The sequence below is a fragment of the Haloterrigena turkmenica DSM 5511 genome, from assembly GCF_000025325.1.
Classification (GTDB): Archaea; Halobacteriota; Halobacteria; order Halobacteriales; family Natrialbaceae; genus Haloterrigena; species Haloterrigena turkmenica.
The window spans coordinates 287,537-402,879 of record NC_013745.1 but is presented as its reverse complement, the minus strand read 5'-3'; the positions used below and the strand labels follow the sequence as shown (position 1 = coordinate 402,879).

Sequence of the window (115,343 nt, the reverse complement as noted above, 5' to 3'; positions counted from 1 at the left end):
AAGCCGGACATCACGTTCAGCAACAACCTCATCGCGGAGTGTCTGAACGACTCGATCCACCCGAAGGGCGCCCACTCCTACGGGACGCTGGTGATGGATCGCAGCAAGCGGGTGACCATCGCGGGGAACCTCTGGGCAAACACGGTCGCTCGCCACCCCCGGCTCAAGGGCGGCACGAGTTCGGTCGTCGCGAACAACGTGGGGTACAACTTCGAGCGGGCGCTCAACCTCGGCGGCGGCGTCGACGACGAGACGACCGCGAGCATCGTCGGCAACTACTACCGCGCGGGGCCGCGGACGCCGACGGACGACGCCGTCGTCGGGACGACCTACACCGACGCGAAGGGGCCGATAACCGCCTACATCGCGTACAACGAGACCGATCCGTCGTCGATGCCCGTGACCGGAAATGAGGGCGGCATCACGATGGCCTCCCAGCGCCCCCTCTGGCCCGACGACCTGAAAACGGTCCGCGGAGGGCAGGCCTACGACACCGTGCTTTCGGGCGTCGGCGCCCGCCCCGCCGATCGCACCGCACACGACGAACGGATCCTCGAGCACGTCCGCGAGGGCATGGGCGCCATCATCGACAGTCAAGAAGACGTCGGCGGCTACCCCGACCTCGAGGAGACGACGCACGCGCTCGACGTTCCCGACGAGGGAGTCGGCGAGTGGCTTGCACAGTGGGCACGGGCCGTCGAGGATCCCGCCGCGAGTCCTCTCTGATGCCGCAGGGGTCGGCCGTTTCGTTCTCGCGGTCAGTGGACTCGAGATACCGAACGAAAACCGACGAGCCGTCATTTTCGCTTTCTGGCGCCACACACCAGCGTTCCGCGATCCGAGACCGACCGATAGCCGCGTGACTGCAGCCGCGACGCTGCACGGCGAGCGCGCTCGAGTCAGCCTCGCGAACGCGTTCGAAAGATCCGTTCAGTGATTACGCTGACCGACACAACCGCCGTCAACCTGCATTTGACCGGTCACTGGTTCCCCCTCGCCGAACTTTACAAAAGTACCTGTGTAATACCAGGGGCACCTCTTCTGACATCCATACGTATGTAAACCGAAGGCAGTCGCGATCGAGTGTCGTGACGTCGGGATTTCTATACCGAGATTATAGGCCGATGTGAGGCCGTATTCGGACTGTTAGGAGTGTTCGCGTGTGGGAAATGCTGATCGAGAGTTCGTCGCGAGTAGTGACACCGTCCGAACGAGCACTCGACCGAGATCGGCGGTCGAACACCGACTGATAGTGAGTGACACGGCCACACGACACTCGGTATGCCGGCGACCGACGGTGGCGGACGAACGGTTTTCCTCACGCGATTGTCAGTAGATTCAACGGGAAACAGTTCCCCAGAGGGGAACAAACTTATGTGGGAGAAACCCGCTATGTCTCGGTATGGCAAACGCCCCCAACGAACGCACCGGACGCCGGATCCAATCAGTCGAAATCGCCTTTACCGTTCTCGATGCCGTCCGGAAGAACGACCGGCCCAGCGTGACCGAACTCGCCGACGAACTCGGCCACTCGAAGAGCACGATCCACAGCCACCTCCAGACCCTCGAGAGCGAGGAGATCATCGTCCGCGAGGACGACGGCTACCGGCTGAGTCTCCAGGTGCTGGACATGGCAAACGACGTCCGCACTCAGGTCGCCAACTACGACGTGATCGTCGACGCGGTCGACGAACTGGCGAACGAAACGGGAGAGATCGCGCAGTTCGGGATCGAAGAACACGGGCACGTGTCGTATCTCTACAAGGCGATGGGGAATCAGGCCGTCGAGACGGCCTCGCGCGCCGGCGGGAAACAGCCGATGTACTCGACCTCGCTCGGCAAGGCCATCCTCGCGTTTCTCCCCTCCGACAGACAGGAGGAACTCGTCAGCGAGGCGGCGTTCGAACGGAGAGGGCCGAAAACGATCACGGATCGGGCCGGCCTCTACGAGGAACTCGAGGCGACCGCGAAACGGGGGTACGCGATCGACGACGAGGAGAACATCGAGGGACTCCGGTGTGTCGCCGCGCCCATTCGGAACGGGACGTCGGTCGTCGGCGCCGTCAGCGTCACCGGACCGGCCAGTCGGTTCACGGACGACTACCTCCACGGCGAACTCGCCGAGAGCGTCCAGCGGGCGGCGAACGTCATCGAACTCAATACCAAGTTCTCGTAGGACCGACGGGGGCGGGAGACTCGCGTTTCGTCGCGTTCGCGCGACGAACCGTCGCTTTCGAACACGCAGTGAGCGAGGACGGATTTGTCACGCGGAATAACTCATCCGTCAGAGGCGGTAACGATTACCTGTACGTTCGGAAAAATGTACCTTCTGCGAAAAAAGATATATCACTGACGGTATTGTCGGGGGTGGTGGTGTAATACCATGGCACACAAACGACGATCCTTCCTGCGAGCGATCGGTGCGGGGAGCCTCGGACTGACGGCAGCAGCGGTTACCAGTGGCACGGCCGCGGCGGCGACCATCATCACGATTCGCGGCGGTGGTGCGGACATCTGGAGTACGGCGGACGCGTTCCACTACTACTACGACAACGTCAGCGGAGACTTCGACGTACAAGTGCGAAACACCGCGCTCGAGAACACTGACCCCAACGCGAAGACCGGCATCATGATCCGGGAGTCACTGGATCCCACGGTGAAGAACGTGATGCTCCGGCGGACGCCCAGCGGCGAGGCGTCGCTCCAGTGGCGGCCGGAAGCCGGCGTCGATACGGTCAGCACGACGTCGGGCGGCGAAGACGAGAGCGAAGTCGACGGTGGGAGCCTCGAGGCCGAGTGGCTGCGCCTGAAGCGGAGCGGCGACGTCTTCGAGGCGTACGGCTCGAATGACGGGGAGAGCTGGACGCTGATCGCCGATATCGACGCGGAACACGTCGAATTGAGCGACGACGCGTACGTCGGCCTCCCCGTGACGAGCCACAACGTCGGCACGCTCTGTACGGCCGAACTACGCGATCTGACGGGACTCGAACCGACCGCCAACCGCGATATCGGCGACGTCGACGTCGCCGGAAGCGTCGACGTTGAAGAGGGCGTCCCGTTCGTCTCGACCGGCGATGCGACCGACGTGACGGCCACGGGGGCGACGGTACGCGGCGAACTGACCGATCTGGGCGGCGCCGAGTCGGCCGACTGCTACGTCGAGTATCGGGAGGTTCCGACCGAGTCCTGGGCGACGACCGCCGCGGGAACGCTCGAGGAGACGGGGGCGTTCGGCGTCCGCCTCGACGGCCTCACGAGCAGGCGGTACTACGAGTACCGCGCGGTCATCGAGACGAGCGACGGGGATTGGGCGACCGGGTCGACCAGAACGGTCGGGACGCCCGGTCGGTCGAACGGCCGGACGGTTCGAAACGGGCCACGAAGCGCATCATACGTCGACCTCGCCGACGGGTTCGCGGATCCGGCGCCGTGGCTGGACGACGACACGCCCGTCATCAAGATCACCGAGCCGACGCGACGCCAGCTGTCGGCCGCGGTCGGGGTCGACGGGCCGCGTCTGGTCGTCTTCGAGACCAGCGGTGTGATCGATCTCGAGGAGCAGCGCCTGACGGTGGTCAACGATGAACTCTACCTCGCGGGACAGACGGCCCCGTCGCCGGGGATCACGCTCACGCGCGGCGATCTCTGGATCGACGCGGACGATTGCGTCGTCCAGCACCTGCGGGTCCGGCCCGGCGACGCCAACCTGACCGAGGAGAGCGACTGGGAACCCGACGGGATCAGAACGGGAGACGGGACCGAGAACAACGTCATCGACCACTGCACGGCGACGTGGGGGGTCGACGAGAACCTCTCGGTCGGCTACGACACCGAAAACACGACGGTCTCGAACTGCCTGATCGCCGAGCCGCTGCAGGACGCGACCCATCACAAGGGCGATCACGGCTACGGTTCGCTGATCGGTAACAACGCGGAAAACGTCGCGCTCGCGGGCAACGTCTGGGCGCACAACTACGATCGGAACCCGCGCCTCAAGGAGGGGACCAGAACCGTCGTTTCGAACAACGTTATGTATCACTACAGGGACGGGGCCTGGATGGATCCCGACACGGAGGCGAGCATCGAAGGCAACGTCTTCCGGCGACCGGTCAGCGACCAGCCCAACGTCTTCGGCGACGGCGACGCGTACGTCGCCGACAACGTCCTCGAGGGCGGCGACAATCCGATGGTCGGCGACGGAATCACGCGACTCGACTCGCGGCCGCTCTGGCCCGAGGACCTCGAGGTCTTCGACTCGGAGGACGTCGTCGAACACAACCTCGAGAACGTCGGCGCGCGGCCGGCCGACCGAACCGCTCACGACGAGCGCGTCCTCGAGCAGCTCCGTACCGGTGACGGCACGTACATCGACAGCCAGGAAGAGGTCGGCGGTTACCCCGACCTCGAGGTCAACCGGCGGCGGCTGGACGTCCCCCAGAACGGAACGCACGCCTGGCTTCGCGCGAAAGCTCGCAGCGTCGAATAGTCGGTTCCCACTTACACGGACGAAAAGTCGAGACACGACTGGAGTCGGGAGCGGACCGAGCGACCCATCCGCGGGCGAACGACTCGCCCGCGGACGATCGGTCTTTTTTCGATGATTCGGGGTTGTGGGTAGCGCTGGCCGAGACGGGAACCGGAAAAGAACACATCATTTATCCCTCCGTGACCTATGACTTCAGTTACCACACAATGACGGATCAGCCCCGATACGAACCACGGATCGCCGACGGGACGCTCTACCTGGAGCGCGACGACCACAGCCTCGAGATCGGCTCCATGGACCACATCGTCGAGTTGGCCGGCGGGGAGACGTACACCATCGAGTACACCGACGAACAGAGCGCGGCCGCGTGGCTCGATACGGACGACGACAACGCGATCACGTTCGAGGTCCGCGAGGTCGTCGGGAGACTTCCCCACACCCCGGATCTGGTGACGAACCTCGAGAACGCGCCGCTCGAGGAGACGACCGACGACGGCTATCCGAAGCGGACGTCGCTGTTCGTCGACCTCTTCACCGAGATTCTGGACTCGAAGGGGAACCTCGAGGCGTAGCCGGCGCCGGTGGGCGCCACCGACACCCAAATATTAATCCGTCCGAGAGACACTCCACCGAGTATGTACGAGATTCGGGCGAGCGACACCTTCAGACGACCGCCGGAATGGGCCACGTTACAGCGCGACCTGTTCGAGACGATGGCCGACGCCGTCGACGGGTTCGTCGACGAGTACCTCGCCGAGAACGGCGAGCCCTACTGGCCGCCCGACGACCACGTCGGCGTCGATGGCTTCGACGACGTGATCGAGGGCTTTTACAACTGGCCGCTGGTGTACGCGATGGGCGGCGACGAGCGCTTCCTCGAGCGCTCGCAGGAGGCCTACGAAGGCGCGCTGAAACGGGGCAGCGAGACCGAGACGCCGTTCGGCCACCCGATGGTCGTCGACGAGTTCGAGCAGTGTCGCGACTGGTTCCACCTAGGCGAGGGCAATCTCTTCACCTACAACATGGGGCTGGCGGCGCCGGACGACGAGACCGTCGTCGACCGGGCCGAGCGGTTTGCGGGCCTCTACTTCGACGACGCGGACGTGAACAACTACGACGGCGAGAAGCGCCTCGTTCGCGCACCCCAGAACGGGAGCATGGGGCCCGAGTACAGCGATCTGTCGGCGTTCGGGGACCAGTCGACATTCGGCGGCTACGGCTCCGACTACCGCTGGGCGACCCACGGACTCCCGTGGCGGGACACGGAGTTCGACGAAGCGGCCGAGCTGCTCGATCCGGACAACGAGGACCGACTCTACGAGATCTACGGCGAACGCTGTTCTCGAGGCGACATCCCGCTCAATCTCGGGATCACGAGCCTGATGACCAACGCCTACCTCCACACCGGCGACGACCGGTACCGGGAGTGGGTGACGGACTACCTTCAAGCGTGGCGCGAGCGCACCGCCGAAAACGGCGGGATCATCCCAGACAACGTCGGACTCTCGGGCGAGATCGGGGAGTACACCAACGGGAAGTGGTACGGCGGCTTCTACGGCTGGTCGTGGGGCGGCTGGCACTACGTCGGCATCGGGCCGACGGTCGCAGCGGAGAACGCCGTTCTGCTCGAGGGCGATCGGGAGTACCTCGAGTTCCCGCGCTCGCAACTCGACGTCCTCATCGAGAACGGGATCGAAGTGAGCGAGGACCCGATCCACGACACGCTGTACGTCCCACACAAGTACGGTGATCCGGGCGACTACCACTACAATGCCTCGGGCGTGCTCACGGAGAACGACGGCGAGGTGCTCTGGCGCGACGGCTGGTACGAGTTCAAGCCCCACCGGGACGACCCCTACGTCTTCCACCTCTGGTATATGTCCCTCGCCGAGGAGGATCGCGAGCGCGTCGATCGACTGCGCGACTGGGGCAGCCGGGACTGGAAACAGGTCGACTTCCGGGCGTCGAACAAACACGGCGCCGGCGAGGAGTACGCCTGGCTGTCGTACCTCGACGGCGACTTCCCCGCCTATCCCGAGCGGATCATGGAGGCCAATCACGCCCACGTGCGTGACCACCTCACGCTCATGCGCGAGGAGGGCGGCGTCCCCGAGAGCGAGGACTTAGACGAGGACTACCTCCGAGACCGGAACCCGGTCTTCCACCGCGGACTCCTCCAGCTCACGATGGGGGCGCCCCAGCCCGTCTACTACGGCGGGCTCGTGATGGCGCAGGTCCGCCACTTCGACCCCGAGCACGAGCGCCCGGGGCTCCCGCCGGGCGTCTCGGCGCTGGTCGAAGACGTCTCGAGCGAGGGCGTCGACCTCACGCTGGTCAACGGCGGCGGCGCGGACCGCAAGGTCGTCGTGCAGGCCGGCGCCTACGGCGAACACGAGTTCACGGCCGTAGAGTACGACGGCGAGCGCGGGCAACCCGAGTCGAACGCGATCCGAGTGTCGCTCCCGAGCGGCTCGCGACTGTCGCTGTCGGCGGACCTCGATCGGTTCGCGAACGATCCGAGCTACGCGTTCCCGTGGAACGAGTCGCACACGCCGGCGAGTGAGTGAGCCGAAATGTCCCAACTACTACCAGTCTCCAGTCCCAAACATTCACCAGTGTCCATGCACCGGCGTCCACCCGAACGCAGCGCCGCAGGCGACCGCGAGTACGTCGTCCCGAGAGCCGATCGCGGCGGTTCCCGGCAGCCGCCAACCCCCGCTCCCGGTGGTGACGCGTCGTGACGGGACTCGAGGCGATGCTCGTCGGCGCAGTCGCCGGCGGCCTGCTCCCATCGGATCTCGTGGCTCCCGCCGGCGTCGCGGCGCTGCTGGTGTTGCTGGTCCTGTCAGGGTTCTTCTCCTCGGCGGAGATCGCGATGTTCTCGCTGGCCCAGCACCGCATCGAGGCGCTCGTCGAGGACGGCACTCCCGGCGCCGAGACCGTCCAGGCGCTCAAGGACGATCCCCATCGGCTGCTGGTGACGATCCTCGTCGGGAACAACCTCGTCAACATCGCGATGTCGTCGATCGCGACCGGACTGTTCGCGATGTACATGAGCCAGGGCCGAGCGGTGCTGGCGGCGACGTTCGGCGTGACGGCCGTCGTCCTGCTGTTCGGCGAGAGTGCTCCCAAGTCCTACGCCATCGAGAACACCGAATCGTGGGCGCTGTCGGTCGCTCGTCCCCTCAAAATCTCGGAGTACGCGCTGTTTCCGCTCGTGATCACGTTCGACTGGCTGACCCGCGTAATCAATCGGCTGACCGGCGGCGGTACGGCCGTCGAAGAGTCGTACGTGACCCGCGAGGAACTCCGGAACCTGATCCGGACCGGCGAGAGCGAGGGGATCATCGAGACCGACGAGCGCGAGATGCTCCAGCGCGTGTTCCGGTTCACCGACACCATCGCCAAAGAGGTGATGACGCCGCGACTCGACGTCACCGCGGTCGCTCGAGAGGCCAGCGTCGACGAGGCCGTCGCGAAATGCGTCGAGAGCGGCCACACCCGCCTGCCGGTCTACGACGGCGACCTCGACACCGTCGTCGGCGTCGTCGAACTCGGCGACCTCGTCCGCGACCGTCAGTACGGCGAGACCGAAGACGAAACCCTCGAACTGTACCTCGAGGAGACGCTGCACGTACCGGAGAGCAAGCAGGTCGACGAACTGTTCCGCGAGATGCGCCAGCAGCGCGTCGAGCAGGTCGTCGTCATCGACGAGTTCGGAACGACGGAAGGGATCGTCACGACCGAGGACATCGTCGAGGCGATCGTCGGCGAGATCCTGGAGACGCAGGAGGACGAACCAATCGAGGTCGTCGACGACCGAACCGTTCGCGTCAACGGCGAGGTCAACATCGAGGACGTCAACGACGCCCTCGAGATCGACCTGCCGGAGGGCGAGGAGTTCGAGACGATCGCCGGCTTCGTCTTCAATCTCGCCGGCCGACTGGTCGAACCCGGCGAGACGTTCACGTACGACGGTGTCGATCTCACGGTCGAAACCGTCGATACGACGCGCATCAAACGCGTTCGGATCGTCGAACCGGAACCGTCGGCGACTGATGACTCCGGTATCTCCGCGACGAGTTGAACGAGCGTGTTGATTTCGCATCGGTCGAACTCGAGAGTAATTGACCGGACCGTCGTTCGAGTAGTATAGTCAAATATTCGATAGAAAGTGTGATAACTAACACCAAAGAATGGGTACGTGACGAACGATGACGGGAGTATTCAGACCAGGAAGAGTCGATCGTATGCGGACCGTCGAGCAAACTATTCGAGGCGTCGTCGCGCTCGGGGTTCTCGCAGTGGCGGTTCTCGTAGTGACGAGCAGCGGGCCGGCTTTCGGGCGACCGACCGGAGGCGGTCACGGAACGGCGCTAGTTGCCAGTTCGCTTGCGATCGGCGGCTATTTTCCCGCGGCGACCAGGGCCGTCGAGCGGGAACGCGAGCAACTGCAACGGGAGTGCGAGGCGTTCGACCGGTTCGCGTCGACGGTGAAATCGATCACCGTACAGACCGATAGCAGGGACGGCGTCTCCACGGTTCTCGTCGGAAACACCACTGCGACCGGGAGCAACGTCAGCGACGTCCGAGACGCCTACCGGGCCACCGTCATGGACGTCGATCACTACGAGAGCGAGTACGGAGAGGAACTCTACGAGAACATGACGCTGGAACTGTCCGAAAACGTCGCGTCGGCCGTCGCGAACGGCTACCAGTTCTCGCAACCGCTCAAACAGGCGGTGATACAGCAGTCGCGACTGGCCACGTCCCGCCGCGAATCGCTGCTTGACGCGGTCGACGCCGAACGCGACGCGCTCGAACGGAGTCGGAATCGACTTCGCGAGATCGACGAAACCGTCGCGGAGGATTCGACCGGTACGGAGGACGACTCGACCGACGCGGTCGATCGGGAGAGCGACTCGCCGCTCTCGACGTACACCCTCACGGAACTCTTCGAGTACGAACGGCGACTGCAGCGTTGTCTCAGCCGATACGAGCAACTACATCGGGACCGACAGCACGAGATTCACTCGAACGATGCCTCCCGGTCGAAGACCGGTTACCCGTTCTTGCAGCTCTACCTCTACGAGTCTCTCGAGGCCGACTTTCCGGTATTGGCGGCCGTTACGGAACGGTGTGAACGACTCCGAGCGCGGCGGGACGCGGTCCGTCGAGCGATTACGTACCGATGATTCCGGCGGCGGCAGTCGAGGACGCCCGTCCGCGGTTGTAGCCGCCAACCGCGATCTCGCACGACCCGACCGAATTATGACCTCGCCGTCCGTCGAACCGATATGGACGCTCCTGAGAGAGACGACACTCGAGACGCGATCCTCGATTGCCTCGGTTCGTTCCCCGACCGACCCGATCCGGCCGTCGAAACCATCTCGGTCATGACCGCCGACGGCTTCGAGCGCCGACTCCTCGAGTACGCCGTCGAACCGGACGAACGGAGTCGAGCGTATCTACTCGTCCCCGACGATATCGACGGGCAGCGGCCCGGAATTCTCGCCGTGCACCCGCACGCGGGCGAGTTCGACGTCGGGAAATCGGATCCCGCCGGGCTGAGCGAGACGGAGCCGTACCACTACGGCGCCGAACTCTGCCGGCGCGGGTACGTCGTCTGCTGTCCGGACCTGCTCGCCTTCGAGGACCGACGGCCGTCCGAGCGCGAACGAGCGGCCGGGACGGCGCCCACGGGTGCCGACTACGAGAAGTTCGTCGCGATGGATCGCCTGCTACGCGGCTCTTCGCTCCAGACGAAGTACCTCTCGGATCTCGTCGCCACGCTCGACGTCCTCACGGCCCACGACCAGGTCACCTCCGAGGCGTTGGGCGTGATCGGCCACTCGCTGGGCGGTCAGGAAGCCGCCTGGCTCTCGTGGTTCGATGATCGCATCGACGCCGCGGTCGTCTCGAGCGGTGTGGCCAAACTCGCCGCCGTCCAGCGCGAGCAAATCACCCACAACTTCGCGCTCTACGTGCCCGACCTCCTGACGGTTGGTGACATGAAAGACGTCTTAGCGGACATCGCGCCGCGCTCACTGCTGGTTACCCACGGCACCGACGATCACATCTTCCCGCCCGAATCGGTCCGCGACCTCGCCGACGTCGTCTCCGAGGCCTACGCCGATGCTGATGCCCTGGAGCGATTCGAGACGCTGTTTTTCGACGGCGGTCACGAGTTCTCCACGGAAGTCCGCTCGAGTTCCTACGACTGGTTGGATCAGCAACTCGGTCGGTAGCACTGGGGATATCTCGGTGAGAACTCTGTTTTTATCGGTGTCGGTCGGTTGACTCGAGTGGGAGTGGCTCGAGAACGAGCACTGCGCCGATTTCAGATCTCGAAATGTAACGTTCCACAGTCATATCGGAATAAGCAGTAAGTAATAAATTTGGTACTCAAGAGAGTATGAGATATAGCGAGTCGAAACAGAGATACGAGAGCCCGAAATTTGCTCACCCCCAGAACCCGAGTCAAAGCGCTTCTTAGTCCAATAACACGGCGGTCGCATTCCGATCACCAGATTCAAGAGATATTGCGCCATATGATTACCCAACTGTCGAATTCCTAGCCAAATAAGACGAAATAGATTGTGCACAGCGCCTTTTGGCGTCCATGAAGTCACTAGTTCGAGAAATATCCGTACATATACAATTTCTCATGCTGGAGAGACCACTACATATAAGATAATAGGTTATTAGAAGAAATAATCAAAAGTACATAATGAGTAGTGGCATCACGAAAAGAAAGGCGTCGTTGTACTCTCGCTTTCCGACAAGTACGTGATAGCGATATGAAAGACACTACTCGTCTCGTTCTCAGTTAAAAGTTGACGTTCGGCAGCAGTCGATACAACGCCGCTACACTGCGGTTACTCGTCGTCGGTCTCGAGTTCGAACTGTTCGTTCTCCGAGACGGCATTGAGAACGATACTCGTGTTCGACTGATTGATGTCGGGATCGGTGATCAGTTGCTTGATCTGGTCGTTCATGTCGTCAGTGTCTTTGAACTTGCCGATCGCGATGATGTCGTAGTCACCGGTGACCTCGTAGACCGAGATCATCTGATCGTGGTCCTTCAGCGTCTCGGTGATTTTCGGTAGCGCGTTCCCCTCGCCTTTGAGCTGCATGACCGCGGTGACGTCGTAGCCGAGCGCGTCGTAGTCGATGATGGGCGTGTACCCCTGAATGACCCCCTCGTCCTCGAGGGCGGAGAGGTGGTTCGAGATGGTCGTGACGGAGACGTCGAGCTCTTCGGCGAGGCTCCGAAGGCTTGCACGTCCATCGTTCAATAGTTCGTTCACTAAGTCTTCATCCAAGTTTTCGTAGGCCATTGTAGGGTATGAACTACTCCTTATACTAGGAGTTTTCGAATATCCAGTTTCGATCCCAGCGGTGGAACGGTTTTCACCCAATCGGGCGCAATACGGTATTTCAGAGTCAATAGGCGGGCGCTGGAACCCGGCAAGCCCCTGATATCACGCTGTTTTGAGGTAGTACTGGTTCCTTCAGAGACACGATACCGTGGACCTAGGCCCTCGAATTACCCGTTACAGAACATAGATGGGATTTTATATAACAGGGGCGAGACTAGAGAAGTATGTACGATCTCACGGGATTCCAGCGTGACCTGTTGTACGTGATCGCCGGTCAGGAGGAACCGCACGGACTCGCTATCAAGGAGGAACTCGAGAACTACTACGAGAAGGAAATCCACCACGGCCGTCTCTATCCGAACCTGGATACGCTCGTCGACAAGGGACTGGTCGAGAAGGGGACCAAGGACCGACGGACCAACGTCTACTCGGTCACGCGACGCGGCACGCGAGAACTCGAGGCGCGACGAGACTGGGAGAATCAGTACGTCGATCTCGACTGAGCCGTTCGAATCGACCGCCGACAACCGCAAAGACCGCCAGCTCCGTCAGTAGCTGAGGGTAACCGAACGATCCTACTGTTCGCCGGACCGGCGTCGCTCCTCGAGGACGAGTTCGGCGACCCGCTCTGGCTGCTCGCTCGCCAGGCGGAGCACCGCATCGTGAATTTCGCGGGTTTCCTCGTCGAGCACCTCCGCTTGGGCGAGCGTCGGGAGGATCGTCGTCCGAATCGCGTTCTCGAATGCGGCGACCGTCTCGGTGCGAGCGTAGAACGGCTTCTGTTTGACCGCGCTGTATTCGAACGCCGGCCCCGTCTCCGCGGGCGAGACCGCATCGGCGGTCTCCGATTCGGACTCGGGGTCTGCGGATTCGCTGCGGTCAACGGGCGAGTCCGCGGCCGACTCATCGCTCGTACTCGAGTCGGGAGTCGCTACCGCCGACGATTCGTCGGGCGTCTCCGCCGAGTTAGCGGTCGGCGTATCCGCGGAATCGGTCGTCGACTGGTCGTCGCTTGTGGATTCAGTATCGGACGTCTCAGGGCCGTTTTCGGTCGTTTTCGGGTCGTCCTCAAACGACGTCGGATCGTCCGATTCGGTCGACTCCGTCTCGGTTTCTTTCAGATCGTCGAACGGATTGCTCATCGATCGATCCCTCCGGCGGCGACGATTTCGGCGAGCTGTTCGTAGCAGGGAATCTGGTCGTTCTCCGGGTCGTAATCCTGGAGCGGTTGATTGTGCTGTAAGGATCGCGACAGCGCCGACCGGTGACGGATGCCCGGCTTCGGCGCGCTCATCTCGCCGGCGTCGATCGCATCGAACTCCTCGGCCGTGATCCGGGCGAACTCCGGTACCGCCTCCTGGAGGGGCTGTCCGGGATTGACCTCGTAGGTCGCCGTGTTCAGGTTCTCGATGAGTTCCCGATCCTCGGTCTGTTGGTCGATCCGATCGGAGAGCTTGTTCGGGACGACGGCGAGGACGTCGACGTCGATATACTCTCGAGCCGGCTCGATCAGCCGCTCCATCGTTCGCTTGTAGCCGCCGATCGCGCTCGAACCCGGTTCGATCGGGATCACGACGTTCCCGGTGGCGACGAGGGCGTTGTTGTTGAGCATCCCCGGATACGCCGGGCAGTCGAAGACCACGTACTCGTACTCGTCGCCCAGCAGCGGATCGACGATCTTCGACTTGATCCGCGCCGATCCCTGCATCGCGCCCGCGAGGTCTTTCTCGACATCCTCGAGGGTATCCGACGACGGGAGGAGATCGAACCCGTGGTCGGTCGGTCGGATCAGGTCGTGGGGGGTCGCCGTCCCCTCGAGGATGACGTCCCCGAGATTGATCTCTCCCTGGTATGCATCCTCGAAGCCGAGCCCGTTCGTCGCGTGACCGTTCGGGTCGAGGTCAGCGTAGAGGGTCGGTCCGCGCTCGGCGAGCTGGCGCGCGAGATTCATCGAGGTCGTTGATTTGCCGACGCCGCCTTTTAGGATGACCACGCTTACAGCGCGTGGCTCGGACGTTGTATCGTTCATTGTCACGTTCACCCGCTGAGAGAATCTGAATAGGGACCTATTGTTCCGAATTGTCCTATTTCAGCTGGTGAAAGTTAGATTCTACTACAGAACCTTAACTCTACCTACTGGAGATAAGGTAAGTGCAATAGGCACAATAGCTTGGGCAGGTACAGTAGTCCAAACATCTGCAGCAGTTACAACAGCTACAATAGGTAAAATAGGAACAGAGCCGATTGTAGTCGAGGTAGCTATTGTCGGAAGAGTCCGTTCAAGATGGCAGTAATGAACCGCCTCGAGGCTTGGTCGCGAGGCTACCTCCCGTGGTTTGGTCTGACACACTCATTAGACCATCGACAAGGTGGTCTCGAACGATCGGTTGGGTCGCAGCCGAGCTGTCTACAAGCCCCGATGCCTGCCGTCGTCGTCCGAAAATTGGAGATGTTCGTGACCAGTAAACTCGGAAGGGAAGATAATCGGAAGAAGACGGAGAGGTAGACGGACGGAAATGGTGGAACGCCCTCCCCCCCACAATTTCCAGTAAAGTGCACGAGAGAACCACGTAGCGAGAAAACTCTAAATAAGAATACATACCGATTACGTTTGAGCTGGTCCGTAGTAGGGTTATTCTCAGAAATCATCACCCCGTCTTCCGTGAATTAAAGTGGTGCTATGACTTGAAAGACCTGCACCGGTCGTTTTACTGCAAATTGTGGGGGAAGAGCGAGAGCTACGATCCCTAAAACAGGCGGTCTCGAGTCATACAAACGGAGCAACGAATATTGCAAAGAGAGGGTTGGGTAAGGATATCATGGACTCACCATACATTGACGACGACCCATTCCCGTATCGTTTCAACGGTGAGTTTTTCGAGCTCGTGCGTGAACGGGCCATTTCGAACTAGTCGATCCTCTCGAGCGAACTGGAACTCTCGGAGAGAAGGAGTCGCTGGAGAAGGGTGGGTAATGAAGGAGACACCCCCACCCCGTGTGCGAGATGAAATCGGTGAGAAGGAGGGAAGGCCATCGGTTGAAGTTGGAACAGGTGAAACCAGCAAGAGCGGCTGAGTGACGTCCATAGCGGCTATAAACTGGCGGGAACTCTCTAGATTAAGAACTCGTCTGGGAAATAGCTACTAATGTCCTTACGTATTATTAACTAATGGTATGTGATTAATAACCAGTCCTAGTTGCAGTGCGGTTACTGTTTCTAGACTATGCTAATAAATCTTCCCTAGTATATAGAGATATTCTCATATCTGGTGTAGAGTCCTTTTTACCCTGGTATTCCCGGATATCCGCCGTTTCCAGCGCTGACACCCCATCCCCCCTCCCCCCACCCTCAAGCCGATTTCATTTCGCACACGGGGGGAGGGGGTTCACTCCCCTTCCCCATAACTGTGTTTTCCCCTCTCGTCTGTTGTTCTCCCCGTGTGATCAACTCTCGAATTCAGTCCGATCAGTTGCGACCGATTTCATTTCGCACACGGGGTGTCTCGATCCACACTTAGCCCCGGTTTGATTTCGCCCACGGTTCTCGATACTATCTAACTCTCCACGGAGAGAACCCCTTTACCGCGGGATTCCTCTATATTTGACATCGCACACGGTATCCCACATTTATTTATGGGCTGGGCGTCACTCCGATACTATGGCTGATGGCAACGACCAACAGTCTCTCTCGCAGTCTATCAAAGGTCGTCTTCAGGAGGGGGTACAAAACTCCGTCTTTCGAGAGAAGGCGTTGCTCGATCCCGACACCGTTATCGATGAGGATCGAATCGTCGGTCGTGATCAACAACTGGACGATATCATTACGTATCTCCGGCCGATCCTCCAGAGCAATCGCCCGCCGAACATGCTTCTCTACGGTCCGTCAGGAACCGGAAAGTCGCTGATCATCAACGCCGTCTGCGAACAGGTTTCCGATCTCGCGACGGCCCAGGATATCCAGTTCGGCGTCGTCCAGATCAACTGTCAGACGATCAAATCCCACGACCGTGCTGTTTACCGACTCGTCGAAAACGCAGCGGCCGAAGCCGGCGTCGCAGCCGAGATTCCCGAGAGCGGCATCTCCACCGATCAGAAACTCCGTCGGTTCTACGAACTGCTGAGCGAGTACTTCGATTCAGTGATCATCATCCTCGACGAGGTCGATCTCCTCGTCGGCCGACAGCGGGATCCGAACGACGAACCCGCCTACTCGAAACTCCTCTATCAACTCTCTCGAGCCTCGCAACTCGGTCGAATCGAGGGCGATATCTCCGTCGCCGCGCTGACGAACGATCCGCGATTCATGGAGAATCTCGACGGCCGAGCGGAGAGTTCGTTCAATCCGCAGGACGTGGTCTTTCCGGACTACGACGCGAACCAGCTGCAGGCGATCCTGGACCGACGCCGCGACGCGTATCGCGACGACGTCCTCGAGGACGGGATCATCCCGCTCAGCTCCGCGTTTGCGGCCCAGGATCACGGGGACGCCCGGAAAGCGATCGATCTCTTCCGAAAAGCGGGCGAACTGGCGGATCGGCAGGGCGAGGAGACGGTTCGCGAGGAGCACGTTCGCGACGCACAGAAGGAAGCCGAGCGCGATCGAACGCTCACGCAGATGCAGGGACTTTCGACCCAAAAGAAACTCTCCCTCTATGCGACGGCGATCGTTCCGGTCTATTCGAACCGGAATCTCAACGCTGTCCCCAGCACCGTGGCGTTCCGCCTCTATCAGTATATCGCGGAGCTCCTGGATGCAGACCAGAAATCACGCGACTCGTATCTCCGGTATATGACCGAAGCAGAGACGTACAACTTCGTCACGTCGGAGAAGCGCGGCCGCGGCTACGGAAGTGGCGTCCACAAGGAGTACACCTTCGTGGACGACCCGTCGGTGGTCGCGGAAACGCTGCAGGAGGATATTCGCCTCGAGGAGATCGAGAACAACGAGGAACTGATCGAGTCCGTCGTCAATGCGCAGATCAACGACTTCTTCGAAGGGAACTGACTGCTGTCGGCTGTCGGCTGACCAGCGGTCTTTCTATTCTCACAGCGGTCCCAGCTCTCTTCCAGTAGCCAGCGATGATGGATAATCTGATTCATATCGCACACGGGGCCTCACTTAAGCGAGTTCCAGAATTCATATCGCACACGGGGTCTCACCCGTTCGACCGCAGCTAATTCATATCGCACACGGAGTCTCATCCCTACTCCCACAGCTAACCTACAACCACAGCTAATTCATATCGCACACGGGGTCTCACCCGTTCGACCGCAGCTACTCATCCGGTTGACCGCAGCTAATTCATATCGCACATGGGGTGAGGGTGGGAAACGAGTTCACTCTGTCTACGTATGCACTAATCGCTCGGCAAGCGCGTTGGAAGCGGTGCCGAGAAAACGTTAAATTCCAGCGGAGAAACGCACAACTCGAGTGGTACTGTACGTCGAATCTGGCTGATCTGCGGCTCACTGCGATCCATACCGCCGGAATCGTTGGAATGCTTACCGAGGATCGATAGACGGATTCCGATCTATCGAACTTAGTCCACCCTTTTCTCCCTTCACTTTGTTTTGCCGGTAGGGTAACACTATCTTGTTGACATCACTATCTTCAGTAGGAACCTATTGTACCTATTCTATATGCCCTTCCTATTGCCACTCCTGGAGCTATTCTGGCTGACCTACCTATTCTTCTTATTTCTTTTTCGAGAGTGCCTTCTTAACCTGGCGGTGGGGGACTCGAACGCGGCAGTTTTAGCTAAACGTCCAGAAGAGCCCATCGCCGAGCACTCGAGTTCGTGGCGATGGTGGAAGACGTTGGGAGTACGACTGAACGTCCCCGTACGGATTCGCTGCAGCCTGGACAGAGCGCGTCAGGAACGCGGCTGGACGGTCGCACAACAGGAACTCGCCGAGGTATCCAACACGTCGTCGAATACGATTCGATCATACAGGGGCATACTTGTCAAACTCCTCAAAGAGCAGCTGGTTGTGACGCCAGAAGAGTGGCCCGAACACGCGTTACTGCATCGCTGTAAACTGTAATCGAGAAGCGCTACGTCACGCACTTCAAACCGCACCAACGGTGATATCATCGGATGCTGTCTCAGTACGTTTGTGGTGGCTGCTCGAGTATCTCGAAGATCTCTTTCGCACGGTATTCCTTGTTGCGCGCTTTGCCCGTAACTTCCTCGAGGACACCCTCGTCTTCTAGGGTGTCGATCGCACGGTACGCGGTTGATCGCTCAATATTGAGCCTATCCGCGGCTGTTTTGGTCGTTACGTACGGCTGTTCAAAGAGACTGCACGCTAAGCGATTCTTCGCGTACTGGACGCCCCGTACTCTTCCTCGTAGCTGCGACGCAGTTCGTCTAGTGCCAGCGTTCGAGTAACAGACCCTTCCGCTTGCTGGGCAACTCCTTTCACGAAAAACGAGATCCATTCTTCCTAGTCGCCGCGAGATCGGACAGCGCCCATGCGGTCGACGTACGCGGCCTTGTTCCGATTGAAGTATTCGCTGAGATAGAGATTCGGACGCTCGAGGAGACCACTATCGTACAGTTGAAGTGTGATGAGAAGGCGGCCGAGTCGCCCATTCCCGTCACCGTACGGGTGGATCGTTTTAAACTGGTAGTGGAAGAGCGCGATGTCTACGAGTGTACCGCCGGTCGGTAGTATGTTATGAGATAAACAGGCGCAAAACCTCGCCGTTTACGGCGGAGATACGCGCTGACACTGGATGACATAAACTGCCAACAGTAGCATTGATGGATATTCTATGTCGGTCGGAACTATTAAAATACCAACTTTCGTAATCAGTTATAAAGATAGAAAAATGAGCCGAACTGTCCGAACATTCGAGGCCACTATCACGAACCAGCGACAGGTTCGTGACGACCTCGACCAACTCGGATGGGCCGCCTCAAAACTCTGGAATGTCGGTCGCTACTACACACAAGAACAGTGGGACGAAACAGGCGAGATTCCCGATGACGGGGAACTCAAATCCGAACTCAAAAGCCACGAACGCTACACGGACTTACATTCTCAATCCAGTCAGCGCGTTCTCGAAGAACTCGCTGAAGCGTTCAACGGCTGGTTCGGTAAGCGTCGGAACGGCGACGAGCGTGCCCGACCGCCCGGCTACCGCAAAAACGGAAACTCCCACCCACGTTCGACCGTGACGTTCAAAACGGCTGGTTTCAAGCACGACGCACAGTTTACCCGTATCCGTCTCTCGAAAGGTCGCAATCTCAAAGAACACCGTTCGGACTTCATCCTATGCGAGTACCAGACTCGCCCCGATATTGACCTGACCGAGTGGGACATTCAACAAGTTCGCGCCGTCTATAAACGCGACGAGTGGCGACTTCAATTCGTCTGTCGCACTACCATCGACCCGGACCCACCGGGCGACAAGGTAGCTGGTGTTGACCTCGGGATTTGCAACTTCGCCGCCGTCTCGTTCGGCGGTGAATCCCTGTTGTACCCCGGTGGAGCACTCAAAGAGGACGAATACTACTTTGCGAAGAAGAAAGCCAAGTGCGACGATTCCTCGTCCCGAGAGGCAACTCGTCTCGACCGGAAGCGAACGGGTCGTCGAGCACACTTCTTGCACGCCCTTTCGAAATCAATCGTGGAGGAGTGTGTCGAACGTGGTGTCGGGACGCTTGTCGTTGGAGACCTTAGTGGCATCCGAGAAGATGACGAGAACGGCGAATCTCGGAATTGGGGCGACCACGGTAACTTGGATTTGCATGGGTGGGCGTTCGACCGTTTCACGACGCTTCTCGACTACAAGGCGGAATCCGAAGGTATCGACGTGGTGTTGGTGTCGGAACGCGATACGTCCAAGTCGTGTTCGTCGTGCGGTCACACAGACGACAATCAGCGCGTGGAACGTGGACTATATGTCTGCGAGGAATGTGACACGGTTTCAAACGCGGACGTGAATGGCGCTGAAAACATTCGACAAAAGGTACTCCCGAATCTCGCCACGGATGGCGGCGATAGGGATAACGGCTGGTTGGCACAGCCAACGGTTCACCTGTTCGACCGTAGTGGAGGACGTTTCGCCCCACGAGAACAGGCCGTGAACCGCGAACCGTAATATCCCAACGGCGGTCGGGAATCCTCGCCCTTTAGGGCGGGGAGGATGTCAACAAAGCGTCCATCAACCCGTCAACTTCGCCCGGAACTGGTGGTAGAAAATTTCCGAGGTGGTTTGGAACCGCTTTGTAGGCACCGATCGTATCAGTATCGACACGGTCGTCCGGAACGTCCGTGAGTAGCGTCTCGTGGAGTTCGTGAAGGAGCGAAATGGAAATCTCTCCGCCACTGTCGAGCATCTCAATACCGTCTTCGACGGCCTGTTCGTAGTTGAGGACTTCCTGTGTGTCTTTCGTATCTGCTTCACTCGACCGTTCGATAGAATATCTGTCCTCGCCTTCGTCGAGACTGCGGGTTTCGAGGCTGTAGAGCGCGTTGTAGTCGACATCAGCGCCCTCGATCTCGGTCGATTCCATCGCTTCTTTCCGTAGCAGCGAAGTGTAGAGGACCGACGGAACATTGAGTTCGAGACTGACACCGCTGAGTTTGCCGAGCCAAAACGTAGCGTCGGCGAGCAGGTCGTAGAAGTCCGAATCTAACGCGAGGTCACCTGAGGGTGGGAGTGGATCTGGCCTGTAGTACGACTCTCTCCCGTAGGAAATGCGTTTCCCAGGTGCCGTCTCTTGAATCTCGGATCTCTCCATGCACGTAATTCCTCTATTCTACTCACGTAGTTGAATCTAGTTGTCCCAAATGCAAACAGCGATCTTAGAAGAGGGCTTCGTTGTGTATCAGTAGACTGTGTGCAATCACAGTTAGTGTCGAGTTGTAGCCCTTGCAGGATGCCGTGTCTGCGAACGGTGCTGTTTCGTTACACGTGAAATGTGAGGCAGTACGATTTCGTGCTGGCCGATGGCAAAAACTGACCGCTTCAACGGAGTAGCGACTGGATTGATTTGAGTTTTGTGGAGTTCTTAACATCCGGTATCGTCCGGATCACGGCACTGTCTAGTTTAGCACCTCCGCTGGCGGTTGCTTATTGAGTGACTGGTGTGATCGCTGTGTGTTATAGTAATGGACAAACTGTTCAAGCCATTCTCTGGCGCTCGCTCGACTACTGACCCACGAGTTATGGAAGGGTTCAACTCGCATTTTGAGGGTCTGAAACCACTTCTCGATGTGGTTTCGATTGACAGAGTTGAGGTGATCGCTCAATCCCAATCGAGGGAGGGCAGTCAGATATCCAGCACCGTCAACGAGAAACTCAGCCCGGAGAGATCGTGTTTCCCGGTGAGTCCATACAGAAATGCAGCAGCTGGATCAGTGTCACGTCGTTCAAAGAGTGAGACGCCGAGGACGAGTTTCGTGTCGAGGTCTATTGCAGCACACATCCAAGATTAGTCGCCGTTGATCTTGACAGCGGGTTCATCTATCGCGACCTGCGACAGCGAAGCCATCGGTGGGTCTGGCACGCCGTCAGCAAGCCGATGTACCCAGTGCTAGACCGCTTGATGAGAGCGTTCAACGCCGAGTGAATTACGAATCGCTTCTGTCTCTCGAAGCGAACAATCAGTCGCGTGGAGCCGGACGGCGAACGCCCTGACGCAATCGCCGTCCGCTCATGCTCCCCATATTCATTCCGCCGCGTAGCTCTCGCTGAGCAGGTCTGCGAGCATTGGCTCAAACAAACTCTACGAGCTGCTCACTTCTCAAACTGGTCTAACTAGACGGTACCCAGTTAGTTCTCCTATTCGACGTAGTGAACCTAGGACAGGGAGCAGCCACTATCAGGTCCTCCTCGAGACCAGCGAGGCACAGGACGAAGTTTCGGAGGTCGCTGGTACCGGTTTCAGATACCGCCAGTGGCGTGAACGCCGAGATCCTAGTCCGCGTCGCGGAGTTCACCGAGCGAGTCGAACTGCAGAGCGATGTGCCGATCCCGGAAGAGGCGTTCACAGCGCTAAGCCAGCGCGTGTTGGAAGAGTCGGTCGAGGACTTCGACCGGGCGATCTTCCTCGCTGGTGCGCCGGCACAGTCAGAGGAGCAACAGGGAGATGTTATCGGCGTTGCTACCACCGAAGAGCAGAAGACGGAACTCGAGGAGGCTGACGTTGATCTGATGAAGGAGTCCGGGGCCGTCGGCGGGATGACAGGTTCGCTTGTGAACGCGTGCCACCAGGCGGATGTACCGGCCGTGTTGTTGCTTGTCCAGGCGGATCCACGGCTTCCGGATCCCGCTGCGGCACGGTCCGTGATCGAGACAGCGCTCGAACCGCTAGTCGAGTTCGATATCGATGAGTTACAGGAGCAGGCGGAGGAGATCCAGCGGCAGAAACAGCAGGTCGCACAGCAGTTGCAGCAAGTCCAAGAGCAGGAGGAGGAACCGATGCAGGCGCGGAGCATGTTCCGGTAGCCCATCACGCCATCGGGGTAGCCATCAGTAGCGTGGCATGTGTGTTGCTCAGACCTTCCGGAAATCGGTCGTTCCGCATTGTCTGACCGGTTGAGCCTACTTTTCGGATGGTATGGTCACCCGGAGTTCGTCGTCCACCGCGTAGAAGTAGCCGCGATTGAGGAGCCGTGTCAGCGCATATTCGGCATCGTCGGGTTCGAGCGCTAGGTCTTCGTCCGCACAGAGTACGTCGACGGCCTGGCCGCGGCTGATCGCTGGCATCCCGCTTTGGCTGCTATCGGCCGCGTTCTCCGTGATATCGGTCTCGAGCGCGGTGTAGGCGTCCGTCACCCAGTCGGGAAGCGGGGGACGTGGATCGTCGACCATGGCCATCTATCAGATTACCTCTATGTGGCAGTTCAACTCTGTCCGTTTTAACTCTATTCCCGTCTCGAAAACGAGAACATTCGCTGCCACTGTCCACTAATATCTTCTCTTGTCCAGTGCTAACTACCACCAAAGTATAACGCGCTGTACTGCGTATCCATCTACATGTCGGAGAAGGAACGCGGCGGCAAGCGACTCAATCGTGGTGACGACGCTACCGATACCCAGACCGGTCAGACGATCATCGGTGATGGCGGCGTTCAGACCGGCGACGACGGTCAACGGAAGCTAGAAGGTGTGCTCCGTGCGTTGCTGAATCAGCGCCGCCGGTACACCCTGTACTTCTTGCAGGAGAACGAAGTCAGCGATCTCGATGAACTGACAAAGCACGTTGCTGCGATGGAACAGGGGGCGGACCCAGTTGCCGAGTCCGTCCAGATTGACCAGGTGCGAACGTCGTTAGTGCATTCCGATCTCCCGAAGTTAGCGGAAAACGGGCTTGTCGAATTCGATCGCCGTAGCGAAGCCGTGCGATACTCACGGCCACCCGAACTTCTCGATAAGATGCTCCGTCTCTGCGCCAATTTCGATGATCCTGCAGTGAGATGACGGTATCGTTGTTGTGAGGATGGTTGACGGAAATTTCAGACAGAAAATCGAACTGGCGTGTTGCTTTAAGACTCTCGATCAACCGATAGACAGGTACTGGGTCTTATTGATCGAATCCGTCTCCGGATCGCTGACGCGTTGATCAGCGGTGTTCTAACGGCTTTCATTGCTGCGTTCGTCTCCAGATTGGTGGACGTCGAGATGGCTAGAAATTGATATCCCCCCCGTCCTTTAGGGCGGGGCTTTCTCCTCTATTTCCGTAAGAATGTTCCCACTGCGGTAGTCAAAGCTCAGGAACTCCTCTCTCCCTGCGGAAGCTGACTAAACGTTGGCCGAAGAGACTTCGACCGTTCCCTCTCCGCGGACAACAACAGAATATCCGGCGTACTGGAACTCAACGCTGGAAACAGCACCGGAATCAGACGTAAACAGATCGTTCAGTGCCTCCGAATCGATCGCGTTGTAGAGCGGCGGCAGATCAATACGGTCGACACCTTCCGCCTCGGCAACGGCGGAGACAACCGCATACACGGGAGTCTTCTCAGAACCAGCCTCCCATTCGACAGTCGTGGATACGGTCTCGGTAGCTGAAGAGTCGCTCGCATTGATCGGTGTGTCCATCATTCGCATGGCCAGTAATCCACTATCCTGGCATAAAAGAATTCCCAAAGTCTGACGGATTCCACACAGTCGTTCATGTTTGATAGGGTACTGCCAATCATTTTAACCAATTAATAGTCGTGTTTCCTGATATGTACAATCTGACTGGCTTCCAGCGCGACGACACTATCGTAACACCTTTGCTGACGGTTGTTTGTTGAGTGACTGGTGTGTCCGTTGTATATTGTAGTAATGTATGTACCATCCAAGATATTTGCGGACGCTCGCTCAATTGCTCACCCACGAGTTGGGGAAGCGGCCGACACGCACTTTGAGGGTGTGAAGCCACCTTTCAATCGGGTTTCCCCCAACGTAGTTGAGCCGACTTCTTAATTCTAACCGAGCGAGAGCAGTTAAATAGCCGTAGCCTCCGATATGAAACGCAACCTCGGAGAGATCGTGTTTCTCGGTGAGTTTGTGCACAAATGCAGCGGCTGGATCGGTGCCTCGTTGTCCACAGCTGCGACATCAAGAATCAACCGCGAGTCGAGATGAATTGCATTATGTGACCAAGACCAGTCTCCGATAATCTTGACAGATATCTCATCAATAGCGACCCCACGACGGCGTCGCCGTCCGCAGAACGCGTCGCGTTCCGCTGTCGAGGCGAATCGAAGATTCGCCGACCATTGGAGCGCACCGCTCCAAGTGGCCGCACGAGAGCGAAGCACTCGTGGACGCCGGCGGGTCTGACACGCTGTCAGCCAGCCGATGTATCCAGTGCCAGATGGCTTGATGAGAGCGTTCAACGCCGAGTAAGCGAAGAGTCACTTGTGTTTCTCGAAGCGAATAACCGGCCGCGTGAAGGCGGACGGCGAACACCCTGACGCAATCGCCGTCTGCTCACGCTCCCCTCCTTCATCAAACACATGGAGTTCACTATCCTTGGACCACCGGGAGAGAGTCAATCCCTCGCGATTGCTCTCTGGATGCGGCAATCTATGCACGGACAGGCAGGCGTCACGGTGTCGCCCTCAAATGGATGCACTCAACGGCGGCAGTGACCACAGAGCGCCGGTTCCTGTTGGCTCTCGGTTTGTCTCGTCGCGTTTTCTGCTGGAGCGACCCAAGTGGGTCTTGCTGTGGGCCCGCTACTCCCGCTATTGGACCAGTGGACGATCCCGCTCGTGGCCATACTGACGCTAGGCGGCATCGGGCTGTTGGCCGGTTCGTGGACCGGTGCTCCGCGGATGATCAAAACCCTCTCGCAGGACTACTCTTCGTTAGGGCCAAAGCGGTCGATTGCAGCCCTCGTTCCATCGTTCGTTATCGCTCGGGCGGCCGTCTTCCTCGGTGTTCCTGTATCGTTTCATGAGATCCTCGTCAGTGCTATTATTGGAAGTGGATACGCGTCGGAAAACACGCCAGTGAGCGTCCGGAAAATGCGAAACACGACACTAGCATGGGTCGTCTCGTTTTGTCTTTTCCGGAGTCTGTAGCTACGGCGTCACGGCCGTTATAATAGCGCTTTCCTGACGCCCACTGTGGATTCCGCGGCTGCGGCTGTCGATGATGATTTCTGACTGTCGATTTAGCCGAGCACCTTCTCTCTCAATTTCGATATTCGTTGGCTCGACGCCGTGATCGAACAGGTTCTCGGCGTCGGTGCCCTCGAAAATCCGGGCAGCCGATACATTGGCTGCCTTTCCGTGAGGACGTTTACTATCAACGCCAGCAAGCGGTGACCCGTCGAGAGCTCACACTGGGTTTCGTCTCATGATAACAACTCGTTCAGCGTATCGGTCACGCCGAGTTCGTCACAGATCGCCTTGATTACCGGGAGTGGACTGGGACCGAAGTCTTCGATCGCCGCAGTCATATCAGCAGTGACTGCGGTTTCAGCCACTGTGAATTACGCTTCGATCGAAAATTCAGTCGGTCCCTCCGAGAGCGTGCTAACTATCGGATACGCGCTCTGAGGTACGGACTAGACTGCTAATTCCCATAGCTCAAATGGATGGCTCTTCAAGATTGACGTAGACAGTTTTGGATTGCCGGTAGTGATCAAGGGCTTCGACGCCGAGGTCGTTACCGATTCCGGAGTTTTTGAAGCCGGTGTAGGGTCCTTCTGGAAGAATAGGCCCGTACTCGTTGACATAAATGACACCGGCCTCGAGGTCGGAAGCGGCGTTGTGGGCGAGATCTGTGCGTTCGGTGCCGATCCCTGCTGCTAGGCCGTAATCGGTGTCATTAGCAATGGCGATCCCTTCCTCGTAGGTATCGAAGGTCTGGACCGTCTGGACGGGACCGAACACCTCTTCGCGGGCGATCCGCATGTCGTTGTCGACGTCAGTAAACACCGTTGGCTCGTAGTACCAGCCAGCCGCGAGAGTCGGATCATCGGGGGCTTCGCCACCGACAGCAAGCGTCGCCCCCTCGGCGGTCGCGATCTCGACGTATTCTTCGACGGTCTCGTACTGCTCTCGAGTGGTCAACGGTCCCATCGTTGTATCCGAGTCAAGCGGGTCACCGAGTGTGTAGGAGTTCGCTTTTGCGACAAAGCGGTCGACGAACTCGTCGGCAACGTCCTCGTGGACGATCGCCCGAGAGAAGGCGTCACAGATCTCGCCAGTACTGTAATAAATGCCGTCGGCGACGGCGTTGACGACTTTCTCGAGGTCGGCGTCGGGGAAGACGATGAACGGCGACTTTCCGCCTAGTTCGAGCGTGATTGGTGCGATGTGGCTGGCAGCTGCCTCCATCACGTGCTTGCCGACTGCCGTGCTCCCCGTAAAGGATAGCTTACGAACGTTTTCGTGGGCAGTTAGCGCGCTACCGGCCTCCGAACCGTTTCCAGGGGTAACGTTGAGGACGCCGTCGGGCAGGATTTCAGCGGAGAGTTCAGCAATACGGAGCGTCGTCAGCGGTGCGACTGCGGAGGGTTTGAGGACGGTGGCGTTGCCCGCCGCGAGGGCAGGTCCAAGCTTCCAGGCGGCCGACCAAATCGGGAAGTTCCATGGTGTGATCTGGCCGACGACGCCGTAGGGCTCGTACTGGGTGTACGTGTGCAGGTCGTTCCGGGCCGGTATCTGCCGGCCGTCCTGAGCCGGGGACCGACAGAGCGAGGCGTAGTACTCCAGCGTGTCGATCGCTCCCTCGACCTCACCGCGGGCGTCCGACTTCGGTTTCCCCGTATCGAGGCACTCCAGAAGGGTTAGATCTTCTACGTTTTCGCGCAGAACGTCGATCCACTCGAACAACGTCTGAGAGCGCTCGGCTGGTGTCGTTTCGCTCCACACGCTGTCGTAGCCCGCCCAGGCGGCTTCGACAGCTGCGTCAATGTCATCCTCGCGACAGCGCGCCACCGTCGTGATCGGCTCGTCGACGAACGGATCACGCGTCTCGAGGACCTCGTCAGTTCGGTATGAGTCCCCTCCGATCCAAGCGTCGAAGCTACTGATGTCGGTTGCAATTGCGTGTGCCTGTGAGTGGCGATGCGAATCAGCGGTCATAGAGTGAGTATTACCTCTCCATTTTCGACTTTGATCGAATGAGATGGAAGTTGGACCTTTTCTTTCGAAAGACACGTTCCGTCGGTAACATCGTACTCCCAGCCGTGCCACGGACAGTTCAATACCTCTCCTTCTTTACACCAGTCTAGTTCGACCGTCAGCGAGTCGCGATCGAAATCGGCGTCAGACGTGCCCGTGAGTTTCCCTTCGCAGACCGGCCCTGCCTGATGGGCACACCAGTTGGTGTACGCGTGGTACTCACCGTTCACGTGGAACACCGCGATTTCACGGCCTTCGACTTCGACGAGCTTTCGATCTCCGTTTGACAGTTCGTCTTGCGTCGCGATAACGTGCTCTCCCATGGTTACAGTGGTAGGTTGAACGCTTTGACGGGCGTTTCGTAGAGGACTTTCTTCCGCTCATCTTCCGTGAAGTAATTGCGGAGATACTTATCGAGTTCTTCAACGTGATCGAAGTCCCAGTGTGGATAATCGGTTGCGAACATGAGATTGTCCGCGCCGATCGTTTCGACGATTCGTTTCATGTCAGCCGGGTTATTCGGTTCTCCGAGCGGTTGTGAACCGAAGTAGAACGAGTCTCGGATGTACTCTTCGGGGCTTTTCTCCAACAGGGGTACTTCGCTTCGGCGCATGTGGTATATTTTATTCATTCTATGCATCATGTACGGCACCCATCCGATACCTGCCTCGAGGAAAATAAAGTCCAGATCCGGGAACTTCTCGGGCACTCCTTCACCGATCAGACTGGACATCGTTGCCATCTGTTGCCAAGGATGGCCCAACGTCTGGACCTCGAAATAGTTGTTGAACCCTTTGTTGTGCATGGGGAAATCGAACAGGAATTCGTCACCGTTTCCGTGATACACCATCGGTAAGTCGTTGTCCTCGGCGGCCTGGAAGATGACGTCGTACTCCGGATCGCCGAGCGGAGGGTATTCCCCGCTGGTACCGACGTAGACGCCGACGATCTGATCCTCGTCACCGACTCGGTCTAACTCTTCGGCTGCCTTATGGGGTTTCTGCGTGGCGATCGAGGCGAGCCCGAGGAAATCGTGGTCATCAAGGAACCGATCGAACAGGAGGTCGTTGTACGCCTGCATCAAGTTAACGGCCAGATCCGGCTGTGAAAACTTCCCCAGTGGTTCGAATGTGTTAATGATCGGGTACTCGATGTCGAACTCCTTTTGGAACGCCAGGAGGTCGTCCGGCGACGTAAACGTAGAGAAGTGATCATCTATCTTTCCACCCATCCGTTGATCCCAACTGCTCGAGGGGAAGATCGGATGTGGCGACTCCGTAATGCTGGAGCGGTACGGTTCATCCATGTATTCTGCCACCGTTTCTTCTTCAACTGTGATGTGGACGTCCGTATCAATCACAGTCGTTTCTGATGTCGCATGTTGGGCTGTCTCAGACATCAATCCGAGCGTCACTTCTGAGAGTATTAAATTTTTTGGAAGGGGTTTTTCTTACCTCTCCATTCGGTTCCCGTACCGTTGCTACATTCAAACGTATCACCGAGGCTTTAAATTCTATATTATGGAATCGACGTCTAATTTCGAACTCACGGAGATCTTATAAACTCGGACTTTACAACCATACTATTGTAATAAAGGGCACTCAGGTATTACAACGGTATGTTTGTAACTCCACCTTCGAGGTGGATTTCCGCCGTCGTAATCAGAAGAAGAGAACACGGAACGAACGGATTCATATCGCGATGAAGCTACCGAGAGCCGCTCGAAGATCGATTCTATAATATGAAATCAAGGGACAAGGAGACCGATTGTTCGATAATAGAAGGGCTATATATAATAGAATTTGATTGTGGGTGGGGAGCGGTTTAGGGGCTGCAATGTGCTGTCAACGGCCGTTCAGCCGCATTCCCGTTCTCGAGCGTTCGACCGAAAGACCGATATTGATCGTTATATACAACTAGGCGTATGAACGAGCGACCCGACTGGTGGGAGAGGAACGCGAAACTTCGAGACGAAATGGATTTACAGTCATACGAACCACCGCAGTTCGAAGATGGAACCTACGTTCATATCGTCGTCGACAAAGTAGAACGGGATCTCGGCTGTTCGATACGGTTCGTTGCGGAGGACCCGACGTTTCCGAGCGTCTGGGCGATCGAAGTCGACGGTGAACAGGCTCGAACGCTTCAACGACAAAAAACCGAAAGAGGAAACGTCGTCTATCCGCTGGGAACCGACGAATTCGTCGAGATAATCGAAATCCACGTCGCCAAGTGACTACTGGATAGTCGGTTCACTAAGGTTCAGTTCGATTACGTTGATCGACTGCATCAGAAGTGGCCGGAGATCATCTTCAACGCGATCGTCGTTCATTCGGTGGGTCGGGCCGGCGATGCTGAGCGATCCGACAACAGTATCACTAGCCGCTGTGATCGGTGCACCAACGCTTTTCAATCCCGAACGGAATTCCTCTCGGTCGTACGAAATCCCCGTTGATCGGATCTCCGATAGTTCCTCGAAGAGCTGTTCGCGACTCGTGATCGTGTTCTCGGATTGAGGCGGAAGTCCGTAATAGTCGACGATCCGTTCGACCTTCGACTTCGACATGTGAGCGAGGACGGCTTTGCCAACCGCAGAACAGTGAAGGAGCGTTCGCTCTCCCGGCTTGGCGGGGTAGTCGATGGCCTCGCTGCCCGAGTTGATATCCAGGTAGACGCCCTTCCCGTGTTCCTCGACTAACAGCGTAATCAGCTCCCCGGATTCAGCTGCGAGTTTCGCAATCTCTTTCCTTGCAGCGTCATAGAGCGGTAACCGGTATCGTGCCTTTTCACCCCGGTGGAGAAACTTGAGTCCCAGATAGTACTCGCCGTCACGAGCGACGACGTACTCTAGCTCGCGGAGAGTGTCCAGATGATTGTGCACGATGCTCGGTGGTCGATCGATCTCCTTGGCAATCTCCGAGACGCTGGCTCCTTCTAATGATGCGAGTGCCTCGATTACACGCTCCATCGTTTTAAGCGATTTAACCGGGTTAGACGCCTCGTGCATATCCCACCGTCCCGACCAATCGCCATAAGATTTTCTATATTATGGAATGCGTGGAAGTAATACAATCCGTGAGGGATCCTCATCTGGAACGAAACCCGCCATAACGGGGGAAGATATATATATCACAACGATGTGGAAGAGAATGCCATGCGATCCGATAACACGAGAACAGATCGTAGATCGATACTCAGGGCATGTAGTATCGGAGCGACGGTAGGTCTGACAACGACAGCAGGATGTCTCGGAACTGATGATGAAATCGCCGTAGCTTCCATGAAGTGGAGCGAGGCTCGGCTCATGGGATATCTGGGATACGAAATGCTCAAGGAAAACACGGACACCAGCGTCGGAGACGAGACCAGTCTAGGAGGTTCGAGACAATGTTTCGAGGCCGTGAAAAACGGAGGAATCGACCTCTATCACATCTATACTGGCGGCGCGTGGTCAGAGCTTCCACCGCAGCGCGAGGAGCTAATTTCCGATCCGGACGAACTCTATGAGCAAGTGAAAGATGATATGGAAGAAGAACACGGGCTGGCCTACCTCGAGCCCGCCGCATTCAACAACACGTACGCAATCGGTGCTAGCCCGGAGTGGGCCGACGAAACGGGTATAGAGACACTGAGCGGGTTTGTTGACTACATCGAAAACGGAAATACCGATGTTTCGATCGTTCTTGGACCGGAATTCCAAGAACGGTCCGACGGCTGGCCTGGATTGGTTGAACATTATGGTATTGAAGAATCCGCGAAGGAACTCGACATCCAGAGCGTCCAAGCCGATCTTACGTACGAGATTCTCGGCGAAAACGAGGCGGATCTCGGAATGGTGTTCAGCACGAATCCAAACATTCAGCAGTTCGATCTTACAATTCTAGAAGATGACGAGGAATTCTTCTTGCCGTATAATCCGGCCCCATTGGTAAAGAAAGAAACAGTTGAAGAATATGATATCGAGGATCCCCTCAACAAAGCCTCACAGTCGCTAACATCCGAAGAAGAGGTTCGGAAGCTGAACAGTCGGATCGACCTGGAAGGAGAGGATCCACAGGACGTGGCCAGAGATCACCTGAAAGAGAACGGCCTAATTTGAAACATGATAGAGTCATACATTGAGTTCACACTCAATAACTGGAAGGACCTCTTCCAGCTTCTTATCGAACACGTTGAGCTCGTCGTCCAGACGCTGGTAATCGCGCTCCCGCTCGGAATCTTCCTCGGGATATTCATCGCGTATTACCAGCCTGCAGCGCTCGGCGTTCTGTGGGGCGCTGGCATCGCGATGACGATCCCCAGTCTCGCACTGTTCGGGCTGCTCATCCCGTTCCTCGGGATAGGTAATCCGCCAGTCATCGTTGCCCTGGTACTGTACGCACAACTGCCAATCATCAGGAATACGTACATCGGACTAACCGGTGTCAATGAAAACATGATCGAAGCCGGCGAAGGGGTCGGAATGACCCGGTGGCAGCGACTCCGCCAAATACAGATCCCGGTCGCACTGCCGGTGATTACCGCGGGTGTGCGGAACGCGACCGTGATCCTGATCGGTGTGGCAACAGTGGGAGCGTACGTCGGTGCCGGTGGGCTCGGTGACTACATCTTCACGGGGATCTACCAGGCGAATACCGAAATGGTCGTCGTCGCAACGATCATCGTCTCGCTGTTGGCGCTGGTCTTCGATTACGGCCTCAAAACGGTTGAACAGCTCTTGCAACTTCGAAACGGAGAAGATATCTCCCTCACGAGGGGGACGAAAGCAATTACAACGGTGGTACCATGATTGAGTTCGATAACGTCAAGAAGACCTACGCAGATTCGACGGTAGCGATCGAAAATGTGAGTTTCGAGGTAGCCGAAGGAACGACGACGGTTCTCGTCGGACCGTCGGGCTGTGGGAAGACCACGACGATGAAACTGGTCAACCGTCTCGAGGATCCGACGGAAGGAACCGTCTACTACGACGGGACCGACACCCAAGCGATCGATGTTACCGAACTCCGCCGTGACATCGGGTACGTCATTCAGGAGATCGGCCTGTTCAATCACATGACCGTCGGAGAGAACGTCGCCACCGTCCCGAAACTCAAAGGATGGGACGCTGATCGGATCGACGACCGAGTTGACGAGCTACTCGAATTGATGGCACTCCCGCCGACGAAGTATCGGGACCAGTACCCGCGTGAACTCTCCGGCGGCCAGCGACAGCGCGTCGGGGTGGCACGCGCACTCGCTGCAGATCCGGACGTCCTGCTCATGGACGAACCGTTCGGAGCGTTGGACCCGATAACGCGCGCGGACCTGCAGGACGAGTTCCTCGAAATTCAGGCAGAGATCAATACGACGATCCTCTTCGTCACTCATAGTATCGACGAGGCGCTGAAAATGGGGGATAAGATTGCAATCTTCGACGTCGGCGAACTGGTCCAGTACGATACACCGCGGAACATCCTCGAGGATCCGAACAGCGAGTTCGTACGCGACTTCGTCGGCGACGACGTCACGCTCAAAAAGCTAAGTCTGATAAACGTTGAAGAGATCATGCAATCGCCCGACACCAATGACACGGCGGCTAACCACGTCGAACAGACCGTAATGACGAGTGGCGGCGAGATAATGCATCAACTTGATCCCGATGACTCGCTGAAGTCCGCATTATCGATGTTCGTCGAGTCGGATGTTCAATCACTTCCAGTCGTTAGAGACGGAGGAATCATCGGGATCGTCGACCAAGACGATGTCTTCGATCTCTACAATGGTGACTGAGATGTCGGAACTGTCCACACTAGTCGAAGGCGGTCAATACTTGATAGAGAACTTCGACCAGTTCTTGACGCTCCTCCGTCAGCATATCATATTAGTTTTGGTCTCCGAGTTAGCGGCGATTGCCGTTGCAGTGCCCCTTGGAATCATCGCAGTTCGATACAAACGGTTGCAAGGGGCAATTCTCTCAATGGGTAATGTCGCACAGACGATTCCGACGCTGGCCGTTATCGCGTTAGCGTTTCCGATCTTCGGACTGGGGTTCAGTTCCGCAGTTATCGCATTGTTCGTATACGCGTTATTACCGATCCTCACTAACACGATAACAGGACTCGATCAGGTCGACGAGAGTACGATCGAAGCGGCAAAGGGAATGGGTATGACGAAAGGTGAGATATTACGCAAGATCCAGTTGCCAATGGCACTCTCGGTGATCTTCGCGGGAATCAGAACGAGTATCGTTATTAACGTCGGGACCGCGTATCTGGCGTTTTTCATCGGTGGCGGCGGACTTGGCGTGTGGGTCATCAGCGGTATCAACCTGTTCAACACGCCGCAAATCCTTGCAGGAGCGATTCCAGGGGCACTTCTTGCGATCACGCTCGATAGCACGTTTGCATTTATCGCACGCCAAATCGGCGGAGAAGGTCTTCAGGACCAGTCGATTGCGACAGGATAACCAGCCCCTTCAACAGTGTCTTCCTCACTCACGTTTCGATAGTCTAGCGGAATGCATTATACAACCGATGAGACCGTGGATCGGTGCCTGAGTCGAATTCAGTGAGCGGAGAAAGTCATAGGTTCGAGCGGGCTGCTCCAAGCGGCACTGTCTAGTTCTGTATCTCCTCAATCGCCGTCTTTCCGCCGAGAGCTTGGTATGGTCTTTGACGGTCGTAGTAGTGTACAAAACTTTCAATACAACCGTGGACGCTCGACTGACTGTTCACTCACGAGTTATGGAAACGGCCGATCCGCGTTTTGAGGGTATAAAACCACTTTTCGAGCAGGTCCGCTCGGTATAGTTGACCCGACCGCTCAGTCCTACTCGAGAGAGGGGCAATCCGATAACTGAACTGATCAACGAGAAGCTCTATCCCCGAGAGATCGTGTTTATCGTGGGTATTATACAGAAACGAAGCTACTAAATCGGTGCCATATCGACTAAATAATGCAACGTCGAGAATCAACATTGTTTCGGCGTATATTGTATTGTATAGACAAGACTACTTGCCATTGATCTTGACAGCGGTCTCGTCAACAGCGACCCGCGACAGCGAAGCCATCCGCGGGTCGCGTACGTTGTCGGCCAGCCGATGAATCCCGTTCCAAACCGCTCCGTGAGAGCGTTCAACGCCTAATTCAGCGAGAATCGTTGTTGTCTCTCGGAGCCAACAACCGGTCTGATGGAGGCGGACGGCGAACACCCTGACGCAACCGCCGTCCACTCGTTCTCCCACGATTCTCCTAAATCCACCTCATAGAGACCGCGTGGTTTGGTTGGCGCGCGGTATTGATCCGGCGGTTGTGTTCCTACACAGACTCCGCAAGAAACACGATATCTCAGACACTATGCTTCTGGTCGATCAATTCGGCTTTCGGACTGCCCTCGCTCGAGTAGGGATCGGACTGTCTGGTCAACTATACGGAACAAAACCACACCGAAAAGTGGCTTCACACCCTCAAAATGCGCGTCGACCGTCTCTACAACTCGTGGGTGGAAAATCAGACGAGTGTCCTCGAGTGGCTTGAACAGTTTGTTTATTACTACCACATGAAACGCTCGACGGAAAGACACCAGCTAAGGAGTCTAGAAGTAGATAATACCGAGACTTCGACCTTGCAAAACCGTGAGGGCCCCTGGTTTTCTCCAGCGGCTCCTCAAACACGGATCGTCTTAGCCTAGCGGAGTGTCAGTCTTTGCGCTGTGAGTCCTCGTGGGATTCCGGTGAGCCCACGTGGGATTCCGGTGACTCCTCGTGGAATTCCGGCCTGGACGACCTTTTCTCCTTCGCAGAACTTTCGAATATCGGCGCGACTTTCCGAAACTCGACGCTTGTGGCGACGATAGCGAGCATCGCGATCGCGACGAACGGAAGTCCCGAAAGAATCGCTAACGATTGCAGTGCCGAGACTCCCCCTCCAACGATGAGTAGCGACGCAAGAATGCCCATCAGTGTTCCCCAGATGATGCGGTTGAGGCTAGACGGCGATTCTTTCCCACCGGTCGTTAACATCCCGAGTGCAAGTGTCGAGGAATCTGCGGACGTGAGAAAGAACGTGGTGATAAGAATCGGGAACAGACCTACCAGTAGCGGTGCCAGGGGCAGTGCATTAAATAACGGAAGCCCGGAGATGGCGACGCCGTGTGCTGAAATCTCTTCAAGCAGGTTGACGCGGCCAGAGCGTTGGAGCCAGATAGCTGTACCACCCATCGTATAGAACCAGGGGAGCGTCCCTGCCGTTGCCCCGAAGATGGTTGCGGCAGCCACTTCGCGTACGGTTCGTCCGCGAGAGATGCGTGCGACGAACAGGCCGCCGAACGGCGCCCAGGAGAACACCCACGCCCAGTAGAACACGGTCCAGGAGCCGATCCATCCGTCGTTCTCTCCCATTCCGGTGTACAGACTCATCTCGAAGAAGTCATTGAAATACCCTCCCGTCGCTTGTACTCCCAAATTTATTATAAAGTTAGTCGGCCCTACGAGAAACGCGAGCACCCCCAGAAGAGAAAATAGGACAATATTAAACAGCGATAATCGTCGGATCCCCCGTTCGACGCCCAGGACTGCCGAGAGCGTAAAAACGACCGTTAACCCGGAGATGAGTAGGATCGTTTCTGTATTTCCAAATGTTATTCCGGTGGTGTATTGAACGCCGCTCAGGAGCTGGCTCCCGATGAACCCCAGCGTCGTGGTGATACCACCGATAGTGACGAGTACTGCGAGGATATCCAGTAGTTTTCCCCAGACGTTGTCGAGCCCGTCAATGCCGACGAAAGGCATGAGAAGCGTCGAGATCCGCAACGGTGCCTCGTGCCTGTACGAGAGGAACGCGATCGGGATCCCGATTATAGCGTAGGGTATTAGATAGTAAATTCCCCAATGAAAGAGCGTGTATTGGACCGCACCTGTCGCTGCTGCAGGCATCTGCGACTCCGCATCGATTAGCGGCGGGACGGTGTCGTAGTGGAACAGCGCCTCCGCCGGGCCCCAGAACACGATGCCCGCCGCGATGCCCGCCGAGAACATCATCGCGAAGAATTCAAAGAGTGTGAACTCCGGGTCCTCTGCCGGCTTTCCCAGCGTAATGTCTCTCCATTTCCCGAACAACAGGAAGAGGACAAACAGTAGCATGAGAAACATGGTGACGACGTAGATCCATGTGTAGTTATGTCTAATATGATCCGTAATAGCGAGAATCGTTCCTACCGACGATTGGGGATATATAAGAAAAATTACTATAGCTATGAGAGAGAGGACAAACCCTGTGACAAAAACTGTCGCATCGATCTCGTCGACGAACCTCGATACGCTCGACTTCCCGTGCGGGATGCTATCTTCTGATTTCATATTTAACTCATTTTTGATAATATCGTATATTCCGAGCTAAATGGTACGAGTAGTAGATGGTCTGAGCAGAGGGTTCTAGCGAGGTGCGGTTAGAGGAGGTTCTGAATTCCAGGCGTCGCGAACAACGGCAGTGACATTGGAATTCGGGGTGTTCTCACGGATAGAGATCTTCCCACGCTCGTCGACAGTTATTCGATGGTCCGAGTGGACGAACTCCAGGGAAACAGGGGAGGGTTCGTCTCGCTCGCTAGCATAGTCACCGAGTATACTGAGGACTTTTGGATCAATACTCTCGTAAAGCGGTGTGACCTCCGTAGGTCGAGTATTTTCGATCGCGGCGAGAGCCTTGGCGAGCGTGACTGTGAGAGAGTAATCGGCCTCGAAGTCGTGATGACAGGTGAATTCTCCCGACGATTCTTCGAGTGCGCTACTCTCGCTGGACGGGCGGATGAAAGAGAGGGTCGAGGAACTGGTCTCGTCTCGGCTCAGAACTATTTTCCCCGTACCGTCGACGGTTATCTGGTACCCCTCGTGGGAGAAGGTGAGGCTCACCGGTGACGATCCGTCGCTCGCGTCTGCACACTTCGAGAATGAATTAAGCAGTTTCGGCTCGATACTACCGTCTATCGGATCCATATCGACCGGGGAGCGGTTTTCGACGCTCGCTATCGCATCGACGACCGATACCAACAGCTTTTCTTCGCTATCAAAATCGTGATGGAAGGTGCTGCAATCGCGATAGAATGTGTCTTTTAACTCTCTCAAATTCATCATTACGTGGATCAGAGAACGACTGGGGAGAAAACCCTTTTGTAACCTTACCAATATTTTTACCGTGTCAATTTATAATTCAGGACGAAATAAGACTCCATGACACGAAACTAAGCCTTCTAAAGTATGCGTTGTAAGTCGGTATTATGTGTCTTCAGGAGCGTTCGCATGTGAGAACATCGATAGAGCGATATTGTTAACAAGTGGTACTATTCTTGTTGAAGATGGTCCCGAGAAAACAGTCGGTAGCTTGACAATCGAGTGACACCGAGACTCACTATCTCGGGTGATCCAGTCCCGGCTCCGACAGCGCCGATAGAGATCAAAGATCAGACCGCCTAACCTGGGGAGTTCGTCAGAGGTAGGTGCGCCGAGACTTGCGTGTAACCAGTAGCGGACCCCGAAATCTACGATCGATTCGCGGCTGATGTCGGGACGACCAAACTCCGTGCGATCGGATCAGCTTGAGTCTCTCGAGTCCATGTGGGTACGATCCTAGGCCGTTATCTGACAACATCGGAACTCCGAGGACTCTACTGTTCGAGACACACATTTCGAACCGCTCCGGTGTCTCCATCAACGAGATAACTCCGAACCTCCTGGCGAGATAGGAGTAACGACGGTGTGACCTACCAGTAGCTCGGTCATACCAACCGGGTTAGCAACTAGCAAAAATCCTACCTGTGGGACGGGAGCCCCGGCGGTTATGCCGGGGTGAAGCCGCAGTTCGGGGAGCAAGCGACGTCGAACGATATCGTAGACAGACACTCGTGACACACCCGGACCATGTGAGACCGCTCTGAGTCCGTGTGGAGCGCTGGACTCTCTCCTTACGATGGCAGAATCTCTGTCTGGCCTGATACCGACTGAGTAACAGATGATGGGAATTTAATACTTTCTGGCGGTGAACATCTGCGCGAGCGAATAACATGACGACAGCTCGGAGTTAGACCAGACCGTTATCTCCGACGGGACTCTGCAGCGTCAATACCCGGACGGTGGTGCACTCATCGCGATCAGCGATCCTGCTGAGACGGCCAGCGATCGACCGGTGTGGTGCGTCTGCTGTAAGAAGCGCGTGGTGCCAGTAAGCGAGAGCTTCACTCTGCTATTTCGGCGAATCGTTCTGCGCGGTATAGATATCGCCGTTGCGCGCCGAGACATCCGCTGTCACGCTCGTTGCTTACGTTATCTGCTGTCATCCGCGGTCGGGTTCGCCCGTGGCCTGTTTTCGTCGCGTGACGTCCGCTGTCAATCGTGAGTCACGTGACGCAGGAATACATCACCGCTGGTGACTCCCGCCGGTGGACAGATCCGCCGATATAATAAATACCGGATATATTCCACACACAAGTTCACACGCGATAATTGTGAGAAAGAGTGACGTATGAAAATACGGAACGCCGTAGAACGCTTTGCCGAGGAACTAGACGCGGGTGTGTTCAGCATTGGCTTCGGCGTAGCACTGATAGCGATCGTCGTGTTCTTCCTCAACCCTGAGGCGTCCGCCGAAAAGATGGGCGCGGTCAACGAGTACCTTTGGTCGGAGTTCATGTGGGTATACGTGTTCTCGATGTTTCTCATGGTCTTGTTCTCCCTATGGCTGATGTTCGGCCCGTGGGGAGACATTAAGCTCGGTGATCCGGACGAGTCGCCCGAATTCAGCACCCCGGCGTTCTTCGCGATGATGTTCTCGGCGGGCATCGCGGCGGGCATCGTGTTCTGGGGCCCGGCGGAGGCGCTGTTCCACTACGACACCGTCCCCCCGATGATCGGTGCGGAGTCACAGACACAGTCAGCAGCGATCGGCGCTATTCAGTACACGCTATTCCACTGGGGGATCTCGTACTGGGTTCCGTACCTGATCGTCGCGATTCCGATCGCCTTTTTTGCGTACCGGCGAGACGCGCCGATGCGCATCTCGACGCTGCTAGCGCCCTTTCTCGGCGTCGATAACTTGGACCGTCCCATCGCCAAGGTCGTCGATATTCTGGCGGTGTTCGCGACTATCGGCGGTATCGCGACAACCTTAGGGTTCGTCGGAAGTCAGTTCCTGACCGGTCTGCAATACAACTACGGCGTCACTCTCGGCGATGGCGGTACCATTCTCGTCATTACGGGGATGACACTGGCGTTTACTGCCTCGGTCGTCTTGGGCGTCAAGCGTGGTATTCGGAAAGTTTCGATGTTCAATATGTACGGATTCGCTCTGCTGTGTCTAGCCACGTTTCTGCTGGGTCCAACGACCTACATCATGAACACCGGCCTGCAGGCCATCGGCGAGTACGCCAACGGCTTTCTCCGGATGAGCCTGTACACGAACGCTTCGGGGTCCGGCGAATGGGTCGGCAACTGGACCGTGTTCTACTGGGCGTGGGTGTTCTCCTGGGCGCCGTTCGGCGGTCTGTTCGTCGCGCGCATCTCTCGCGGACGAACTATCCGGCAGGTGACCGCGACGGCATTGATCGGCGCGACCGTCGCTACCATCCCGTGGTTCCTGACGATGGGTGGTACGGCGATTCACCTCGAACGGACCGGTGCTGCGCCGATGCTCGCCGCCGTTTCGGAACACGGCGTCGCCGTCTCCGGGTTTCCGCTGTTCGCCAATCTGCCCCTGGGGTCGCTGCTGTCGCTCGTCTTCATGATGCTCGTGATCACGTTCTTCGTGACCTCCGCCGACTCCTCGACGCTGGCGCTGGGAATGCTCACGACCGGCGGCAAGGAACACCCCTCGACCATCAATCGCGTGCTCTGGGGCGGCTTGATGGGCGGCCTCGCGTCGCTGCTTATCGTCGGCGGCGGCCTCGACGCGCTGCGCTCCTCGGCTATCATCACCGGCGGACCATTTGCCGTCATCGGCGTCCTAGCTATCGTCGGGATGTGTCTGGAGTTCCAACGTATCCGTCCGGTCCTGCAGGCGAACACCGACGATCAGTCCACCGAAATCGACGAACAGTCGCCGCCCGTGTTTGCGACGAACACGGACGACGACGACTAACATCGTCGCCTTCGCTGGCCGATCCAGTCTCCCCACCTCGTATATCGGCTTTCGGGCGCCGTTCGCGGCGCTCTGTTAGATCCGATCTGCGACTATCGACCTCGGTGGTCCAACCGTTGGCCTGTTGTTAGAGCCGGTCGTCGACGTGGGCCAACGAACCCAGATTTTCCATCATTTCTCGCGTCTCGATACGTTTGGGGGCATAACTCCCGCTGGACCTCGTACAGCGTCATCGCGTGCTCGGCCGTGTCGACCTGGTGTTCGGCTGCCACGCTCCCCGCGAACACTTGTGCGTCTCCGCGACGCGTACTCTCTCCGCGTCGACACGGGGATCGTTCACGATTCCGAGCTGCTCACGAGTACGCTGAACCGTTGGACAAGGCTCGAGTGCTCGTTACCGCCGCCGACGAAGCGCTCGACGATCAGACGTCGTTCTCTGCAGAAACAGCACCCGACGCGATGGGGAACTCTGATAATCTTGATCGTCGACAACTACGACTCCTTCGTCTACAATATCGTCCAGCGCTCGGCGAGTTCATCCCCGTCGAGGTCCGCAGAAACGACGAAATCGACGTCGAGGGAATCCGGTCCCTCGATCCGGATCGGGTCGTCGTCTTGTCCGGGCCGGGGAAACTCGAGGATGCGCGTGTTTCCGTCGACGTGTTCGCCGAAACGGACTACCCCGCGCTGGGAGTGTGCCTGGGATATCAGGCGCTGTGTGCTGCTCACGACGTTTCAGTTGGCCACGCCCCCGAAGTGATCCGCGGGAAGCCGTCCGAGATGCGCCACGACGGCGCTGGACTGTACGCTGGCCTCTCCGATTCGCTCGAGGTGGGGCGATACCACTCGCTCCCCGTCGAACGAGAGTCGTTGCCGTCTCGCCTCGTCGACGGCCTGGACGGACGACGACTGCGAGACCCTGATGGGCGTCCGGCGTGCGGACCGACCGCACGTTGGCGCCCAGTTTCATCCCGAGGGTACCCTCACCGACGCGGGCAAGCGGATCATCGAGAACTTCCGCTCGACGGTCGCCCAACGTTCGGTCTGTTTCGGGTAATCTCGTTCGGCGCGACGCTCACGGTCGCGAACGAATCACCGATCGCCTCCCAGATATTCACAGTGATACCACTGTTATTTTAATTTCTTTCTAGATGGTCGCACGTCTCGTCGCTCTCGACAGGAACGCGTCCGTCTCGAGACGGGCCGGTCTCCTGTACTGTCCGATCAACGAGACCTGTCTAGTAGTAACGGTTGTCTGTGTCCGTTTCCGGACAGCGGATAAGGTAACCCGTGTTCCGAAACACAGTAGTATGGACGACCGGAGAGTTCGAGGATCGATTGAACAGTGGTATCCAGACTATCACCAGCACCTACCATTACGCCCCTGCTGCAGTGGCTGGTTCGTCGTTACGGCTAAGAACGAGGGAAATCGAGCTACCGAGACCCGTGTTAGTCCGTGGCTGAGGACGGGGCTACGAGATCCATGGCAGTCCGAGATCGGGACGACCGTTGAAAGGGTCCGTATCCCTCATTCTGTGTGGGGCACCCGCGTCAGGCGCCACGTCAAACGTTTCCGCACCGATTAAAATATCTTCACGTGGATAGCTACGGGAGTTTATACGATCTTGCCAGCAGTAGTGTACACCTCGCCCCGATCTCCCCGCAAACGGGCGTCGAATTTGGTCGCTCCCGCCACCCGTAAATTAACCACTTCTACCAGATGACTCTGCGACCGCTGACGCTGCGAGTGACTTCCCCCCACCCTACTCGCTCACCGCTGACGCGGTTCGCTCCTTGAGGGGGTTCCGGCTTCCATGACGGTGTCAGATCCTGCGAGTCTGACAGCCCGCCAGACGTAGTCTGGCGAACGCGCTTTGCAGACACCGAATCGGTGTCCGTAGGGAGCGCAGTCTCCACAGGCGTTCGAAAATCGCTGTGTGATTTTCGCAGCCGATCAGAACCGCGACGCGATTCTGAGGACGGTAATTCGGGACAGTCCGTTCCTACTCGTTCGAGACCGCGAGAAAGACTATTCCGCGACGAATTCGCGTCTCTATCCGGAGGGGTACCCGGTCGAAGACATGAACCGAAAATAGGAGCGAAAGCACAATTAGTGGATGATCCACCGCGAAAAAGAAACACTATTAATTTTTAGTATAGTGAGGAGGTAATAATATCTCGGTGGGTTTATATCTTATTACGGAACTTTAGGAGATAGGGTAGCCGCATGCTAACTCGAGACATGAGCACCGCGCAAGCGGGTAAAACGGGAGTCGACGTGCGAAGCGAGAACAGTGTCGCGAGATCGTTCGAGTTCACGTCGACGCGCACAGCGCACGACCAGGACAAGTGATTTCGTATGGGTAACTCTGATCCAGACGGTCGCTTCGCTCGGTTCGCGAACGAGCTCGACGCTCCCGTGTTTCTCGTCGGGTTCCTCACAGCGCTGGTAGCAGTCATCGCCTTCGCTCTGATGCCGGACGCCGCCGCCAGCGCCGTCAAGCGTGTGAACTCGTTGGTGGAGGAAAAAGTCGGCTGGATGTACCTCCTCGCGATGTTCTTCATCGTGGCGTTCGCGCTGTTCCTGGTGTTCGGTCCGTGGGGGAACGTCAAGCTCGGCAAGCCGGACGAGGAGCCACAGTACAGCTTCTTGTCGTACTTCGCGATGCTGTACTCGGCCGGGATCGGCGCAGGGATCGTGTTCTGGGGCCCAGCGGAGGCGATCTTTCACTACGACACGGTTCCGCCGCTCGTCGGCGCCGAGTCGCAGACGGCCGACGCAGCGGTCGGTGCTGTCCGGTACACGTTCTTCCACTGGGGGCTTTCTGCGTGGGCCGCGTACGCTATCATGTCGCTTCCCATAGCGTTCTACACGTACCGGCACGACGCGCCCATGCGCGTCTCGACGGTGCTCACTCCATTCTTGGGCATCGACAACCTGGACAGCGTCTGGGCGAAACTGGTCGACATCCTCGCGGTGTTCGCCACCCTCGGCGGTATCGCGACGACGCTCGGGTTCGTCGGGAGTCAGTTCCTGACCGGTATCGAGTACACTACCGGGGTATCGGTCGGTGACACCGGAACGATTCTGGCGATTGTCGGCCTGACGATCGCGTTTACGCTGTCAGTGACGGTGGGTATCGAGAAGGGAGTCCGTCGGGTGTCCCGGTTCAATATGGGGCTATTCGTGGTAGTCATGCTTCTGACGTTCGTGCTGGGCCCGTCAGCGTACATCATGTCGGTCACGACGGAAGCGCTCGGACAGTATATCAATCAGTTCGTCGCGATGAGTTTCTTCATGAACGCGGGCAACGATGCGAGCTGGGTCGGTAACTGGACCATCTTCTACTGGGCCTGGTGGTTCTCCTGGACGCCGTTCGTTGGGCTGTTCATCGCCCGCGTTTCGCGGGGCCGTACGATCCGTCAGGTAGTCGTCACCGGCGTCTTGGCGTCGACGGCGGTGACGATCCCTTGGTTCGGGATCATGGGTAGCATCGCGATCACGGAACAGTCGACCAACGCGGCGGATATCCTGGGGGTCATCTCCGAGTATGGCGTCGCCGGCTCCGGGTACCCACTGTTCGAAGCATTACCCGCCGGCGACGTACTGAACCTCCTTTTCCTGCTGCTGATCACGACGTTCTTCGTCACGTCGGCGGACTCCTCGACGCTGGCGCTGGGAATGCTCACCACCGGCGGCGAACTCGAGCCGTCCACGATCAACCGCGTGATCTGGGGCGCCCTGGTCGGGGCACTGGCGTCCCTGCTGATGGTCGTCGGCGGCGTCGACGCGCTCCAAGCGGCGTCGATTATCACCGGCGGTCCCTTCGCCGTCATCACCATCCTCGCGGTGCTGGCGATCAGCTATCCCTGTCACGATATCCACCCGGTGTTCTTCGACACTGATCGTTCGGATTCCGCGTCGAATCAGTCCGCGAGACTCGACGCTTCAGGGGAGACAGCAGCTCGAGAGTCGGATGATGATTGATCAGCCGTGAACTGAGTAGACCGTCCGGTCGCGGCGACGGGAGCGCATCAGTGCAGACGACGTCGCCCTAGTTCTCCTTCTCGTTGCACGGCGATCTGTCTTCACCGACGTTGCCGTCTGCTCACCTCACTCCTCCGTTGACGTCGCGGGGCACGATAACCTGGACTGCACAGCGGCAAACAGCGTCGCGCAGTTCGGTCAGAGCGTCCGTCGCTCGAGGCGGCAGGCCTCGAGTCATCGTATACACGATGTGCCCTCGATCGCAGTCCGGAGTCACGGGTGGTTGTCGACCGTATCAGCTCTCGAAAAGACCGACCGTAACGGCGTTACTGGTCGAACCTCTTAAAAAGAGTAGCGCGTACTCGAGGAGCGATAGCCTGCCCGCTACCCGTAGATGGGAAACTCCTGGCAAAGGTGTTCGACCGTCGAGGCGGCTCGGTCATGAACGTCCTCGTCTTCGGGATTGTCGAGTACGTCCACGATGAGGTCGGCAACGGTCTCCATCTCCTTTTCTCCGAATCCCCGGGTCGTGAGCGCCGGCGTGCCGACGCGGATCCCGCTGGTCACCATCGGCGACCGCGTTTCACCGGGTACGGTGTTCTTGTTGACGATGATGCCGACGTCGGACAGTAGCTCTTCGGCCTCCTCTCCCGTGATGTCTGGGTGGGAGTCGCGGAGGTCTACGAGCATGAGGTGCTTGTCCGTTCCACCGCTCACCAGCGAGAGTCCTCGGTCGTCGAACTCGTCGGCGAGCGTATTCGCGTTAGCTATGGTCTGCACGGCATAGGACTGGAACTCATCGGTGCTCGCTTCTGCGAACCCTGCGGCCTTGCCGGCCACGCTGTGCATCAGCGGCCCGCCCTGCGCGCCGGGAAACACGGCGGAGTTGATGTCGTCCGCGAACTCTTCGTCGCACATGATGATCCCGCCGCGGCCGGCGCGGATCGTCTTGTGGGTGCTTCCGGTGACGAACTCCGCGTGTTCGACGGGCGAGGCGTGAACGCCGGCGGCGACGAGCCCCGTCACGTGAGCGATGTCCGCGAGGTGGTAGGCGTCGACCGCGTCCGCGATATCGCCGATACGTTCGTACTCGAATTCGCGAGGATACGCCGAGGAGCCGCTAACGATGATGTCCGGGTCGAACTCGCGCGCGAGGCTCTCGAGTTCGTCGTAATCGATGTACCCCGTCTCGGGATCGACCTCGTACTGTTCGACGTCGTAGAGCTGTCCCGAGAAGTTGACGTTGTGGCCGTGAGAGAGGTGTCCGCCGTGCGACAGCGACAGCGATAGGATCTTGTCGCCCGGTTCGAGCACGGAGAAGTACACGCCCATGTTGGCCTGCGTGCCGCTGTGGGGTTGCACGTTGGCGTGGTCGACCCCGAACAGTTCCTTCGCGCGTTCGATAGCGAGTTCCTCGACGGTGTCGACGTGTTGGCAGCCGCCGTAGTATCTCCCGCCGGGGTATCCCTCGGCGTACTTATTCGTGAGGACGCTCCCCTGTGCTTCGAGCACGGCTTTCGAGACGTGATTCTCGGAGGCGATCATCCCCAGCGTCGATTCCTGCCGTTCACGCTCGAGGTCGATAGCCTCGGCCGTATTCGGATCTATCTGCTCGAGCGATTGTTTGAACGCCATATCTAGACATCGATTATGGACGGTAAGTATCTTGCGTGCAGCGGGCTTCCAACCTCAAAAAGTAATACATATGATGGTATATGCTGGCGAGCCCGCGCGCTACCTGCCTTTAAGATACAGGAGCGGATATCGGTGTCTATGAAGCGCGCAATCAGTACCGACGATGCTCCGGCAGCCGTGGGCGCGTACAGTCAGGCAACTACGAACGGTGAGCTGCTTTTCACCGCAGGTCAACTCCCGCTTACAACCGACGGAGAACTCCTCGACGATGCGTCGGTCGGTGAACAGACTCGACAATGTCTCGAAAACGTCAGCGCGATTCTCCAGTCCGAAGGGGGATCGATGGACGACGTCCTCAAGACGACCGTGTTCCTCGACGATATCGACGACTTCGACGAGTTCAACCAGGCGTACAGCGAGTTCTTCGACGAAGAGCCGCCCGCCAGAAGCGCCGTCGAGGTCGGCCGCGTTCCCAAAGGCGCCGCAGTCGAAATCGAGGCGCTCGCGGTAATCGAGTAGTCTCTGTCGGTCACGAGGGATCGATCGTCCGCAGCGTGACGCGTCCGCACGGACGCTGCTGGCGGCTTTCTGACAATGAGGGTATGACTGGGTTATCGACTCCGGTACAGTCGGCCGGTGCTCGATTTCACCGATACGCCTTTTCCATCCGGCGTGATATGGTCGTTCATGTGCCAATACTGTAGCTACCGATACCACGACGGCTGGACGCAGTTATTACAGTACGACGACGTGTATCAGAACACTATCAGTACAGAGTCAGAGGCGACGTACGGGTTCCACGAATCGTGGGACGAACTTCGAGAGGACGTCGGCTACGGCGCGTCCTGACTGATCAACTCGGCCGAAGTTCCCTATCCGTGTTCCGAGCGTACGCGGCAATCTACGTCGTCAGTCCTCGTCGGTCATGCCCTCCGAGAAAATCGGGCTGACTCCCCGACCAGACGCGAGACGAGGCCGTAAAGGGAAGCCGGCCGAACGAATCGGCAGACTGATTCTCGCGACACGGCCGGCGAGAGGCTCGGTGGTCAGCGTTCGTTTTTCAGCTCGTGCGACTCGAGAGCGTCCGAACCGGGCGGTGATTCGGTGCCTTCGTGATGGCTCCGATACGAGAAGTTCGCTCGAACAGAAGCAGTCGACGAGCGAGATGTCCGCGACGATCAGTCGTCGCTGACTGCGGTTCCGCCGTCGCTATCGGCTCCAGCGTCGGGCGCCCGCAACACGTCCGGATTGGCCTCCGATCCGAGCGGCTCGACGCGGACGCTGGACACCTTGTACTCGGGAATTCCCGTGTGCGGGTCAAAGCTCTCCTGAGTGAGCTTGTTGACCGCGCCGGCAGCGAAGTGCATCGGGATGAACAACGTTCCCTCGCCGACGCGGTCGGTTACGTTCGCCTTGACGACGATGTCTCCGCGGCGCGACTCGACCTGGACGTACTCGCCGTCGGCGACGCCGAGTTCGTCGGCCGTCGACGGGTTGATCTCGACGAAGCTCTCGCCGACGTGGCTCATGAGCCCCTCGACGCGCCGGGTGATCTGGCCGGTGTGCCAGTGGTAGAGCACCCGCCCGGAGGTGAGCGTGAGCGGATACTCTTCGTCGGGCAGCTCGCCGGGGTGTCCACCGTCCGCGGGCACGAAGCGAGCCATACCGTCGTCGAAGTTGAACTCTCCGTCCTCGTAATCGTAGAGGTATGGCGTTCCGGGGTGGTCTTCGTCCCAGCAGGGCCACTGGAGTCCGTGCTCGTCGCCCGACTCGAGGCGGTCGTAGCTGACACCGCCGTAGATCGGGACCAGGTCGCTGATCTCGTCCATGATCTCCCGCGGGTGGTCGTAGTCCCAGCTATACCCGAGCCGGTTGGCCAGGTCCTGAGTGATCTCCCAGTCTTGGCGCGCCGTCCCGGGCGGTGTCGCAGTTGGGCGCACCCGCTGGATGCGGCGCTCGGTGTTAGTGAACGTGCCGTGTTTCTCCGGCGACGTCGCTGCGGGCAAGATCACGTCCGCGTGAGTCGCCGTCTCCGTCATGAAGATGTCCTGAACGACGAGGAACTCGAGTTTCTCGAGTGCCGCTTCGGCGTGCTGGATGTCGGGTTCGGACAACGCGGGATTCTCCCCGACGACGTACATTCCACGCAGGTTGCCTTCGTGAGCCTCCGAGAGCATCTCCGGCACCTTGAGCCCCGGCTCCTCGGGCGGGCGCTCGCCCCACGCTTTTTCGAACTTTTCGGCGACCTCGGCGTCCGCTGGATCCTGATAGCCCGGCAGGCTTCCAGGAAGCGTTCCCATGTCGCCGCCGCCGCCCTGCACGTTGTTCTGCCCCCGGAAAGGTGAGAGCCCGGCCCCGGGCTTGCCGACCTGGCCGAGCGTGAGGGCGAGGTCGGCCATCGCGAGGAGGTTCTGCGTGCCGTGGCTGGACTGGGTCATTCCCATCGCCCAGCCGAAGACGACGGTATCGGCCTCGGCGAGCGTCTCGGCGGCGGACTTCAGCTCTGCAGGCGGAACGCCAGCCAGCTCTTCGACGTTCTCGGGTGTGAACGCCTGTACCTTCTCCTTGACTTTCTCGAATCCCTTCGTGTTACGTTCGATGAACGCCTCATCGTGGAGGTCGTTCTCAATGATATATCGGATGAGACCGTTGATCCAGGCGACGTCATACCCAGGTCTGGTCCGTGTGTACTGGTCGGCGTGCTCTGCGATGTTGACCTCACGGGGATCGAAGACGATCAGGTCGGCGCCGTCTCGGACGTTTTGCTTGATACGGGTCGCCAAAACCGGGTGCGACTCCGTCGTGTTCGACCCGGTGATGAGGTAGGCGTCGGCCTCGCCGACGTCCTCGTTGATGCGGTTGGTCATAGCGCCGTACCCGAGCGTCTGTTGTAGCGCCGCCACCGTCGTCGAGTGACAGAGCCGCGCACAGTTGTCGATGTTTTTCGTTCCGAGAACCTGTCGCGCGAACTTCTGGACGAGATACGCCTCTTCGTTGCTCCCCTTCGAGGACGCGAGACAGCCGACGGCGTCGATGCCGTGTTCGTCCTGGATCGCGCGCAGCCCGCTCGCGACGCGATCGAGCGCCTCGTCCCAGGACGCCGTCTCGAACTCGCCGTCCTCGTTGCGAACAAGCGGTTCCGTGATCCGCTCGTCGCTGTTGGCGAACTCGTGGCCGAACTTCCCTTTCACGCAGGTCGAGAAGTTGTTAGCGGGCGCCTTCGCGGGGTCTTCGACGGGTTGGACACCGATCGCGTCGCCGTCTTTGCCCCACATCTCGAATCGGCAGCCAACAGCACAGAACCCGCACGTCGTCTCCTCCTTGTCGATCTTGCCGAGGCGGTAGTCGCTCACGGTCGACGCGACGTCGAACAATCTCCCCTCGGGGAGCACCTTCGTCGCGATGTTTTCGGCGGTGTGTTCGCCCGCCAACATGGCTTTGTGACCGTACTCGGTGGCGATGTCCATCGCACGGCGCCTGCTCTGTGACATAAACCGTGCGACGCCGCTTCGATCGTCTGGACTCACGCTGGGGCCGGCTCCGATCCGACTCTCTCCGCCGGGGTCGGGCGAGCGATTCGGTGCCGTCGTGTCGTCGAGCGTTTCGACTTCTTCATGCTCGATAACCGTCCCGATGGAGTTGCGCTGGGTGAACCCTGGAAGCGGAAGCGTCGCCGCGCCGCCGATGTCCTTCTCTGTCAGCGCGCCTGTCGGACAGACAGTCGCGCAGTGACCGCAGGAAACGCAGTCGGACTCGGCCATCGTCTCGGCGTCGGACTGGAAGCCGATCCGGGTATCCTCGCCGTGGCCCTCGATGCGGAGCACGCCCTCGACCTGGACGTCGTTACATCCCTCGACACACCGGTTACAGAGGATGCACTTGTTCCGGTCGATCTGGATGAACGACGAACTGTCGTCGAGCGGTTCGTACTCGTCACGATCGTCAAAGACGCCATAGCGCGGATGGTCGACGCCCTCGCTGATTGCGGTGTCCTGTAGTTCACAGCGGCCGTTGCCGTTGCAGGTCGTACACCGGAGGTTGTGGTTCGAGAGGACCAGATCGAGGTTGACGCTGCGCGTCTCTTCGGCATCGGGGGTATCCGTCTGCACGGAGAGCCCCTCCTCGGCCGGGAACGAACACGAGGGAACGAGGCCGTGCTCGTCGGTCTCGACCATGCAGGTCCGGCACTCGCTCCGCGGACCGATCTCGCCGCTGCAGTCGCCGTCGCGGTCGTAGTAGCAGAGTGCAGGGACATCGGCGTCGTCATCAACGCCGTCCTCGCCGGGGTCGACGCTGACCGTCTCGTCGCTGACGGCCTGCATCGCGTCGATAACGGTCGAACCCGGCGGGACGGTCACCGGTTCGCCGTTGATCGTCACCGTCGTCGGCTCGTCGCCGTCGGTACCGACGGCGGGGTCGTTCGCGGTGCCGGTCTCGAACGTGGCGGAGACCGGCGTATTTGGTTGCGAGTCTTCGATATCGGGAACGCCTGGAAGTGTGTCGTCAGTGCTCATAGTTTCTCAGTACAGGTACCGCTGGGACAGCGACCGTCGGCGTGTGCATGGAACTCCGGTTCGAACTCGTCGATCGCGGTCGTCACGGGGCGGGGCGCGTGAGCGCCGATCTGGCAGTTGCTCGACCGAGCCATCACTCGACCCAGTTCGCGGATCGTGTCGGCCTCGAGCGATCCCTGGTAGACGTCTCGCAGGAGTTCGGTGAGCTGTTTCGTCCCTTCGCGGCCGGGCACGCAGCGGCCGCTGTTCTCGGTGGACGCGAATCGGGCGCGCTCGCCGACATCGGCGACTACGCACCGGTCGTCGTTCAGCAGTTCGACCACGCCGTCGGTCCCGAGACCGGCTGCAGCGAGCGACTGTGCGGTCGGAGCGACGTCGAGGCTTCGCGTAATGCCGCCGAGAACGCCGCCGACGCAGGCCATCTTGAACGAGCCCGTCAGTTCGACGGCGTCTCGTACCACCGAAAGGCTGCTGTCTGACGGGAGTTCGATGGTCGCCGGATCGGCGACGTCGCCAGCGACGGTGATCAGCCGGGTTCCCGGATCGGCGGCATCCGCGTCGAACGCGTCCGAATCGCGGATAGCCCGCCGTACCTGTGCGAACGTCCGCGGCGTGTGGATGACCGTCGGCCGCCCGTAGAGACCGTACTCGGCGGGTGACGGCGGCTGGAGACGCGGTTCGATGCGGTCGGCGCCTTCCATCGCCTCGAGCGCGGCCGTCGGGGCGCCGGCGCGGTACTCGTCGGGGCCGGCCACCAGCTGCGGAACGATCGGCAGTTCGCCGGCGACTGCATCGATCGCTTCGCGGAGGTGTCGATGCAGGTGGCTATCCTCCTCGTTCAGGTAGACGACGGCGTCGTCGGCACCCACGTACTCGGCGACGGCGGCTATCCCGTCGAGGACGGCTATCGGCGCTCCGCCGAGCAGCACCTCGTCCGCTCGCTGTTCGTCGCGCGTCTCGTTCGCATTGGCAACCACGACCGGGTCTCCGTCCGCGTCCCGCGCGGTCTCCCACACGTCGGTGACGGGGTCATCGGCGGCGGCGTCGCCGCGACCCCGACCGAGGAGTCCGATATCCGTCACCGTCTCGGCGGTTCGTTCAGACGAGACGATCGGCCACTCTTTCGGATCGAGAGGATCGGCCCATCCACACCGGCCGAGCACCGACCGCTGACCGATCGAGAGCGGTCCCGTGTTCGGGATCGGGATCGTCGTCGTCTCGGACCCGTGTTCGACGACCGCGTCAGCGCCATCCGCTGGGATGGCTCCGTCTTCCAGCGTGTCGACGATGTTCTGGGCGGTCGACGGCTTCGGGTCGGCGAAGAACGCCGTCCGTCCCTCGCGTGTCGCCACGACGAGCGGTTCGCTCCCCGTCGCACCGGTCGGTCCCGTGCGGACCACCGGTATCGAATCGGCTTCGTCTCGCATCGCCGTCACGACCTGTTCGTCGCCGTTCGCCGCTACGTCGGTCGCGACGCGAACGAGAGGTGAGCGATCAGCGGTGCTTGTACCCCGTTTCATTGGTTATACCGTTGAATCGCAGGGATAAAAACACTCATGACCGGACTACTGTAAGCATTTTGCATAATAACGGGTGCAAAATACGCGACTGAAGTCATCGGTGTGTCACAATCGAGCCGTTGGGGGTTCGATGTTCCCTGTTACGGATTCGTCTCCCCATACCCGCTCACGGCCAACTTGGTTCCAACGGCCCGACGCGAGTCGATCCCTCGCCGACCATTCACTTAGCTTATCAAAGAGGTTAGGATCCTCTGGGCTCATATCAGGTACGATGACGAACCCCCGATTCGAGGAAGTCAAAACGGAAGCGGCGGAGGCAGTCTCCGGTAACGATCTCCGTTCGGTGTACACTGGTATCGTCCACGAGAACGGCCGCCACGAGTACTATTTCGGTAACGATACCGAGGAAGCGGCCGAACTTCGGGAAGCCGCAGCGGTTCAGCTCGGCATGCTGGTGCGCGTACTCGCCGACCGTTCCGACAGCCCTGTCGAGGAGATCGCCGATCTCGCGGTCGAGCGCGCCGAGCAAATGGAGCTTCGGTGAGCGCTTGACGGCCGGGATTTCGTGGCCGAATCCTCTCGGGTAACGCGACCACACGCTGTTCCGTGGTGCAGACTATAAAATATAAGATGGCCGATAGTATTTGCTTTCCCAATTCTGTATTTGGTCATTGAGAAATATAATTCTCCCTCACCAACACACTTTTAGCATAATACGGAGGTACGTAGTTATAATGCCGGATAACACTCCCTGTTCGACTGCAGCCCCGGGGCCGGATCCCACCGATATCGAATCAATAGCAGCGGATACCGCGCTCGAGATTCTGTCGAACGAGCGCCGTCGGTGCGTGCTTCGATGCCTGCTACCGGTCGACAACCCGATGGCGTTGGCGGACCTGGCAGATGAAGTCGCCGCTTCGGAGAACGGCACCGGGACGACCGATGTCTCGAAAGAGGATGCGAAAGACGTCTACGTATCGCTCTATCACGCAGACATTCCGAAACTAGCAGCCGCGGATATCGTCGAGTACGATCAGGTCCAGAACACAGTCACGCTAACACGGAACGCTGCGGAGCTACGTCCGCTTCTGGACGTTGCCGACGACTGGCCGCTGTAGTTACCAAGCGACCGGTTTCGTCCGGACTGGTGCCGGATGAGCGCCGAAACGGTTCGGCCGCGACTGCCTGGCGTCCCGACGGAACAGTGGCCGTTGCGACAATCACTTCCGTTCCAGGGGTCGCTCGGCCAGCGGCGTCTCGTCGTCGACGACCTCGTCCAATCCGAGACGACCGACCGTCTCGCGGGCCGGTCGACCGTCGGCTCCCCACCCGCGCTCCGCGTAATAGGCGTCGAGCATCGCTTCGAAACGGTCCTCGTCTACCGCCTGCCCGTCGTTCGGCCCCGACTCCAGGGGTTTTCGGAGCGCGGGCGGTAGTTCGTCGTCCGCTCGAGAGATCCCCTCGCGAACGTTGAACAACCGGGTGAGCGTCCAGATGCGCTCCCCGATCGTCTGCAGGTCTCCGTCGGTGTCCAACCCCACGGCGTCCAGCCACTCGGCGCCGAGATCCTCGAAGACGTCGCCGACGAAGTCGTCGACGATCAGGCACCAGAGAATCGAGCGCTGGTCCTGTTCAGTTACGACGGCGCGGGCGGCCCGCCCCGGACTCCAGTTCTCGAAGATCTCCCGCTCGATCGGGATCGCTCGCCGGTGGCAGGCGCCGCGATCACTCGTGGCATAGGCCAGCGCCATGCTTTCGGCGCCCCGGGGATCGTACGCGGGCAGTTCCATCGCTTTGACCGTCGGCACGAGATCGTCGCCGCCGAACCGTTCGGCCGCCGCGTCGACTCCCTCCGCCAGTGTGTCTCCGAGCGTCGTCTCTCGAGTTGCGATGTCGCGGAGCAGTGATCGTGCGTCGTCGGGAGTACCGAACGTAAACGAGTGATCTAGTAGGTCCGCCTCGCTGGCACGGACGGCCCATGCGACGGTGTTTCCGGCGCTGATCAGATCGAGACCGAATCGGTCACACGTCGCCCCGAGTTCCGCCACGGCGTCGAAATCGTCGATGCCCAGGCCCGCGCCGAGCGTCATCGCCGTCGCACCGCGGGGAATGCTCTCGCCCGCGTCAGTCTCGACGCGGTACCCTCCGGGGTCTTCGTCGTCCGGGTACTCCCGCTCTCGCGCCAGTTCGCGGACGGCGGCGATGCCGATGTCGTCTGCGCCCTCGAACTGCCCGTCTTGCCATCCGCGCGTCGGGAGGACGCCGGTCTCGTTGGCAAAGTCGACCGTTTCGACGGTGCCGCTCGCTTGCAGCCACTTCCCGGTGTCTGATTCGCGATAGCGTTCCGCGTACCGTTCGCGCAGATTCTCGAGGCTCGACGGGGGATCGCCCCGGGCGACGACAGCCTTGAGCCGCTTGGCACCCATCACGGCGCCCGCGCCGCCCCGACCGGCGTGGTGGTTGCCGGCGTCGGACGAAATGGTCGCGTAGGCGACCTGGTTCTCCCCTGCGGGACCGACACAGGCGACTGCGGCGTCGGAAAAATGCTCGTCAGTGGTGACGGTATCTGCTCCCCAGGTCTCGGCCGGTTCGATATTCACGTCTCCGTTCGTCACGACGAGTCGGACTGGCTCTGACGCCCGGCCGGTGACGAGGATGCCGCCGGCGTCGCGTAACGCACCCGCGAGCACTGCCGGGAACGTCCCTCCGGCGTACGAGTCGAGAAAGCCCCCGGTCAGAGGGGACTTCGTGATAGCCGCGTAGCGACTCTCTCCCGGAAGGAGACCTGAGACCGGACCAATCATGAACAGCAGGACGTTATTCGGTCCGAGCGGATCGGTATCGGCGTCCAGTTCCTCGTAGAGGTATCGGACTCCGAGACCCTTGCCGCCGACGTAGCGTCGTCGCCACTCGTCCGGGACGGAAACGCGTTCCACCGACTCCGTCGAGAGATCCACGCGGAGGAGTCGATCGGGCGCGCGAAGGTGCATTGGTTGAATGTATCCCTTGCGGTGTAAAAAGGTACCTCGTCTCCTTCAGTACCCGCGCGGACGACCGTGTCCGCGCGCGGCCCTCATCATCGCCGGCAGCCGTTCGACGTGCTTCGGCGAACTGGACGAGACGGTTATCAACCTCGCCGGGGACTCCTCTGATACGTCACGTTGCGGGTCGGGCTACCACTGTCACTGACGAACTCGTGGGCACCTGCCGGGCGGACTAGGGGTCCCCGATCGAAGTGCGAATATACTCTGATTTTGCTGACGATGGTCACTCCGATCGCACGACAGAGCGTCTGCCTCCTCGAGAAGAAAAAAGTCAGACGCAAAATCGCATTGCGCCGTCGAGTGCGCTCTTTTTAATCGAGGAGCGGTTCCTCGCGAACGGTGGCGTCGTACCGTTCGCCCTCGTACTCGATCTCGAGTTCGGTCCCGGGCTCCGCGTACTCCGGTGGGAGGTACGTGTAGACGACGCAGGCGCCGACCGTGTACCCGTACTCGGCGCTGTGTACGTAGCCGATCGGTTCGTCACCGTCGAAGATCGGACGGTGAGGGAGGATCGTCGCCTCTTCGTCGTCGAGGGTCAGGCACGCGACCTTGTGGTCGATGTTGTTACCCTCGGCCGCTTCGACGACCGCTTCCTTCCCGATGAAGTCGGTCTCCAGGTCGACGGCCCATCCGAGATCCGTCTCGTAGGGGTTGTGCTCGGTGTGGAGGTCCTCGCCCCACAGCCGGAAGCCCTTCTCGATGCGCAGCGCGTTCAGCGCACCATTACCGTACGGGCGAATGTCGTACTCTTCGCCGGCCTCCATGAGGTGCTCCCAGAGCTGCTCGCCGTACTCGGAGGGCGTGTACAGCTCCCAGCCGAGTTCGCCGGCGTAGGACACCCGGAGCGCGGTGACGGGAACGTTCTTGATGAAGAACTGCTGACTCGTGAAGAACGGGAACGCCTCGTCGGAGAGGTCCACGTCCGTCACCTCGGAGAGTACCTTCCGCGCGTTCGGACCGGTACAGACCATCGCCGCTAGGCTGGAGGTAACGTCGTTGACGACCACGTCCTCGGGGGACTGCTCGCGGACCCACGCGACGTGGTTGTTTCCGACCTCACGACCGGTCGTCAGAAGGAGGTAGCGGTTGTCGTCGACGCGCGTGACGGTGATGTCCGCGCGGACGCCGCCCTCCTCGTTACACATCAAGGTGTACCGGACGTCGCCGATGTCGAGGTCCATGTCGTTCGTACAGAGGCGCTGGACGAAGTCTCCGGCATCGCTCCCGACGACCTCCATCTTATTGAACGACGTCATGTCGTGGAGGCCGACCTTGTTGCGGACGTGGAGCGCCTCCGCGCCCTCGATGGGCGACCAGTACTTGCCCACCCAGCCCTCGCGGTCCGGGATCTGCTCGCCGTACTCGGCGAGCAGGTCGGCGTTGGACTCGAACCACTGCGGTTCCTCCCACCCGGCTTCGGCCCACAGCTCGGCGTCGAGTTCCTTGTGGCTGTGGTACATCGGCGTGCGGCGGATGTCGCGCTGATGATCCGTCCAGACCCACTTCGGGTGCATGATGTTGTAGACGATGCGGTACTCCTCGCCGCCGATGTCTCGCGCGAAGTCCCAGCTGCCTTCGTGGGCGTCGAACCGATTGACGTTGCAGTGCCGGAGGTCGATCGGTCCGTCGGAGAGACGAGGGATACCGTTTTCCATCCACTCGGCGAGCGCCTTGCCGGCGCCGCCGGCGTGAGTGACCCAGATGGCGGCCGCGGTCCAGAGACCGTCGTATTTCTGGACCGGACCCATCACCGGCAGGCCGTTCGGCGACTCCGCGAACATCCCGTTGTATTTGTGTTCGAGTTCCTTCCCCTCGGTGGCGGGCAGCAGTTCGTCGCTGGCCTGGCGGGGCGCCTTGTCCGGCCGATCCGGGTGCGTCGCGTTGTTCATGTGATACTCGGTGAACTCGTGGACCGAGCCCTGTTCAGCGTCTTCCTCGTTGCCGCCGAGGTCCTGCGGATCAGGTACAATGGGTTCGTGGTTGTACGAGCCGATTCCGTAGGAGTCCCCGTGCGTCCGGAAGTACATCGCGTTGTCCTGATCGCGGAGGATCGGCCGGTCAGGACTCGCGAGCAGGCGGTCGGTTTTGTCTCCGGAGACGCCCTTATAGTTCTCGTACAGCGGGTGATCGCTGACGTCGACCCGGTTGTCGGCGAGATCCTCGAGCGACTCGGTCATCGTGTACTGGTGCTCGACCGGCGTCACCGGGAGGTGAACGTCGAGTTTCTCGCCCAGCTGACGCGCCCAGATGTTCGTCGCGATGACGACCTCGTTACACTCGATAGTCCCATTTTCGGTGATAACCGAGCTGACCGACCCGTTCTCGGTCTCGACGTCTTCGGTGCGGGTATGCGGAACGAACTTCGCTCCCCGGTCCATGGCTTCTCTGGCGAGGGCAGCGCAGGCGACGACGCCAGACACCTGGCCGTCAGTCGGTGAGTAGTACCCTCCCTGGATCACGTCGGTGTCGACGAGCGGCAGCTTTTCTTCTACTTCCTCGGGCGAGAGGACCTCCGGGTTCGGGAGCCCCCAGGATTCGGCCCACTCAACGCGGCGCTGGAGGTAGTCCATCCGCTCGTCGCTCCGCGCGACCTCGATGCCGCCGACTTCCTTGTAGGCCTGAACTCCGTCGTCGTCTTCCAGGTCCGAGTACAGGTTACGGCTGTACTTGGCGAACTTCGAGAGGATCTTCGACTCGGAAGTCTGGAACATGATCCCCGGTGCGTGGCTGGAAGACCCGCCAGTGGTTGGCATCGGTCCCTGATCGACGACGACGACGTCGTCTCGGCCGAGTTCAGTGAGCTGGTATGCCAGGTTGCACCCGACAATACCGGCACCGACAATAACAGTGTCCGCTTGGTCCGGCAAGCTGTCGTCTGCGTTCATAATTGTACACTCCGTGGTGCCAGTCGAGTACAAATATAATTATCGCTCACCCAGATCTTCACCAAAACGTGGTAGAAGAATTATAAGTAGAGTTTCGAGGCGGCTGCGGATAACTGTGATAGCACTGTTATTCTACGGCACCATCGCCGAGCGATAGCGTTCGATTCCGTGCGAGACACGCCAACGGTCGTCAGAGACATCGGCAAGACCGCGGAGAAGCACAAAATAGCATTTGAATATCACTTCTAGCGGTAGTAACGCTGAATCGCGGGTAACGGCTTCCCTTTGCAGTTACCCGAGCCAATCGAGCGAACCCGTGGATATGCGGGTATAGAGGTCCTGATACGACATAATTCCTCACCGAATCTCAGAAATCATGCTGTCTATCGAAGAAATAATGACAACTTATTTCATTACAACTCCTCATCTTCCTCTTGCATGGTAGAGTCCATTCCGCTGGAAACAGCGAAACAGCTGATAGAAGCGGCAGAAGAGAAAGCGGACGAGATCGACAACCCGATGGTGATCACGGTCGCAAACAGCGAGGGGAACCTCATCGCCCAGCACCGCATGGATGGCGGCTGGCTGGCCTCCGTGAGCATCTCGCGTAACAAGGCGTACACGTCGGCTGCCCTGGAGATGCCGACACACGAACTGGCGGAGCCCTCCGAACCGGGTAACTCCCTGTACGGCCTCCAGACGACCGACGACGACCAGATCGTCATCTTCGGTGGCGGCTATCCGCTCGAGCGAGACGGCGAGGTCGTCGGCTCGATCGGCGTCTCTGGCGGTGCCGTGAGCCAGGACCGCGAGGTCGCCGAAGCTGGCGTCGAGCGGTGGAACGAACTCATCAAAGAGGAAGCGGTCACGGCAGACGACTGATCGGCGAGAGACTCGGAGACACTCATTCGGTAAGCGACTGAATTCCCGACGTCTCTCAGTTGCTCTTTTGTGTCTCCGCTGAAACGTAATTCTCACTTGTTTATAGTGAGGTTCAGTATCACAGGTGAACTGTTTTTTATATGTGTGTCATTTGTGGGCTCGTATGACACAGTGGGACGACTCACAGACGCAATCAGTGAGTTCAGATATCACGGAAAAATCAAACGCGTTACCGGCGAGGTATTTCACTGACCCGGACGTCTTCGAGATAGAGAAAGACAAGGTGTTCGGCCAGTACTGGGTGTACGCCGGCCACGCCAACTGTATCAAGGAATCGGGCCAGTACTTCACCCGGACGATCGGTGATCGTCAACTGATCGTCGTCCGCGGTCACGACGGCGAGGTCAAAGCGTTCGACAACGTCTGTGCCCACCGCGGCTCGAAGATGGTCGAGGACACGCCGATGACCGATCCCGGCGATGCGAAGCGGATCAAGTGTCCGTATCACCTCTGGACGTATGACCTCGAGGGAGAGCTCAAAAGCACGCCCAAGAGCTTCGATGAAGCCGGTCTGAACCCCGACCTCGAGGACGAAGACGTCCAGGAGTTCGACGCCGAAGAGAACGCCCTGAACGACGTCCACGTCGACACCATCGGCCCGCTGATCTTCGTGAACCTCAGTGAGGATCCGATGCCGCTGGCCGAGCAGGCCGGCGTGATGAAAGATCGCCTCGAGGCGCTGCCCCTTGGGGAGTACGAACACGCCACCCGAATCGTCTCGGAGGTCGAGTGCAACTGGAAGGTGTTCGCGAGCAACTACTCGGAGTGCGACCACTGCCAGGCCAACCACCAGGACTGGATCAAGGGCATCTCGCTCAACGACTCCGAACTCGAGGTCAACGACTACCACTGGGTGCTCCACTACACGCACGCCCAGGACGTCGACGACGAGATGCGGATCCACGACGAACACGAGGCGCAGTTCCACTACTTCTGGCCAAACTTCACGGTTAACATGTACGGTACCGCCGACGGCTACGGCACCTACATCATCGATCCGATCGATACCGACCGCTTCCAGCTCATCGCGGACTACTACTTCCGCGACAGCGAGCTCTCCGAGGAGGAGCGCGAGTTCGTTCGCACGAGCCGCCAGCTCCAGGAAGAGGACTTCGAACTGGTCGAACGCCAGTGGGAAGGCCTCAGAACGGGCGCGCTCGCCCAGGCCCAACTCGGTCCCAACGAACACACCGTCCACAAGTTCCACCAGCTCGCCCAGGAGGCCTACGACTCGTGATCGCACCGTCTACCGACCAGTACTCACCGCTCGAGACGAAATCCGAAATTCGACACCTATGAGCACGCAAGATCAGGCACCGTACGTCGCATCCTGTCCAGAGTGTGACGTCGATCTGCAAACCGAGGAGCCGAACGAGATCGTCGAGTTCTACCGCCGTCACTATCGCGTGACGGGCCACGACGTGGAGTTCGAACGCGCACAGGTAGATCTCGCCGAGGACGTCGCGAGCGACGAGCTCAAGGACGTCGTCTGGCAGCTGCAAGAGCAGTACGAGAACGGCGTCCCGATCGGCGTCGTCGCGGCGGCGATGTCCGACCGCGGACTATCGATCGGCGAGACGTTAGACGAGATCCACGAGGTGCGGATGACCGGCGGACTGTACGAACCGCAGGACGATCACCTCGGTGCGTTCTGACCGACCGTTTCGTTCGTCTTCGGGCTCACTGACTCGCGTTCGATTCGAAACGCCGGACGGCTCCCGCTCACCGCCGTCGCTCGTCGCGACGGTCACTCCTCGCGATCGGTCGCGTCCGTATCGGGCCACTTTTCGTCGGGATCGATCGGTTCCACCGCGCGAACGAGTTCATCTTCGGTGTAATCGCGGTCCTCGAGTCGCATGCTCCGGATCCGCCACTGGCGGCTCAGTTCCGGTTCGCCTTCGGGTCCGACTCGCCCGCCGTGAGTCCTGAAGAACGCTCCGTCGCGGCCGAGCCGCTTCCCCTCGTAGGTGTGCTGGTCGAAGACGGCGTCGTATTTCCCGCCGGGCTCGAGTTCGTCGACGGGATGGTCGTAGCGGGGCTCGCGGCCCTCCTCGCGTGCGGCTGCGCGCTCTTCGGAAAGTTCCCCGAAGTAATCGTCGGCGTGTGCGGCCTCGCGGGACGACGGCGCTCGAGCGGCCGCCAGGGCTGCGTGGACCGCACAGAGCCGCCCGCGCCAGGACTCTTCCGACCAGCGTTCGCGGGCCAGTTCCTCGTAGCGAGCCACCGTGAGCGCGACCTCGTGTCCGGCGCGCAAGTCCTCGACGACGTAGAGGTTGATCCGGTCCCAGAAGTTCCAGGCGTATCCCGAACGGACCAGTTCCCACGCGGCCCACGCCGCGACCTCCTCGTCGGATCGCCGAACCGCTTTCTGGAGGAGACTCGAGACGACGTACCGGTTCACCCCGGATTTGGTCTCGTTCTCACCGAGTTCGTCGCCGAAGTCGTCGCGCTCGGGCCCGGAGTCGGAATCGTCGTCCGTCGCGTCCGTCTCGTCGGTCCGAAGTTCGCCCTCGGTGCCGAACGTGGCCTGTTTTCCGTCGTCCATACCGGTTCTCTCGTCCGTCGACAGAAATAGCTGACTGGTCCGACCGACGGGCGAATCACATCGACCGTCCGTCCCCGAGATCGGGACCGTCACCCCGCTCCGAGAGAGGGGCAGTATCCCACCGCTCGCGGAGCCGTTCGGCTCGATTCCGGGGAACCGGTCGGGGTTCGGTCACGCGACTCGGCTGTCGGTACGCTAACGGTAATAGTGGTCCGTGTGAACATGCACTGTATGGGACGTCCGATACTGCTCGCGGTAGTAACGATGATCGCGTGGGGTCTGTGGGCGGTTTTCGCCAGGCTCGCGACGGATTCCATCCTTCCGGAAACGGCGATGGGTATCTCCTACGCGGTGGGGACGCTCGTCGCCGTTACCTATATGGGTGCCACACGGAAGGTCCCGACGGCCGTGGTCTACGACGGCCTGTTCTACGCCGCGCTCGCCGGTGTCGCGTCGGCGGCCGGTGGAATCGCCCTGTACGCGGCGCTCGCGAGGGGTGACGCCGCGGTCGTCACGACCATCAGCGCCCTCTATTTCGTCGTCGCGGCGGTTATTGCGGTCGTCTTTCTGGAAGAATCCTTGCAGATGACTGATACTGCGGGGATCCTCCTGGCTGGTATCGCCATCGCGCTGATCGCGAACTAACCGAGCTCGCGGACGAGCCGAGCGGATCGCGTTCGCTCGCGAAACTCATCGTGGTAGTTTTGTTACCTCTCGAGTTCGCGAGCGCCGCGAAGCGGACACCGGTCTCCGGTCGCGGTCTCGATGACGCCTCACTTCCCTCGCGAACACGGGCGCGGTAGCCGATCCGAGTTCGGCGAAACCGTACTGGTTCCGGAGCAGAACGGGATGGAGCCATCGCATCTTCCCTACGAGTCGATAGCGGACCGTGCTCCGGCTTCGGTCGATAGTCCGCAGACGAGGAGCGGTTCGGCATCGCCGTCATGTGGACGGTGAGGCGCACGGCATTCCCGACGCCGATCGGTAGACGGTGCTGCCGGGCGCCCCTCACCGTCGAGTGGGGCCGCTAGAGAGAGATCTCGTCGCCGATAGGCGTATCATTAGTGCGGAACACCGCTTGAGCACCGGAATACTTCGTTTCCGCGTCCGAGCGTTCGGATCGGAAGCGGAATAGAATATCGAGTGGCTCCGTACGGGCGGTGTCGGTCAGCGATCCCGAGCGCGTGAGGCGCTCTCGCTTCCCCCTTCGAACCGAACCGGCGCGCTAGTCATCGTCGTCCTGCCCCTGTGGAAGCGAGGAATCGGTGTTCGCGGACGTGATCAACGTATCCTCGTTCGCCAGCGTGGACTCTCCCTGATAGTATTCGCGAGCGGTGACGTAACTCGCGTAGACGATCGCCAAGAGGAAGAGCGTGAACGGGAGCGCGAGCACCGGGGGAAACGCTTGCATCGCGTCGAACACCGGGAGTTCGAGCGTCATCACGCCGAGGAAGGAGAGCAGGACGCCCCACCACGCCCGGTTTCGAGCGTTCGGCTCCTCCGTGCCGAGCGTTATCGAAGAGAGGATGTACACGGCCGAGTCCAGGGACGTCACGACGTATCCGGCGATCACCAAGATGAGCAACACTCCCAGCAGGGGTGCGAGCGGCGTGAGAGTGACCGCAGTCGCGATCGAGGCGGGGATACCGCCGCTGGCAAACGCGTCACTGACCGGCCCGACGTATCCCGGTGCGAGCACCCAGCCGCCGACGATGGAGTGCTGTATCCAGAGCAGCACACCGGGAATAACGACCAGGCAAACGAACGTCTCGCGGATGGTTCGGCCCTTCGACACGCGGGCGACGAAACTGCCGACGAACAGACCCCACGCGGCCCACCACGCCCACCAGAAACTCGTCCACTGTTGCGGCCAATTGCCCGCAGCCGTCGGAGCGGAGTACAGCGAGAGGCGGAACATGTTGTTCAGCCATACGCCGCCGGCGTCGAGCCCGAGGTTAATCGTGAAGAGCGTCGGTCCGACCGCGAGGAGCAGCGCGAACGTGATCAACATGAGGACGACGGTGATCCGAGCCGCGTTGCGAATTCCGCTTCGCAGTCCCAACCAGACGTCACCGAGGAAGACCAGTCCGAGAACGCCGAACAGCCCGTACGTGAACAGCGTCGGGGGAACGCCGAACACCGTATCCAGCAGGGCGGCGAACACCTGCGCGGAGAACCCGATAGCCGCCGCGACACCGCCGATAATGGCGATCAGCGCCGCCAAGTCGACGGTCCAGTAGAGGAGCTTGTACCGGTCGTCGTCGAGGAACACCTTCAGCATCGAACTGAACTTGTACGAGTCCGTACCGCGCGTGTAGATGATCAGGCCGAACGCCAACGCGAACGGCGGATACCACATGGCGAGTCCCGGGAAGACCTCGTGGATGAACATGAACGCGAGCGCGAGCGCTTCGATCGAGGCCCCCGTGACCGGAAGCGGCTCCGGAGGCGGACTGTTCACGATGGAGATGGGCTCGCCGACGCCCCAAATGATGATCGAGCCGCTGTACCCGACCGTGAACACCATGGCGAGCCACGAGAACAGATCGAACTCTGGCTCGGCGTCCTGCCCGCCGATCCGAATGTGGCCGTATCGCGAGAAGACCATGTACGTCGAGAAGACGAGCAATACCATCCCGAGTAACATGAACCACCAACCGAAGTAGGTTAACACCCATCCGAAGGCCTCGTTGAACGTATCGTTGAGGACCTGTGGGCTCCGAATCCCGATCGCTGCTAACGCCAGCAATGCCCCTCCAGTGATGAAGAACAGGAGTTTCTCACCGGTGTCTGCGCTTTCCAGGCCGAATACGTGCCAGAAGTTCATTGTTTTTCGATGGTGGAACTACACGTCTCCGTAATCGATCCCCGGTCCGATGCGTGACTCATGTTATGTATTACCAGTGCATCTGCTATCCCAACGGAGCGATACTTATACCTTTCGACCATATCGACGATTCGGTCGAAAAATTCGACCAAAATATCGAAACGAGAACCGTCGTCGTACGCGATTCCGGCGCGAACGACGGAGGATTCGGTCCCGCGTTCCGTCTCTCGTATTCGGGATCGCTCGGGCGCCTCCGTCGCCTTCGGTCAGTGGTGACGGAGACGGTCTCCTCGACCACGCCGCGATGTCACCATCTCGTCAGTCACGACGACACCGTCTCTCCGAACCCTCTCGTCAGAGTTCCGGCTCATCGAGATTGACGTAGACCGATTTCGTCTGCTGGTAGTGGTCGAGCACCTCCGTGCCCAGATCTTTTCCGATACCCGACTCCTTGAAGCCGCCGTACGGAGCCTGCGGCAGGATCGGACCGTACTCGTTGACGTACACGAGCCCCGCTTCGATGTCCGCCGCCGCGTTGTGGACGACGGACGTCCGCTCGGTCGCGATGCCCGCTGCGAGCCCGAACTCGGTGTCGTTCGCGAGTTCGATCGCCTCGTCGTAGCTGGAGAACGTGTTGATCGTCTGTACGGGCCCGAAGATTTCCTCCCGAGCGATGCGCATATCGTTCTCCACGTCGTCGAACACCGTCGGTTTGACGAACCAGCCGTCCCGGAGATCGGAATCGTCCGGCGGTCCACCGCCCGTAAGCAGGGTCGCGCCTTCACTCTCACCAACGTCGATGTATTCCGTGACCGTCTCGTACTGGGACTCGGTAGTGAGCGGTCCCATCGTCGTCTCCTCGTCGAGCGGATCCCCGAGCGTGTAGGACTCGGCCTTCTCGACGAACCGGTCGACGAACTCCTCGTGAACGCTCTCGTGAACGATCGCTCGAGAGAACGCGTCACAGATCTCCCCCGTGCTGTAAAAGATACCGTCGGCGACGGCGGAAACCGCCTTCTCCAAGTCGGCGTCGGGAAACACGATAAACGGCGACTTCCCGCCGAGCTCCAACGTAACTGGGGCAACGTTTTCGGCGGCCGCCTGCATCACTCGCTGTCCGACGCCGACGCTGCCGGTGAACGAGATTTTGCGGACCCGATCGTGTTCAGTCAGCGCACCGCCGGCCTCTGATCCGGTCCCGGTTACGACGTTAAGCACGCCGTCCGGGAAGATACCCTCGGACAGTTCGGCGATGCGGATCGTCGTCAGCGGGGCCTCGGCCGACGGCTTCAGCACGGTCGCGTTCCCCGTCCCGAGCGCGGGCCCGAGCTTCCACGCGGCCGCCCAGACCGGGAAGTTCCACGGCGTGATCTGTCCGACCACGCCGTAAGGCTCCTTCCGCGTGTAGAGGTGCAGATCCTCGGACGTAGACACCTGTCTCCCGTCCTGACTCTGGCCCTGACAGATCGACGCGTAGTATTCTAAGGTTCCGATCGCCCCTTCGACCTCTCCTCGAGCCTGCGACATCGGCTTCCCGGTGTCTACGCACTCCAGGAACGCCAGCTCGTCGACGTGATCGCGGAGCACGTCGATCCATTCGAACATGCGCCGAGATCGTTCGGCAGGGGTCGTCTCCGACCACTCCTCGTCGAACGCTCTCCACGCGGCGTCGACTGCCGTATCGACCTCACTCGAGCCGCAGCGCGGAATCGCGGTGATCGGTTCACCGACGACGGGATCGGTGGTCTCGACGACCTCGTCGGTCTCGTATCGAGATCCGTCTATCCACGAGTCGAACGTGCTGATATCCTCGACCCGGTCTCTGGCTTCCGCGTGATTCTCCCGTAACTGGCCGCTAACAGTCTCTGATGCCATTTACAGGAAGTGGTTTGTTACCATCCTTCATATATCTTAGTATCGGCTCATCGACGCTAGAGCTTCGAGTTCGAAAATCGGAGCCGCGAACGAAACCCCCTGCCGCACCGTTCCCGATGATCGATGAGACTACCGATGACCGACGCCGCGACGGAGGGGTGTGGCCGATGCAGTCGCGTCCGTTCGGAACTGCCCGTCGCTTCCATCGAAACCGATGCACCACCGGTCCCTCGATCGGCTGCGTTTCGCGATTCGCGACGATCAGTACGCGTCCCGAGCGACTTCCAAGAGGTCGTCGGCGTCCGCGTCTCGGGGGTTGTCGTGGATCTCGATCGTGTCCAACGACTTCTCCGCGATCGCGGGGAGATCGTCCTCCGCGACGCCGAGTTCGCGGAGGCTCGAGGGGAGGTCGACCCTGTCGATGAGGTCCTCTACGGCGTCCACCGCTTCCCTCGCGGCCTCCTCGTCGGATAACCCGGAAACGTCCACGTCCATCGCTTCGGCGACTTCGGCGTATCGTCCGGGAACGGCTTCGATGTTGTATCGCATCACTGCGGGGGTGTACGCGGCGATGGCCTCACCGTGTGGAATTTCGGGATACATTCCGCCGGTCGTTTCGGCCAGGGAGTGGATCGCTCCGAATCCGGCGAAGTTCTCGCAGATCCCCGCCACGTGAGAGCCGAACATCATCTGCTCGCGCGCCTCCAGCTCACCGTCCTCGTAGGCGGCGGGGAGGTGTTCCGAGACGAGTCCCATCACGTGTTTGGTCAGCGGTTCGACGAGGGGCGGGCGGGCGGACGACACGTGATTCTCGAGCGCGTGGGAGAAGGCGTCGAAACCGGTCGCGGCGGTCTGTCTCGGCGGTAGCGTCTCCGTCAGGGCGGGATCGACCAGCGATATTTCGGCGCCCAGGTACGGTCCGCCCGGGTACAGCGGCGATTGGCCGAGGGCCATCTTGAACTCGCGTTCTTCGTCGGTGATAACGGCCCAGTAGTCGACCTCGCTGCCGGTTCCGGCGGTCGTCGGTACCGTCACCAGCGGGAGGGGGTGGTTCTCGATCGGTTCCTCCATTACCTCCTCGGCCGACGTCACTTCGTAATCGGCGATCTCTCCCGGATTGGTCGCCATCAGCGACGCGCCCTTTCCGACGTCGATCGAACTTCCGCCGCCGACGGAGACGATGAAGTCACATCCCTCTCTCTCCAACAGTTCGGTCGCTTCGTCGACCATCCCGGCCGTCGGGTTGGGCTCGACTCCGTCGTAGGTAGCGTATTCGATGCCTTCGGCAGTGAGCGACGTTTGGATCCCGTCAACCAAGCCGGCGTCGAGGATCCCCTGATCCGTGACGATCAGTGCCTTCTCCCAGCCCTGAGAATCGACGATCGATCCGATGTTCTCGCTGGACCCGTTCCCGAATTCGACCCAGATCGGGAAGGTGAGCGTGTAGTCGCCGAGGCTCATCGGCGCTCACCCTCGCGTTTCGCGTCGAGAATGCCGGGCGATTCCGTGGCCGTACCGTTTATGGACGTCTCTCGGTCCGCATGAGTGTCTTTCTCTCGCATTCCAACCGAGGATTCCATATTACAGTATATAAATCTTAGTGTCAGGTCACACCCAGTCGCGATTTCGCGAACGTCGTGTCCGCGTCCGTGTGATCGGCTGGGCCCCGCTCGCGGCGGATCGATCCGCCGGTCGCACTACCGGTCCCCTGATCGATCGAGGAGGTGCTCTCGGTTCTGACCTCCCCGTTAGCCGCCTAAACAATTCATGTTCGGCAACTGAATAGTTCCTATTCTGATGCGTTTCGAATGTGGAAACGGGCCTCGAGTAGCGTCGATCACCGACTTCGCGAGCCGATCGTCTCGGGAGCGGAGTCGCGTTCGATCCGCCGGAGAACGCCGACGCTTTCCGACGCGCCGCGTTCGGCCCGCTACGGACCGTCACTACGGTCGTTCGCCAACCGTCGTTCGAACGATTCGACGGTCCGCTCGAGCACCGGCACGATATTTTGGTCGATTACCTCATCGGTAATGCGGTAGCTCGGTCCCGAGACGCTCATAGCACCGATGGGAGGGCCGTCCGGTCGGTCGACCGCCATCCCGACGCTGCGCAGTCCCGCAGTGAATTCCTCGTCGTCGATCGCGTATCCCCGATCGTCGACGCGCTCGAGTTCCTCGAAGAAGGCCCGGTGATCGGTAATCGTATTGTCCGTGTTCGCCGGTAGTCCCCACCGATCGAGGATCGCTTCGGTACGCTCCCGGGGCAGTTCGGCGAGAATCGCTTTCCCGGACGCGGTAGCGTGCATGTGGTAATACGTCCCCATTCGGGCACGGTAGCGATTCGAATCGCTTTCGTCGGGGTGCTTCACCCACTTATGGTACGATTCCGAGATTGTGACGACGCGGCCGTGGTCCTCGATCACGAAATCGACCTCTTCGTCGGTTGCGTCCGTCAGTTCTCTCACGGCGTCGTCCGCGAACTGGTAGCCCACCTTTCGGCTCCGGGCGTGTTCGCCCAGGTCGAGGAATTTCGGACCGATGTGGTATTCGTCGCCTTCTTTTACCAAATAGCCGCATTCGTACAGGGTACTCACGTGCTTGTATACCGTGCTTTTAGCGAGCGATAGATCCTCGGCGAGCTGGGGGAGGTTCGCACCGCCGCGTTCCTGTATTCGATCGATCAACGCCAGCGAGCGGGCGGTCGTTTTCAATGTCGGATCCTTCGGTCGGTCCATCATGTGAAATGTCAATACATGCCATGACAATTAAGAATTTCGCAAATCGAAACGCCAGCTCGAATTTCACTTCTCAGAGTACCCATCGGCGGACCTGGGACTGTTATCTCAGCATTTCGACGATCCACAATTCATAGGGAATCATACCATTCATATATTCGAAATCGTCCGTCGTTCGTTCGCAGTTGGTGACATGACGTCATGATCGACCGAAAGCACCGTGATACCACCTAAATATGGGTAGCTCCCGGTCCCGAGACCCGCTCGCCAATCACAGCGTTGAATCGAGCGTCGAGGAGCGGGCCGAACAGTCGCCGGGCGACACTGCGCTCTTCTCTCGGATTCTATTTTCAGATTCGTTAACCGGCCTCGCGTACGGTTGTCTCTTCCGTCCGACTACGGTACGTCGGTTCTCCTCGGCCAGTCAATTACACACGTACGTTTGTAATCACTGCGTTTACGCCCGCCATCTCAGTGCCGAGACCGATACATACGGGTCCTCCTCTCATCGGCGCGATAGGCCATTATCTGCCGCTGAGTCCTGACATCACGTACCGAACTGTAGCGTCCGAAAGGGGGCCACTGAGGTCGTGGTAGCCTGCCAGATCGCGGCGAGCTGCGACACCGGGACTGCGATCCCACCGTCTACTTTTACGCATTCGAAAAGTGCGGGCGATATCACGTCGTTCATCCGTGATCGTACGTATCTGGCAGCAGTTCTGTTTCCGCCTCTTTTGCGCCGAAGTCGGAGTTCCGTTTGGAAACGTGGTCCCGAGATATCGTGCACCATCAACGAAAGGTATGTATTCTAAGGTGTTGTGTTTCACGCTCTCGTTTCGCGAGAATCTCGCGTAAATGCGGCGGTACCGATCGGACACGACGGAAGCCGGACGATTCTCTTTCCCCCTCATCCCGGGCAGACTGAAAGACGACAGTATCAGGTGCTGTCAATCGTCACCATCTCATCGCTTCCGACGTAATTCGGACTTACAGCAGACACCGGTTGCTAACTACGCATCTACGCGCAGTCGCGACTGTTTTCCGATACGTTCACCGCGAGTCGATCATCAATCCGCTCCGAGATTCGGCACGTGCCCGCAGTGATCGCACATCGGCGTGGATCGTCCGTACGGTTCGACCACCGTCTGTTCGCAGTTCGGACATCGCATCTCACGATTTGTGCCAACTCAGCACATGATAAACGTGGGGGTGCTAAATGACGGGTCGTTATACCGGACCGTTGATAGCAGCAAACGCGACGCTCTGGGACTAGCAGACGGGTGGGCCAGCCTCCGTCGGAGATTTGCGAACGATTTCTTGACGAGGCCGGCCGCGACAGGTCGAGGCAGACGTCGACCCCCACTGTAACCTCGGGGGCTTCGGTAACTGCGTCATCAGTATGATCGTGGACACCTTCAAAGACGGAAACGGGTCGATCAGTTCTCCTGATCTTCCGCTCGGTTCCGCCGGCGCGGCACCGGTTCAGTATACTGATGATTCGGCCCCTATCATGTTCGACTTCTCGTTGTCGGGGTATCGCAGCGCTTCGAGCGCGTAAAGCGGCGAGTCGCTGGCTCGAGAAGGTCAAATCGATGTCGCAGAGTGATCCGCTATCCGGATCTGGAAACCGGACATATAATGGGATTCTATATAACTGGTTAACGCTTTTTCGTAATGCCCTCAATTGTGCTACTGTATGACGCAATGGAACCAAAACCAGACCGAGGCAGTGAGCGCAGACATCACGGAGAAGACGAACGCGCTACCGGCCCGGTACTTCACCGACGACGACGTCTTCGAGATGGAAAAAGAGAAGATATTCGGGCAGTACTGGGTCTACGCCGGCCACGCTAACAGCATCAGTGAGCCCGGCCAATACTTCACGCGGACCATCGGCGGCCGCGACCTCATCATCGCTCGAGACGACGACGGTGACGTCCGCGCCGTGGAGAACTTCTCCGCTCGCGACGGCGACGCGCTCCTCGAGGACGCGCCGATGACCGATCCCGGACGCGTCGATCCGGACGAGCTCGCCGACGTGGAGTCGGTGCACGTCGACAGCATCGGTCCGCTGCAGTTCGTCAACCTGCAGGAGGATCCGATGCCGCTGGCCGAGCAGGCCGGCGTGATGAAAGACCGCCTCGAGGCGCTGCCCCTTGGGGAGTACGAACACGCCACCCGAATCGTCTCGGAGGTCGAGTGCAACTGGAAGGTGTTCGCGAGCAACTACTCGGAGTGCGACCACTGTCAGGCCAACCACCAGGACTGGATCAAGGGCATCTCGCTCAACGACTCCGAACTCGAGGTCAACGACTACCACTGGGTGCTCCACTACACGCACGCCCAGGACGTCGACGACGAGATGCGGATCCACGACGAACACGAGGCGCAGTTCCATTACTTCTGGCCGAACTTCACGGTCAACATGTACGGCACCGCCGACGGCTACGGCACCTACATCATCGACCCGATCGACACCGATCGCTTCCGACTGATCGCGGACTACTACTTCCGCGACAGCGAGCTCTCCGAGGAGGAGCGCGAGTTCGTTCGCACGAGCCGCCAGCTCCAGGAAGAGGACTTCGAACTGGTCGAACGTCAGTGGGAAGGGCTCAGAACGGGCGCGCTCGCCCAGGCTCAGCTCGGCCCCAACGAACACACCGTCCACCGCTTCCACCAGCTCGCCCAGGAGGCCTATAACTCATAACTGGTCTGAAACGCCAGAGAGGGGACTCATCCGATCGAGTATGTAGCTCCGTTTTTCGGAACACCGCGATTCGTTATCTGGGATTGCCGCGACATACGTGACCGAGTTCGAGGCGGCTGTTCGTTCCGTTGCCGGTCGCGCGGTCCGTTTAGACTGGCCGTATTTCTACCCGGAGGTGGGCGGGTAACCGGCCGACAGCGCGACTCTGAACGGTATCGACGTCACCGACGTACAAAAACGAAACGGAGAACCATCCACGCCCTCGCGACCGAACCTGACTTCGAAGTGGGAGAAGCCGTCACGGGTCGCATTGACGAAGAGTTCCAGACCTACTGCACGCGAGCGCAGACGGCGAGTCACTTGGTGTACGGTGCGGAACGAACCCTGTTCGAGGACCCTGGACACGGCGGGTTAGATATCGGATCGGAGAACGTTCGCTTAGACTTCGAAACTGACCGCGATCCCGGCGACGTAAACGCTATCACGTTCGAGCGAATGGCAAACGAGGTAGTCCGGAACTCTCGGGATATCACGTGGGACGGGTCTTGTTTAGACACGGAACAACAACCTTCAGCAGCGGGTTTTTAAACACCTTTCATTATGCACGTGGGTTTTCTTCACATAGCGATACGAAGAACTCACTGATGGGATTTATCGGAATGGATTCGGGAATTTTCTTCGGCTTAATTACAATGACGTCGTGGGGGATTTGGATAATCTTAGGCAACGGTGCGTCGGAGTCCATCGATCCGAGAACTGCCGCCGCGATCACGTATCTCGTAGCGGGTCTTCTCGCACTTGGATCTATCGTCGTTTCAGATGCGTCGATCGCCGTTACTGCGAGAGGAGGGCTGCTTGCTAGCGCGGCTGGATTGTTCGCTGGAATCGGCCTCATTTCGATGTACATCGGATTCTCCCAAGCGTCAACGACACTGGTCTCTACTCTCGGTGCCATGTACTTCGTCGTCGCGGCCGTCCTCGGTATCGTCATTCTCGGAGACGATGTTACGATAACGAGATTTACTGGAATCGCGTTCGCCTGTCTCAGCATCATTTTAATCACTCGATAGATTGGGTTTATTTGATGATCGCACGCAAGTCGATGCTATCGAATATAACGGCGAATCGTCCGATACGGTTCGCGTAATCGAGATCGACGAGTAGGACGTCGCGGCCTGCGGCACGCACGTAAGAAACACCAGCGAGGTCGGCCCGATAGCGGTGCTGGACGTCTCGAATCCGTGTCCCGATCTCGTCCGTGTTGAGTACGCTATCGATCTCACAGCCATCCGAATGCGGATCGATGAGAGAAAGAACGCCGAACGCGCGGCGGACGTAATCGCACGTACCGGCGTCAACGGTAGTTCGTTCCTGGTCGTCGCGACAACGGGCGAACCGGACGCCGGCGAGGTTGTCGACGATGTCACGGCGGAGTTCGGCGATGGCGGCGGTTCGATCGTTACGCAGGGCGATGGGTTGGACAAGACACCGGAACCGTCATCGAGTACCTGCGGAAGCAGGCGTAATTGCTCAGAGGCGACGAGAGAGTGAGTTTTCCCGTATTGAGCTAGACGAAACGGCACGTTTTCCCGTTCTTCACAACACACCAAGTAGATTATCTGTTGTAGGCGGGGTGAGCGAGTCTATAGCGGACGTGTCCCTGTTCCGACTCGATGCCGGCCACGAACACAGAACTTCGATAACGGCCTCTGTATCGCCGCTATTGGAGCGGACGCCCAACCATCACTCTCGGTGATGACGGGAGATTCATTATCCGTCGACACGAGATGCCATACGGAATGGTCACGTCTCCATCGGAGATTCCGATCACCGTTATCAGTGGACCGCTGGGTGCGGGTAAAACGACGCTGGTCAACCGACTGCTGAACAACCCCGGCGATAGGCGAATCGCCGTCATCGTCAACGACATGGGCGAGGTCAACGTCGACGCGGAGTTGATCGCCGACGAGACGGAGGAGGGTGTCGTCGACCTCTCGAACGGGTGTATCTGCTGTCGGCTCCAGGACGACCTCGTCGCTCAAGCGACGCGGTTGGCCGAGGAGCGCTCGTTCGACTACCTCGTCGTCGAGGCGTCGGGAATCAGCGAGCCGATTCCCATCGCTCGTGCGCTTACGGAGGGGACAAAAGAAGACAGCCTTCCGGACCGGTTCCGCCTCGATACGACAGTTTCGGTCGTCGACGCCTACGGGTTCTGGAAAGCGTTCGATTCCGAAGAATCCCTCCCGGATGCTGCCCCGGATCCGGAGCGCCCGCTGACCGAGGTGTTGGTCGACCAGATCGAGTTCTGCGACGTGTTGCTGCTGAACAAATGCGATATGGTTCCTGATGATACGCGGGAGTCTATCGAGGCCGCCATCCGCGAACTCCAGCCGCGTGCGACGCTTCATCGAACGACGTACAGCGATGTCGACCCGAGTGTCGTTCTCGACACCGGATCGTTCGACTTCGAAGCGGCACGGCGGCAGCAAGGCTGGAAGCGAGCTCTGTCCGGAGACGCAGCAAACGAGCATCCGGGTCACGACCACGGTGACGATGCCGTTTCGGCGGCCGAGGCGCACGGCGTCGAGTCGTTCGTCTATCGGCGAGAGCGTCCCTTCCACCCCGAGCGGTTCGACGCGTGGCTCGACGACTGGGACGGCAAGATTATCCGCGCGAAAGGGTTCGCGTGGGTGGCGAGTCGCCCGGAGACGGTTCTCGGGGTGAGTCAGGCCGGTCCGTCCATCCAGGCTGGCCCGATCGGCGAGTGGGGAGACGACGACCCGGCGACGCGGTTAGTGTTCATCGGTAGCGACCTCGACGAAGAGACCGTGACCGACGAACTCGACGACTGTCTGGCGGCGTCCGACGAACAGACCGAAGCGTACGCTACTGATCCCTTCCCCCGCGGATCCGCTTGATCTCCGCCCGGAGCTGATCCCTTCGCTGGTCGTTCCAGCACCTGCATACTCCTCGCAGCCGACGTTGATCCATCCCGGTGACTGTCCGGTTCGTGTCGTACTCAGGTACTCGTCTGCGCCTCATACTCGGCCCCTCGTGTCCAGCCCTAGGGACGAAAAATCCTGTGCGAGTAGTGTGTTACTGTATAACGTAGGGCGACGCAGTCACGCTAAAAACGGAGGCGTCTGATCGCGCGAGGGTTACGGTTCCAGCAGGACCTTCGTGACGCCTTCCTCGCGGTTGTCGAATTTCTCGTACATCTCCGGCGCGTCCTCCAGGTCGACGCGGTGCGAGACGACCCAGCTGGGATCGGCGCGCCCTTCGATGATCATGTCGCGGAGTTCGCGATTGTACTCCTTGACGTTGCACTGGCCGGTGCCGAGTGCCTGCCCCTTCTCGAAGAGGAGGCCGAAGTCGATACCGAGACGGCCCTGTGCGGCCATGTCGTCCGGTGCACCGGGGTCATCGGGGACATACAGTCCCGGAATTCCGAGCTCACCGGTCGGGCGGACCGTCCGGATGAGATTATTGATGACGACAGCTGGGTTCTCGCGAGCGGGGTCGTACGCGTCGTCGCCTTCCTTATCCGGATCGATAGCCTGGTATCCGACGGCATCGACGCCCTTGTCCACGCCGCCGCCGTGGAGGTCCTTGATCTGTTCGACCGGATCGCCCTCCTCGAAGTTGATCGGTGTCGCGTCGCAGTGTTCCTCGGCCAGTTCGAGGCGGCTGGGAACGCGGTCGACGACGTAAATCTCCGCGGCACCCTTGAGCTTGGCGCTGTAGGCCGCCATCAGGCCCACCGGACCGGCGCCGTAGATAGCGACGGAGTCACCGGACTCGAGGTTGGCGAGTTCCGTGCCGTGCCAGCCGGTCGGGAAGATGTCCGCGAGCAGTGCAAACGAGTCCTCGTGTTCGTCCCCGTCGGGCAGTTTGAGCGCATTGAAGTCCGCGTACGGAATGCGGAGTTGCTCGGCCTGACCACCCTGATACGGCCCCATCGCGACGTACCCGTACGCGCCGCCGGCGAACCCGGGGTTGACGTTCGTACAGAAGCCCGTGTAGCCGTTCTCGCAGTTCTCACAGAAGCCACAGGCGACGTTGAACGGCGCCACGACGCGGTCGCCCACCTCGAGGGAACTCACCGCATCGCCGACCTCTGTCACGATACCCATGTTCTCGTGCCCGAACACGATCCCCGACTCTGCGGCCGTCCGCCCTTCGTACATGTGTAGGTCGGACCCGCAGATGCACGTCGTCGTGATGTCGATCACGACGTCATTCGGGTGCTCGATCTGGGGTTGTTCGACTTCTTCGACCGCAACCTCGCGTTCGCCTTTGTAGACGACGGCATTCATGGACATTGATCGATATCTCCATTGTCATCCACGAGCGGATCATATTTATATTCATTGTTTATAATGGCGGTTAAAACTCAATACATAAAATGTCCAACTTTTAGTGGCGAGCATTTATGCTACTACTTATATTTCTGAATGTGAATCGGTGCGTCTTTCCGGTCTGTCGGATCCAATTGACGGCCTCTGTTCGGAGCTGATACGGTTCTTCAATCTCGTAATCCGCGCTGAGCAGGTCTGCGAGCTGCATGACCAACTACGACCTGCTCGCTTCGTAAATTGTGTTAACTAAACGGTGCCTCTCGTTGCATCCGTTCTCGACCGAGAGCCACAACTCCAGCAGAGCCGATGGCCGTTTCCTTTACCGAACGGAGAGATCGGCGTTGGGAGCGAATTCGTTCGGCTCGTCTCAGCGTCTCAGTAGCCCATTTCACCCAGTGTTTTTCATCCCGGCAGCGATTCCCTTGACCGTCAATCGAAGCGTCCGCTCCTCGATATCCGTGCGATGGGTCTGCTCGAGCAAATGGACCTGCAGTACGTTTAGCGGATCGACGTACGGATTCCGGCGTTCGAGGTTCTCACCGAGCCAGTCGCGGGGATGGAGTTCGTCGCGTCGGCCGATCTCGGTGATCAGTTCGAGCGCACGTTCGAACTCCGCAGTTATGCGCGAGAAGAACCGCTCGCGAAGATCGGGATCCGCGATGTCCGCGTATTGCGCAGCGATCTCGAGATCGGTGCGGGACAGCGAGAGGGCGGCATTGTCCAGCGTCGTCCGGAAGAACGGCCACTCGTCGTACATCTCCCGGAGCGTCTCCATCGAGCCGCCGTCCTCCAGATACGCTTCGATACCGGTCGCGACGGCGTACCAGCCCGGGAGGATACATCGCGACTGCGTCCAGGAGAACACCCACGGGATCGCCCGGAGATCCTCAACGCTGCGCTCGCCCGACCGCGAGGCCGGCCGCGAGCCGAGGTTGAGGTCCTCGATCACCGTAATCGGCGTCGCCTGCTCGAAGTATCGGACGAAGCCGTCGCTCTCGAGGAGGTTCCGGTACTCTTGCCGGGCGGCGTCGGCCATCGTCTCCATCGCGTCGGTCCACTCCGAGGGAATCTCCTCTTCGGGTTGGTTGATCGCCTGCTTGCGCGCCCGGAGTTGGGCATTGAGCATCTGCTCGATGTTGCGCTCGGCGATGCGGGGATTGCCGTACTTCTCGGCGATGGCTTCGCCTTGTTCGGTGAACTTGACCTGGCCCGTAATGGTGTTGTTCGGCAGCGCCAGCAGCGCCTCGTTCATCGGACCGCCGCCGCGCGAGATCGAGCCGCCGCGGCCGTGGAACAGCCGCATCTGGACGTCGTAATCGTCGCAGATCTCGCCCAGCCGGCGCTGGTTTTTAAATAGCGACCAATTGGCCGCCAGGAAGCCGTTCTCCTTGTTCGAGTCCGAGTAGCCCAGCATGATCTCCTGGGTCCGCCCGCGAGCCTCGAGGGCCTGACTGTAGGCCTCGTTCTCGAATAGCGTCCCCATGATGCGTCGCGCTCCCGAGAGGGCGTACTCGGTCTCGAGCAGCGGAACGATGTCGATCCCCGAGTGTTCGGGCAACGAGACGACGCCGGCCTGATCGGCCAAGAACAGCACCTCGAGAACGTGGCTGGGCTCGTCGGTCATCGAGATGGCGTAGGTGTCGATGGCCTCGACGCCGTACTCGGTCTGCCAGTCGGCGAGGCTGTCGAAGAGCTCGAAGACGCGCGCCGAGTCCTCCGAGAGCCCGTCGGTTTCGCTCAGGTCGAGTACGGGCTCGTCCTGTAACACGGCGTCGGTCAGGAACGTGACGCGCTCGGCCTCCGAGAGATCGTAGTAGTCGATCCCCTCGCTCTCGAGGGCCTCGGCGATAGCGTCGGTATGCTTCTGCTGATGTTCGCGCAGATCGAGGCTGGCCAGCGAGAAGCCGAAGGTGGCGACCTGGCGCCGGATCGGGTCGACGTGGGCCTCGACGACGTTTTCGGCCACGTTGTTACGGAGGCTCTGTGCGATGATCTCGAGGTCGTTGAGGAGTTCGTCGACGTCGTCGTAGCCGCCCGGACGGACGTCGCCGACGCGCGCGAGGCGCTCGCGCATGAGTTTGAGCTTCTGGCGGTACGGTTCGTCAGGGTAGCGTTCTTCGGCCATGCGGGCGCTACCGGGAAGCCGTTCACGGTCTTCCTCGAGGGAGGCCTCGAACTCGCCGTCGGTGTCGATGCGGCTGCCGTCTTGGCTCAGCACGCCCGAGAGGTGCTTGAGTTGCTCGCGGTACTTCTCGAGGACGACCTCGCGCTGGCGCTCGAGGGTATTCGAAGTGACTTCGGGCGTCACGTAGGGGTTGCCGTCGCGGTCGCTGCCCGCCCACGAGCGGAACTCGAACAGCTTCGGAATCTCGAGGTCGCCGTCAACCTCGGCGTCGATGGCGTCGGCGAGTTCGTCGTAGACTTCACTGACGACGTCGAACAGCGTGTTCTCGAGGTACCACTGGACGTTGCGCGCCTCGTCTTCGGGCTCGGGCTGGCGGTTTCGGACCTGTGGGGTCTGCCAGAGGCTCGTCACCTCCGCGTCGATGTCCCGCCACACCTGTGACTGCTCCTTCTCGGTGAGCAGCCGTTCGTCCAGCGTCTCGAGATGCGTCGAGATATCTCTGAGTTTGGATTTGACCGTTTTCCGTCGCGCTTCGGTCGGGTGTGCGGTGAACGTCGGCTCGATTAGCACGTCGTCCAACACTTGGTGGACGGTATCGACGTCTTCTTCGCCCAGTTCTGCGGCCGCAGCGCTAAGACCGTCCTCGAGGGTGCCCTCGTTGGATTCGGTGCGGATCGTACGCACTCGCTCGCGTTCCTCCGCGAGATTGATCAGTTCGAAGTAGGTCGTAAACGCACGCACGACGATCCGCTGCTGGTGGGGCGACAGCCCCTCGAGTTCCGCTACCAGCGGGTCACGAGACTCGCGCTCCCCGGAGCGGTATTCGACCGCGGTCTGCCGGCACGACTCGACCGTCTCGAACGCCTGTCGCGACGTCTGGTCCTTCAGTACCTCGCCCAGCAGTTCGCCGAGTTCTCTGACGTCTCGCGAGATCTCTCTATTGTGAGTTGGCATGATCTACCTATGCTGGTTACATAGAATACCCTCATAAAGTCGCCGATTATTGACAATAACCCTATCTATACGGACGTAAACTGGCACCCGTCTCGGTCCTGCTCTCGGGCTCTCGGATGCCGGAATCGGGCCTGCTGAGTTCGTCGACAGAGGCGGGCCGAACCCTGTCGCCCGTTCTGACGCCGTCGGTGGTCAGTTGACCGATCACGCGGACGGATTCCCGTCTACGTCGAAATCGGGTGGTGTACCCGCCTTCCATGCACTTCGTGAGAAGTGTGCTAAGACAGCCGAATTTTCCCGCTCAGGGAACAGAGTCTCGTTATATCACGGTCTAGATAGTACTCTCACAGCCGATACCGCAACCCCAACGTCTCTCACCCTTGCGGTTTCGCGTATCTAGACAGCACTGAAGGGCCCCCCTCTCTCGTCAACAGTACCGGTTCTCTTGGACCGAGACGCGGAACCATTCGACGCAGCGTCGAGGGCACCGTCACGAATGCCGCAGTATAGCGGATCGATCCGTCCGTCGCTCGTCGCTGATCCGAACGCGAGAACCTCCGAACCGTTCCGTGGTCAGACACAGATACTACTCGCGATTTCCGATTCGAGAACTCATGGTATATAGTAAATAACAGTTAGCGCTCGATAACTCAAACGAAATCCTCCCACACACGGCTCTTTCGGCCGATCACGGCCATTTACATCACAGTTGTTTCCCGTTGCCGTCTCGGAACGGAGCCACGTTCCGTGGAAAAGGCGAAAATCCCTTGATACAGCAGCTATTCTGTCGACATCATGGCTGTACTCTGGTTAGAAAAGGTCAGCGCCGACGATCTCGAGACGGTCGGTGGTAAAGGCGCCTCCCTGGGCGAGTTGACGGGTGCTGGGCTGCCCGTGCCCCCGGGATTCGTCGTCACCGCTGGGACCTATCGATCGTTCATCGAAGCGGCCGAAATCGACGAGGAACTGTTCGCGGCCGTCGACGTCGACGCCGACGACTCGGCGGCACTGGCCGACGCCGCCGACCGCGCGCAGGAACTCATCCTCGAGACCCCCTTCCCCGACGAACTCCGCGAGGAGATCCTCGAGTCGTATCGGCAGGTCGGCGACGGCGAGGCGTTCGTCGCGGTGCGGTCGTCGGCGACGGCCGAGGACCTGCCCGACGCCTCCTTCGCGGGCCAACAGGAGACGTTCCTCAACGTCACCGAGGAGGCGCTGCTCGACCGCGTTCGCGAGTGCTGGGCCTCGCTCTTTACCCAGCGGGCGATCTACTACCGCCAAGAGCAGGGCTTCGACCACTCGGTGGTCAACATCGCGGTCGTCGTCCAGCAGATGGTCGACGCCGAGAAGTCGGGCGTGATGTTCACGAGCCACCCCTCGACGGGCGACCAGACGATGATCATCGAGGGCGCCTGGGGCCTGGGCGAGGCCGTCGTCTCCGGTGCCGTCTCGCCGGATAACTACGTCGTCGAGCGCGACGACCGCTCGGTCGACGTCACCGTCGCCGAGAAGAAGGTGATGCACGAGAAAGACGAAGAAACCGGCGAGACCGTCGAGCGCGAGGTTCCCCAAGAGAAACGGAACGAACGAGTCCTCGCCGACGACGAGATCGGCGCGCTGGTTGATCTCGGCGAGCGCGTCGAGGACCACTATGACGAACCACAGGATGTCGAATGGGCTATCGTTGAGGACGAGGTCTACATGCTCCAGTCCCGGCCGATCACCACCATCGACGAGGGCGGCGACGCGGCGACCGAAACCGGTAGTTTTGACGTCTCGAAAGGGGTGACCGACGGTAGCGGCGGCGTTCAGAGCGCCGGCGCCAGCGGCGCGAGCTCGAGTCCGGGTTCGGATTCGGGGGCAAACGGCGCCGGCGAGGTCATCGTCGACGGGTTGGGCTCGAGTCCGGGGACGGTCAGCGGACCGGCCCGGATCGTCACGAAACTCGACGACCTCGCGAAGGTCGGCGAGGGCGACATCATCGTCACCGAGATGACGATGCCGGACATGGTCCCTGCGATGAAACGCGCGGCAGGGATCGTCACCGACGAGGGCGGCATGACCAGCCACGCCGCCATCGTCTCGCGCGAACTGGGCGTTCCGGCTATCGTCGGCACCACCAATGCTACCTCCGTCCTCAAGGACGGGCAACTCGTCACGCTCGACGGCGACAAGGGCGCAGTCCTCGAGGGCAAGGAAGTCGAACCCGACGAAGAGACCGAACCCGTCGAGGAGGTCCGGCCGCAGTCGCCGGTCAAGCCCATGACCGCGACGGAGGTGAAGGTCAACGTCTCGATCCCGGAGGCCGCCGAGCGCGCGGCCGCGACCGGCGCCGACGGCGTCGGTCTCCTTCGGACCGAACACATGATCCTCTCGCTGAACCAGACGCCCGAGAAGTTCATCGAAGAGAACGGCACCGACGCCTACACGCAGGAACTGATCGACGGCATCCGCGGCGTCGCCGACGAGTTCTACCCGCGTCCCGTCCGCGTCCGGACGCTGGACGCGCCGACCGACGAGTTCCGCCAGCTCGAGGGCGGGGAGAACGAACCCGAGGAGCACAACCCGATGCTCGGCTACCGTGGCATCCGCCGGTCGCTCGATCGACCCGACGTCTTCGCCCACGAACTCGAGGCGTTTCGGCGGCTCTACGAGATGGGCTACGACAACGTCGAGATCATGTTCCCGCTGGTCAACGACGCGGAGGACATCTACCAGGCCAAGTCGCTCATGAAGGAGGCTGGCATCGACCCCGAGAAGCGCCGCTGGGGCGCGATGATCGAGACGCCGGCCGCGGCGCTGGCGGTCGAAGAGCTGATCGAGGCAGGTATCGACTTCGCCTCCTTCGGCACCAACGACCTCACCCAGTACACGCTGGCCGTCGATCGGAACAACGAAAACGTCGCCGACCGCTTCGACGAACTCCACCCTGCCGTTTTGCGGCTGATCGGCGACGTCATCGAGACCTGCCGCGAATACGACGTCGACACCAGCATCTGCGGCCAGGCCGGCTCGAAACCCGAGATGGTCCGGTTCCTCGCCACGGAAGGGGTCACGTCCATCTCCGCGAACATCGACGCCGTCCGCGACGTCCAGCACGAGGTCAAGCGCGTCGAGCAGAAGCTGCTCCTCGAGTCGCGAAGAACGGAGTGAATTCGACGGGCGGAACGTGACTCGAGACCGTCGGCGGATCGGACGAGGGTCGACGCAAGCGCTGACCGAGCGACCGGGGCGTCGGCCCTACTCGAGGACGTCGTTCGGTTCGCCGGACGTCGGTCTCGGACAATGACCGCGATCGGTCGTTTTCTTCTGATTCGAATCGATTGTCCCTTTCACGTCGATATTTGGAGGAGTCAAACGAACGGGGTTCGATACGTAGCGGCGACTCGTCGGCGTCGGTACGGAAGACCGATCGAATCGGTCGGCTTTGACCGCAGGCGAACGTGACGGACAAAATGCGGTAATCCGATAGTTCGTCGTCCTCGTTACCGAACCGCCTTCGTCGTCGCGACCTAATTTCCGATGACGGTTCACGGAGGCTGGCCCGTCGCGTCCAGTTGCTCGACGAAATCGTCGATGACTCCGACCGTGGCCGCGGTCTCGTTTTCGGTATCTCTGTTACTGCGAACTGGGGGCTCGTAAACGGTGATTTCCGCACGCTCGAGGGCGGTTAGATCACCCTCGCGGCACTCGAGGTTGAGGATCGCGCCGGCGAAGATAACGATCGCACGATGGTCGTGGACGTCGAGGAACTGGATTTCGAGTCGGTCCAAGACTGCGGTGACGTCGATCGCCGTCGGGAACGCACATTGCTGCGAGACGTCGGCAGCCCTACTCATTACGATTTACGTCGAGACGCGATATAATAGTTCTTCGGGCACCGTCTAGTTAAGCGCTTCTGGCGCGGAGCACCGTTTTACCGCCCGTTACGAGACTACAGGAGAGAACGAGAATAATCACTGCTCGTGAGAAGTACGCGGAGACAGTCGAACGTTCGCCGCTTACGGAACGGAGTCCCGTTATATAGCGATCCGGATGGGTGATTCACAGCGGCCCGGTGTCGTTTGGCACCTCCGCTGGCGATTGTCTGTCGAGTGACTGGTGCGGTCGTTGTATGTTATAGTAGTGTACAATCTGTTCAAGCAATTCTCTGCCGCTCGCCCGACTGCCGACCCAGGAGTCATGGAAGCGGTCGATCCGCATTTTGAGGGTCTGAAACCACTTTTCAATGCGGTTTCGATCGACACAGTCGAGGTGGCCGCTTACTCCTAATCGAGAGAGGGTAGTTAGATATCCAGCACCATCAACGAGAAATTCAGCATCAGAGAGATCGTGTTTCTCGGTGAGTCCATGTAGAAACGTAGCCTATGTCAAGGATTATTGTAGAACACCCACAAGATTGGTCACCGTTAATCCTGTCAGCGATTTCATCAACCGCGACCTGCGACGGCGTGCCGTCCGCAGAACGCGTTGCGTTCTGTTGTCGAGGCGAATCGAAGATTCGCCGACCAGTGGAGCGCTTTGCGCTCCAAGCGGCCGCACGAGAGCGTTGCTCTCGTGGGCGTCGGCGGGTCTGACACGCTGTCAGCAAGCCGATATACTCAGTGCCAGAGTGCTTGATGAGAGCGTTCGACGCCGAGTGAGCGAAGAATCGCTTGTATCTCTCGGAGCGAACAACTAGTCTGGTGGAACCGGACGGCGAACGCTCTGATAGGCATCGCCGTCCGTTCTCCCAACTTCGACGAATTCGGTAGAAGGCGTTCGAGGTCGCGCTCGTGAGGACTTCGTGAATGCCGTTCGAGACCGCGAGGAATCCGTCGGTCGTTTCGTCAGTCGTCGGACGGAACCGCTGCCCCACTTCCACCGTCGCTGACACCGGTACCGGGACCGATCTCGATTTCGAGCTCGTCGAGTTTCTCGTCGGGGACGACGCCGTCGACCCAGCCGCGGTGGTCGTAATACTCTTCCTTCATCTCCTCGAGTTCGCAGTATTCGCCCTCCGAGGCGCCCTGACCCGGCGTCTCGCCTTCTTCGAGGAACACCTCGGGCAGCGAGTCGTCGTCGCCGTCGAAGCCGACGAGGTTGTTGTAGTAGCGCTCGAGGTTATAGACTCGTTCGCCGCACTCGAGCAGGTCTTCCTCGGTGTACTCCAGCCCGGTCATCCCGTTGTACTGGGTGACGTACTCCTCGATGCCCTCCGCGAAGGCGTTGAACTTGCAGATGTCGAACGAGTCGCTGATGGCGTGGAGGTCCTGGAACTGGGCGGTGAGTTCGCCCTTCCCTTCGTACTCGTAGGGATCGACCTTCTCGGGGATGCCCAGGATCTCCGCGGCGGGCGTGTAGCCCCGCAGATGACAGGCCCCGCGGTTCGAGGTCGCGTAGCCGATCCCCATTCCCTTCATACAGCGGGGGTCGTACGCGGCGATGGACTGGCCTTTCACGTCGAGTCGGCAGTCGTGAGCGTCGATTTCGTCGGCCATCCGCGCCTGGCCTCGTGCGAGGAGGTCGGCGAGGTCGTCCTCGCGATGAGCGACGCGCTCGATCATGTCGATCATCGTCTCCGCGTCGCCCCAGTCGAGCCCGTCGTCCACGTCGTCGAGATAGCCCTTTTCGGTCGCGTCCATAGCCATCGCCATGATGTTGCCTATCTCGATGGTGTCGAGGCCCATGTCGTTACAGCGGTCGATCATCACGGCGATCTTGTCCCGGTCGTCGTTGGCGGAGTTCGTCCCGAGCGCCCAGGCGGACTCGTACTCGAAGGACTCCATCCGGACGTTCAGCTCCTCGCCCTTGTGCATCACGTCGACTTCGACCTCCTTCTTACAGGCGACCGGACAAGAGTGACACGTGGGTTCGTCGACCAAGATGTTCTCGCGGACGTTTTCGCCGCTGATGCGTTCGGCGTCGAGATCCTTCGGTCGATCCGTCTCGTGCTCGTTGTACGAGATCGCGGAGGTGTATCGCCCGTTCTTGGTCGGGTGACCGTCCATTTCCTCCGTGAGGTTCATCAGAACGTTCGTCCCGTACATCGAGAGACCGCCCTCGTTGGGCGCAGTGACGTCCGACTCGGTGATCGCCTTCATCGCCTGCTGGTGGCCCTCGCGGAACGTTTCCGGATCCGCGGGCTGGGGCATCTCGGTACTCGACTTGATGACGATCGCCTTCAGCCGTTTGTTGCCCATCACGCAACCGGTCCCACCGCGACCGGAGGCCCGGTCGTCTTCGTTCATGATACAGGCGTATCGGACCTCGTTCTCACCACCAGGGCCGATCGCCATGATCGAGAGGTTCTTGCCGTACGAGCCCTCGACTTCGTCCTCGATCGTCTCGCAGGTCTCGTGGACGCCTTTCCCCCAGAGGTGGGACGCGTCCCGGAGTTCGACCGCGCCATCCTCGACGACGGCGTAGACGGGGTCATCGGCCTGCCCTTCGAACAGGAGCCCGTCGAAGCCGGCCCACTTCAGGCGAGCGCCCGACCAGCCGCCGTGGTGACTGTCGGTAACGGTCCCGGTCAAGGGTGACTTCGTACAGACGGCGATTCGGCCGCTCATCGTCACCTGCGTTCCCGACAGCGGGCCGTTCATGAACGCCAGTAGATTGTCGGGACCGAGCGGGTCGACGTCCGATCCCTGTTCGAAGACGTATTTCACACCGAGGCCGCGCGCCCCGATGTATTTCTTCGCGTCTTCCTCGTCGATTCCTTCGTACGCGACGTCGTCGTTTCCGAGGTCGATTCGTGCAACGTGGTCCTGAAAGCCTCCAATATCGGTCATTGTTGTGTAGTGTAAGGGGAGTTAGTTTTTCTTGATGAGAATCTGTCCAGTGCTCTGCACGAGAACGGTGTAGCCGTAGTAGGAGAAGGTGATACACCCGGCCTTACCGGCGCTCCCGTCGGCGGATTCGAACGCCGTATCGAGCGCCTCGGGATTGATACTGTCGCTCAGCGGTGGAAGATCCTCCAGACGCTCCTTTTCGTACTCCGCAATCGCCTGCACGATACGATCACTCGCCCACTCCTCCCCAGTCCAGTCGTGGTGCAAGTGATGCGTCGGTCGGTCGGCCGCCGAGTCTACGGCACTACTCATAGGTTAGTAATTGACAGTCACCAAAATGATCTTTAATGAGTAATATGCCCCCTCTTTAAGTACCCCACATATGACGGAGTCCGTTCCGGATACCGTTACATGAAGGTGATCCGTGGGCTCGAATCCCATCGAACCAGTCATACATCGGTAAAGTTACGCACTTGGCCATCGATCAGTGTCTGTTAGCCGGCTTGGGAGATAAACTTATAACCAGTTTTATAAATATAGTAACCTGGGCTATAAACCTCCTCAGAAGCAGCTTTATGTCTCTTCCCCTCAAAGAAACATCTATTATGTTTATTATAGAACAGAATTCCATATCTACAGAGAACTGGTAACACGCAAATAGTAGCGGGGAGCGTCAGTCGATATCTTCGTCCATCAACGTCGCAGAGATCAAGTTTCGCATCCCGCGTCGAAGCCGACCGCTCATCGCGGTCGAGGAGACGCCGACCTCGTCGGCAACACCGCTGAGGGCCGTGTCTCGCGGCTCGTTGAAGTACCCGCACTTGTACGCTGTTTGCAGTGCTTCGATCTGTTCGTCCGTCAGCCCGAACGAAATATCTTTTTCGGTCCCCGTGCTCCCGTGTAGTTCGATAATCTCGAACTTCATCCCGCACCCTTCGGCGTACTCCCAGATCGTATTGAGCGCCTCTCGGTCCGGGAGTTGTAACTGGACGAACCATCCGCGACGTCTGGTTTCCGTACGCAACATGAATCCGTTCACTTCCGTGAGGATCGGACTGAGTAATATGGTCCCGTCTGAATGTTCGATATAGTAGATGAACATGTCGTCGTTCGCGTCGACGAGTTCATAACCGTCAACGGTCGGATCAGAATCGAGGTGACGCTCCAATTCGTCGCGGTCGTCGTACGTGATGAGAAACGGAAAGACGTCCGAATCCGGATCGGTGTTCGCCTGCGTTATCACTTCGATTTCGATACCATCTATGCTCCGCAACGTCGGGACCAGAGCGAGTTCGTCGTGTTCGGCGTAGGCTTTTACGGTGATAGGCATCTCTTCAGTAATGGTTTCGTCTTAATTACCGAGCGGTCTCGATCGTCGGTTCCATATCGGCTCGCCGGTCGTGTATCGTCCGTCTGCACGGTACTTTCTCGTTGCTTTGGGCAGCATCATAAGAGTATGCTCGAGTCAGTCGGATAACGATTCGCGGCGGCGACACAGCGGGAAGAAAATAAATGGTGTCCCACACACGCAATATATACGATGGCGAACGACACCGGAGGCTGTAAGATCGATCGGGTCGCCCGTGAGCGGAAACTCGACGACCTCGATCAGCGACTCCTCGAGCGCCGGGACGCGGGAGCCAGTCTCCGCGACCTCGAAACGTATCACAACCGGCAGGTGCTCGAAGCGGCGGTGAACGAATCGGACATGGAGACGCTTGAGGGTGAAGTCGAGAACCTCTACCGCCTGCTTACCGACGATGACGTGAGCGTCGGAACGCGAGTCGAAGCGCAGTCCCGACTCGAACGGAACGGAATCGATCCGGACGCGGTCACGGACGACTTCGTCAGTTACCAGACCGTTCGGACGCATCTCAACGACTGCCTCGACGTCGACACCGAGCGGACCACGCGAATCGATCGGACTGACGCGAAGAACGTCGTCTTCAAATTACTGTCCCGAACCGAGTCGATCACCATGCGAACGATCGATCGACTCCGCTCGAGCGGTCACCTGACGATCGGCGACCCGGAGGTCACGCTGAGTCTGCGCGTCGCATGTACGGAATGCGGTGAGGAGTACACGTTTGCCCGCCTCGTGGATCGGGGACGCTGTTCGTGCCGAGAGGCCGGTCGAACCGATGCTCGAGACGATGAGACCGAAGCGTGATCGACGGGCGGTGTCACGAGTACGGGCGGGTTTCGAAGTCGGCGGTCGGCCGACGATAACGGGCCGTCGTATATACGTTACTCCTAGATCGTGAAAGTATTATTCGGCCAAACGATTATATAGAACACAGCCATCATCTACCGGTGCGCGGCCTAATCAATCAACGCTGTGCCGCTATCGATCCATCGGTCGTTCGCCCATCCATGTTTGTAAACAGCCCTGAATCGGAGCCGGAAAGCGAGTTCGAGGAATTACATATCACCGTCCAGAACGTCGGTGGAATCACCGACGGCGAACTGACGCTCTCACCCGGAGTGACGCTGCTCTCAGGGGAGAACGCGTCGAACAAGTCGTCGTTCCTTCGCGGACTGGCCGCCGTACTCGGCGGACCCACACCGCCAATAAAGAGCGACGCCGATCGCGGACGGGTGACGCTTCGAACGGACGAGAACGAGTACTTCTTGGAGTTGTCGAACGAAAACGGCGATCCGACCGTCACCGACGCGGAGCGGTTTTCCGATCGGACCGACCTCTGTGAACTGTTCGCCGCACTCGGAGAAACGAATCCGATCAGGCAGTGTCTTCTCACCGACGGGGACGTGTACGAGCTACTGATGCGGCCGGTCGATACCGCGGAAATCGAGGCCGAGATCGAGCAGCTGAAAGCGCGAAAGGATCGGCTCGACGAGCGACTCGCGGAGTTAGATCGATCCGAGGACCGACTCCCGACGCTGCGGACGCGAGCGACCACCCTGCGCGAGGACCGCGAGGAGATCGAGACAGCGCTCCGCGAGAAGCGCGAGGAGATCGACGAGCGGGAAGCGGAGACCGACGGCAACGACGTCCTCGACGACCTCAAGGAGAAGCGATCGGAGCGCGAGTCCGTTCGCAATCGCATCGAAACGCAACGAGAGGCGATCCGCTCGCTGGAGGACGAGCTCGAGGCCGTCCGCGAGCAGCGCGACGAACCCGGAACGGCGGAGTCGGCACGGGACGTCGACGCGGTCGAGAGCGAAATCGAGGGTCTTCACCATCAGAAACAGCAACTGACGAGTACGATCAACGCGTTGAGCCCGATCGTCGAGATGAACGACCAGCTGCTGGACGACGAGCGAGAGATCCCCGAGGAGATGAAATCGGACGAGATCGTCGCCGAACTCGATCCCTCGTCGCGGACGATCTCCTGTTGGACGTGCGGCTCCACCGTCGAACGGGAAGAGATCGCCGAGCAGGTCCGGGTAGTCCAGGAGATCATCGGAGAAAAGCGCCAGCAGCGCGAGACGATCACCGAGCGAGTACGATCGCTCGAGGAGGAGAAACGACAGCTCGAACGCCGGCGCGACGAACGCGAGCGACTCGCCGAGAAAGAGCGGTCGGTCGAGGCCGAGATCGAACAGCGAGAGGAAACGCTGAGCGAGTTACGGGACGAGAAAGCGGCGCTCGACGACGAGATCGAATCGCTTCAAGCGGACGCCGAAACGCTCGACGAACGAGACGACGAACTGCTCGAGCTCCACGGCGAGGTGAGCGACCTCGAATACGAACGCGGGCAGCTCGAGAACGAGTTGACCGAACTCGAACGGGAGATCGAGGAGCTCGAGGCGGAACTCAAGAACCGCGACGACCTCGAGGCGGAGCGCGAGTCGGTCGCGACGCGGCTGCGAGAGCAGCGCGAGCGGATCGAGACGCTCGAGCGCGACCTCGTCACAACGTTCAACGAATCGATGCAGCAGGTCCTCGACGTGCTGGACTACGAGAACGTCGAACGCGTCTGGATCGAACGGCTCGCGGGAGACAGTGATGCACCGTCGTCGACCGACTTCGAGCTACATATCGTTCGCTCGAGCGAGAGCGGCGCCGCGTACGAGGACACGGTCGACAGCCTGAGCAAGAGCGAGCGCGAGGTGATCGGGCTCGACGTCGCCTTCGCGGGCTATCTCGTTCACGACGTCGCGAGCGAACTACCGTTCATCGTCATCGACGCCGTCGAAATGCTCGACGCGGATCGGATTCGCGGTCTGCTTAACTACTTCGAGGATCACACCGAGTACGTCGTCGCCGCCGTCCTTCCCGAGGAGGCGAGGGAACTCGAGGAGACGTATCCAACGGTGTCGACCGCTTCGTTCGCCGCCCGTTCGTGATTGCGTTCACTTGGTTTCACTTCTGCTTCCAGCTTCAACTGCGAGGGCTAGTATCGAGCGTCCGCCGTGCGGACCGTCCGAACCGCAGCGGCGTTTTCGGAGACGTCGTGAACTCTGACGACGTCGGCGCCGCGTTCGGCTGCCATGGTCGTCACCGCGAGCGTCGGCGGTAATCGCTCGCCGGGCTCGCAGCCGACGCGGTCGAACATCGACTTCCGGGAGTGACCGATCATGATGGGACACCCCAGCGCGCGCAACTCGTCGATCCTGGCGGCCAGTTCGAAGCTCTCGGCCGGATTCTTTCCGAATCCGAGTCCGGGATCGACGACGATCTGGTCGCGATCCAATCCCGCACGTTCCGCGAGCAACACCGTCTCCGAGAGTTCGTGCAGGACGTCTTCGACGACGTCGTCGTAGGTGACGGTCCGATCGGGATTAACGGGCGTCTCGAGGCTGTGCATGATGACGAGCGACGCGTCGTGGTCGGCCACGACGAAGCGCATCTCCGGGTCCTCGAGTCCGGAGACGTCGTTGACGATGTCCGCGCCCGCCTCGAGCGCGGCGTCGGCGACGGCCGCTTTCCGCGTGTCAACCGAGATCGGGACGTCCGGGTCCAGGTCCGCGATGCGTTCGATGACCGGGACGACGCGGTCGATCTCTTCGGCGACCGAGACCGGCTCGGCGCCGGGACGGGTGCTCTCGCCGCCGACGTCAATGATATCGGCGCCGGCGGCGACCATTTCGCGGGCTTGCCGGACCGCGTCCGGCACGCGGTCATACTCTCCTCCGTCGTAGAAACTGTCCGGCGTGACGTTCAGGATGCCCATGACCGCGGGGGTTCGATCCCACGGATACCGATCGCGATCGGCTCGTTCGTCGACGCGATCGTCGTCGATCGTTCGCCGGAGTTGGGCGGCGACGTGGGCGAGGCCGCGGTCGGCGTCGGTCAGTTCCTCAAACAGGTCCCGGAACTGTGACGACGTCCCGGAGAGGATCGTCACGACGCGGCGACCGGCCGTCTCGGCGTCCGAACGGACGCACGTTCCGCCGATCGCCTCGAACGCCTGTTCGACGCGCTCGGCCTGCGGACCGCGCAGATAGGTCTTGATCGTTCGATGGACGGTCTCGTCCGCGACGGATTCGGCGGTCTCCGCGTCGACGGCCGCGCTCGTGAGTACGTTTCGCGCCTGTTCCGTCGCGGCCGTTCGCTTCGGGATCTGGAGCCGCGTCCACCGGTCGCGCGCTTCTGCGACCGCGTACAGCGAGCCGGTGACGAGGACGCAGTCGCCTTCGTCGGCCGCCGACAGCGCCCGCTCGGTCGCCTCGAGGACGGACCCTGCGCAGTCGATCGTCGCCGGGCGATCGTCAAACGCGGCCGCGAGGGCGTCCGTATTCTCGGCGCGGGGTACGTCCGGCTCACAGAGGTAGAGCGCATCGGGGGACGGCAACGCCGCCGCCATGCCCCGGTGGTCCTTCTCTCGCATCGCGCCGAAGACGAGGTGGAGGTCGTCGAACGAGTATCGGTCGACGAGCGAGGCGAGCGTCTCGCAGGCGCCCGGATTATGCGCGCCGTCGAGGATCGCGAGCGGCGTCGTCGACATGACTTCGAACCGGCCCGGCCAGTAGGAGTCGCGGAGACCGCGCGCGATCGATTCCGGATCGACGCCGGCGACCTGATCAGCCAGCGTCGCCGCGACGCCGGCGTTGGTCGCCTGATGTGGGCCCACGAGCGGCAGCCGCGTCTCGAACGACCACTTCGGTCCCGCGATCGAAATCTCGCTCTCGATCGGCGATGCCAGCCCGTGCTCGCGGGCGACCACGTCCGCGTCGTCGCTTCCAACGGTAATCACGTCCGTCTCCGAGCGGATCGCCTCGAGGGCCGCCCCCGACGCGCCGGTCACCAGCGGCGCATCGGCCGGCGAGACCTGTGCCTTGTCGCGGGCGATCTCCTCGATCGTGTCGCCGAGGATGTCGGTGTGTTCCAGCGAGACGCTGGTCACGGCGCTCGCGACGGGATCGACGGCGCTCGTCGCGTCGTATCGGCCGCCGATGCCGACCTCGAGAACGGCGACGTCGACGTCCTCGTTGGCGAAGTGGTGGAGCGCAAGCGCTGTGAGAACCTCGAAGTAGGTCGGCGTATCGTCTACCTCGCGGAGCCGTTCGACGCAGTCGTCGATTTCGGCGACGAATTCCTGGACCCGCTGTTTCGGGATTTTCCGGCCGTTGATCTGAATCCGTTCGCGCAGATCGTTTAGATCAGGCGACGTATAGAGGCCGACATCGAGTCCAGCGTCGCGAAGAACCCGCTCGAGCATACATGCGGTGCTTCCCTTCCCGTTCGACCCGGCGATCTGGACGCAGTCGAGGTCCTCGTGCGGGCGATCGAGATGCGTGAGTAACGCGGCGGTCGTTTCCGTTCCGAGCTTGGGTCGACGCCGCTGTAGCGACTCGAGGTAGTCGACCGACTCGTGATACTCCATACCACACGTGGAACCGGCGACTTCATTAATGTGTCGCCGATCCCGGTTCTCCGCACGGTTTATAATTGTGTATGCCGACACTCAGCACAATGGCTTCTGAATCGACAGGTAATCGCGCACCGGACGAGCCGTACGTGACGGAGTTCGAGGCGACGGTACGGTCGGTCGATGGGACCAACGTCCGGCTCGAGGAAACGTACTTCTACGCCGAAGGCGGCGGCCAACCGGCCGATCGCGGGACGCTGAACGGGATCGACGTCGTCGACGTGCAGACGCGCGACGGCGAGACCGTTCACACACTAGCGACGGCGCCCGACTTCGAGACGGGCGACGACGTGACCGGCTCGATCGACGACGAGTTTCGGACCTACTGTATGCGAGCGCACACCGCCAGTCACGTGCTGTACGGCGCCGGTCGCGAACTGTTCGACGACCACGGTTACGGCGGGTTCGACATCGACGCGGAGAAGGGCCGCATCGACTTCGAGACCGATCGCGACCCGGACGAGGTGAACGCGCTCACCCTCCAGCGGATGGTCAACGAGGTCGTCTGGGAGTCAAGAGACGTCTCCTGGCGGGAGATGGATGCAGCGCAGGCGCGGGACCGCGACGAGATCGTCTTCAACGAAACCGGCGCGGCCGAGACGACTGATACCGTCCGCGTCGTCGAGATCGACGACTGGGACATCGCCGCCTGCGGCGGGACGCACGTCGAAAACACCGTCGAGATCGGACCCGTCAAGGTCCTCGAGGTGTCCAACCCCGGATCGGGCCTCGTACGCGTCGAGTACGCGGTCGGCCCGACCGCCGTTCGCGCGCAACTCGACGAGACGCGAGCCGCGACTCGCGCCGCCCGGACGCTGGAGACGAGCGTCGAGGAACTTCCGGAGCGAGCGACCGCCGTCGTTGAAGAGAACGCGACCCTCGAGGCGGAGGTCGACGCCCTGCGCGACCGCCTGCTCGAGGAACGCCTCGAGTCGTTGGGCGACGACACCGTCTCGAAGGACGGCAAGGAGTGGGTCGTCGGCGAGCTCGATATCGACGGCATCGGTCCCAACGACGTGTCAGACCGCGTGCGGGAGCTCGCGGGCGATATCGGTGACGTGGTTGCGCTGACCGGCGTGAACGGAAGCGCGTTCGTGGTCGTCGGTACGACCGGTGAGACGGACGCTAGCGAACTCGTCGACGACGTCACGGCGACGTTCGGCGGCGGTGGCGGCGGCGGACCGACGTTCGCACAGGGCGGCGGCCTCGACGACGAGCCGGCCGCCGTCGTCGACTACCTCCGAACGGAGGCCTGATCACCCTCGGTCCCGATCGGAGACGGTCGCCGATCGATTCTCACGCTGCTTTTCATATTGTCTGTTATCTGACTTGAAGAGTTGGTCGGCAAACACGTCCTATTCGACCGATATCAGGAGAACCAAGGTTCATTAACGGCGATCGGGAACAGGAGAGTGGATGTCACTAGCACAGTATGCGTCGTCCGCCGCGGCGACGGACCGGGTAGACCGATCAGTACGCGCCACCGGGATCGACCGAGCGCAGTCGACGACCGCGACCGAGGACGGGTCTCGGAGGTGGGAACGATGACCCGCGAGCGGACCGAGATCACGATCGTCGGCAACGACAACTCGGAGATCATCGCCGACGTGACGTCGCTGCTGTTCGAACGCGACGTCGACATTGTCGACCTGGATCAGGCCGTGCGGGAAGGAACGTTTCGGATGGGTATGCAGGTCGACGCGTCCGAGATGTCGGTCTCGCGGGAACAACTCCGCGAGGACCTCGACGCGCTCGGCGACGAGTTCGGCGTCGACGTCACGGTGCGATTCCCGTCCAACTGCGAGGACCGGTCCATCGCCGTCCTCGTCACCAAGGAGAGCCACTGCCTGGAGGCCCTGCTCGAGCGCTGGGAGAACGACGAACTCGGTGCGGACATCGGGGTCGTCATCGGAAACCACGACACGCTCCGCCCGCTCGCGGCCGAATACGACGTTCCGTTCCACGACATCGGCGACGAGAATGGCACGCCCGACGAGGACGAGCTTCTCGACCTCCTCGCGGAGTACGAGATCGACCTCATCGCGCTGGCCCGCTACATTCGGATCCTCTCGCCGGAGGTCGTCTTCCGCTACGAGGACCGCATCATCAACGTCCACCCCTCGCTGCTGCCGGCGTTCCCCGGCGCGGCCGCCTACCGGCAGGCCCTCGAGGAGGGCGTCCGGATCGCCGGCGTCACCGCCCACTACGTGACGACGGATCTCGATCAGGGGCCGATCATCACGCAACGAGCGTTCAACATCCCCGCCGACGCGACCGAAGCGGACCTCAAGGAGCGCGGCCAGCCGCTCGAGGCGGACGCCCTCGCGGAAGCGATACGGTTGCACCTCGAGGACGAGATCACGACCGAGGGCGGACAGACGAGAGTCGTCGATCCGAACGCGACCGACGCTCAACTCGGAGCCGCGACGGAACTGGATCAGGCGAATCCCAGTGAGCCCGTCGACAGCCGTGAGGAACTCACTGCCGACGACGATGACACAACGGCCGTTGCGGACGACTGATAGGTTCAGACCTTCGATAGCGTTCTCTTCGGTTCCGTCGAACTCCCGCGAGTCACGGGACCGGTTCCGGTGTACCTGAGACGAATCGCCGTCAGATACCGTCTCGACGGCGACGGGCCTCGAGTCTCGAGACGTGGTCGACGGACGGATAACACTGATATCGTTGTGAAGCACACGGAACGATTCGACGTGTAATTCGCGTACCAGTTCGTTCTGAAAGCCGTCCGCGAAAGCGCGGCGAACCGCCTGCCGAGAACGATCTGTTCGGGATCGAAGCGTTACCAGACAGCGAATGGTCCGTACGTCGCGAACGCGCTCTTCGGCGGGCCGGACCCGTCGCTCCGCGCGTGGATCTATCTCGTTGGCACGATCACCGGCGTAGTGACGTACCGACGAATCGTACCGGCACCCGTAAGGACTCGACGGCCCGTAGACGGAGAGGTCCCGGCGAATGAGCCCGACGACGACCGACGTCTCGAGTAGCGATCGACCGGACGCGTCAGCCGCAGTTGTCCGCCGTGATGAGTCGTCAGTCCGTCCCAGATGGCGATCGATCGCATCCGTTCTACGAACCCGAGAGACTCGAGACCGGAGAGCCGCGATCGAACCATCCGTATCGCCCGGTCACTGTCAGACCGCGAATACGGACGCTCGGACGGTCGTGTTTCTTGCTCTCGCTGAGCTAACCGTAGTCGACGGAACGAAAAGGTGGGACAGACGGGTCGATTTCGGTCCGGTGCTCGCCGCGGTCGTCTATTCGGCGGCCGCGATCGCTTCGATCTCGATCGCCGCGCCCTTGGGGACGCGGCCGACTTCGACCGCGCTCCGAGCAGGCGGTTCCTCGTCGAAGAACTCGCTGTAGACCTCGTTGAACTCCTCGAAGTCGTCGATGTCGTCGAGGAAGACGGTCGTCTTGAGGACGTCGTCCATCGACAGGCCCTCCGCCTCGAGGATCGCCGCGACGTTTTCCAGACACTGCCGCGTCTGGTCGCCGACCGATTCGTCGTCTAACAGGTCGCCGTCCGCCGTCAGCGGGAGCTGTCCCGCGGTGATGAGGACGTCGTCGGTTCTGGTCGCCTGACTGTACGCGCCAACGGCTGCCGGTGCGTCGTCGGTGCTGACGGTTCGCATCACACTGGGGTACCAGTTCGGGTCTCTTAAATGTCGGCTCCGTTCCACGTCCGGTTAGCGGAGTTACATCTTGTGGGGGTGTGTTACACACACGCAAGATACTCACTCGAATCCGTTCCACTCGGCGTATGTCGTTCGAACAGCCACTCGACCGGATAGCGCCGAGCGTGTCCGAGGCCGTCTCGCTCGAACGCGAACGGCAGGAATCGACGCTCGGGATGATCGCTTCGGAGAACCACGTCTCGAAAGCCGTCCTCGAGGCGCAGGGAAGCGTGTTGACGAACACGTACGCGGAAGGATATCCCGACAGTCGGTACTACGGTGGGTGCCAGCACGTCGATACGGTGGAGTAACTCGCTATCGAGCACGCGAAAGCGCTCTTCGAGATGGACCACGCCACCGTCCAGCCACACGGCGGGGCGCAGGCGAACATGGGGGTCTACTTCGCGGTCCTCGAGCCGGGAGACGCGATCCTCTCGCTGTCGCTGTCACACGGCGGGTACCTCTCGCACGGTTACAACGTGAACTTCTCGGGTCAGCTCTACGACGTCGAGCAGTACAAGGACGATCCCGAGACGGGGTACATCGACTACGACGCCGTCGCGGAACAGGTCCGCGAGGTCGAGCCGGACATGATCGTCAGCGGCTCGTCGGCCTACCCGCGCGAGTTCGAGTACGACCGCATCGGCGAGATCGCCGCCTACCACCTCGCGGACATCGCTCACGTGACCGGTCTCATCGCGGCCGGCGTTCACTCGTCGCCGGCCAAGCACGCGGACTTCGTCACCGGGAGTACCCACAAGACGATTCGCGCCGGACGCGGTGGGCTCATCATGTGCGACGAGGAGCACGCCGACGACGTCGACTCCGCCGTGTTCCCCGGCGCGCAGGGCGGACCGCTGATGCACAACGTCGCCGGCAAGGCGGTCGGATTCGCAGAGGACCGGACCGACGAGTTCGAAGCGTACGCCGAACGGATCGGCGCCGACGCGAAGCGCCTCGGCCAGGTGTTCGACGAACAGGGGCTCTCGCTGGTCAGCGGCGGGACCGACAAACACCTCCTGCTCGTCGATCTGCGCGACTCCCACCCCGATCTGACGGGGACGGAAGCCGAGGAAGCGCTGAGCGACGTCGGCATCGTCGTCAACAAGAACACCATCCCCGGCGAGATGCGATCGCCGATGGTGACCAACGGAATCCGCGTCGGTACCCCCGCGCTCGCGACCCGCGGCCTCGAGGAGGCCGAGATGGAGACCGTCGCCGATCTCATCGTCGACGTGCTCGACGCGCCCGATGACGACGCGGTCGCCGATCGCGTTTCGTCGCGGGTCGACGACCTCTGCGAGGAGTTCCCGATCTACGGGTGAGGCTCGCGGTACCGACGTAACGCCGACGACTGATTTTCATCGCCGATCGGCTGCGTTGCGGGCTCGCCGTCGCTACTCCGCGTGACTGCAATACGTCGCGTGACCGTGTAGCCGTGCAGTGGCTTGGAGACGGATAGCTACTGGAACCGGAAGAGACGAAGCGAGCCGATCGTCGTCGGTATCATCCCCGCTCCCGGTCGGCAGTCACCCGCCGGACGAACGCCGCGACAGCGTCCGGCACCGAAATCGAAATCGATCGGCCGAGCGGCGGTCGGTCAGTCGTCGGACGGATCGGCGTCGGCGGATGGATCAGCGTCGGCGGCATCGCGGTCGGACGTCTCGGGCTCGGGAGACGGGAGCGAGACGTTGTCCTCTTCGCGGAGGAACAGCGGTCGATGACTGCTGAACGTGACGATCATCGCTGCGACGGCGAGTAACGCGATGACCGCAAACGGTCCGCCGGTGATGATCGCGGCCTGCTGTAGGGCGTCGACGCCACCGGTGACCATCAGCAGCGACGCGAGCGCGCCGATGAGGAATCCCCAGATGACGCGGTTGATCGTCGAGGGCTTTTCGTTTCCGCCAGTCGTGAGCATTCCCAGCGCCAGCGTCGAGGAGTCGGCCGACGTGACGAGGAACGTCGTCACGAGCACGAGGAACAGACCCGTCAACACGCCGCCGAGCGGCAACGCCTCGAACAGCGGGTATCCGGAGCCGGCCTCACCGAGTTCGCTGATGACGGTGAGGATGTCGGCGCGACCGTTCTCCTGCAGGAAGATCGCGGTGCCGCCCATCGTGGCGAACCACGGAATCGTGATGCCCGTCGAGGCGACGACGCCCGTGACGACGACCTGTCTCACCGTCCGACCGCGCGAGATGCGCGCGATGAACAGCCCGACGAACGGCGTCCAAGAGAACCACCACGCCCAATAGAAGACCGTCCAGCCGCCGACCCAGCCGCTGACGCCGCCGCCGACGTTCTCGGCGGCGCCGGTGTAGAAGCTCATCGTGACGAAGTCGTTGATGTACGCGCCGAGCGCCTCGGTGCCGACGGTCATGATGTACGTCGTCGGCCCGAGGACGAAAGTCGCGACGGTCACCACGGCGAACAGGGCCATGTTGAAGTACGAGAGGCGGCGGATTCCCTTCTCCACGCCGAGCGCGACCGAGATCGTGAACGCGACGGTCAGCCCGGTAATCACGGCGATCGTCCCGAGATCGCCGACGCTCACACCGGTGATCCACTCGACGCCGACGAGGAACTGGCTGCCGACCAGTCCCAGCGTCGTCGCGACGCCGCCGATCGTCGCGAACACGGCGAGGATATCGATGACCTTCGCGATCGGGCGGTCGAGGTTCTCGATGCCGACCCACGGTGCGATCACCGTCGAGATGCGCAGCGGCGCATCGTATCGGTAGGCGAAGTACGCGATCGGGAGCGCCATGATCACGTACGCGGTCCACGCGGAGAGGCCCCAGTGGAAGAACGTGTACTGGATCGCCCCGACGGCGGCCCCCGCCGACTGCGACTCCGCGCCGATGAACGGCGAGACGGTGTCGTAGTGGAAGATCGCCTCGGCGGGGCCCCAGAACACGATCCCGGCGGCGATCCCCGCCGAGTACAGCATCGCGAAGTACGCGAGGAACGTGAACTCCGGCTCTTCGTCCTCATCGCCGAGTTTGATGTTGCCCCACGGTCCGAATATCAGGAAGCCGGCGAACGCGACCAGGGCGAACATCGCGACCAGGTACCACCAGCCCGCGGCAGTCCACAGGAAATCGTTCACGCTGGTCATGTACCCCGACGCGGCCTCCGGCCAGAGGACGAACGCGATCACTGCTGCGGCGGCGATGAAGAAGCCGACCGCGAATACTGGCGTGTCGAGTTCCTCGAGGAACTGTCCGATCGGTCCGTTTGATTCAGCTCGCGCCATCGTGGATCACCGTTTCACCGCTGTTCGATCGCCGCGATCGGCGGCGGACGTCCGCCACTCGATTGTCTCGTTCGACGGGGCACCGCGCCCCCGCTCGGTCCATCGGATTCTCGTACGCTCGTTCTCGCCGACCATTGTTAGTGACTACCTCTCATTGGTTCTCTTCGTTCTTCGGTATAAGCCTACCCTTCAATCTAGTATCGAACACGTTCGGATCGGGGAATTAAACCTCGAATCGATCGAATCAGGGCCTCTTTCCACAAGCTGTCGTTACATTTTCACTTCCTGTTGACGTCCTCGACGGTGTACCCTTCGGCTTCGATCGCGTCGATGATCGCCGCGGCGTGTTCGGCGCCGCTGGTCTCGATTTGAAACACCAGGTACGCTTCGCCGACGGTGAGGTCCTCGACCGCGCGGTCGTGCCGGACCGTCTGGATGTTCGCTCCGTGATCGGCGATGACGCCCGAGATGTCGTCCATCTTTCCGGGCATGTCGTCGATCCGGACGCGCAGCCGCAGGATCTGTCCCCGTTCCGTGAGCGCGTGGATGAGGACGGTCTGCAGCATCGTCATGTCCAGGTTCCCGCCGCCGAGGACGGGCATGACGGTCTCACCGCTGACGTCCAACTGATCGCTCAGAACGGCCGCGACCGACGCGGCGGCCGCGCCCTCGACGACCTGTTTCGCGCGCTCGAGTAGCAGCAGGATCGCGTTGGCGATCTCCGCGTCGGAGACGGTGACGACCTCGTCGACGTGGTCCTCGATGAGGTTGAGCGTCAGGTCGGAGATCCCGCCGGTCGCGATCCCGTCGGCGATGGTATCGACTTCGTCGAGCGTGACCGGGATTCCCTTGTCGAGACTCTCGTGGACGGTTGCGGCCCCCTCGGCCTGGACGCCGACGACGCGTGTCTCGGGGGAGAGGTGGTCGAGCGCGGTGGCGACGCCGCTGATGAGTCCGCCGCCCCCGATCGGGACGACGACGGTATCGACGTCGGGGCAGTCCTCGTGGATCTCGATGCCGAGCGTCCCCTGTCCGGCGACGATGTTCGGATCGTCGTACGCGTGGACGAACTCGACGTCGTTGTCAGCGGCGTAGTCCTGTGCGTACGCCATTGCCTCTTGGAAATCTTGCCCGACCAGTTCGACCGCCGCGCCGTAGCTCCGCGTCGCGTCAATCTTCGCCTGCGGGGCGTGCGTCGGCATCACGATCGTCGAGTTCGCGCCGCATTTCGTCGCCGCGAGGGCGACGCCCTGTGCGTGGTTGCCCGCGCTCGCGGCGACGAACTCGTCGGCCCCGTCGTCGACTGCCTGTCTGATCTTGTTGTACGCCCCGCGCGTCTTGAACGAGCCGGTCCACTGGAGGTGCTCCATCTTCAGGTACACCTCCGCGTCAACCATTTCGCCGAGCGACGTGCTCCGCTCGACCGGCGTCCGCTTGACGACCGTCTCGTCGTCGAAGCGGTCGCGCGCTCGTTCGATGTCTGCATACTGAACTAACGATTCTTGGTCCTGAAATTCACTCATAATTGAATCTGTGGTTGTTGGTTGTCGAACGCTACCGGATGATCTTGTTGCGGCCGGGATCGTACAGCGGCTCGTCGCGGACCGTCGCGTCGTAGGTCTCCCCTTCGCACTCGATCTGCACCGACGTCCCGGCGTCGGCGTACTCGCTGGGCAGGTACGTGTAGGCGATCGATTCGCCGACGCTGTAGCCGTAGTCGCCGGCCTGAACGTAGCCGACGGCCTCGCCGTCAGCGAGCACCGGCCGCCCGCCGAGCATCACGTCGGTCGAATCGTCCAGCGTCAGGCAGGCGACCTCGGTATCGATGCCCTCCTCTTTGGCCTCGACGAGCGCCTCCTTCCCGATGAACTCGGTGTCGAGGTCGACGGCGAAGGGAAGGCCGGCCTCGAGTGGGTTGACGTCCGTGTCGATGTCAGTCCCCCACAGGCGGAACCCTTTCTCGAGGCGCATCGACTCGAGGGCGCCGCCGCCCATGGCCCTGACGTCGAGATCTTGACCGGCCTCCCAGAGCGTGTTCCAAAGCTTCTGGCCGTACTCGGAGGGAGCCCACAGCTCCCAGCCGAGTTCGCCGACGTACGAGACCCGCAGCGCGATCACGGGGACGTCACCGACGTAGAGCCGCTTGCAACTGAAGTACGGGAACTCGTCGTTAGAGACGTCGGCATCGGTGACTCGCTGGAGCAGCAGCCGAGACTTCGGCCCCCACAGTCCGACGGTGCACTTCGCGGATTCCTCGACCGTGACGGAGACGGTATCGGGCGCGTGCTCCTGGAGCCAAGAGCCGTGGATGCCCGGCGAGTTGCCGCCGCCGGTCGTCACCATGTACTCGTCCTCGTCGAGTCGGGCGACGGTGATGTCGGCGAGGATGGTTCCGCCCTCGTTCAGCATCGTCGAGTAGCGGACCCGACCGGTATCGACGTCCATGTCGTTGCTACAGATCCGCTGGAGGAAGTCGCCGGCGTCCTCGCCCTCGACCATGATCGAACTGAACGTCGTCATATCGAACATGGAAACGTTCTCGCGGGTGTGGAGGTGCTCGGCGCCCTCGATCGGGGAGCGGTTGACTCCCTGCCAGCCGTCCCGTTCGGGGATCTGCTCCTCGTACTTCGAGACGAGGTCCGCGTTGGACTCGTACCACTGGGGCGTCTCCCAGCCGCCGCTCTGGTAGAACTCGGCGCCGAGTTCCTGCTGTTGCCCGTAGAACGGACTCACGCGCAGCCCGCGGTGGTCGTCGGGCTGCCACCGCGGTTCGACGATGCTGTACACCTGCTCGTACCGTTTGCCGCCGCGGTCCGTGAAGTAGTCCTTGCACCCGGCGTGAGGTTCGAACCGGTTGACGTGGATGCCGCTCGTGTCGACGGGTCCGGACGGGAGCCGCGGGACGCCGTTCTCCATCCACTCGGCGAGGATCTTCCCGTAGCCGCCGGAGTGGGTCCACCAGATCGCCAGCCCGGTCCAGAGGCCGTCGACCGCCGCCGTCTCGCCGAGCACCGGCATCCCGTCCGGCGTGTAGACGAAGATGCCGTTCTCGGTGACGCGGAAGTCTTTGCCCTCGGTCGCGGGCAGCAGTTCGTCGAACGCCTGCTGGGGCGACTTCTCGCGGTCCGGGTGCGTCGCCTTCGTCCAGTGTTTCTCGGTGAAGCTGTGGACCGACGCCTGGCTGTCCTCGTCGTTTTTCCCCATCTCGTCCGGGTCGACGACCAAGGGTTCGTGGTTGTAGGACCCGAGTCCGTACCCGTCGCCGTGCGTCCGGAAGTACAGCGAGTTGTCCTGGTCGCGACCGACCGGCCGATCCGGCGGCTGGGCCATGAACTCCGTGATCTGACTATCGCCGGGGACCTCGAGTCCGGCGGTGGCGTCGCCGATCGCATCCTCGTTACCTCGGAGCTCCTCGAGCGGATCCGTGACGACGTACTGGTGCTCGACGGGCGTGATCGGCAGGTCAAGGCCCGCCATCTGACCGGTCTGGTAGGCCCAGTTGTTCGTCGCGAGGACGCACCGATCGCACTCGATACGGCCGTTGTCGGTGACGACCGCCTGGATCTCGCCGCCGCCGGTCTCGATGTCCGTTACCTCGGTGTCGCCGAAGAACCGAGCCGACGACGTCTCGATGTACCACTGCAGCGCGTCGGTCCCGGCCACCTGCCCGTCGGTCGGCGAGTAGTAGCCGCCGAGGATCTCCTCCTCGTCGACCAGTGGGAGACGCTCGCTGACCTCCTTGGGCTCGAGGAGCTGCGGTTCCGGCAGTCCGTACGAGGTGGCCCACTCGACGCGCCGCCGGAGGAAGTCCATCCGTTCCTCGGAGCGGGCGACTTCGATGCCGCCGACCTCGGTGTAGACGCCCGCGTCCTTCAGCAGTCGGCTCGTGTAGTGGGCGGTCTTGGTCTGGATCTTCGACGGCGACGTCTGGAACATGATTCCCGGTGCGTGCGTTGACGAACCGCCGGTCACCGGGAGCGGTCCCTGATCGACGACGACCACGTCGTCTGCGCCGAGTTCCGTCAGGTGGTAGGCGATACTACACCCGACGGCCCCGGCGCCGATGATCACTGTCTTGGCTCTCGAAGGCAAGCTCTCTGTGCTCATGTGATACCCACACGTGGTACAGTCCCTCTCATAAATATACCGCTGCCTTAAGTGAAATCGGCGAGCGAGGCCGTTTCACGGAATCGAGAATCCACAACAGAAAAGAGAGTTGATACGTTTTGTGAACGCGGCATCGTCACCGGCTCGACCGGGCGGCCGCGTCTCCGTCGCCGGTCAGGGGAGCGATACGTCGACGTCGGCTTGCAGACTCGCCGCCTTGATCGTATTGTAGAGGAGCATCGTGATCGTGAGCGGCCCGACGCCGCCGGGGACCGGCGTGATCGCGTCGGCCTTCTCCGCCGCGCTCTCGAACTCGACGTCGCCGACGAGTTCGTACCCTTTCTCGGTGTCCGCGTCCACGCGGTTGACGCCGACGTCGATCACGGTTGTTCCCGGCGAGAGCATCGATCCGTCGATCAGTTCCGGAACGCCGGCGGCCGCGACGACGACGTCCGCGTCCCGCGTCTTCGCCGCGAGGTCGTCCGTACGCGAGTGACAGACCGTCACCGTCGCGTTCCCGGTGTCGGACTTCTGGACGAGGAGATTCGCCATCGGTTTCCCGACGATGTTCGACCGGCCGACGACGACGACGTCCGCACCCTCGGTCTCGACGCCCTCCGCCTCGAGCAGTTTCTGGATGCCGTGGGGCGTACACGGCTTGAACCGGGGCGTACCGGTGACCAATCGACCGACGTTCTCCGGGTGAAACCCGTCGACGTCCTTCCGCGGATCGATCCGCTCGAGGACGGCTTGCCGGTCGACGTGATCCGGGAGCGGTAACTGCACGAGGATACCGTGGACCGCCGGATCGCCGTTCAGTTCGTCGATCCGATCGAACAGCGCGTCGGCGGGCGCGTCCGGATCGAGTTCGTGGTGGATGCTCTCGATTCCGAGTTCGTTACAGGCCTGTCGTTTCATCGAGACGTACGTCTCGCTCGCGCCGTCGTCGCTCATCAGGACTGTCGCCAGCCCCGGCGTCGTGCCGGCGTCCGCGAGCGTCTCGAGGCACGGTTCCAGGTCCGCAGTGATACGATCCGCGATCTCGTTCCCGTCGATGATCCGTGTCATAGCTGATCTCGTTCCGATCGCTGCGGGCCGCGTCCGCTCGAGGAGACGGGCCGCTACGGCCGACACCTCGATCGGGTACCGGTGCCGTCGCTCGTCGAGACGGACCGCATCGACCCGCAGCGATGTCGACTAAAGGGTTTCCGGCGAGGGTAATTAATCCACGTGTCGATCGCTACTACGCTCCGCAATCGGGTTCGCCTCAGTAGACGTCCGTCTCCCAAATCGCTCGCTGCGATCGATATCACGTCGGATTCGGCGGACTAATTTATACACCTGTAGTATTTGCGGTGGAAACCTATCCGCCTTCGTGCGCTCTCTTCGAACGGCACCGAACGGTGGTGCCGAAACCGGGACGGAAGAATCCGCAACCGTGACCAGGTACCGTCCCGACTCCCGGGTTTCGCCCACGGCCCCGGGTCCTCATCCTCAACCGGAACTCATACGCTCTTTCCGGTTTCGCGCTTCGGCCGCCGAACGGCGACGGCGTCGCCTCGAGTTATCAGAGATCGTGAATTACAAGCGACGCCGAGCGGATCCGATCGCTATCGAGAGACGCGCAGCGGACCATCGGAGAACTGACGGCGTGGTCTCGTGGCTCCGAAGACCGGGAATCGAGACCCGCTCGGCTACGCGAGCGAGAACGAGCGAGAAGCGACAACGGGGCAGAAGAACGCGTCCTGCGGCGTGGATTGGCGGAGCCGTCGAACGGCCGCCGACGTTACGACAGCACGCGTTCGCGTTCGGGGTCGTAGAGCGGTTCCTCGCGGACGGTCGCCGCGTAGCGCTCGCCCTCGTAGAGGATCTCGACCTCGGTTCCCGGCTCAGCGTACTCCGGCGGCAGGTACGCGTACGCGATACAGGAACGACGGTGTAGTCGTACTCAAACTGGTTTGTGTGTTTATAACTAGCGTTGTGATACGCCGGAGATGGACAGATATCTCTATCGCCGACGGTCATCGATCGTCAACAGAAGGTCAGCGTTCTAACGGATGGAGTTTCGCGACCGACGCCGGTGAGCCGCGATCGATCGAGGAAATAACAGCGATATCAATGTGAAGAAGCGGACGCTCGAGGCGAAAATATCGAGGCGACACCGACGACGGACGACCGTCTCGTCGAGCGTCGGGAATCGGCCGCGCCGTCGCGGGGTTCGGTCACCGGTGGGCGGGGCGGTCGAGATCCCGGTCAGCGACGGTCTTCAGCAACGCGATCAGCGCGTCGGCCGCCGCGTCGAGCAGCTCCTCGCCCAGCTCCGCGCTCGCCTCGCGCGGATCGCCGACGACGCCGTTCTCGGTGAACTCGGCCGAGTCGAACGCGAGATTGACTCGCCCCTGCCAGTCGCCCCAGCGCTCGCTCCCGTTCTCGGCAGCCTCCTCGAGGCGGTCCTCGCGGACGGCACCGGGATTCGCGTGCTGTACCAGCGCCGTCTCGAGCGGCCCGCCGTGGCCCATGCGGGAGCTGTGTTCGCCGACCTCGTCGAACCACGTGAACGGCACGGTATAGGCGTCGTCGCGTCGAGTGATCCGGCCGGCGACCTCCTGGAGAGCGCTCGTATTGCCGCCGTGGCCGTTGACGAGAACGATTCGATCGAACCCGTGGTGGGCGAGGCTGCTGACGATATCGCGGACGTACGCCTTGAACGTTGACTCCGAGGTCCAGAGGGTGCCGGTGAACTGCCGGTGTTCCTCGGCGATACCGACGGGGACCGCGGGCGCGACCGCGACCGTCCCCTCGTACCGCTCCGCGGCCGCCTCCGCGACCGCCTCGGCGTTGAGCGTGTCTGTTCCCAGCGGCGCGTGCGGGCCGTGTTGCTCCGTGCTCCCGACCGGGAGCAGCGCGAGATCCGTTTCGACCGCGTCTATCTCCGTCCACGTCGCTCGCTCGAGATGCATACGGCCGATCGCTGAACGTGTAGTCGCATAAAACATCACCTCTTCGAGAGACGTGCAAACTTACAAGTTCGAACGAGGGATTGAATGAGTATGGAGTACGAGACCGTTACCCATACGACCGCTGAACGCCGTCTCGCTCGCTTGCCGTCCGGGACGGACGTCGCGGTGACCGTCCATCGGTACGACGGCGGAGCCGGACCGACCGCCTACGTGCAGGCTGCACAGCACGGCATCGAACTCAACGGAACGGCCGCGCTGCGTCGATTGCACCACCACCTGCTGACCGCTGATCTCGCCGGTACGGTGATCGCCGTGCCGGTCGTCAATTCGCTCGCGTTCGATCACGGATTGTACGTCACGCCGCAGGCGGTCGACGCGGTCAACTCCAACTGTAATCGCGTCTGGCCGGGCGACGAAGCGGGAACCCTGCAGGAACGGATCGTCGCCCAACTGTGGGAGCTGATCGAGTCGACCGACGTCGTGATCGATCTGCACACCGGGACCCCGGACATGCTCGAGCACGTCAGATTCCAGCCCGGAAACCGGAAGTCACGGACCCTCGCGGCGATGTTCGGGGCCGACTATCTCCTGACCGACGCGACGTCCGACGATGAACCGGACGACGGCACAGGGGACGGCGACGCAGCGGACGATGACGAGCCGTATCAGGGCAAGCTCCGAACGGCCGCCGCACGGGCCGGGATTCCGGCGATCGTCCCGGAACTCTCGAACAGTCGCCAGATCGATCACGACGCGGCACATCGCGGGGTCCGCGGACTCCGGAACGTCCTCGGCGAACTGGGGATGCTCCGCGAGGAACCGGCGCCGACGCCGTCGCAGACGATCCTTCGAGACGACGAGGGGCGGATCGGCACGGACGCTTCGGGGCTCTTCGAACCGAATCCGGAGGTCACCGTCGGTGATCGCGTGTCCGCGGGAACCGAACTGGGGACGGTGTACTGTCCCTCGACGTTCGAGGAACGCCAGTGCGTGACGACGACCGATGCCGGCGTGATCTACTCGCTCACCCGCGAGTCCGTCGTGACCGCCGGCGAGAAGGTCGCCTGTATCGCGGAGCGAGCGTGATTGGCCGTCGATCGGTCTGATTCAGCCGCGGGCGATCGAGGTACAGAAGTTCTCGACGATGCGTTTCCCCGACTCGGTGAGAATGCTCTCCGGGTGGAACTGGACGCCGACGTGGGGCAACTCGGCGTGGCGAACGCCCATGACGATCCCCCGATCGTCGTCGGTGTGGGCGGTCTCGATCAGTTCCGCCGGCAGGTCGTCGCGTTCGACCGCCAGCGAGTGATAGCGACCGACCTCGAAGGGATTCGGCACGCCGTCGTACAGCCCCGTTCCGTCGTGGTTCACCGCAGACGTCTTTCCGTGGACGACGTCGGGCGCGCGTCCGACGGACACCCCGTGAGCGGCACAGAGAGCTTGATGACCGAGACAGACGCCGAACGTCGGATACTCGGTCTCGGCGAAGATATCGACGGAGACGCCGGCCTCGGCGGGCGTCCCGGGGCCCGGGGAGACGACGATCCCGTCGGGATCGAGGTCGTGGATGCCCTCGAGGTCGATCTCGTCGTTGCGTCGGACGATCACGCCGTCGAACTCGCCGACGTCCCGCGGCGTCGCCGCGGGGCTTTCCGGAGCGATCGCTTCGGCGACGTACTGAACGAGGTTGTACGCGAATGAATCGTAGTTGTCGATGACCAGGATCATCCCGCATCACCGACCGCGTCCGTTGCGGTCTCGAGGGCGAACGACGCCCGCTCACCCAAGGCCTCGTCGACTGCCGTCACGAGCGCCCGTGCCTTGTCGAGCGTCTCGTCGTACTCCCGATCGGGAACGGAATCGTGGACGACGCCGGCGCCGACGCGCAGATGGTACTCGTCGGCGTGGCGGACCAGCGTTCGGATGACGATGTTCAGCGTCGCCCGATCGTCGAAGCCGAAGATCCCGATGCTCCCGGTGTAGGGGCCGCGGCGGGTCGCCTCGAGTTCGTCGATGATTTCCATCGTCCGCGGCTTCGGCGCGCCCGTGATCGTGCCGCCCGGAAACACCGCCGCGACGGCGTCGGCGATGCTCGCGTCGTCTCGCAAGGTTCCCTCGACGAGGGAGACGAGGTGCATGACTTCCGAGTACCGGTCCACGCGGCGATAGTCCGTCACCGACACGGAACCGTACTCGCTGACCTTCCCGAGGTCGTTGCGCTCTAAGTCGACGAGCATCGCGTGTTCGGCGCGTTCCTTCTCGTCGTCGCGGAGATCGGCCTCCAATCGCTCGTCTTCGGCCGGCGTCCGCCCGCGGGGCCTGGTTCCGGCGATCGGTTCGGTGACGAGCGAACCGTCGCGGACCTCGAGCAGCAGTTCCGGACTCGCGCTGACGAGGTCGACGCCCGGGAACTCGAGCAGTCCCGAGTATGGGGCCGGGTTCACGCGTCGGACCGCGTCGAAGACGTCGACCGGATGGGCGGCCGCCGGGGCGACGAGTCGGTGGGAGACGTTCGCTTGAAACGTATCGCCGTCGCGAATGTATCGCTTGACTCGCCGAACGCGGTCGGCGAACGCCGCTCGACCGCACTCGCTCTCGAACGCGGCCCGGGTCGCGTCGACCGGCGGACTGCGGTCCGCTTCGCTGCCGTCGATTGCCGCCTGCGCGAGGGATTGAGCCGCCGCTCGACCGGTCTCGTAGGCGTCGGCGGGATCGTCGTCGACCACGGGACAGGCGGTCACTCGTAGTTCCGTTTCGCTGTCGCGTGGTTCGGTCCACGCGGCGACCCGGTCGAAGACGCCCAGTTGAAGCCGCGGCAACCCGCGTTCGTCGCTCGTCGTCGACGGCAACGACTCGAGTTCCCTGGCGACGTCGTAGGAGAGCCAGCCGAACGCACCGCAGGGATACGGAACCGAGCAGTCTCCGCGTACCAACCGCTCGCGCTCGAGGAGCGCGTCGATCGTTCGGATCGTCGGACTTCCACCGTCCCGATCGACCGCGTTCGAAGTTACTCGAATCCGTTCGACGGGATCAACACCGAAGTAGCCCCAGCCAGACTGCCCGCCGGTCGTCTCGAGGTAGAACCCGTCGGCCTCGTCGGTCCGGGCCCTGCAATAAGCGTCAAACGGATCGGCGACGGAGACGCGTACTTCGACCGGGACGCGAGCGCCGTCCGGTGCGCTCTCGGCAGTCTCCGCGAACGATTCGCTATCGGTTATAACCGTGATCGTGCTCATGGCGGATACCCGCTACCGGGACCGGCCGCCCGCCGTCCCGGAAGCGTTCGTATCAGGAGCCCAAGCGAGAGTATAAAAATGTTGTGCCACGAGTAGGCAGACCTCAATATAACGGGTAGCCTGACAATTGGAGAGTAGTACCGCTCTCGGGCGGGTTTTCCCGGAGACATATGAAGGGGTGAACTATTCCTCATGTATCCTTATCCCAAATGAACGGATGATTATGGGTATCATGGGAGTCAGTGCCTCGATTGAGAAGCTCTCTCGAATAATCGAACGATACGAGGCGAACGGGGGCGAGATCCATCGCGTCGACGCGACGGTTCGAGGGGACGGTGATGAACCGAGCATCGCGATCGACGTCGTCGTTCCGCTGTGTTCGGCCGCGGGGGCGCCGGCCAGCGAGGCCGAAGCGACACCACGAGCGGCGACGGTCGGGGAGAACGGCGGTCTCTTCCTCGAGTTTCCGCCGTCGGCCGTGCCGGAGATCGACGAGTTCGCGCCCGCGGACGTGTCGTGCGTCACGGAGGAAGCGACGGTTACCTCGGAGGGGACCGTCGTTGTCACGTTCGACCTCAGTCTCGAGGCGAACGCGGAGCCGAGCAGTGAGACGGCAAACGGGACCACCGAGCCCGACGGGAGCGTAAGCGAATCGACTACTCCCATCGAGTGCGATCGCTCGGATCGCGAGGCACCGATCGATTCGCTCGAGGGGGCGGTAACGGCCGACGAGTCGAAGCCGGAGTCGGCGACCGAAAGCGAGGACGAACGCGCGCCCGACTCCCGCGATCGATCCGCCTCAGATTCGGCTCCGAACGCGGTGACGAGCGACATCGCGATCGACGACGAGACCGAGCGTGCACTCGCGGCCGCACGGAACGAAGACCTGCCGCCGTACGACGACATCGAATATCTAGAGTGTCTGTACGACTCCTTCGATACGTTCACCGCGATGGCGGAGGTGCTCGAGATGGACGTCGCGTCCGAGACCGTTCGGCGATATATGATCGACGCCGGCATCCACGAGCCGACGTCCTACGAAACGACCGCGCCGGACGAGGACGACGCGACGACCGACGGTTCGGAAACGACGACTGGCCAGCAGGATTGCTCCGCCGCTGAAGACCGGGAACCGACGACCGACGGCGAGCTCGATCGATCGGCGACGGCCGACGATTCGGCCGCGTCCGTCCCGGAGAAACCGCTCGTCGCCGACGGGATCGGTCTTCCCGACGACATCGAAATCGACGAACTGATGGACGCGATCGAGTCGTCCATGACGTTACACGACGTCACCCGGAATCTCGGCCTCGAGCGCGGTCGGACCCGCGAACTGCTCGAGCAGCTGAATCTGCTCGATCTCGTCGTAAAACGCGTCTACGACTCGGACGAACCCACGCGACACCCCTCGCGAAACGAGATCGCCGACCGGATCCGCGGGAGCGTCGCCGACGACCAGTAACGCGAGCCGCCGTGGGACGACTCCCGAAGCGCCAGCAGTGCGCACCGCCCCCTCTCCCGCTGTTCCCGCCCTCTGGCACCCACTCCATCCACGAGTCGCCGAGACAGACTAGATGCCCGCGACCGGGACATACTACACGGGATACCGGTCGACTCGTCTCGACGGGCCGCAATCGCCGTCCTCGATCGCGGCGCGATCGGTCTCGACGACCTTACGCGCGAAGTCGCGACGCTCGAGGTGACCGAACCCGCGGACGACGCGATCGAACGGATGGAACTCTCGTTCCGGCACGTCCACCTGCCGATGCTCGAGGACGCGGGAATCGTCCGCTACGTCTCCGAACCGGGACAGGTCGCGTTGCTGGAAAACGAACGGAGAACCGTCTCCGAACGCTCCTCCCCGAGTCCCTTCGGTCGTCGTTCTCGCGACGACCGGCATCGGTCGTCAACGCGGCCCGACATCGCCTCGGCGAACGATCGATCCCGGTGATCGAATCGCTCTCGAGCCGAGCTTTCTCCCCGGATCGGTCGTCCACTTATAATCGTGTTCAATATCACAGGTCAACAGTTTTTAGGCCTCGTTGTGTTATTGGTAACGTATGACGCAGTGGGACGATTCACAGGCGAAAGCGGTGAGCGAGGACATCACGGAGAAGTCGAACGCGCTGCCGGCCCGGTACTTCACCGACGATGACGTCTTCGAGATGGAGAAAGACAAGGTGTTCGGCCAGTACTGGGTGTACGCCGGCCACGCCAACTGTATCAAGGAATCGGGCCAGTACTTCACCCGGACGATCGGTGATCGCCAACTGATCGTCGTTCGCGGTCACGACGGCGAGGTCAAAGCGTTCGACAACGTCTGTGCCCACCGCGGCTCGAAGATGGTCGAGGACACGCCGATGACCGACCCCGGCGATGCAAAGCGAATCAAGTGTCCGTACCACCTCTGGACGTACGACCTCGACGGAGAGCTCAAAAGCACGCCCAAGAGCTTCGAAGAAGCGGGCCTGAACCCCGACCTCGAGGACGAAGACGTTCAGAAGTTCGACGCCGAAGAGAACGCCCTGAACGATGTGCACGTCGACACCATCGGCCCGCTGATCTTCGTGAACCTCAGCGAGGATCCGATGCCGCTGGCCGAACAGGCCGGCGTGATGAAAGACCGCCTCGAGGCGCTGCCCCTCGGGGAGTACGAACACGCCACCCGAATCGTCTCGGAGGTCGAGTGCAACTGGAAGGTGTTCGCGAGCAACTACTCGGAGTGCGACCACTGCCAGGCCAACCACCAGGACTGGATCAAAGGCATCTCGCTCAACGAGTCCGAACTCGAAGTCAACGACTACCACTGGGTGCTCCACTACACCCATGCAGAGGACGTCGAGGACGAGATGCGGATCCACGACGAACACGAGGCCCAGTTCCACTACTTCTGGCCGAACTTCACGGTCAACATGTACGGCACTGCCGACGGCTACGGCACCTACATCATCGATCCGATCGACACCAACCGGTTCCAGCTCATCGCGGACTACTACTTCCGCGACAGCGAACTCTCCGAGGAAGAGCGCGAGTTCGTTCGCACGAGCCGCCAGCTCCAGGAAGAGGACTTCGAATTAGTCGAACGTCAGTGGGAAGGGCTCAGAACGGGCGCGCTCGCCCAGGCTCAGCTCGGCCCCAACGAACACACCGTCCACCGCTTCCACCAGCTCGCGCAGGAAGCCTACGACTCGTGATGGTATCGCCTCTGCATAATCGATCGACACTGAAACACGACAATCAGAACCAGAACCCATGAGTACCCAAGATCAGGCACCGTACGTCGCGTCCTGTCCGGAGTGTGACGTCGATCTGCAAACCGACGCTCCGAATGAGATCATCGAGTTCCACCGCCGTCACTATCGCGTGACGGGTCACGAGGCAGAGTTCGAATACGCCCAGTTGGATTTAGACGAGGACGTCACGAGTGACGGTCTCAAGGACGTCGTCTGGCAGCTACAAGAGCAGTACGAGAACGGCGTCCCGATCGGCGTCGTCGCGGCGGTGATGTCCGACCGCGGACTATCGATCGGCGAGACGTTAGACGAAATCCACGAGGTGCGGATGACCGGCGGACTGTACGAACCACAGGACGATCATCTGGGCGCGTTCTGACGTTGGTCCCGATCCTAGAGTCGCGTGCCGCGATGTCTAGTCGAGCCAGTTTGAGAAGCGAGCAGGTCGTAACGTCGAGTTGGTCGACGCTCGCAGACCTGCTCAGCGAGAGCTATGAGGCAGATTTAAAAGAATTTTGAGAGAGCGAGCGGTCGACGACGCCCGTTAGGGTGTTCGCTGTCCGTCTCCGCCAGACTGGTTGTTCGCTGCGGGAGACGACAACGATTCTCGCTGAATTAGGCGTTGAACGTTCTCACGGTGCGGCTTGAAACTAGGTGTATCGGCCGGCTAACAGCGGACGCGACCCGCCGATGTCCACGAGACGACGCTCTCGGGCGGCCGCTTGGAGCGCTTTCCGCTCCACTGGTCGGCGAATCGAAGGTTCGCCTCGCTAACAGGACGCTTCACGTTCTGCGGACGGTACAGCCGTCGCGGGTCGCTGTTAATGAAACCGCTCTCAAAACCAACGGCGAGTGGTCTTGACTGTACGATGCAATATACCTCGAGGCAACGTTAATTCTCGATGTTTCGTTGGTTAGTCGACACGGCACTGATCCGACGGCTGCATTTCTGCAGAAACTCCGTGAGAGACACGATCTCTGTGACGATGAGTTTCCCGTCGATCAATTTGGCTATCGGACTATCCTCTCGCGAGTCGGACTGAGTGGTCGGGTCAACTAAAATGTCCGAAACCGCACCGAAAAGTGGTTTCATCCCCTCCAAAATGCGAATTCACTGTTTCTATAATTCCTGGGTAGGAAGGTAGCCGAGCGCCCGATGAATATCTTGGACAGTTCGTACATTACTACAACTATCACCGTCCGTACTAGTCACTCGACCAATAATCGCCACTGGGGGTGTTAAACTAGGCGGTACCATACTGTGACAGTTTTCACATCCTCTGACTACGCTGTATTTTGAGATCGAGGCGAATTCAGGATTTGTCGTCTGCTCCCGTCCCCGCAATTCATCAAATTTTGCCGCTTAGCACCGTTGAGCGGGTTTGTGTGTAGTAAGAAAGCTAAATTGAACCTACTGAATCTACTTCACCTATTATAGATATTGCACAATATCTACCTATCGTAGCTATTCTTACTGTTGAAGGCTCAGGAATCCGGATTCGATTTCCCGAAGCGAGATTCTTACCAACGTAGTTGCCACTCCTTCCTTCTAAATCTCGATATTATCGCGGTAGACGAAACCGTACCGTAGAGACCTCATCAGAACTTGATACGCTCTTCGTCCCGCAAGTGCCGAAATATCTACGGCGATACTGGAGTAGTTGGCTGTTTCTGACTCCCGATCAGCCGACGACCATCGCGCGCTCCACGAGGTCCTCGCCGTACATCTCCTCTAAGTCCTCGTGCTGGTCCGGTCGATTCTCGTAGACGTCCTGGAACAGCGTGATCGGGGTCTGGGCCGCCTGGTAGGTGGCCTCGTCCCACATTCGGTCGTTGCTGATCTCGACCTCGACTCCGTCGACGACGATGGTCGCCGATCGTTCCATCGCGATCGCGCCCTTTCCGGCTTCCTTGGCCGCTTCGAACTCCTCCATCGAGTCGACGATGTCGTTCAGACTCGGGATGTAGGAGGCCAGATTCAGGAGTTCCTGGGAGAGTTCGTCGCTGTCGAGTTCGCGCTCGTCG

81 protein-coding genes and 11 pseudogenes (2 of these 92 running past the window's edge) are annotated in these 115,343 nt (G+C 60.6%); 47 read left to right on the top strand and 45 right to left on the bottom strand.

What is annotated here, in order from left to right:
* From HTUR_RS23210 to HTUR_RS23175, 8 genes are all read left to right on the top strand, one after another.
* Positions 1 to 726, top strand: partial view of a hypothetical protein gene (locus HTUR_RS23210; protein ID WP_012945800.1) — the 3' portion only. 678 nt of this gene lie to the left of the window's left edge; 726 of the gene's 1,404 nt are visible here — the last part of the coding sequence; its start codon lies off the left edge, out of view; the stop codon is at positions 724 to 726.
* A gap of 676 nt (positions 727 to 1,402) precedes the next feature.
* The gene (locus HTUR_RS23205; protein ID WP_012945799.1) at positions 1,403 to 2,176 is read left to right on the top strand and encodes an IclR family transcriptional regulator; all 774 of its coding nucleotides are present in this window, start codon (positions 1,403 to 1,405) and stop codon (positions 2,174 to 2,176) included.
* A gap of 207 nt (positions 2,177 to 2,383) precedes the next feature.
* Positions 2,384 to 4,489 carry a pectate lyase gene (locus HTUR_RS23200; RefSeq protein WP_012945798.1) on the top strand — a complete coding sequence of 702 codons (2,106 nt, stop codon included), beginning with the start codon at positions 2,384 to 2,386 and terminating at the stop codon, positions 4,487 to 4,489.
* 206 nt (positions 4,490 to 4,695) lie between these two features.
* Positions 4,696 to 5,061 carry a hypothetical protein gene (locus HTUR_RS23195; protein ID WP_049942092.1) on the top strand — a complete coding sequence of 122 codons (366 nt, stop codon included), beginning with the start codon at positions 4,696 to 4,698 and terminating at the stop codon, positions 5,059 to 5,061.
* A 63-nt stretch (positions 5,062 to 5,124) separates the two neighbouring features.
* Positions 5,125 to 7,056: a hypothetical protein gene (locus tag HTUR_RS23190; RefSeq protein WP_012945796.1), complete on the top strand. Its 1,932-nt coding sequence runs from the start codon at positions 5,125 to 5,127 to the stop codon at positions 7,054 to 7,056.
* 188 nt (positions 7,057 to 7,244) lie between these two features.
* Positions 7,245 to 8,576 (top strand): hemolysin family protein, encoded by a 1,332-nt coding sequence (locus HTUR_RS23185; protein ID WP_012945795.1) that lies wholly within the window; start codon positions 7,245 to 7,247, stop codon positions 8,574 to 8,576.
* A gap of 232 nt (positions 8,577 to 8,808) precedes the next feature.
* Positions 8,809 to 9,684: a DUF7260 family protein gene (locus HTUR_RS23180; protein WP_148225467.1), complete on the top strand. Its 876-nt coding sequence runs from the start codon at positions 8,809 to 8,811 to the stop codon at positions 9,682 to 9,684.
* A gap of 102 nt (positions 9,685 to 9,786) precedes the next feature.
* On the top strand, positions 9,787 to 10,737 hold the full coding sequence (locus tag HTUR_RS23175) for a dienelactone hydrolase family protein (protein ID WP_012945793.1): 951 nt from the start codon (positions 9,787 to 9,789) through the stop codon (positions 10,735 to 10,737).
* A gap of 630 nt (positions 10,738 to 11,367) precedes the next feature.
* On the opposite strand, the gene lrp is transcribed toward HTUR_RS23175, so the two are convergent.
* Positions 11,368 to 11,829, bottom strand: coding sequence for an HTH-type transcriptional regulator Lrp (gene lrp, locus HTUR_RS23170; RefSeq protein WP_012945792.1), 462 nt, complete (start codon positions 11,827 to 11,829; stop codon positions 11,368 to 11,370).
* Between the two features lie 266 nt (positions 11,830 to 12,095).
* On the opposite strand from lrp, the gene HTUR_RS23165 reads away from it, so the two are divergent.
* On the top strand, positions 12,096 to 12,374 hold the full coding sequence (locus HTUR_RS23165; RefSeq protein WP_008895851.1) for a PadR family transcriptional regulator: 279 nt from the start codon (positions 12,096 to 12,098) through the stop codon (positions 12,372 to 12,374).
* 72 nt (positions 12,375 to 12,446) lie between these two features.
* On the opposite strand, the gene HTUR_RS23160 is transcribed toward HTUR_RS23165, so the two are convergent.
* A complete protein-coding gene (locus HTUR_RS23160; RefSeq protein WP_012945791.1) occupies positions 12,447 to 13,013 on the bottom strand; it encodes a hypothetical protein in 567 nt (188 codons plus the stop codon).
* The gene (locus HTUR_RS23155) at positions 13,010 to 13,900 is read right to left on the bottom strand and encodes a ParA family protein (protein ID WP_012945790.1); all 891 of its coding nucleotides are present in this window, start codon (positions 13,898 to 13,900) and stop codon (positions 13,010 to 13,012) included. The genes HTUR_RS23160 and HTUR_RS23155 overlap by 4 nt, the downstream gene beginning before the upstream one ends.
* 1,629 nt (positions 13,901 to 15,529) lie before the next feature.
* Here HTUR_RS23155 and HTUR_RS23150 point away from each other — a divergent pair.
* Entirely contained in the window at positions 15,530 to 16,876 is a 1,347-nt protein-coding gene (locus HTUR_RS23150; RefSeq protein ID WP_012945789.1) for an orc1/cdc6 family replication initiation protein, read from the top strand.
* Between the two features lie 1,442 nt (positions 16,877 to 18,318).
* Here HTUR_RS23150 and HTUR_RS28860 read toward each other — a convergent pair.
* Entirely contained in the window at positions 18,319 to 18,489 is a 171-nt protein-coding gene (locus tag HTUR_RS28860) for a hypothetical protein (protein WP_449271839.1), read from the bottom strand.
* A 217-nt stretch (positions 18,490 to 18,706) separates the two neighbouring features.
* On the opposite strand from HTUR_RS28860, the gene HTUR_RS23140 reads away from it, so the two are divergent.
* Positions 18,707 to 19,981: an RNA-guided endonuclease InsQ/TnpB family protein gene (locus tag HTUR_RS23140; protein ID WP_012945787.1), complete on the top strand. Its 1,275-nt coding sequence runs from the start codon at positions 18,707 to 18,709 to the stop codon at positions 19,979 to 19,981.
* 31 nt (positions 19,982 to 20,012) lie between these two features.
* On the opposite strand, the gene HTUR_RS23135 is transcribed toward HTUR_RS23140, so the two are convergent.
* Together HTUR_RS23135 and HTUR_RS26175 are read right to left on the bottom strand one after the other, a co-directional pair.
* Positions 20,013 to 20,624, bottom strand: a complete 612-nt coding sequence (locus HTUR_RS23135; RefSeq protein WP_012945786.1) for a Fic/DOC family N-terminal domain-containing protein — start codon at positions 20,622 to 20,624, stop codon at positions 20,013 to 20,015.
* Positions 20,625 to 20,928: 304 nt separating this feature from the next.
* Positions 20,929 to 21,596: pseudogene (locus HTUR_RS26175) on the bottom strand (IS6 family transposase).
* Positions 21,597 to 21,679: 83 nt separating this feature from the next.
* Between HTUR_RS26175 and HTUR_RS23130 the strand changes: the two are divergent.
* Complete coding sequence (locus HTUR_RS23130) at positions 21,680 to 22,333, top strand: PAC2 family protein (protein ID WP_049942069.1); 654 nt, start codon at positions 21,680 to 21,682, stop codon at positions 22,331 to 22,333.
* 96 nt (positions 22,334 to 22,429) lie between these two features.
* Here HTUR_RS23130 and HTUR_RS23125 read toward each other — a convergent pair whose 3' ends face one another.
* Positions 22,430 to 22,705, bottom strand: coding sequence for a hypothetical protein (locus HTUR_RS23125; protein ID WP_012945783.1), 276 nt, complete (start codon positions 22,703 to 22,705; stop codon positions 22,430 to 22,432).
* Between the two features lie 159 nt (positions 22,706 to 22,864).
* Between HTUR_RS23125 and HTUR_RS23120 the strand changes: the two genes are divergently transcribed.
* Positions 22,865 to 23,308: a DUF7344 domain-containing protein gene (locus HTUR_RS23120; protein ID WP_012945782.1), complete on the top strand. Its 444-nt coding sequence runs from the start codon at positions 22,865 to 22,867 to the stop codon at positions 23,306 to 23,308.
* 321 nt (positions 23,309 to 23,629) lie between these two features.
* Here the strand turns inward: HTUR_RS23120 and HTUR_RS23115 are convergent, their stop codons facing one another.
* From HTUR_RS23115 to HTUR_RS28720, 3 genes and pseudogenes are all read right to left on the bottom strand, one after another.
* A complete protein-coding gene (locus HTUR_RS23115) occupies positions 23,630 to 23,938 on the bottom strand; it encodes a HalOD1 output domain-containing protein (protein ID WP_012945781.1) in 309 nt (102 codons plus the stop codon).
* A 156-nt stretch (positions 23,939 to 24,094) separates the two neighbouring features.
* Positions 24,095 to 24,544: pseudogene (locus HTUR_RS28725) on the bottom strand (IS6 family transposase); the annotation flags it as partial.
* Between the two features lie 105 nt (positions 24,545 to 24,649).
* Positions 24,650 to 24,837: pseudogene (locus HTUR_RS28720) on the bottom strand (IS6 family transposase); the annotation flags it as partial.
* Positions 24,838 to 24,977: 140 nt separating this feature from the next.
* Between HTUR_RS28720 and HTUR_RS26165 the strand changes: the two are divergent.
* Positions 24,978 to 25,407, top strand: a pseudogene (locus tag HTUR_RS26165) (inorganic phosphate transporter); the annotation flags it as partial.
* A gap of 510 nt (positions 25,408 to 25,917) precedes the next feature.
* Here the strand turns inward: HTUR_RS26165 and HTUR_RS23110 are convergent.
* From HTUR_RS23110 to HTUR_RS23100, 3 genes are read right to left on the bottom strand one after another with little or no spacing between them, the layout of a single operon-like run.
* Positions 25,918 to 27,420 carry an aldehyde dehydrogenase family protein gene (locus HTUR_RS23110; protein WP_012945779.1) on the bottom strand — a complete coding sequence of 501 codons (1,503 nt, stop codon included), beginning with the start codon at positions 27,418 to 27,420 and terminating at the stop codon, positions 25,918 to 25,920.
* Positions 27,417 to 27,782, bottom strand: coding sequence for a Rieske (2Fe-2S) protein (locus HTUR_RS23105; RefSeq protein WP_012945778.1), 366 nt, complete (start codon positions 27,780 to 27,782; stop codon positions 27,417 to 27,419). The genes HTUR_RS23110 and HTUR_RS23105 overlap by 4 nt, the downstream gene beginning before the upstream one ends.
* 2 nt (positions 27,783 to 27,784) lie before the next feature.
* Positions 27,785 to 28,858, bottom strand: a complete 1,074-nt coding sequence (locus tag HTUR_RS23100; protein WP_012945777.1) for an amidohydrolase family protein — start codon at positions 28,856 to 28,858, stop codon at positions 27,785 to 27,787.
* A gap of 525 nt (positions 28,859 to 29,383) precedes the next feature.
* Here HTUR_RS23100 and HTUR_RS27685 point away from each other — a divergent pair.
* Positions 29,384 to 29,695 (top strand): hypothetical protein, encoded by a 312-nt coding sequence (locus HTUR_RS27685; protein WP_012945776.1) that lies wholly within the window; start codon positions 29,384 to 29,386, stop codon positions 29,693 to 29,695.
* Here the strand turns inward: HTUR_RS27685 and HTUR_RS23090 are convergent, their stop codons facing one another.
* On the bottom strand, positions 29,696 to 30,466 hold the full coding sequence (locus HTUR_RS23090) for an IclR family transcriptional regulator (RefSeq protein ID WP_012945775.1): 771 nt from the start codon (positions 30,464 to 30,466) through the stop codon (positions 29,696 to 29,698).
* A gap of 147 nt (positions 30,467 to 30,613) precedes the next feature.
* Here HTUR_RS23090 and HTUR_RS27680 point away from each other — a divergent pair, with 147 nt between their 5' ends.
* From HTUR_RS27680 to HTUR_RS23070, 4 genes are read left to right on the top strand one after another with little or no spacing between them, the layout of a single operon-like run.
* On the top strand, positions 30,614 to 31,558 hold the full coding sequence (locus HTUR_RS27680) for a glycine betaine ABC transporter substrate-binding protein (protein ID WP_012945774.1): 945 nt from the start codon (positions 30,614 to 30,616) through the stop codon (positions 31,556 to 31,558).
* A 3-nt stretch (positions 31,559 to 31,561) separates the two neighbouring features.
* On the top strand, positions 31,562 to 32,248 hold the full coding sequence (locus HTUR_RS27675) for an ABC transporter permease (RefSeq protein ID WP_012945773.1): 687 nt from the start codon (positions 31,562 to 31,564) through the stop codon (positions 32,246 to 32,248).
* The gene (locus HTUR_RS23075) at positions 32,245 to 33,231 is read left to right on the top strand and encodes an ABC transporter ATP-binding protein (RefSeq protein ID WP_012945772.1); all 987 of its coding nucleotides are present in this window, start codon (positions 32,245 to 32,247) and stop codon (positions 33,229 to 33,231) included. Before HTUR_RS27675 ends, HTUR_RS23075 begins: the two co-directional genes overlap by 4 nt.
* 1 nt (position 33,232) lies before the next feature.
* Positions 33,233 to 33,907: an ABC transporter permease gene (locus tag HTUR_RS23070; protein WP_012945771.1), complete on the top strand. Its 675-nt coding sequence runs from the start codon at positions 33,233 to 33,235 to the stop codon at positions 33,905 to 33,907.
* A 151-nt stretch (positions 33,908 to 34,058) separates the two neighbouring features.
* Here HTUR_RS23070 and HTUR_RS26155 read toward each other — a convergent pair.
* A pseudogene (locus HTUR_RS26155) lies at positions 34,059 to 34,702 on the bottom strand (IS6 family transposase).
* Between the two features lie 32 nt (positions 34,703 to 34,734).
* Between HTUR_RS26155 and HTUR_RS28240 the strand changes: the two are divergent.
* Positions 34,735 to 35,049: pseudogene (locus HTUR_RS28240) on the top strand (IS6 family transposase); the annotation flags it as partial.
* 89 nt (positions 35,050 to 35,138) lie between these two features.
* On the opposite strand, the gene HTUR_RS23065 reads toward HTUR_RS28240, so the two are convergent.
* Positions 35,139 to 36,797 carry a BCCT family transporter gene (locus HTUR_RS23065; protein ID WP_012945770.1) on the bottom strand — a complete coding sequence of 553 codons (1,659 nt, stop codon included), beginning with the start codon at positions 36,795 to 36,797 and terminating at the stop codon, positions 35,139 to 35,141.
* 75 nt (positions 36,798 to 36,872) lie between these two features.
* Entirely contained in the window at positions 36,873 to 37,571 is a 699-nt protein-coding gene (locus tag HTUR_RS23060; RefSeq protein WP_012945769.1) for a HalOD1 output domain-containing protein, read from the bottom strand.
* A 1,384-nt stretch (positions 37,572 to 38,955) separates the two neighbouring features.
* Here HTUR_RS23060 and HTUR_RS23055 point away from each other — a divergent pair.
* From HTUR_RS23055 to HTUR_RS23045, 3 genes and pseudogenes are all read left to right on the top strand, one after another.
* Positions 38,956 to 40,566, top strand: coding sequence for a BCCT family transporter (locus tag HTUR_RS23055; protein ID WP_012945768.1), 1,611 nt, complete (start codon positions 38,956 to 38,958; stop codon positions 40,564 to 40,566).
* Between the two features lie 472 nt (positions 40,567 to 41,038).
* A pseudogene (locus HTUR_RS23050) lies at positions 41,039 to 41,623 on the top strand (anthranilate synthase component II).
* A gap of 1,302 nt (positions 41,624 to 42,925) precedes the next feature.
* Positions 42,926 to 44,554 (top strand): BCCT family transporter, encoded by a 1,629-nt coding sequence (locus HTUR_RS23045; RefSeq protein WP_012945767.1) that lies wholly within the window; start codon positions 42,926 to 42,928, stop codon positions 44,552 to 44,554.
* A gap of 384 nt (positions 44,555 to 44,938) precedes the next feature.
* Here the strand turns inward: HTUR_RS23045 and HTUR_RS23040 are convergent, their stop codons facing one another.
* Positions 44,939 to 46,189: a serine hydroxymethyltransferase gene (locus HTUR_RS23040; RefSeq protein WP_012945766.1), complete on the bottom strand. Its 1,251-nt coding sequence runs from the start codon at positions 46,187 to 46,189 to the stop codon at positions 44,939 to 44,941.
* A 138-nt stretch (positions 46,190 to 46,327) separates the two neighbouring features.
* On the opposite strand from HTUR_RS23040, the gene HTUR_RS23035 reads away from it, so the two are divergent.
* Together HTUR_RS23035 and HTUR_RS27670 are read left to right on the top strand one after the other, a co-directional pair.
* On the top strand, positions 46,328 to 46,708 hold the full coding sequence (locus tag HTUR_RS23035) for a Rid family detoxifying hydrolase (RefSeq protein WP_012945765.1): 381 nt from the start codon (positions 46,328 to 46,330) through the stop codon (positions 46,706 to 46,708).
* A gap of 168 nt (positions 46,709 to 46,876) precedes the next feature.
* A complete protein-coding gene (locus tag HTUR_RS27670; RefSeq protein ID WP_012945764.1) occupies positions 46,877 to 47,038 on the top strand; it encodes a hypothetical protein in 162 nt (53 codons plus the stop codon).
* 329 nt (positions 47,039 to 47,367) lie between these two features.
* Here the strand turns inward: HTUR_RS27670 and fdhF are convergent, their stop codons facing one another.
* On the bottom strand, positions 47,368 to 50,703 hold the full coding sequence (fdhF, locus tag HTUR_RS23030; protein ID WP_012945763.1) for a formate dehydrogenase subunit alpha: 3,336 nt from the start codon (positions 50,701 to 50,703) through the stop codon (positions 47,368 to 47,370).
* A complete protein-coding gene (locus tag HTUR_RS23025) occupies positions 50,700 to 52,223 on the bottom strand; it encodes an NADH-ubiquinone oxidoreductase-F iron-sulfur binding region domain-containing protein (RefSeq protein WP_012945762.1) in 1,524 nt (507 codons plus the stop codon). Before HTUR_RS23025 ends, fdhF begins: the two co-directional genes overlap by 4 nt.
* A gap of 271 nt (positions 52,224 to 52,494) precedes the next feature.
* On the opposite strand from HTUR_RS23025, the gene HTUR_RS23020 reads away from it, so the two are divergent.
* Together HTUR_RS23020 and HTUR_RS28855 are read left to right on the top strand one after the other, a co-directional pair.
* Positions 52,495 to 52,767 (top strand): hypothetical protein, encoded by a 273-nt coding sequence (locus tag HTUR_RS23020; protein WP_012945761.1) that lies wholly within the window; start codon positions 52,495 to 52,497, stop codon positions 52,765 to 52,767.
* Between the two features lie 190 nt (positions 52,768 to 52,957).
* Positions 52,958 to 53,341: a DUF7344 domain-containing protein gene (locus HTUR_RS28855; protein WP_449271836.1), complete on the top strand. Its 384-nt coding sequence runs from the start codon at positions 52,958 to 52,960 to the stop codon at positions 53,339 to 53,341.
* 102 nt (positions 53,342 to 53,443) lie between these two features.
* Here HTUR_RS28855 and HTUR_RS23010 read toward each other — a convergent pair whose 3' ends face one another.
* Positions 53,444 to 55,213, bottom strand: a complete 1,770-nt coding sequence (locus HTUR_RS23010) for an aldehyde ferredoxin oxidoreductase family protein (RefSeq protein ID WP_012945759.1) — start codon at positions 55,211 to 55,213, stop codon at positions 53,444 to 53,446.
* A gap of 365 nt (positions 55,214 to 55,578) precedes the next feature.
* Positions 55,579 to 58,152: a GcvT family protein gene (locus tag HTUR_RS23005; RefSeq protein ID WP_012945758.1), complete on the bottom strand. Its 2,574-nt coding sequence runs from the start codon at positions 58,150 to 58,152 to the stop codon at positions 55,579 to 55,581.
* A gap of 438 nt (positions 58,153 to 58,590) precedes the next feature.
* On the opposite strand from HTUR_RS23005, the gene HTUR_RS23000 reads away from it, so the two are divergent.
* The 3 genes from HTUR_RS23000 to HTUR_RS22990 all read left to right on the top strand — a co-directional run bounded on the left by HTUR_RS23000 (position 58,591) and on the right by HTUR_RS22990 (position 60,749).
* The gene (locus HTUR_RS23000; protein ID WP_012945757.1) at positions 58,591 to 59,034 is read left to right on the top strand and encodes a GlcG/HbpS family heme-binding protein; all 444 of its coding nucleotides are present in this window, start codon (positions 58,591 to 58,593) and stop codon (positions 59,032 to 59,034) included.
* Positions 59,035 to 59,197: 163 nt separating this feature from the next.
* A complete protein-coding gene (locus HTUR_RS22995; RefSeq protein WP_012945756.1) occupies positions 59,198 to 60,331 on the top strand; it encodes an aromatic ring-hydroxylating oxygenase subunit alpha in 1,134 nt (377 codons plus the stop codon).
* 58 nt (positions 60,332 to 60,389) lie between these two features.
* Positions 60,390 to 60,749: a hypothetical protein gene (locus tag HTUR_RS22990; protein WP_012945755.1), complete on the top strand. Its 360-nt coding sequence runs from the start codon at positions 60,390 to 60,392 to the stop codon at positions 60,747 to 60,749.
* A 92-nt stretch (positions 60,750 to 60,841) separates the two neighbouring features.
* On the opposite strand, the gene HTUR_RS22985 is transcribed toward HTUR_RS22990, so the two are convergent.
* Positions 60,842 to 61,639 (bottom strand): hypothetical protein, encoded by a 798-nt coding sequence (locus tag HTUR_RS22985; protein WP_012945754.1) that lies wholly within the window; start codon positions 61,637 to 61,639, stop codon positions 60,842 to 60,844.
* A 231-nt stretch (positions 61,640 to 61,870) separates the two neighbouring features.
* Between HTUR_RS22985 and HTUR_RS22980 the strand changes: the two genes are divergently transcribed.
* Complete coding sequence (locus HTUR_RS22980) at positions 61,871 to 62,284, top strand: EamA family transporter (RefSeq protein WP_049942089.1); 414 nt, start codon at positions 61,871 to 61,873, stop codon at positions 62,282 to 62,284.
* A 580-nt stretch (positions 62,285 to 62,864) separates the two neighbouring features.
* Here HTUR_RS22980 and HTUR_RS22975 read toward each other — a convergent pair.
* The 4 genes from HTUR_RS22975 to HTUR_RS22960 form a co-directional block, all read right to left on the bottom strand.
* Positions 62,865 to 64,466, bottom strand: coding sequence for a BCCT family transporter (locus HTUR_RS22975; RefSeq protein WP_012945752.1), 1,602 nt, complete (start codon positions 64,464 to 64,466; stop codon positions 62,865 to 62,867).
* Positions 64,467 to 64,820: 354 nt separating this feature from the next.
* Positions 64,821 to 66,341, bottom strand: coding sequence for an aldehyde dehydrogenase family protein (locus tag HTUR_RS22970; RefSeq protein ID WP_012945751.1), 1,521 nt, complete (start codon positions 66,339 to 66,341; stop codon positions 64,821 to 64,823).
* A 261-nt stretch (positions 66,342 to 66,602) separates the two neighbouring features.
* Positions 66,603 to 67,802, bottom strand: a complete 1,200-nt coding sequence (locus HTUR_RS22965; RefSeq protein WP_012945750.1) for an iron-containing alcohol dehydrogenase — start codon at positions 67,800 to 67,802, stop codon at positions 66,603 to 66,605.
* Positions 67,803 to 68,271: 469 nt separating this feature from the next.
* On the bottom strand, positions 68,272 to 69,078 hold the full coding sequence (locus HTUR_RS22960; RefSeq protein ID WP_012945748.1) for an IclR family transcriptional regulator: 807 nt from the start codon (positions 69,076 to 69,078) through the stop codon (positions 68,272 to 68,274).
* Between the two features lie 1,693 nt (positions 69,079 to 70,771).
* On the opposite strand from HTUR_RS22960, the gene HTUR_RS22955 reads away from it, so the two are divergent.
* The 4 genes from HTUR_RS22955 (at position 70,772) to HTUR_RS22935 (ending at position 74,700) form a co-directional block, all read left to right on the top strand.
* Entirely contained in the window at positions 70,772 to 71,782 is a 1,011-nt protein-coding gene (locus HTUR_RS22955; protein WP_012945747.1) for an aromatic ring-hydroxylating oxygenase subunit alpha, read from the top strand.
* Between the two features lie 644 nt (positions 71,783 to 72,426).
* The gene (locus HTUR_RS22945) at positions 72,427 to 72,852 is read left to right on the top strand and encodes an EamA family transporter (protein ID WP_049942067.1); all 426 of its coding nucleotides are present in this window, start codon (positions 72,427 to 72,429) and stop codon (positions 72,850 to 72,852) included.
* Between the two features lie 151 nt (positions 72,853 to 73,003).
* Positions 73,004 to 73,333: a hypothetical protein gene (locus tag HTUR_RS22940; protein ID WP_049942066.1), complete on the top strand. Its 330-nt coding sequence runs from the start codon at positions 73,004 to 73,006 to the stop codon at positions 73,331 to 73,333.
* A 248-nt stretch (positions 73,334 to 73,581) separates the two neighbouring features.
* A complete protein-coding gene (locus HTUR_RS22935; RefSeq protein WP_049942065.1) occupies positions 73,582 to 74,700 on the top strand; it encodes a CobW family GTP-binding protein in 1,119 nt (372 codons plus the stop codon).
* 240 nt (positions 74,701 to 74,940) lie between these two features.
* Here HTUR_RS22935 and HTUR_RS22930 read toward each other — a convergent pair whose 3' ends face one another.
* Positions 74,941 to 76,098, bottom strand: a complete 1,158-nt coding sequence (locus tag HTUR_RS22930) for a glutathione-independent formaldehyde dehydrogenase (protein WP_049942064.1) — start codon at positions 76,096 to 76,098, stop codon at positions 74,941 to 74,943.
* 430 nt (positions 76,099 to 76,528) lie between these two features.
* A complete protein-coding gene (ppc, locus tag HTUR_RS22925; RefSeq protein ID WP_012945742.1) occupies positions 76,529 to 79,219 on the bottom strand; it encodes a phosphoenolpyruvate carboxylase in 2,691 nt (896 codons plus the stop codon).
* A 795-nt stretch (positions 79,220 to 80,014) separates the two neighbouring features.
* On the opposite strand from ppc, the gene ppsA reads away from it, so the two are divergent.
* Positions 80,015 to 82,372 (top strand): phosphoenolpyruvate synthase, encoded by a 2,358-nt coding sequence (ppsA, locus tag HTUR_RS22920; protein ID WP_012945741.1) that lies wholly within the window; start codon positions 80,015 to 80,017, stop codon positions 82,370 to 82,372.
* A 377-nt stretch (positions 82,373 to 82,749) separates the two neighbouring features.
* Here the strand turns inward: ppsA and HTUR_RS22915 are convergent, their stop codons facing one another.
* The 5 genes and pseudogenes from HTUR_RS22915 to HTUR_RS22900 all read right to left on the bottom strand — a co-directional run bounded on the left by HTUR_RS22915 (position 82,750) and on the right by HTUR_RS22900 (position 87,322).
* Complete coding sequence (locus tag HTUR_RS22915) at positions 82,750 to 83,058, bottom strand: hypothetical protein (protein WP_012945740.1); 309 nt, start codon at positions 83,056 to 83,058, stop codon at positions 82,750 to 82,752.
* A gap of 205 nt (positions 83,059 to 83,263) precedes the next feature.
* A pseudogene (locus HTUR_RS28715) lies at positions 83,264 to 83,966 on the bottom strand (integrase core domain-containing protein); the annotation flags it as partial.
* A gap of 82 nt (positions 83,967 to 84,048) precedes the next feature.
* Complete coding sequence (locus HTUR_RS22910; RefSeq protein ID WP_012945739.1) at positions 84,049 to 85,992, bottom strand: aldehyde ferredoxin oxidoreductase family protein; 1,944 nt, start codon at positions 85,990 to 85,992, stop codon at positions 84,049 to 84,051.
* A gap of 21 nt (positions 85,993 to 86,013) precedes the next feature.
* Positions 86,014 to 86,304 carry a HalOD1 output domain-containing protein gene (locus HTUR_RS22905; RefSeq protein ID WP_012945738.1) on the bottom strand — a complete coding sequence of 97 codons (291 nt, stop codon included), beginning with the start codon at positions 86,302 to 86,304 and terminating at the stop codon, positions 86,014 to 86,016.
* A gap of 361 nt (positions 86,305 to 86,665) precedes the next feature.
* Complete coding sequence (locus HTUR_RS22900; RefSeq protein WP_012945737.1) at positions 86,666 to 87,322, bottom strand: helix-turn-helix domain-containing protein; 657 nt, start codon at positions 87,320 to 87,322, stop codon at positions 86,666 to 86,668.
* 210 nt (positions 87,323 to 87,532) lie between these two features.
* On the opposite strand from HTUR_RS22900, the gene rdfA reads away from it, so the two are divergent.
* The gene (gene rdfA / locus HTUR_RS22895) at positions 87,533 to 88,162 is read left to right on the top strand and encodes a rod-determining factor RdfA (RefSeq protein WP_012945736.1); all 630 of its coding nucleotides are present in this window, start codon (positions 87,533 to 87,535) and stop codon (positions 88,160 to 88,162) included.
* 203 nt (positions 88,163 to 88,365) lie between these two features.
* Complete coding sequence (locus HTUR_RS22890; RefSeq protein WP_012945735.1) at positions 88,366 to 90,303, top strand: archaea-specific SMC-related protein; 1,938 nt, start codon at positions 88,366 to 88,368, stop codon at positions 90,301 to 90,303.
* A 47-nt stretch (positions 90,304 to 90,350) separates the two neighbouring features.
* Here the strand turns inward: HTUR_RS22890 and folP are convergent, their stop codons facing one another.
* Positions 90,351 to 92,783 (bottom strand): dihydropteroate synthase, encoded by a 2,433-nt coding sequence (gene folP, locus HTUR_RS22885; protein WP_012945734.1) that lies wholly within the window; start codon positions 92,781 to 92,783, stop codon positions 90,351 to 90,353.
* A gap of 89 nt (positions 92,784 to 92,872) precedes the next feature.
* Here folP and HTUR_RS22880 point away from each other — a divergent pair, with 89 nt between their 5' ends.
* Both HTUR_RS22880 and HTUR_RS22875 read left to right on the top strand, forming a co-directional pair.
* On the top strand, positions 92,873 to 94,084 hold the full coding sequence (locus HTUR_RS22880) for an alanyl-tRNA editing protein (protein WP_012945733.1): 1,212 nt from the start codon (positions 92,873 to 92,875) through the stop codon (positions 94,082 to 94,084).
* Between the two features lie 288 nt (positions 94,085 to 94,372).
* Positions 94,373 to 95,350, top strand: coding sequence for a formyltetrahydrofolate deformylase (locus HTUR_RS22875; protein WP_012945732.1), 978 nt, complete (start codon positions 94,373 to 94,375; stop codon positions 95,348 to 95,350).
* 753 nt (positions 95,351 to 96,103) lie between these two features.
* Here HTUR_RS22875 and HTUR_RS22870 read toward each other — a convergent pair.
* Positions 96,104 to 96,484 (bottom strand): Rid family detoxifying hydrolase, encoded by a 381-nt coding sequence (locus tag HTUR_RS22870; RefSeq protein WP_049942063.1) that lies wholly within the window; start codon positions 96,482 to 96,484, stop codon positions 96,104 to 96,106.
* A gap of 125 nt (positions 96,485 to 96,609) precedes the next feature.
* Here HTUR_RS22870 and HTUR_RS22865 point away from each other — a divergent pair.
* Positions 96,610 to 97,848, top strand: a pseudogene (locus HTUR_RS22865) (serine hydroxymethyltransferase).
* Between the two features lie 275 nt (positions 97,849 to 98,123).
* On the opposite strand, the gene HTUR_RS22860 reads toward HTUR_RS22865, so the two are convergent.
* From HTUR_RS22860 to HTUR_RS22840, 6 genes and pseudogenes are all read right to left on the bottom strand, one after another.
* Positions 98,124 to 99,782 (bottom strand): BCCT family transporter, encoded by a 1,659-nt coding sequence (locus tag HTUR_RS22860; RefSeq protein ID WP_012945730.1) that lies wholly within the window; start codon positions 99,780 to 99,782, stop codon positions 98,124 to 98,126.
* A gap of 278 nt (positions 99,783 to 100,060) precedes the next feature.
* On the bottom strand, positions 100,061 to 101,305 hold the full coding sequence (gene ilvA / locus HTUR_RS22855) for a threonine ammonia-lyase (protein WP_012945729.1): 1,245 nt from the start codon (positions 101,303 to 101,305) through the stop codon (positions 100,061 to 100,063).
* A gap of 31 nt (positions 101,306 to 101,336) precedes the next feature.
* Entirely contained in the window at positions 101,337 to 103,889 is a 2,553-nt protein-coding gene (locus HTUR_RS22850; RefSeq protein WP_012945728.1) for a GcvT family protein, read from the bottom strand.
* Between the two features lie 174 nt (positions 103,890 to 104,063).
* Positions 104,064 to 104,957 (bottom strand): bifunctional methylenetetrahydrofolate dehydrogenase/methenyltetrahydrofolate cyclohydrolase, encoded by an 894-nt coding sequence (locus tag HTUR_RS22845; protein ID WP_012945727.1) that lies wholly within the window; start codon positions 104,955 to 104,957, stop codon positions 104,064 to 104,066.
* A gap of 718 nt (positions 104,958 to 105,675) precedes the next feature.
* A pseudogene (locus HTUR_RS28225) lies at positions 105,676 to 105,819 on the bottom strand (glycine cleavage T C-terminal barrel domain-containing protein); the annotation flags it as partial.
* Positions 105,820 to 106,111: 292 nt separating this feature from the next.
* On the bottom strand, positions 106,112 to 106,849 hold the full coding sequence (locus HTUR_RS22840; RefSeq protein ID WP_012945726.1) for a creatininase family protein: 738 nt from the start codon (positions 106,847 to 106,849) through the stop codon (positions 106,112 to 106,114).
* A 90-nt stretch (positions 106,850 to 106,939) separates the two neighbouring features.
* Between HTUR_RS22840 and HTUR_RS22835 the strand changes: the two genes are divergently transcribed.
* Positions 106,940 to 107,935 carry a succinylglutamate desuccinylase/aspartoacylase family protein gene (locus HTUR_RS22835; protein ID WP_049942062.1) on the top strand — a complete coding sequence of 332 codons (996 nt, stop codon included), beginning with the start codon at positions 106,940 to 106,942 and terminating at the stop codon, positions 107,933 to 107,935.
* Between the two features lie 21 nt (positions 107,936 to 107,956).
* Here HTUR_RS22835 and HTUR_RS22830 read toward each other — a convergent pair whose 3' ends face one another.
* The gene (locus HTUR_RS22830; protein WP_012945724.1) at positions 107,957 to 108,577 is read right to left on the bottom strand and encodes an anthranilate synthase component II; all 621 of its coding nucleotides are present in this window, start codon (positions 108,575 to 108,577) and stop codon (positions 107,957 to 107,959) included.
* Positions 108,574 to 110,085 carry an aminodeoxychorismate synthase, component I gene (gene pabB, locus HTUR_RS22825; protein ID WP_012945723.1) on the bottom strand — a complete coding sequence of 504 codons (1,512 nt, stop codon included), beginning with the start codon at positions 110,083 to 110,085 and terminating at the stop codon, positions 108,574 to 108,576. Before pabB ends, HTUR_RS22830 begins: the two co-directional genes overlap by 4 nt.
* Positions 110,086 to 110,317: 232 nt before the next feature.
* On the opposite strand from pabB, the gene HTUR_RS22820 reads away from it, so the two are divergent.
* The 5 genes and pseudogenes from HTUR_RS22820 (at position 110,318) to HTUR_RS26120 (ending at position 114,527) form a co-directional block, all read left to right on the top strand.
* Complete coding sequence (locus tag HTUR_RS22820) at positions 110,318 to 111,547, top strand: hypothetical protein (RefSeq protein WP_049942088.1); 1,230 nt, start codon at positions 110,318 to 110,320, stop codon at positions 111,545 to 111,547.
* A gap of 72 nt (positions 111,548 to 111,619) precedes the next feature.
* Complete coding sequence (locus HTUR_RS28850; RefSeq protein WP_449271838.1) at positions 111,620 to 112,036, top strand: DUF7344 domain-containing protein; 417 nt, start codon at positions 111,620 to 111,622, stop codon at positions 112,034 to 112,036.
* Between the two features lie 109 nt (positions 112,037 to 112,145).
* Positions 112,146 to 113,279, top strand: a complete 1,134-nt coding sequence (locus tag HTUR_RS22810) for an aromatic ring-hydroxylating oxygenase subunit alpha (RefSeq protein WP_012945720.1) — start codon at positions 112,146 to 112,148, stop codon at positions 113,277 to 113,279.
* Positions 113,280 to 113,337: 58 nt separating this feature from the next.
* On the top strand, positions 113,338 to 113,697 hold the full coding sequence (locus tag HTUR_RS22805; RefSeq protein WP_012945719.1) for a hypothetical protein: 360 nt from the start codon (positions 113,338 to 113,340) through the stop codon (positions 113,695 to 113,697).
* A 32-nt stretch (positions 113,698 to 113,729) separates the two neighbouring features.
* Positions 113,730 to 114,527, top strand: a pseudogene (locus tag HTUR_RS26120) (IS6 family transposase).
* Between the two features lie 473 nt (positions 114,528 to 115,000).
* On the opposite strand, the gene aceB reads toward HTUR_RS26120, so the two are convergent.
* A protein-coding gene (gene aceB, locus HTUR_RS22795; RefSeq protein ID WP_012945717.1) for a malate synthase AceB crosses the window boundary here: on the bottom strand, positions 115,001 to 115,343 show its 3' end. Its footprint extends 968 nt past the window's final position; 343 of the gene's 1,311 nt are visible here — the last part of the coding sequence; its start codon lies beyond the right edge, outside the window — the gene reads right to left on this strand; its stop codon occupies positions 115,001 to 115,003.

Excerpts from the sequence above, each read along its gene's own strand:
- HTUR_RS23160 (WP_012945791.1), bottom strand. The coding sequence starts at position 13,013 with ATGAGCAATCCGTTCGACGATCTGAAAGAAACCGAGACGGAGTCGACC.
- HTUR_RS23200 (WP_012945798.1), top strand. The coding sequence starts at position 2,384 with ATGGCACACAAACGACGATCCTTCCTGCGAGCGATCGGTGCGGGGAGC.
- HTUR_RS23005 (WP_012945758.1), bottom strand. The coding sequence starts at position 58,152 with ATGAACGCAGACGACAGCTTGCCGGACCAAGCGGACACTGTTATTGTC.
- ilvA (WP_012945729.1), bottom strand. The coding sequence starts at position 101,305 with ATGAGTGAATTTCAGGACCAAGAATCGTTAGTTCAGTATGCAGACATC.
- HTUR_RS23125 (WP_012945783.1), bottom strand. The coding sequence starts at position 22,705 with ATGGCCATGGTCGACGATCCACGTCCCCCGCTTCCCGACTGGGTGACG.
- HTUR_RS23025 (WP_012945762.1), bottom strand. The coding sequence starts at position 52,223 with ATGAAACGGGGTACAAGCACCGCTGATCGCTCACCTCTCGTTCGCGTC.
- HTUR_RS23165 (WP_008895851.1), top strand. The coding sequence starts at position 12,096 with ATGTACGATCTCACGGGATTCCAGCGTGACCTGTTGTACGTGATCGCC.
- HTUR_RS22835 (WP_049942062.1), top strand. The coding sequence starts at position 106,940 with ATGGAGTACGAGACCGTTACCCATACGACCGCTGAACGCCGTCTCGCT.
- HTUR_RS22900 (WP_012945737.1), bottom strand. The coding sequence starts at position 87,322 with ATGCCTATCACCGTAAAAGCCTACGCCGAACACGACGAACTCGCTCTG.
- HTUR_RS22935 (WP_049942065.1), top strand. The coding sequence starts at position 73,582 with ATGGTCACGTCTCCATCGGAGATTCCGATCACCGTTATCAGTGGACCG.
- HTUR_RS22980 (WP_049942089.1), top strand. The coding sequence starts at position 61,871 with ATGGGACGTCCGATACTGCTCGCGGTAGTAACGATGATCGCGTGGGGT.
- HTUR_RS22915 (WP_012945740.1), bottom strand. The coding sequence starts at position 83,058 with ATGAGTAGGGCTGCCGACGTCTCGCAGCAATGTGCGTTCCCGACGGCG.
- HTUR_RS22875 (WP_012945732.1), top strand. The coding sequence starts at position 94,373 with ATGACCCGCGAGCGGACCGAGATCACGATCGTCGGCAACGACAACTCG.
- HTUR_RS27680 (WP_012945774.1), top strand. The coding sequence starts at position 30,614 with ATGCGATCCGATAACACGAGAACAGATCGTAGATCGATACTCAGGGCA.
- HTUR_RS22945 (WP_049942067.1), top strand. The coding sequence starts at position 72,427 with ATGGGATTTATCGGAATGGATTCGGGAATTTTCTTCGGCTTAATTACA.
- HTUR_RS23100 (WP_012945777.1), bottom strand. The coding sequence starts at position 28,858 with ATGTCTGAGACAGCCCAACATGCGACATCAGAAACGACTGTGATTGAT.
- HTUR_RS23010 (WP_012945759.1), bottom strand. The coding sequence starts at position 55,213 with ATGCACCTTCGCGCGCCCGATCGACTCCTCCGCGTGGATCTCTCGACG.
- HTUR_RS23155 (WP_012945790.1), bottom strand. The coding sequence starts at position 13,900 with ATGAACGATACAACGTCCGAGCCACGCGCTGTAAGCGTGGTCATCCTA.
- HTUR_RS22965 (WP_012945750.1), bottom strand. The coding sequence starts at position 67,802 with ATGAGCCTCGGCGACTACACGCTCACCTTCCCGATCTGGGTCGAATTC.
- HTUR_RS27670 (WP_012945764.1), top strand. The coding sequence starts at position 46,877 with ATGTGCCAATACTGTAGCTACCGATACCACGACGGCTGGACGCAGTTA.
- HTUR_RS22890 (WP_012945735.1), top strand. The coding sequence starts at position 88,366 with ATGTTTGTAAACAGCCCTGAATCGGAGCCGGAAAGCGAGTTCGAGGAA.
- HTUR_RS23065 (WP_012945770.1), bottom strand. The coding sequence starts at position 36,797 with ATGAAATCAGAAGATAGCATCCCGCACGGGAAGTCGAGCGTATCGAGG.
- HTUR_RS23075 (WP_012945772.1), top strand. The coding sequence starts at position 32,245 with ATGATTGAGTTCGATAACGTCAAGAAGACCTACGCAGATTCGACGGTA.
- HTUR_RS22975 (WP_012945752.1), bottom strand. The coding sequence starts at position 64,466 with ATGAACTTCTGGCACGTATTCGGCCTGGAAAGCGCAGACACCGGTGAG.
- HTUR_RS23105 (WP_012945778.1), bottom strand. The coding sequence starts at position 27,782 with ATGGGAGAGCACGTTATCGCGACGCAAGACGAACTGTCAAACGGAGAT.
- HTUR_RS22880 (WP_012945733.1), top strand. The coding sequence starts at position 92,873 with ATGGCTTCTGAATCGACAGGTAATCGCGCACCGGACGAGCCGTACGTG.
- HTUR_RS22905 (WP_012945738.1), bottom strand. The coding sequence starts at position 86,304 with ATGAGTAGTGCCGTAGACTCGGCGGCCGACCGACCGACGCATCACTTG.
- fdhF (WP_012945763.1), bottom strand. The coding sequence starts at position 50,703 with ATGAGCACTGACGACACACTTCCAGGCGTTCCCGATATCGAAGACTCG.
- HTUR_RS23140 (WP_012945787.1), top strand. The coding sequence starts at position 18,707 with ATGAGCCGAACTGTCCGAACATTCGAGGCCACTATCACGAACCAGCGA.
- HTUR_RS23175 (WP_012945793.1), top strand. The coding sequence starts at position 9,787 with ATGGACGCTCCTGAGAGAGACGACACTCGAGACGCGATCCTCGATTGC.
- HTUR_RS22805 (WP_012945719.1), top strand. The coding sequence starts at position 113,338 with ATGAGTACCCAAGATCAGGCACCGTACGTCGCGTCCTGTCCGGAGTGT.
- HTUR_RS22840 (WP_012945726.1), bottom strand. The coding sequence starts at position 106,849 with ATGCATCTCGAGCGAGCGACGTGGACGGAGATAGACGCGGTCGAAACG.
- ppc (WP_012945742.1), bottom strand. The coding sequence starts at position 79,219 with ATGCCAACTCACAATAGAGAGATCTCGCGAGACGTCAGAGAACTCGGC.
- HTUR_RS22960 (WP_012945748.1), bottom strand. The coding sequence starts at position 69,078 with ATGATGGACCGACCGAAGGATCCGACATTGAAAACGACCGCCCGCTCG.
- rdfA (WP_012945736.1), top strand. The coding sequence starts at position 87,533 with ATGGCGAACGACACCGGAGGCTGTAAGATCGATCGGGTCGCCCGTGAG.
- HTUR_RS22970 (WP_012945751.1), bottom strand. The coding sequence starts at position 66,341 with ATGGCATCAGAGACTGTTAGCGGCCAGTTACGGGAGAATCACGCGGAA.
- HTUR_RS22990 (WP_012945755.1), top strand. The coding sequence starts at position 60,390 with ATGAGCACGCAAGATCAGGCACCGTACGTCGCATCCTGTCCAGAGTGT.
- HTUR_RS23195 (WP_049942092.1), top strand. The coding sequence starts at position 4,696 with ATGACGGATCAGCCCCGATACGAACCACGGATCGCCGACGGGACGCTC.
- HTUR_RS23185 (WP_012945795.1), top strand. The coding sequence starts at position 7,245 with ATGCTCGTCGGCGCAGTCGCCGGCGGCCTGCTCCCATCGGATCTCGTG.
- HTUR_RS23090 (WP_012945775.1), bottom strand. The coding sequence starts at position 30,466 with ATGCACGAGGCGTCTAACCCGGTTAAATCGCTTAAAACGATGGAGCGT.
- HTUR_RS22845 (WP_012945727.1), bottom strand. The coding sequence starts at position 104,957 with ATGACACGGATCATCGACGGGAACGAGATCGCGGATCGTATCACTGCG.
- HTUR_RS23150 (WP_012945789.1), top strand. The coding sequence starts at position 15,530 with ATGGCTGATGGCAACGACCAACAGTCTCTCTCGCAGTCTATCAAAGGT.
- HTUR_RS22860 (WP_012945730.1), bottom strand. The coding sequence starts at position 99,782 with ATGGCGCGAGCTGAATCAAACGGACCGATCGGACAGTTCCTCGAGGAA.
- HTUR_RS23040 (WP_012945766.1), bottom strand. The coding sequence starts at position 46,189 with ATGGCGTTCAAACAATCGCTCGAGCAGATAGATCCGAATACGGCCGAG.
- HTUR_RS23110 (WP_012945779.1), bottom strand. The coding sequence starts at position 27,420 with ATGACCGCTGATTCGCATCGCCACTCACAGGCACACGCAATTGCAACC.
- HTUR_RS23055 (WP_012945768.1), top strand. The coding sequence starts at position 38,956 with ATGAAAATACGGAACGCCGTAGAACGCTTTGCCGAGGAACTAGACGCG.
- HTUR_RS23190 (WP_012945796.1), top strand. The coding sequence starts at position 5,125 with ATGTACGAGATTCGGGCGAGCGACACCTTCAGACGACCGCCGGAATGG.
- HTUR_RS27685 (WP_012945776.1), top strand. The coding sequence starts at position 29,384 with ATGAACGAGCGACCCGACTGGTGGGAGAGGAACGCGAAACTTCGAGAC.
- lrp (WP_012945792.1), bottom strand. The coding sequence starts at position 11,829 with ATGGCCTACGAAAACTTGGATGAAGACTTAGTGAACGAACTATTGAAC.
- HTUR_RS23020 (WP_012945761.1), top strand. The coding sequence starts at position 52,495 with ATGACGAACCCCCGATTCGAGGAAGTCAAAACGGAAGCGGCGGAGGCA.
- HTUR_RS22810 (WP_012945720.1), top strand. The coding sequence starts at position 112,146 with ATGACGCAGTGGGACGATTCACAGGCGAAAGCGGTGAGCGAGGACATC.
- HTUR_RS22820 (WP_049942088.1), top strand. The coding sequence starts at position 110,318 with ATGGGAGTCAGTGCCTCGATTGAGAAGCTCTCTCGAATAATCGAACGA.
- HTUR_RS23120 (WP_012945782.1), top strand. The coding sequence starts at position 22,865 with ATGTCGGAGAAGGAACGCGGCGGCAAGCGACTCAATCGTGGTGACGAC.
- HTUR_RS23205 (WP_012945799.1), top strand. The coding sequence starts at position 1,403 with ATGGCAAACGCCCCCAACGAACGCACCGGACGCCGGATCCAATCAGTC.
- HTUR_RS27675 (WP_012945773.1), top strand. The coding sequence starts at position 31,562 with ATGATAGAGTCATACATTGAGTTCACACTCAATAACTGGAAGGACCTC.
- HTUR_RS22955 (WP_012945747.1), top strand. The coding sequence starts at position 70,772 with ATGACGCAATGGAACCAAAACCAGACCGAGGCAGTGAGCGCAGACATC.
- HTUR_RS28855 (WP_449271836.1), top strand. The coding sequence starts at position 52,958 with ATGCCGGATAACACTCCCTGTTCGACTGCAGCCCCGGGGCCGGATCCC.
- ppsA (WP_012945741.1), top strand. The coding sequence starts at position 80,015 with ATGGCTGTACTCTGGTTAGAAAAGGTCAGCGCCGACGATCTCGAGACG.
- HTUR_RS23135 (WP_012945786.1), bottom strand. The coding sequence starts at position 20,624 with ATGGAGAGATCCGAGATTCAAGAGACGGCACCTGGGAAACGCATTTCC.
- HTUR_RS22850 (WP_012945728.1), bottom strand. The coding sequence starts at position 103,889 with ATGAGCACAGAGAGCTTGCCTTCGAGAGCCAAGACAGTGATCATCGGC.
- HTUR_RS22985 (WP_012945754.1), bottom strand. The coding sequence starts at position 61,639 with ATGGACGACGGAAAACAGGCCACGTTCGGCACCGAGGGCGAACTTCGG.
- HTUR_RS23115 (WP_012945781.1), bottom strand. The coding sequence starts at position 23,938 with ATGCGAATGATGGACACACCGATCAATGCGAGCGACTCTTCAGCTACC.
- HTUR_RS22930 (WP_049942064.1), bottom strand. The coding sequence starts at position 76,098 with ATGAATGCCGTCGTCTACAAAGGCGAACGCGAGGTTGCGGTCGAAGAA.
- pabB (WP_012945723.1), bottom strand. The coding sequence starts at position 110,085 with ATGAGCACGATCACGGTTATAACCGATAGCGAATCGTTCGCGGAGACT.
- HTUR_RS23035 (WP_012945765.1), top strand. The coding sequence starts at position 46,328 with ATGAAGCGCGCAATCAGTACCGACGATGCTCCGGCAGCCGTGGGCGCG.
- HTUR_RS22910 (WP_012945739.1), bottom strand. The coding sequence starts at position 85,992 with ATGACCGATATTGGAGGCTTTCAGGACCACGTTGCACGAATCGACCTC.
- folP (WP_012945734.1), bottom strand. The coding sequence starts at position 92,783 with ATGGAGTATCACGAGTCGGTCGACTACCTCGAGTCGCTACAGCGGCGT.
- HTUR_RS23070 (WP_012945771.1), top strand. The coding sequence starts at position 33,233 with ATGTCGGAACTGTCCACACTAGTCGAAGGCGGTCAATACTTGATAGAG.
- HTUR_RS22830 (WP_012945724.1), bottom strand. The coding sequence starts at position 108,577 with ATGATCCTGGTCATCGACAACTACGATTCATTCGCGTACAACCTCGTT.
- HTUR_RS23045 (WP_012945767.1), top strand. The coding sequence starts at position 42,926 with ATGGGTAACTCTGATCCAGACGGTCGCTTCGCTCGGTTCGCGAACGAG.
- HTUR_RS23060 (WP_012945769.1), bottom strand. The coding sequence starts at position 37,571 with ATGATGAATTTGAGAGAGTTAAAAGACACATTCTATCGCGATTGCAGC.
- HTUR_RS23000 (WP_012945757.1), top strand. The coding sequence starts at position 58,591 with ATGGTAGAGTCCATTCCGCTGGAAACAGCGAAACAGCTGATAGAAGCG.
- HTUR_RS22995 (WP_012945756.1), top strand. The coding sequence starts at position 59,198 with ATGACACAGTGGGACGACTCACAGACGCAATCAGTGAGTTCAGATATC.